This is a genomic window from Streptomyces macrosporus, assembly GCF_039533145.1.
In the GTDB taxonomy this organism is placed as follows: Bacteria; Actinomycetota; Actinomycetes; order Streptomycetales; family Streptomycetaceae; genus Streptomyces; species Streptomyces macrosporus.
Genome location: NZ_BAAASZ010000008.1, coordinates 161,111 through 243,592, shown reverse-complemented (window position 1 = coordinate 243,592; position 82,482 = coordinate 161,111). Strand labels below are relative to the sequence as shown.

At 73.8% G+C, this 82,482-nt stretch carries 79 protein-coding genes (1 of these 79 running past the window's edge); 23 read left to right on the top strand and 56 right to left on the bottom strand.

Going from position 1 to position 82,482, the window contains the following annotated elements:
- Nucleotides 1-150: 150 nt before the first annotated feature.
- The 9 genes from proC to ABD335_RS06220 all read right to left on the bottom strand — a co-directional run bounded on the left by proC (nucleotide 151) and on the right by ABD335_RS06220 (nucleotide 8,544).
- Complete coding sequence (proC, locus tag ABD335_RS06260) at nucleotides 151-963, bottom strand: pyrroline-5-carboxylate reductase (protein WP_344321077.1); 813 nt, start codon at nucleotides 961-963, stop codon at nucleotides 151-153.
- 257 nt (nucleotides 964-1,220) lie between these two features.
- Nucleotides 1,221-1,958, bottom strand: a complete 738-nt coding sequence (locus ABD335_RS06255) for an ABC transporter permease (RefSeq protein ID WP_344321076.1) — start codon at nucleotides 1,956-1,958, stop codon at nucleotides 1,221-1,223.
- Nucleotides 1,955-2,713: an ABC transporter ATP-binding protein gene (locus ABD335_RS06250; protein WP_344321075.1), complete on the bottom strand. Its 759-nt coding sequence runs from the start codon at nucleotides 2,711-2,713 to the stop codon at nucleotides 1,955-1,957. Before ABD335_RS06250 ends, ABD335_RS06255 begins: the two co-directional genes overlap by 4 nt.
- 111 nt (nucleotides 2,714-2,824) lie before the next feature.
- Nucleotides 2,825-3,388 (bottom strand): GNAT family N-acetyltransferase, encoded by a 564-nt coding sequence (locus ABD335_RS06245; RefSeq protein ID WP_344321074.1) that lies wholly within the window; start codon nucleotides 3,386-3,388, stop codon nucleotides 2,825-2,827.
- 43 nt (nucleotides 3,389-3,431) lie between these two features.
- Entirely contained in the window at nucleotides 3,432-3,944 is a 513-nt protein-coding gene (locus tag ABD335_RS06240) for a hypothetical protein (RefSeq protein WP_344321073.1), read from the bottom strand.
- Nucleotides 3,945-3,996: 52 nt separating this feature from the next.
- The gene (gene ilvD, locus ABD335_RS06235; RefSeq protein WP_344321072.1) at nucleotides 3,997-5,835 is read right to left on the bottom strand and encodes a dihydroxy-acid dehydratase; all 1,839 of its coding nucleotides are present in this window, start codon (nucleotides 5,833-5,835) and stop codon (nucleotides 3,997-3,999) included.
- A gap of 142 nt (nucleotides 5,836-5,977) precedes the next feature.
- The gene (locus ABD335_RS06230; protein WP_344321071.1) at nucleotides 5,978-6,685 is read right to left on the bottom strand and encodes a TetR/AcrR family transcriptional regulator; all 708 of its coding nucleotides are present in this window, start codon (nucleotides 6,683-6,685) and stop codon (nucleotides 5,978-5,980) included.
- Nucleotides 6,682-7,518, bottom strand: a complete 837-nt coding sequence (locus ABD335_RS06225) for a sugar phosphate isomerase/epimerase family protein (protein WP_344321070.1) — start codon at nucleotides 7,516-7,518, stop codon at nucleotides 6,682-6,684. The genes ABD335_RS06230 and ABD335_RS06225 overlap by 4 nt, the downstream gene beginning before the upstream one ends.
- Before the next feature lie 84 nt (nucleotides 7,519-7,602).
- A complete protein-coding gene (locus tag ABD335_RS06220; protein WP_344321069.1) occupies nucleotides 7,603-8,544 on the bottom strand; it encodes a Ppx/GppA family phosphatase in 942 nt (313 codons plus the stop codon).
- A 164-nt stretch (nucleotides 8,545-8,708) separates the two neighbouring features.
- Between ABD335_RS06220 and ABD335_RS06215 the strand changes: the two genes are divergently transcribed.
- Entirely contained in the window at nucleotides 8,709-9,455 is a 747-nt protein-coding gene (locus tag ABD335_RS06215; RefSeq protein WP_344321090.1) for a DUF3109 family protein, read from the top strand.
- A 192-nt stretch (nucleotides 9,456-9,647) separates the two neighbouring features.
- On the opposite strand, the gene ABD335_RS06210 is transcribed toward ABD335_RS06215, so the two are convergent.
- Nucleotides 9,648-11,273, bottom strand: a complete 1,626-nt coding sequence (locus tag ABD335_RS06210) for a BACON domain-containing protein (protein WP_344321068.1) — start codon at nucleotides 11,271-11,273, stop codon at nucleotides 9,648-9,650.
- Between the two features lie 223 nt (nucleotides 11,274-11,496).
- Between ABD335_RS06210 and radA the strand changes: the two genes are divergently transcribed.
- Complete coding sequence (gene radA / locus ABD335_RS06205) at nucleotides 11,497-12,909, top strand: DNA repair protein RadA (protein WP_344321067.1); 1,413 nt, start codon at nucleotides 11,497-11,499, stop codon at nucleotides 12,907-12,909.
- Nucleotides 12,910-12,999: 90 nt separating this feature from the next.
- Nucleotides 13,000-14,058 (top strand): DNA integrity scanning diadenylate cyclase DisA, encoded by a 1,059-nt coding sequence (gene disA / locus ABD335_RS06200; protein ID WP_344321089.1) that lies wholly within the window; start codon nucleotides 13,000-13,002, stop codon nucleotides 14,056-14,058.
- A 121-nt stretch (nucleotides 14,059-14,179) separates the two neighbouring features.
- Here disA and ABD335_RS06195 read toward each other — a convergent pair whose 3' ends face one another.
- Complete coding sequence (locus ABD335_RS06195; RefSeq protein ID WP_344321066.1) at nucleotides 14,180-14,968, bottom strand: hypothetical protein; 789 nt, start codon at nucleotides 14,966-14,968, stop codon at nucleotides 14,180-14,182.
- A gap of 226 nt (nucleotides 14,969-15,194) precedes the next feature.
- Here ABD335_RS06195 and ABD335_RS06190 point away from each other — a divergent pair, with 226 nt between their 5' ends.
- Complete coding sequence (locus ABD335_RS06190) at nucleotides 15,195-15,800, top strand: phosphatase PAP2 family protein (RefSeq protein ID WP_344321065.1); 606 nt, start codon at nucleotides 15,195-15,197, stop codon at nucleotides 15,798-15,800.
- On the opposite strand, the gene ABD335_RS06185 is transcribed toward ABD335_RS06190, so the two are convergent.
- Nucleotides 15,779-16,438, bottom strand: coding sequence for a response regulator transcription factor (locus ABD335_RS06185; protein ID WP_344321064.1), 660 nt, complete (start codon nucleotides 16,436-16,438; stop codon nucleotides 15,779-15,781). The two genes, ABD335_RS06190 and ABD335_RS06185, sit on opposite strands and share 22 nt — an antisense overlap.
- 49 nt (nucleotides 16,439-16,487) lie before the next feature.
- Entirely contained in the window at nucleotides 16,488-18,290 is a 1,803-nt protein-coding gene (locus ABD335_RS06180) for a sensor histidine kinase (protein WP_344321063.1), read from the bottom strand.
- A gap of 182 nt (nucleotides 18,291-18,472) precedes the next feature.
- On the opposite strand from ABD335_RS06180, the gene ABD335_RS06175 reads away from it, so the two are divergent.
- The 5 genes from ABD335_RS06175 to ABD335_RS06155 all read left to right on the top strand — a co-directional run bounded on the left by ABD335_RS06175 (nucleotide 18,473) and on the right by ABD335_RS06155 (nucleotide 23,062).
- A complete protein-coding gene (locus ABD335_RS06175; protein WP_344321062.1) occupies nucleotides 18,473-19,435 on the top strand; it encodes an HhH-GPD family protein in 963 nt (320 codons plus the stop codon).
- A gap of 209 nt (nucleotides 19,436-19,644) precedes the next feature.
- Nucleotides 19,645-20,217 (top strand): SigE family RNA polymerase sigma factor, encoded by a 573-nt coding sequence (locus ABD335_RS06170; RefSeq protein ID WP_344321061.1) that lies wholly within the window; start codon nucleotides 19,645-19,647, stop codon nucleotides 20,215-20,217.
- Between the two features lie 20 nt (nucleotides 20,218-20,237).
- The gene (locus ABD335_RS06165; RefSeq protein ID WP_344321060.1) at nucleotides 20,238-20,963 is read left to right on the top strand and encodes an LppP/LprE family lipoprotein; all 726 of its coding nucleotides are present in this window, start codon (nucleotides 20,238-20,240) and stop codon (nucleotides 20,961-20,963) included.
- A gap of 7 nt (nucleotides 20,964-20,970) precedes the next feature.
- Nucleotides 20,971-21,663 carry a two-component system response regulator CseB gene (cseB, locus tag ABD335_RS06160; RefSeq protein WP_344321059.1) on the top strand — a complete coding sequence of 231 codons (693 nt, stop codon included), beginning with the start codon at nucleotides 20,971-20,973 and terminating at the stop codon, nucleotides 21,661-21,663.
- Between the two features lie 136 nt (nucleotides 21,664-21,799).
- Nucleotides 21,800-23,062: a sensor histidine kinase gene (locus ABD335_RS06155; RefSeq protein ID WP_425583556.1), complete on the top strand. Its 1,263-nt coding sequence runs from the start codon at nucleotides 21,800-21,802 to the stop codon at nucleotides 23,060-23,062.
- 94 nt (nucleotides 23,063-23,156) lie between these two features.
- Here ABD335_RS06155 and ABD335_RS06150 read toward each other — a convergent pair whose 3' ends face one another.
- Nucleotides 23,157-23,603, bottom strand: a complete 447-nt coding sequence (locus ABD335_RS06150; RefSeq protein WP_344321057.1) for a VOC family protein — start codon at nucleotides 23,601-23,603, stop codon at nucleotides 23,157-23,159.
- 52 nt (nucleotides 23,604-23,655) lie between these two features.
- Entirely contained in the window at nucleotides 23,656-24,081 is a 426-nt protein-coding gene (locus ABD335_RS06145) for a helix-turn-helix domain-containing protein (RefSeq protein WP_344321056.1), read from the bottom strand.
- Between the two features lie 204 nt (nucleotides 24,082-24,285).
- Between ABD335_RS06145 and ABD335_RS06140 the strand changes: the two genes are divergently transcribed.
- Nucleotides 24,286-26,853 (top strand): NACHT domain-containing protein, encoded by a 2,568-nt coding sequence (locus tag ABD335_RS06140; RefSeq protein WP_344321055.1) that lies wholly within the window; start codon nucleotides 24,286-24,288, stop codon nucleotides 26,851-26,853.
- Between the two features lie 110 nt (nucleotides 26,854-26,963).
- Here the strand turns inward: ABD335_RS06140 and ABD335_RS06135 are convergent, their stop codons facing one another.
- Complete coding sequence (locus ABD335_RS06135) at nucleotides 26,964-29,489, bottom strand: ATP-dependent Clp protease ATP-binding subunit (protein WP_344321054.1); 2,526 nt, start codon at nucleotides 29,487-29,489, stop codon at nucleotides 26,964-26,966.
- A gap of 505 nt (nucleotides 29,490-29,994) precedes the next feature.
- Between ABD335_RS06135 and ABD335_RS06130 the strand changes: the two genes are divergently transcribed.
- The gene (locus ABD335_RS06130; RefSeq protein WP_425583553.1) at nucleotides 29,995-30,477 is read left to right on the top strand and encodes an SCO3374 family protein; all 483 of its coding nucleotides are present in this window, start codon (nucleotides 29,995-29,997) and stop codon (nucleotides 30,475-30,477) included.
- Here the strand turns inward: ABD335_RS06130 and ABD335_RS06125 are convergent.
- From ABD335_RS06125 to ABD335_RS06075, 11 genes are all read right to left on the bottom strand, one after another.
- Nucleotides 30,456-30,794, bottom strand: a complete 339-nt coding sequence (locus tag ABD335_RS06125) for a histone-like nucleoid-structuring protein Lsr2 (protein ID WP_344321053.1) — start codon at nucleotides 30,792-30,794, stop codon at nucleotides 30,456-30,458. The two genes, ABD335_RS06130 and ABD335_RS06125, sit on opposite strands and share 22 nt — an antisense overlap.
- A gap of 170 nt (nucleotides 30,795-30,964) precedes the next feature.
- Complete coding sequence (locus tag ABD335_RS06120; RefSeq protein WP_344321052.1) at nucleotides 30,965-31,492, bottom strand: amino-acid N-acetyltransferase; 528 nt, start codon at nucleotides 31,490-31,492, stop codon at nucleotides 30,965-30,967.
- 9 nt (nucleotides 31,493-31,501) lie between these two features.
- Nucleotides 31,502-31,912, bottom strand: coding sequence for a BlaI/MecI/CopY family transcriptional regulator (locus ABD335_RS06115; protein WP_344321051.1), 411 nt, complete (start codon nucleotides 31,910-31,912; stop codon nucleotides 31,502-31,504).
- Nucleotides 31,913-32,081: 169 nt separating this feature from the next.
- Nucleotides 32,082-32,270: a hypothetical protein gene (locus tag ABD335_RS06110; protein WP_344321050.1), complete on the bottom strand. Its 189-nt coding sequence runs from the start codon at nucleotides 32,268-32,270 to the stop codon at nucleotides 32,082-32,084.
- Between the two features lie 118 nt (nucleotides 32,271-32,388).
- Nucleotides 32,389-32,898, bottom strand: a complete 510-nt coding sequence (locus tag ABD335_RS06105; RefSeq protein WP_344321049.1) for a hypothetical protein — start codon at nucleotides 32,896-32,898, stop codon at nucleotides 32,389-32,391.
- A gap of 169 nt (nucleotides 32,899-33,067) precedes the next feature.
- Entirely contained in the window at nucleotides 33,068-34,708 is a 1,641-nt protein-coding gene (locus ABD335_RS06100; RefSeq protein WP_344321048.1) for a COG1361 family protein, read from the bottom strand.
- A gap of 161 nt (nucleotides 34,709-34,869) precedes the next feature.
- Nucleotides 34,870-35,667, bottom strand: coding sequence for a type III pantothenate kinase (locus tag ABD335_RS06095; RefSeq protein ID WP_344321047.1), 798 nt, complete (start codon nucleotides 35,665-35,667; stop codon nucleotides 34,870-34,872).
- Entirely contained in the window at nucleotides 35,667-36,731 is a 1,065-nt protein-coding gene (gene nadC / locus ABD335_RS06090) for a carboxylating nicotinate-nucleotide diphosphorylase (protein ID WP_344321046.1), read from the bottom strand. Before nadC ends, ABD335_RS06095 begins: the two co-directional genes overlap by 1 nt.
- Nucleotides 36,728-38,461: an L-aspartate oxidase gene (locus ABD335_RS06085; protein ID WP_344321045.1), complete on the bottom strand. Its 1,734-nt coding sequence runs from the start codon at nucleotides 38,459-38,461 to the stop codon at nucleotides 36,728-36,730. Before ABD335_RS06085 ends, nadC begins: the two co-directional genes overlap by 4 nt.
- Nucleotides 38,458-39,357 (bottom strand): pantoate--beta-alanine ligase, encoded by a 900-nt coding sequence (gene panC, locus ABD335_RS06080; protein WP_344321044.1) that lies wholly within the window; start codon nucleotides 39,355-39,357, stop codon nucleotides 38,458-38,460. Before panC ends, ABD335_RS06085 begins: the two co-directional genes overlap by 4 nt.
- A gap of 65 nt (nucleotides 39,358-39,422) precedes the next feature.
- Complete coding sequence (locus ABD335_RS06075) at nucleotides 39,423-40,334, bottom strand: Rossmann-like and DUF2520 domain-containing protein (RefSeq protein WP_344321043.1); 912 nt, start codon at nucleotides 40,332-40,334, stop codon at nucleotides 39,423-39,425.
- Nucleotides 40,335-40,906: 572 nt separating this feature from the next.
- Here ABD335_RS06075 and ABD335_RS06070 point away from each other — a divergent pair.
- Both ABD335_RS06070 and ABD335_RS06065 read left to right on the top strand, forming a co-directional pair.
- A complete protein-coding gene (locus ABD335_RS06070; RefSeq protein WP_344321042.1) occupies nucleotides 40,907-42,016 on the top strand; it encodes a DUF5937 family protein in 1,110 nt (369 codons plus the stop codon).
- 71 nt (nucleotides 42,017-42,087) lie between these two features.
- Nucleotides 42,088-43,269, top strand: a complete 1,182-nt coding sequence (locus ABD335_RS06065) for a threonine aldolase family protein (RefSeq protein ID WP_344321041.1) — start codon at nucleotides 42,088-42,090, stop codon at nucleotides 43,267-43,269.
- Between the two features lie 64 nt (nucleotides 43,270-43,333).
- Here the strand turns inward: ABD335_RS06065 and ABD335_RS06060 are convergent, their stop codons facing one another.
- From ABD335_RS06060 to ABD335_RS06045, 4 genes are all read right to left on the bottom strand, one after another.
- Entirely contained in the window at nucleotides 43,334-44,011 is a 678-nt protein-coding gene (locus tag ABD335_RS06060; protein WP_344321040.1) for a response regulator, read from the bottom strand.
- A 110-nt stretch (nucleotides 44,012-44,121) separates the two neighbouring features.
- Nucleotides 44,122-45,348: a sensor histidine kinase gene (locus tag ABD335_RS06055; protein WP_344321039.1), complete on the bottom strand. Its 1,227-nt coding sequence runs from the start codon at nucleotides 45,346-45,348 to the stop codon at nucleotides 44,122-44,124.
- Between the two features lie 36 nt (nucleotides 45,349-45,384).
- A complete protein-coding gene (locus ABD335_RS06050) occupies nucleotides 45,385-46,440 on the bottom strand; it encodes an SAM-dependent methyltransferase (protein ID WP_344321038.1) in 1,056 nt (351 codons plus the stop codon).
- An 18-nt stretch (nucleotides 46,441-46,458) separates the two neighbouring features.
- Nucleotides 46,459-47,637 (bottom strand): NADH-quinone oxidoreductase subunit D, encoded by a 1,179-nt coding sequence (locus tag ABD335_RS06045; RefSeq protein ID WP_344321037.1) that lies wholly within the window; start codon nucleotides 47,635-47,637, stop codon nucleotides 46,459-46,461.
- Nucleotides 47,638-47,769: 132 nt separating this feature from the next.
- On the opposite strand from ABD335_RS06045, the gene ABD335_RS06040 reads away from it, so the two are divergent.
- Both ABD335_RS06040 and ABD335_RS06035 read left to right on the top strand, forming a co-directional pair.
- Nucleotides 47,770-48,330, top strand: coding sequence for a PH domain-containing protein (locus ABD335_RS06040; RefSeq protein WP_344321036.1), 561 nt, complete (start codon nucleotides 47,770-47,772; stop codon nucleotides 48,328-48,330).
- The gene (locus ABD335_RS06035; protein ID WP_344321035.1) at nucleotides 48,330-49,646 is read left to right on the top strand and encodes a PH domain-containing protein; all 1,317 of its coding nucleotides are present in this window, start codon (nucleotides 48,330-48,332) and stop codon (nucleotides 49,644-49,646) included. Before ABD335_RS06040 ends, ABD335_RS06035 begins: the two co-directional genes overlap by 1 nt.
- Before the next feature lie 32 nt (nucleotides 49,647-49,678).
- Here ABD335_RS06035 and ABD335_RS06030 read toward each other — a convergent pair whose 3' ends face one another.
- The 14 genes from ABD335_RS06030 to dacB form a co-directional block, all read right to left on the bottom strand.
- Complete coding sequence (locus ABD335_RS06030) at nucleotides 49,679-50,794, bottom strand: hypothetical protein (RefSeq protein WP_344321034.1); 1,116 nt, start codon at nucleotides 50,792-50,794, stop codon at nucleotides 49,679-49,681.
- Nucleotides 50,795-50,913: 119 nt separating this feature from the next.
- Nucleotides 50,914-52,056, bottom strand: coding sequence for a hypothetical protein (locus ABD335_RS06025; protein ID WP_344321033.1), 1,143 nt, complete (start codon nucleotides 52,054-52,056; stop codon nucleotides 50,914-50,916).
- Nucleotides 52,057-52,100: 44 nt separating this feature from the next.
- Complete coding sequence (locus ABD335_RS06020) at nucleotides 52,101-52,727, bottom strand: class I SAM-dependent methyltransferase (protein WP_344321032.1); 627 nt, start codon at nucleotides 52,725-52,727, stop codon at nucleotides 52,101-52,103.
- Nucleotides 52,728-52,776: 49 nt separating this feature from the next.
- Nucleotides 52,777-53,262, bottom strand: a complete 486-nt coding sequence (locus ABD335_RS06015) for a DUF3180 domain-containing protein (protein ID WP_344321031.1) — start codon at nucleotides 53,260-53,262, stop codon at nucleotides 52,777-52,779.
- Between the two features lie 193 nt (nucleotides 53,263-53,455).
- Nucleotides 53,456-54,052 carry a 2-amino-4-hydroxy-6-hydroxymethyldihydropteridine diphosphokinase gene (gene folK / locus ABD335_RS06010; protein ID WP_344321030.1) on the bottom strand — a complete coding sequence of 199 codons (597 nt, stop codon included), beginning with the start codon at nucleotides 54,050-54,052 and terminating at the stop codon, nucleotides 53,456-53,458.
- Nucleotides 54,049-54,408 (bottom strand): dihydroneopterin aldolase, encoded by a 360-nt coding sequence (folB, locus tag ABD335_RS06005; protein ID WP_344321029.1) that lies wholly within the window; start codon nucleotides 54,406-54,408, stop codon nucleotides 54,049-54,051. The genes folK and folB overlap by 4 nt, the downstream gene beginning before the upstream one ends.
- 208 nt (nucleotides 54,409-54,616) lie before the next feature.
- Nucleotides 54,617-55,132, bottom strand: coding sequence for a nuclear transport factor 2 family protein (locus ABD335_RS06000; protein WP_344321028.1), 516 nt, complete (start codon nucleotides 55,130-55,132; stop codon nucleotides 54,617-54,619).
- A complete protein-coding gene (gene folP, locus ABD335_RS05995; protein ID WP_344321027.1) occupies nucleotides 55,129-56,019 on the bottom strand; it encodes a dihydropteroate synthase in 891 nt (296 codons plus the stop codon). Before folP ends, ABD335_RS06000 begins: the two co-directional genes overlap by 4 nt.
- An 84-nt stretch (nucleotides 56,020-56,103) precedes the next feature.
- Complete coding sequence (folE, locus tag ABD335_RS05990) at nucleotides 56,104-56,709, bottom strand: GTP cyclohydrolase I FolE (RefSeq protein WP_344321026.1); 606 nt, start codon at nucleotides 56,707-56,709, stop codon at nucleotides 56,104-56,106.
- 122 nt (nucleotides 56,710-56,831) lie between these two features.
- Nucleotides 56,832-58,871, bottom strand: coding sequence for an ATP-dependent zinc metalloprotease FtsH (gene ftsH, locus ABD335_RS05985; protein WP_344321025.1), 2,040 nt, complete (start codon nucleotides 58,869-58,871; stop codon nucleotides 56,832-56,834).
- A 268-nt stretch (nucleotides 58,872-59,139) separates the two neighbouring features.
- The gene (gene hpt, locus ABD335_RS05980; protein ID WP_344321088.1) at nucleotides 59,140-59,679 is read right to left on the bottom strand and encodes a hypoxanthine phosphoribosyltransferase; all 540 of its coding nucleotides are present in this window, start codon (nucleotides 59,677-59,679) and stop codon (nucleotides 59,140-59,142) included.
- Between the two features lie 36 nt (nucleotides 59,680-59,715).
- On the bottom strand, nucleotides 59,716-60,792 hold the full coding sequence (gene tilS, locus ABD335_RS05975) for a tRNA lysidine(34) synthetase TilS (RefSeq protein ID WP_344321024.1): 1,077 nt from the start codon (nucleotides 60,790-60,792) through the stop codon (nucleotides 59,716-59,718).
- 143 nt (nucleotides 60,793-60,935) lie between these two features.
- Nucleotides 60,936-62,066 carry a zinc-dependent metalloprotease gene (locus ABD335_RS05970; protein ID WP_344321023.1) on the bottom strand — a complete coding sequence of 377 codons (1,131 nt, stop codon included), beginning with the start codon at nucleotides 62,064-62,066 and terminating at the stop codon, nucleotides 60,936-60,938.
- Nucleotides 62,067-62,206: 140 nt separating this feature from the next.
- A complete protein-coding gene (gene dacB / locus ABD335_RS05965) occupies nucleotides 62,207-63,664 on the bottom strand; it encodes a D-alanyl-D-alanine carboxypeptidase/D-alanyl-D-alanine endopeptidase (protein ID WP_344321022.1) in 1,458 nt (485 codons plus the stop codon).
- A 140-nt stretch (nucleotides 63,665-63,804) separates the two neighbouring features.
- On the opposite strand from dacB, the gene ABD335_RS05960 reads away from it, so the two are divergent.
- Nucleotides 63,805-64,299 carry an inorganic diphosphatase gene (locus ABD335_RS05960; protein ID WP_344321021.1) on the top strand — a complete coding sequence of 165 codons (495 nt, stop codon included), beginning with the start codon at nucleotides 63,805-63,807 and terminating at the stop codon, nucleotides 64,297-64,299.
- A gap of 181 nt (nucleotides 64,300-64,480) precedes the next feature.
- Here the strand turns inward: ABD335_RS05960 and ABD335_RS05955 are convergent, their stop codons facing one another.
- The 5 genes from ABD335_RS05955 to ABD335_RS05935 all read right to left on the bottom strand — a co-directional run bounded on the left by ABD335_RS05955 (nucleotide 64,481) and on the right by ABD335_RS05935 (nucleotide 70,207).
- Nucleotides 64,481-66,232 (bottom strand): threonine/serine exporter family protein, encoded by a 1,752-nt coding sequence (locus tag ABD335_RS05955; protein WP_344321020.1) that lies wholly within the window; start codon nucleotides 66,230-66,232, stop codon nucleotides 64,481-64,483.
- 150 nt (nucleotides 66,233-66,382) lie between these two features.
- Nucleotides 66,383-67,012 carry a PadR family transcriptional regulator gene (locus tag ABD335_RS05950; protein WP_344321019.1) on the bottom strand — a complete coding sequence of 210 codons (630 nt, stop codon included), beginning with the start codon at nucleotides 67,010-67,012 and terminating at the stop codon, nucleotides 66,383-66,385.
- A gap of 115 nt (nucleotides 67,013-67,127) precedes the next feature.
- Nucleotides 67,128-67,691 (bottom strand): DinB family protein, encoded by a 564-nt coding sequence (locus ABD335_RS05945; RefSeq protein WP_344321018.1) that lies wholly within the window; start codon nucleotides 67,689-67,691, stop codon nucleotides 67,128-67,130.
- A 164-nt stretch (nucleotides 67,692-67,855) separates the two neighbouring features.
- The gene (locus ABD335_RS05940) at nucleotides 67,856-69,313 is read right to left on the bottom strand and encodes an aldehyde dehydrogenase family protein (RefSeq protein ID WP_344321017.1); all 1,458 of its coding nucleotides are present in this window, start codon (nucleotides 69,311-69,313) and stop codon (nucleotides 67,856-67,858) included.
- A gap of 54 nt (nucleotides 69,314-69,367) precedes the next feature.
- Nucleotides 69,368-70,207: a helix-turn-helix domain-containing protein gene (locus ABD335_RS05935; protein ID WP_344321016.1), complete on the bottom strand. Its 840-nt coding sequence runs from the start codon at nucleotides 70,205-70,207 to the stop codon at nucleotides 69,368-69,370.
- A 344-nt stretch (nucleotides 70,208-70,551) separates the two neighbouring features.
- On the opposite strand from ABD335_RS05935, the gene ABD335_RS05930 reads away from it, so the two are divergent.
- Nucleotides 70,552-71,133, top strand: coding sequence for an ATP-binding protein (locus ABD335_RS05930; protein WP_344321015.1), 582 nt, complete (start codon nucleotides 70,552-70,554; stop codon nucleotides 71,131-71,133).
- Here ABD335_RS05930 and ABD335_RS05925 read toward each other — a convergent pair.
- Complete coding sequence (locus ABD335_RS05925; protein ID WP_344321014.1) at nucleotides 71,120-71,359, bottom strand: DUF397 domain-containing protein; 240 nt, start codon at nucleotides 71,357-71,359, stop codon at nucleotides 71,120-71,122. The two genes, ABD335_RS05930 and ABD335_RS05925, sit on opposite strands and share 14 nt — an antisense overlap.
- Before the next feature lie 323 nt (nucleotides 71,360-71,682).
- The gene (locus ABD335_RS05920; RefSeq protein WP_344321013.1) at nucleotides 71,683-72,042 is read right to left on the bottom strand and encodes an ArsR/SmtB family transcription factor; all 360 of its coding nucleotides are present in this window, start codon (nucleotides 72,040-72,042) and stop codon (nucleotides 71,683-71,685) included.
- A gap of 283 nt (nucleotides 72,043-72,325) precedes the next feature.
- Here ABD335_RS05920 and ABD335_RS05915 point away from each other — a divergent pair, with 283 nt between their 5' ends.
- The gene (locus ABD335_RS05915; protein ID WP_344321012.1) at nucleotides 72,326-74,251 is read left to right on the top strand and encodes an ABC transporter ATP-binding protein; all 1,926 of its coding nucleotides are present in this window, start codon (nucleotides 72,326-72,328) and stop codon (nucleotides 74,249-74,251) included.
- A gap of 170 nt (nucleotides 74,252-74,421) precedes the next feature.
- Nucleotides 74,422-75,450: a rod shape-determining protein gene (mreB, locus tag ABD335_RS05910; RefSeq protein ID WP_344321011.1), complete on the top strand. Its 1,029-nt coding sequence runs from the start codon at nucleotides 74,422-74,424 to the stop codon at nucleotides 75,448-75,450.
- Here mreB and ABD335_RS05905 read toward each other — a convergent pair.
- Both ABD335_RS05905 and ABD335_RS05900 read right to left on the bottom strand, forming a co-directional pair.
- The gene (locus ABD335_RS05905) at nucleotides 75,440-76,282 is read right to left on the bottom strand and encodes a DUF4184 family protein (protein ID WP_344321010.1); all 843 of its coding nucleotides are present in this window, start codon (nucleotides 76,280-76,282) and stop codon (nucleotides 75,440-75,442) included. The two genes, mreB and ABD335_RS05905, sit on opposite strands and share 11 nt — an antisense overlap.
- Before the next feature lie 118 nt (nucleotides 76,283-76,400).
- Nucleotides 76,401-77,546 carry an ROK family transcriptional regulator gene (locus ABD335_RS05900; protein WP_344321009.1) on the bottom strand — a complete coding sequence of 382 codons (1,146 nt, stop codon included), beginning with the start codon at nucleotides 77,544-77,546 and terminating at the stop codon, nucleotides 76,401-76,403.
- Nucleotides 77,547-77,649: 103 nt separating this feature from the next.
- On the opposite strand from ABD335_RS05900, the gene ABD335_RS05895 reads away from it, so the two are divergent.
- The gene (locus ABD335_RS05895; RefSeq protein WP_344321008.1) at nucleotides 77,650-78,942 is read left to right on the top strand and encodes a DUF1479 domain-containing protein; all 1,293 of its coding nucleotides are present in this window, start codon (nucleotides 77,650-77,652) and stop codon (nucleotides 78,940-78,942) included.
- 57 nt (nucleotides 78,943-78,999) lie between these two features.
- Here the strand turns inward: ABD335_RS05895 and ABD335_RS05890 are convergent, their stop codons facing one another.
- Together ABD335_RS05890 and ABD335_RS05885 are read right to left on the bottom strand one after the other, a co-directional pair.
- Nucleotides 79,000-79,683, bottom strand: coding sequence for an SRPBCC family protein (locus ABD335_RS05890; RefSeq protein WP_344321007.1), 684 nt, complete (start codon nucleotides 79,681-79,683; stop codon nucleotides 79,000-79,002).
- A 268-nt stretch (nucleotides 79,684-79,951) separates the two neighbouring features.
- Nucleotides 79,952-80,512, bottom strand: a complete 561-nt coding sequence (locus ABD335_RS05885) for an SRPBCC family protein (RefSeq protein WP_344321006.1) — start codon at nucleotides 80,510-80,512, stop codon at nucleotides 79,952-79,954.
- 650 nt (nucleotides 80,513-81,162) lie between these two features.
- Here ABD335_RS05885 and ABD335_RS05880 point away from each other — a divergent pair.
- From ABD335_RS05880 to ABD335_RS05870, 3 genes are all read left to right on the top strand, one after another.
- Nucleotides 81,163-81,348: a hypothetical protein gene (locus tag ABD335_RS05880; RefSeq protein WP_344321005.1), complete on the top strand. Its 186-nt coding sequence runs from the start codon at nucleotides 81,163-81,165 to the stop codon at nucleotides 81,346-81,348.
- Nucleotides 81,349-81,443: 95 nt separating this feature from the next.
- A complete protein-coding gene (locus ABD335_RS05875; protein ID WP_344321004.1) occupies nucleotides 81,444-82,247 on the top strand; it encodes a hypothetical protein in 804 nt (267 codons plus the stop codon).
- A protein-coding gene (locus ABD335_RS05870) for a DUF6895 family protein (RefSeq protein ID WP_344321003.1) crosses the window boundary here: on the top strand, nucleotides 82,244-82,482 show its beginning. The gene runs 694 nt beyond the window's last position; the window shows 239 of its 933 coding nt (coding positions 1-239); it begins with the start codon at nucleotides 82,244-82,246; its stop codon lies off the right edge, out of view. The genes ABD335_RS05875 and ABD335_RS05870 overlap by 4 nt, the downstream gene beginning before the upstream one ends.

The following is an 82,482-nucleotide window of genomic DNA, read 5'->3' as shown; positions in this document are numbered from 1 at the left end:
AAGGAATGACGGCACGCCGCACTCCACCCCGGAAGGGTAGTCACACCAAGTGAGTGATCGCCGCAGGAAGCGGCAGAAGGTCTGTCCGAAGCCGGCGGCTCCGTGGCAGCTCGGAGCACGTTACACGAAGGGTCGCCCTTCGCCAAATCGCTAGCTCTTGTCGCCCGAGGCCAGCTCGCGGCTGCGGTCGCGGGCCGCCTCCAGGGCCGCGATGAGGGCGGCGCGGACACCGTGCTTCTCCAGCTCGCGGATGGCGCTGATCGTGGTGCCCGCGGGGGAGGTGACCGCCTCGCGGAGCTTGACCGGGTGCTCACCGCTGTCGCGGAGCATCACCGACGCGCCGATGGCGGCCTGGACGATCAGGTCGTGCGCCTTGTCCCGAGGAAGACCGAGGAGGATGCCCGCGTCGGTCATGGCCTCCACCAGGAAGTAGAAGTACGCCGGACCCGAGCCGGACAGGGCCGTGGCGGCGTCCTGCTGGGACTCCGGGACGCGCAGCGTCTTGCCGACCGGCTTGAAGATCTCCTCGGTGCGGACGAGATGGGCCTCGCCGGCGTGCGTGCCGGCGGAGATCACCGACATGCCCTCGTCCACCAGGACCGGGGTGTTCGGCATGACGCGGACGACCGGGGTGCCCTCGGGGAGGCGTTCCTCCAGGAAGGTCGTCGGGATGCCGGCCGCGGCGCTGATGACCAGACGATCGGCGGGGACGTGGGGGGCCAGCTCTTCGAGGAGGGCCGCCATGTCCTGCGGCTTCACCGTCAGGATCAGGGTGTCGGCGGTCTTGGCGGCCTCGGCGTTCGTGACCGCGGTGACGCCGTGGCGCGCGTGCAGCTCCTCGGCGCGTTCCGGACGGCGGGCGGTGATCAGGAGGTTGGACGGCGACCAGCCGGCGCGGATCATGCCCGACAGCAGGGCCTCGCCGATCTTGCCCGCCCCGAGGACGGCGATCTTCTGGGTCATGGGACGACTCACCTTGTCCGGATTCGGTGCGTGCGGTGCTGCACCGCCATCCTCGCACCCCTGGCGCCGCTGTCGCCGGACCGTCCATTTGGCGGGCACGGCCACACGTCGAACGGATCTCGGGGATTTGGTTCCTCGGGATGAGCGGGCCCCTGAGGTCCCTCTCGTTTCCGGGATTCCGCGGGAAGAGAAAGGCGGCGATCCGATTCCGTCGGCCCACCGCCGTGCCCTCCCCCGTTCCCCCCTGCCCGTATCCGTCAGGGCGTGCGGCGGCGGAGGGTGACCGCGCCCACGGCGAGGACGAGGGCGGCGCTGCCGGCGACGACCACGATGTCGCGGACGAAGTCGCCGGTGACGTCGGTGTTGCGCAGGACCTCGTTCATGCCGTCCACCGCGTAGGACATGGGCAGGACGTTGGAGACGGCCTCCAGGACGGGCTGCATGCTGTCGCGCGGGGCGAACAGCCCGCAGAGCAGGAGCTGCGGGAAGATGATCGCGGGCATGAACTGGACGACCTGGAACTCGGTGGCGGCGAAGGCCGAGACGAACAGGCCCAGCGCCGTGCCGAGGACGGCGTCGAGCAGGGCGACGAGCAGCAGCAGCCAGGGGGAGCCCGCGAAGTCCAGGTCCAGGAACCAGACCGCCACGCCGGTGGCCAGCGCCGCCTGGGCGATGGCCAGCACCCCGAAGGCCAGGGCGTAGCCGAGGATCAGGTCGGCCTTGCCCAGCGGCATGGAGAGCAGGCGCTCCAGCGTCCCCGAGGTGCGTTCGCGCAGGGTGGCGATGGAGGTGACCAGGAACATCGTGATCAGCGGGAAGATGCCGAGCAGCGATGCGCCGATGCCGTCGAAGGCGCGGCGGTCGGCGTCGAAGACGTAGTAGAGCAGGGTCAGCAGGAGCACCGGGACGAGCAGCAGGAGCGCGATCGTGCGGTGGTCGTGACCGAGCTGGCGCAGGACGCGGCGGGCGGTGGCCAGGGTGCGGTGGACGTTCACCGGAGTGCCTCCTTGCGGCGGGCGGTGTCGACCAGGTGGAGGAAGGCGTCCTCGATGGTCTCGGTGCCGGTGCGGGAGCGCAGGGCGTCGGGGGTGTCGTCGGCGAGGACGCGGCCGGCGCGCATCAGCAGCAGGCGCTCGCAGCGGTCGGCCTCGTCCATGACGTGGGACGAGATGAGCAGGGTGGTGCCGCGCTCGGCGGCCAGGCGGTGGAAGAGGTTCCACAGGTCGCGGCGGAGGACGGGGTCCAGGCCGACGGTGGGCTCGTCGAGGACCAGCAGCTCGGGGGTGCCCAGCAGGGCCACGGCCAGGGAGACCCGGGAGAGCTGGCCGCCGGAGAGGTTTCCGGCGAGGACGTCGGCGTGGGAGGCGAGGTCGACGTCGGCGAGGGCGTGTTCGACCTGTTCGCGGCGGGCGGCGCCGGTCAGCCCGAGGACGGACGCGAAGTAGTCCAGGTTCTGGCGGGCGGTGAGGTCGGCGTAGACGGAGGGCGACTGGGTGACGTAGCCGACGCGGGAGCGCAGCGGAGCGGCTCCGGCCGGTCGGCCGAGGACGTCGAGGGTGCCGGTGACCTTGGCCTGGGTACCCACGATGGCGCGCATCAGCGTGGACTTGCCGCAGCCGCTGGGGCCCAGGAGGCCGGTGACGGTGGAGCGCGGCACCTCGAAGGCGAGGTCGTCGAGAACGGTGCGACCGCCGCGTACGACGGTGAGGCCGTCGGCGCGGATCGCCGGACCGGCATCAGAATTCATCATGTGTTGAATAATGCTCCCGTGCCGCCGGGGCGTCAAGCGGGAGCGGGGACGGGCACGCGTACGCCCCGCCCGGAGGGTTCCGGGCGGGGGTCGGGGTTCTCTCCTGCGCGCCTACGCGCTTCGGGGCACCGCCCCGGTGGGGGCGTGCCGCAGGACGAAACGGTGCATCCCGTCGTGGGTGCCGGCGTCCCGGAAACCGGACTTGAGCAGGACCCGCTGCGAGGGCAGGTGGCCCGGGTCCGTCTCCGCGCGCACCTCGGTGACGTCCGGCCGGTCCAGGGCCCAGGCGGTCAGGGCGCGCGTCGCCTCGGTGGCGATGCCCCTGCCCCGGTACGCCTCCACCAGGCCGTAGCCGATCTCGACCGAGCCGTTCTCGTCCGGCGCCGAGTGGAAGCAGATGTCGCCGACGGTCTCCCCGCCGTCGCGCACCACGATCTGGTAGAGGCCGAACCCGGGCCGGTAGGCGTCGACGAGGAGCATCCGACTCACGAGCACGAGGCCGCCGAGCGTCCCCTCGGACGGATAGCCCTCGGCCCAGCGGGCGTCCGCCGTCGGACGTCCCCGGAGGAGGGGCCCGATCTCGTCCGGCCGCACCTCGCGCAGCGTCAGCCGCGGGGTGGTCAGGACGTTGCCGCCGTCGGCGGGTCGGGTGCCGGGTGCGTCCGGGGACGTCATCGGTGCGGTCCTCCCTTCCGGAACCCCTCGGCCGGGTCCGCGGTCAGCGCCTCCGGCCGGACCGGGGCTTCGCGCCGCGGCGGGCGGCCGGGTTGCCGCGCCGGGAGGCACGGCCGGCGGCACGGCGCTCGTACCGCTCGACGGCGCGGTCGTACTCCGCGCGCAGCCGCTTCTCGCCCGGCGCCTCGACCAGACTGCGCAGGGCGTAGGCGAGCAGGACGCCGATGAAGCCGATCGCCTTGACGGTGCGCATCGACGGATCGGGGGCGCGGACGTCGTCGGGGTCGCGGGTGTAGTCGCCCAGGGTGCGGGCGAAGGCCATGGAGCTGCACACCGCGAAGGCGACCACCAGCAGCGTGCTCACCAGATCGCCGGTCCGGGCGATCGCCGTCCCCTCGTACGCCAGCCGCAGCGCGTACGCCCCGGCCGCCGCCAGCAGCAGCGCCCCGAACGCGAGCGCGATCCGGCGCAACGGGTAGCCACCGGAGTGGTCCACCCAGGTGGTGCCGTAGAACCGGATCGGCTCGGGCTCGGGGCGCTCCCGCTGTTCGCTCATGGTGTCGATTATGCGGGCTGTGCGGGCGGGGCCGGGGCGGGTTCCGCGGGCGTCAGCCGAGCTTGGTGACGTCCCGCACCGCGCCCTTGTCGGCGCTGGTGGCCATGGCCGCGTAGGCGCGCAGGGCGTTGGACACCTTGCGGTCGCGGTTCTTCGGCGCGTACGCGCCGCCCAGGACCTCGCGGCGGGCGGCGAGGGTGGCCTCGTCCACCTTCAGCTCGATGGTGCGGTTCGGGATGTCGATGGCGATCAGGTCGCCGTCCTGGACCAGGGCGATGGTGCCGCCCGCCGCCGCCTCCGGGGAGACGTGGCCGATGGACAGGCCCGAGGTGCCGCCGGAGAAGCGGCCGTCGGTGATCAGCGCGCACTTGGCGCCCAGGCCGCGGCCCTTGAGGAACGAGGTCGGGTAGAGCATCTCCTGCATGCCCGGACCGCCCTTGGGGCCCTCGTAGCGGATGACGACGACGTCGCCCTCCTTCACCTGCTTGCCGAGGATCTTCTCGACGGCCTCCTCCTGCGACTCGCAGACCACGGCCGGGCCGGTGAAGGTCAGGATCGACTCGTCGACGCCGGCCGTCTTCACCACGCAGCCGTCCTGGGCCAGGTTGCCGTGGAGGACGGCCAGGCCGCCGTCCTTGGAGTAGGCGTGCTCCACGTCGCGGATGCAGCCGTTCGCCGCGTCGGTGTCCAGGGACTCCCAGCGCTCGGACTGGGAGAAGGCGCTGGCGGAGCGGACGCAGCCGGGGGCGGCGTGGAACAGTTCGACGGCCTCGGGGGACGGGGAGCCGCCGCGGATGTCCCAGGTCTTGAGCCACTCGGCCAGGGAGTCGCTGTGGACGGTGCGCACGTCCTCGTTGAGCAGGCCCGCGCGGTACAGCTCGCCCAGGATGGCGGGGATGCCGCCCGCCCGGTGGACGTCCTCCATGTAGTACGAGCCGTTGGGCGCGACCTTGGACAGGCACGGCACCCGGCGCGAGACCGCGTCGATGTCGGACATCGTGAAGTCCAGCTCGGCCTCCTGCGCGGCGGCCAGCAGGTGCAGGATCGTGTTGGTGGAGCCGCCCATGGCGATGTCCAGGGCCATGGCGTTCTCGAAGGCGGCGCGGGAGGCGACGGCGCGCGGCAGGACGGTGGCGTCGTCCTGCTCGTAGTAGCGCCGGGCGAGCTCCACGACGGTGCGGCCGGCGTCCTCGTAGAGCGCCCTGCGGGCGGTGTGGGTGGCCAGGACCGAGCCGTTGCCGGGCAGCGCCAGGCCGATGGCCTCGGTGAGGCAGTTCATCGAGTTGGCGGTGAACATGCCCGAACAGGAGCCGCAGGTCGGGCAGGCGTTCTCCTCGATGAGGGCCATGTCCTCGTCGGAGACCGCGTCGTTGGCCGACTCGGCGATGGCGCTGATCAGGTCGAGCTTGCGGACCGTGCCGTCGACGAGGGTGGCGCGGCCGGACTCCATCGGGCCGCCGGAGACGAAGACGGTGGGGATGTTCAGCCGCAGGGCGGCCATGAGCATGCCCGGGGTGATCTTGTCGCAGTTGGAGATGCAGATCAGGGCGTCGGCGCAGTGGGCCTCGGTCATGTACTCCACGGAGTCCGCGATCAGGTCGCGGGACGGCAGGGAGTAGAGCATGCCGCCGTGGCCCATGGCGATGCCGTCGTCCACGGCGATGGTGTTGAACTCGCGGGGGACGCCCCCCGCCGCCTTGACCGCCTCGCTGACGATCCGGCCGACCGGCTGAAGGTGGGTGTGCCCGGGGACGAACTCGGTGAAGCTGTTGGCCACCGCGATGATCGGCTTGCCGAAGTCCTCGCGCGCTACGCCCGCGGCCCGCAGGAGGGCACGGGCCCCCGCCATGTTGCGGCCGTGGGTGACGGTGCGGGACCTCAGCTCGGGCATGGCTGCTCCACTCCTTCGTGAGCCGGTGGACGCGTCGGTTCGCGGACGGTCCGTAGGATGTGCCGGCCTGGGGGCCGTAGCCTTCGAGCGTACGCTCCCCGCCCATGATCCGGACCGAAAGTCCGGATCGTAAGACGTCGGTTCACCCTCCGCCCGGGTGTTCCCCGGACGGACGCGCGGTGTGCCCCCCGGCCGGGGCGCTCCCGGTCAGGTGGTGCTGGACGACCGGCGCGAGCCGTGCGACCAGGTCGTCCGCCCTCTCGGAGGCCAGCGGCTCGATGCCGAGCACGTAGCGCATGATGACCGTGCCCACCAGTTGGGCCGCGGCCAGCTCCACGCGCAGCTCCCGGTCCGGGGCGTCCAGCGTCCGCGCCACCCGGGTCATCAGCTCCCGCGTCACCATGCCCCGGAAGATCCGGGCCGCGGTCTCGTTGTTGACCGCCGAGCGGACGATGGCCAGCAGGGGCGCGCGGGTGGCCGGGTCCTCCCACAGTCCGAGGAAGAAGCCGACGAGCCGGTGGCCCAGGACGTCGGGGGCCTCCGGCGGAAGCCGTTCCAGGACCTCCCGGACGGGCGCCAGGGAGACCTCGACGGCCGCCTCGAAGACCTGCTCCTTGGTGCCGAAGTAGTGGTGGACCAGGGCCGGGTCGACCTCCGCCCCGCGGGCGATGGCCCGGATGGACGCCTTGTCGTAGCCGCGCTCGGCGAACTCGGCGCGGGCCGAGGCGAGGATGCGGTCGCGCGCGGCCTCCCCCGCCGCCGCGCGGGCGGCCGACGTCGGACGGCCGCGACGGCGCGCGGGCCGCGCGGCGTTCCCCGCGTTCCCGGCGTCCGCTTCGGGGCCGTTCACTGTCCGGCCGCCGGGGCGGCGGAGCCGAGGTGGAGACGGGTGAAGGCCAGCGCCTCGGCGAGGTCGGCCTCGCGTTCGGCCGAGGACATCGCGCGTCGGGTGTTGACCTCCACCACGACGTTCCCGTCGAAGCCGGACGCGGCCAGGCGTCCCAGCACCTCGGCGCACGGCTGGTTCCCGCGCCCGGGGACGAGGTGCTCGTCCTTGGCGGAGCCCCGGCCGTCGGCGATGTGCACGTGCGCCAGGCGGTCGCCCATGCGGTCCACCATGCCGAGGGTGTCGTTGCGGGCCGTGGCCGTGTGGGACAGGTCGAGGGTGAAGTGGCGGTAGTCGTCCTCGGTGGGGTCCCAGGCAGGGGCGTACGCGAGCATCTCGCGGTCGCGGTAGCGCCAGGGATACATGTTCTCGACGGCGAAGCGCACGTCGGTCTCGTTCGCCATCCGCCACACGCCCCGGACGAACTCCCGGGCGTAGGCGCGCTGCCAGCGGAACGGCGGGTGGACCACGACCGTGCCCGCGCCCAGCTTCTCGGCGGCCTCGCGGGAGCGCTGGAGCTTGGTCCAGGGGTCCTTGGACCAGACCCGCTGGGTGATCAGCAGGCAGGGGGCGTGCACGGCCAGCACCGGGACGCCGTGGAAGTCGGAGAGTCTGCGCAGGGCCTCGATGTCCTGGCTGACCGGATCGGTCCACACCATGACCTCGACACCGTCGTAGCCGAGGCGCGCGGCGATCTCGAAGGCCGTCGCCGTGGTCTCCGGATAGACGGAGGCCGTGGAGAGGGCGACCTTCGGTTCCGGCTTCGGTTCCGGGGAGTGCACCGCTGGATGAACCACGGGGAACAGCCTACGGCGCGGCGCGGAAAGGCCCCGCGGTACGGCGGCCTTTCCGGGGCGGACGGGGCGGAAGTGTGGGAAAGCTCACGACGCCGACGCGGTGGCCAGGGTGTCCAGGCGGCGCAGGATGACGCCCTCGCGCAGGGCCCAGGGGCAGACCTCCAGCCTCTCCACGCCGAAGAGGTCCATGACGCCCTCCGCCACCAGCGCCCCGGCCAGCAGCTGCCGGGCGCGGCCCTCGGAGACGCCGGGGAGGTTCGCGCGCTCGGCGGTGGACATGCCGGCCAGCTTGGGCACCCACTCCTCCAGCGCGGCGCGATGCAGCTCGCGCTGCACGTACGGACCCTCGGCGGAGCGGGGGGCGCCCGCCAGTCGGGCGAGCTGTTTGAAGGTCTTGGAGGTCGCGACCACGTGGTCGGGCGCGCTCAGCCTGCTGAAGTCGCCGACGACCTTGGCGATCTCGTGCCGCACGTGGCGGCGCAGCGCGCGGACGTCGGCCGGGTCGGGCGGGTCGCCGGGCAGCCAGGCCGAGGTGAGACGGCCCGCGCCCAGGGGAAGGGAGACGGCGGCGTCGGGCTCCTCGTCGATGCCGTACGCGATCTCCAGCGAGCCGCCGCCGATGTCGATGACCAGCAGCCGTCCGGACGACCAGCCGAACCAGCGGCGGGCGGCGAGGAACGTCAGCCGCGCCTCGTCCTCGCCGGACAGCACCCGCAGTTCCACGCCCGTCTCGGCGGCCACGTGCGCCAGCACCCGGTCGGCGTTGGCGGCGTCCCGCACGGCGGAGGTGGCGAACGGCAGCAGGTCCTCCACGCCCTTGTCCTCGGCGACGTCCAGGGCCTCCTGGACGGTGGCGGCGAGCCTCTCCACCCCGTCGGGGCTTATCGCGCCGTCCTCGTCGAGGAGCTCGGCCAGGCGCAGCTCCGCCTTGTGGGAGTAGGCGGGCAGCGGGCGGGCGCCCGGGTGCGCGTCCACCACCAGGAGGTGCACCGTGTTCGAACCCACGTCAAGGACACCGAGTCTCATAAGGAGCCACGCTACTGCGGCCGGGTGAGACCCAGGGACACGGCGGAGGTGCATACCCTTGGGGCGTGACGAAGACGAAAACGGCGAACCAGGGCAAAGGCCGAAACGTGGGTGGTGGGCCGCGGCGCGCCAGGGACGAGGAGGTCGGGCTGGACCACGCCCGGATGTGGGTGGAGTTCCCGGACCCGGCGGACGACGAGCAGGTGTTCCGCTGCGACCTGACGTGGCTGACCTCACGCTGGAACTGCGTCTTCGGCCGGGGGTGCCAGGGCATCCACGCGGGGCGCGCGAGCGACGGCTGCTGCACGCTGGGGGCGCACTTCTCCGACGAGGAGGACGAGAAGCGCGTGGCGGCGCACGCGGCACGTCTCACGCCCGAGCTCTGGCAGTTCCACGCGGAAGGGACCTCCGAGCGCGGCTGGGTCGAGGTGACCGAGGACGGCGAGCGGCAGACGCGGCGGCACCAGGGCGCGTGCATCTTCCTCAACCGTCCCGGCTTCCCGGCCGGCGCGGGCTGCGCGCTGCACACGATGGCGCTGCGGGAGGGCCGCGAGCCGCTGGAGACCAAACCGGACGTGTGCTGGCAGCTCCCGATCCGGCGGACGTTCGAGTGGGTGGATCTGCCGGACGGCGAGCAGAAGCTGTACGTCTCGATCGGCGAGTACGACCGCCGCGGCTGGGGCCCGGGCGGGCACGACCTGCACTGGTGGTGCACCGGCGCGCCGTCCGCCCACCAGGCCGGCGAGCCGGTGTACGTCTCGTACCGGCCGGAGCTGACGGAGCTGATGGGCCCGGCGGCGTACGAGCGGTTGGCGCGGCTGTGCGAGGAGCGGCTGGCGGCCGGGTCGGTACCGGCCCCGCACCCGGCGGACGGACCCGCCGCACCGGCCGACGAACCGGAGGCCGGATGACGCGGTGAGGGGCCGCCCGGTGGCGGTCGGCGGCGATCGCGCGGGTGGCGATCGCGCGGGTGGCGATCGTCCGCGCGCGGGCCCGCGGGCTGTGCCGGAGCCTGCTTCCGGATCGCCGTGCCGGCCGGGGGCCGACCGGGGGGAGGCCCCGGCGGCACCCCGGCCCGCGTGGCGCGGCAGCGGCTCGGAGCCCTAGCCGGACTGCGCCGGCGGGGACGGAGCGGGCTGCGACGGCGGCGGGGCGGACGGCTCGTTCGGGCCGCCGGCGGGAGGCGGCTCGGACGGTTCCCGGGGCGGTGGGGCGGACGGCGGCGGGTCGGCGGGGGCGGGCGCGGCGCCGCGCCCCTGGAGGGTGATCACCGCCTTGGCGGGGTGGATCGAGATGCGTGCCGTCCACATGCCGGCGGGCTCCCGCGCCCGGTCCACGGTGACCGTGATCGTGATCGACTCCCCGGGGCGCAGCGTCCCGTGCGCACGGCTCAGCCTCAGCCAGGGGGCGTCCGTGGCGGCCGACCACTGGACCGGCCGGCCCCCGGAGGCGACGAGCGTGACGAGCGTGGCGTCCCCGGCGGGCTGTGCCTCGACCGTCAGCCGTCCCGGGCCCGTACGGCCGTCCTTCCCCGGTGCGCCGTCCTCGCCCGCCCGTCCCTTCCGGTCCGGACCGGAGGGGGAGGACTTCTCCCCGTCGGCGCCGTCCACGTCGACGCGGATGCCGGGCCCGTCGCGGGAGGTGTCGGTGCTCCCGGCGCGGCTCCGGTCCCCGTAGGGCACTCCGTACGGGTTGTCGGAGTCCTTCCGCTCGGCCGCCGAGACCGGGGCGCTGCCCGGGCCGGCGTCCGCCAGCGGCGCCCCCCGGTACGCCGCCCACAGCGCCAGCACCGGCGCGGCGACGACGGTCGCCACGACCGTGGTGGTCACCGCACGGCTGCGCAGCCGGTCGAAGCGTTCGGCCCGGTCCCTGGCCCCGACGGGGAAGCCGCGCCGGTCGAAGCGCGGGGTGTGCTGGGCCCGCGCGTGCAGCGCGGCGAGCATGGCGGCGTGCACCTCGTGGCGCGGCGCCTTCAGCACGGTGAGCGCCCCGGTGTCCGCGGGCGCGGTGCCCGGCCACGGGCCGCCCGCCAGCACCCGCTCGGCGGTGCGGCGGCACTCGGGGCACTCGTCCACGTGTCGCACCAGCTCCCGGCGCAGCGCGCTGCCCAGCAGCACCTCGCGGTCCCCGGCGAGCCGGGCCACGGCGGCGCAGCCGCCCCGGTCGAGGACGGCGAGGGCGGTACGGGTGCGCTCCACCTCGCAGGCGCCGCTGGAGAGCAGCAGTTCGGTGCCGTCGTGGTCCATGCCGAGCACGGCGGCGACCTCGTGGACGGGCAGGTGGTGGCGCACGGCCAGTTCCAGGGCCTCGCGCTGCTCGGGGCTCGTGCCGGCCGCCTCGGGCCAGGCGAGCGCGGCCAGCTCGCGGCGGCGCACGGTGGCGACGGGCCCGGGAAGCTCGGGAGGCACGGTGCGGCTCTGCCGCTCGGCGAGGCGCCGCAGGCAGGACCAGCGGACCAGCGCGTACAGCCAGGCCCGGTGCAGTGCCGTGTCGCCGGGGGTGCGGCCGCGGCGGCGCTGCCGGTCGGCGATGGCCAGCGCCTCGCCGAGGACGGTGATGGCCGCCTCGTGCTCGCACATGACGGACAGGCAGTACGTGAACAGCCCGTCCAGGTGGTCCAGGTACGGGTCGAAGCACACCGGCGGCTGCGCCGCAGCGCGGTGCGTGCCACGGTGCGCCCGGTGTGCGCCGGTGGGATGCGTGGGGTGCTCGCGCCGAGTGCTCGTCACCCAGCCGACCGTAGGCGGAAGGCCGGGCATCCCTGGCCATGCTTGCGCGGGTTTAACCCTTACGGGTGACAACTTGCGGGAAACCGCACAAACGCACAGTGAAGGCCGGGGGAGAGTCGGGGGAGGGCGCGCCGGGGCCCGGCGAGCCGTCCGACGGCGCCGGCTCGGGGCGTCGCCGCGGTGCGGGTCCGCGCTGTCGGAGCCTCCGGCTACCGTGAGGCGCATGGCTGCCCGCAAGTCGTCCGCCAAGGACCGTCCCGCCTACCGCTGCACCGAGTGCGGCTACACCACCGCCAAGTGGCTCGGCCGCTGCCCGGAGTGCCACGCCTGGGGCACCGTCGAGGAGACCGGCGGCACCCCGGCCGTCCGCACCACCGCGCCCGGCCGGGTCTCGTCCCCCGCACTCCCCATCGGCCAGGTGGACGGGCAGGTGGCCACCGCGCGCTCCACCGGCGTGCCCGAGCTGGACCGGGTGCTCGGCGGCGGGCTGGTGCCCGGCGCGGTGGTGCTGCTGGCCGGCGAGCCGGGGGTGGGCAAGTCGACGCTGCTGCTGGACGTGGCCGCCAAGGCGGCCGGCCCCGACCACCGCACCCTCTACGTCACCGGCGAGGAGTCCGCCGGGCAGGTCCGGCTGCGGGCCGACCGGATCGGGGCGATAGACGACCACCTGTACCTGGCCGCCGAGACGGATCTCTCCGCCGTGCTGGGCCACCTGGACGAGGTGAAGCCCTCGCTGCTGATCCTGGACTCGGTGCAGACGGTGGCCTCTCCGGAGGTCGACGGCGCGCCGGGCGGCATGGCCCAGGTGCGCGAGGTGGCCGGGGCGCTGATCCGCGCCTCCAAGGAGCGCGGGATGTCCACGCTGCTGGTGGGCCACGTCACCAAGGACGGCGCCATCGCCGGTCCCCGCCTCCTCGAACACCTGGTGGACGTGGTGCTGCACTTCGAGGGCGACCGGCACGCCCGGCTGCGGTTGGTGCGCGGGGTGAAGAACCGCTACGGGGCGACCGACGAGGTCGGCTGCTTCGAGCTGCACGACGAGGGCATCACGGGTCTGGCCGATCCGTCGGGGCTGTTCCTGACCCGGCGCGACGAGCCCGTGCCCGGCACCTGTCTGACCGTCACCCTGGAGGGCCGCCGGCCCCTCGTCGCCGAGGTGCAGGCCCTGACGGTGGACTCCCAGATCCCCTCCCCGCGCCGCACGACGTCCGGCCTGGAGACCTCGCGGGTGTCGATGATGCTGGCCGTCCTCGAACAGCGGGGGAAGATCGCCCAGCTCGGCAAGCGCGACATCTACAGCGCCACCGTCGGCGGGGTCAGGCTCTCCGAGCCGGCCGCCGACCTCGCCATGGCGCTCGCGCTCGCCAGCGCCGCCAGTGACACCCCGCTGCCGAAGAACCTGGTGGCGATCGGCGAGGTGGGCCTGGCGGGCGAGGTGCGCCGGGTCACCGGGGTGCAGCGGCGACTGGCCGAGGCCGCGCGGTTGGGCTTCACCCACGCCCTGGTTCCGGTCGATCCGGGGAAGGTTCCCCAGGGGATGCGGGTGACGGAGGTCACGGACATAGGAGAGGCGCTGCGGGTGTTGCCCGCCCGCCCCCGTCGGAGCGCGCCACACGACGCCGACGGCCGCCGGTAGACTTTGCCCAGGTCTCGCCCGTACGTACGCATGACCCGAAGGAGTGCCGTGGCAGCCAATGACCGGGCAGCAGCCGGCTCCGACGGCCTGATGCGCGCCTCGCTGAGCGCCGTCGCGCCGGGTACCGCCCTGCGCGACGGCCTGGAACGCGTCCTGCGGGGGAACACCGGCGGACTCATCGTCCTGGGCATGGACAAGACCGTCGAGTCGCTGTGCACCGGTGGTTTCGTGCTGGACGTGGAGTTCAGCGCGACGCGGCTGCGCGAACTGTGCAAGCTGGACGGCGCGCTGATCCTCGACAAGGACATCACCAAGATCGTGCGGGCGGGTGTGCAGCTCGTCCCCGACGCCTCGATCCCCACGGAGGAGACGGGCACCCGGCACCGCACCGCGCAACGGGTGTCGATCCAGACCGGTTTCCCCGTGGTGTCGGTGAGCCAGTCGATGCGGCTGATCGCCCTGTACGTCGGCGGGCAGCGGCGGGTGCTGGAGGACTCGGCGGCGATCCTGTCCCGGGCCAACCAGGCGCTGGCGACGCTGGAGCGGTACAAGCTGCGTCTGGACGAGGTGGCGGGCACGCTCTCCGCGCTGGAGATCGAGGACCTGGTGACCGTCCGCGACGTCTCCGCGGTCTCGCAGCGGCTGGAGATGGTCCGCCGGATCGCCACGGAGATCGCCGAGTACGTGGTGGAACTGGGCACGGACGGGCGGCTGCTCTCCCTCCAACTCGACGAGTTGATCGCGGGCGTGGAGCCGGAGCGCGAGTTGGTCGCCCGCGACTACGTGCCCGAGCCGACCGCCAAGCGGTCCCGCACGGTCGACGAGGCGTTGACCGAGCTGGACCGGCTCTCCCAGACCGAACTGCTCGACCTGCCCACGGTGGCCCGGGCGTTGGGCTACAGCGGCTCTCCCGAGTCGCTGGACTCGGCGGTCTCGCCGCGGGGTTACCGCCTGCTGGCGAAGGTGCCGCGGCTGCCGAACGCCGTGATCGAGCGGTTGGTCGAGCACTTCGGCGGGTTGCAGAAGCTGCTGGCCGCGAGCGTGGACGACCTGCAGACCGTCGACGGCGTGGGCGAGGCGCGGGCCAGGTCGGTCCGCGAGGGGCTGTCGCGGCTGGCGGAGTCCTCGATCCTGGAGCGGTACGTCTAGCGGTACCACGGTGCCGTGGACGGTGCCCGGTCGCCGTGCGACCGGGCTTTTCCGTCTCCGCTCCGTCTTCCGCGCTCCGCGTCCGTACCCCGTCGTCCGCCGTCGCTCAGTCCTTGGTGAGTCAGTCCTTGGTGAGGACGAACGAGGTGCGCACCTTCTCCGCCAGTCCCTCGACCTTGGCCTCGACCAGGTAGGTGCCCGCCTTGGCGGTGTCGCCCGGAGTGCCGCACTCGGGGGTGCTGTGACGGCGGTCCCACTCCAGGGTGTGCACGGCCGTACCGCCCGCCGGCACCCGGTAGAAGGCCGAACGGTCGCCCTTCGGGCAGTGCTCGGACTTCCAGACCTTCTCGTCGCCGTCCCCGGCCTCGATGATGGTGAAGACGGTGGCCTCGCTGCCGAAGTCGACCTTGCAGGCGCCGTCGCCGCCGTTCCGCACCGTCAGCCGGAAGACGGGCTTCTCCCCGGGCGCGTACCGGTTCTCGACGCTGCGCAGCGTCACCTCGACCGAGCCGGGGCGGCAATTCGGGAGGTCGGAGCCGGCCGGCAGGGCCTCGGCACCGCCCGAAACGCCGGTGTCCGCACCGCCGTTCGCGCCACCGTCCGCGCCGTTCGCGCCGCCAACGCCGCCCACGCCTCCGTCTTCCCCGCCGTCGGCGCCACCGGTACCGCCGGAGCCGCCGGAGCCGCCCGTGTCTCCGTCCGCGCCGCCGGAGCCGCCGCTCACCTCGTCGCGCCCGCCGGGGTGTTCGCTGATGAGGGACTCGGAGGAGGACGGTCCGGGCGTGATGGTGCTGGGGGCGTGGCCGCCGTCCCGCCCTCTGCCCTGGTCGTTTCCGCCGTCGCCGTCGGGACTCCTGAACCAGACCGCCCAGACGACGAGCAGTACCAGGGCCGACAGGAGCACAAGCACAACCGCCCTTCGCCGCCAGTAGATGGAGGAAGGGAGGGGTCCAACCGGATGGCGCAGAGATCCCACGCGCAAACCTTACGAGACATCAAGTGCCCCACATGGCCTTACTCGCCGCACAAGCGGTCAACTTTTATGATGAACGGCCCTGTGGACCTGACGATCGTCAGGAACGACACCTGACGATCGCAGGGTGTGACGGAGCCGGTGCTTTCCGTACCGTTCACGCATGAACAGCGATCTTCCCAGCGATCTCCACGGCGACCTCTACCGCGATGTCACCGACTTCGCTCACGACACTCCCGGTTGGGTGCACACCCTCGCCGAGTACGGCACCGAGGGCGGGCTGCTCATCCTCCTCGCGCTGCTCGCGGCGGCGTGCTGGCGGGTGCGGCACGCCGAGCCGCGGGTGCTCGCGCGGGCCTTGCTCGGTCCGGTGGGGGTGGCGGTGGCGTACGGCATCAGCGAGGCCGTCAAGGTGGTCGTGCGGGAGGAACGGCCGTGTCGGGCCGTGGTGGGCGCGGCGGTTCCCATCGCCCCCTGCCCCGAGCCGGGCGACTGGTCCTTCCCCAGCAACCACGCCACCATCGCCGTCGCGTCGGCGGTGGCCGTCGTGGTCGTCTGGCGGGCGGCTGCCTGGTTGGCGCTGCCACTGGCGCTGTCGACGGCGTTCTCGCGGGTGTTCGTCGGTGTGCACTACCCACACGACGTGGCGGCCGGGGCGGTGTTGGGCACGGTGGTGGTGCTGTTGGTGACGTGGGCGGCGGTGGGGCCCGCCGCCGTGCTGGCGGACCGGGTACGCGCGCGGCTGGGCTACACCAGTCCGGCCTCGTAGGCGACGATCGCCGCCTGAACGCGGTTGCCGACCTCCAACCGGTCCAGGACGGCGCTCACATAGCCCTTCACGGTGCCCTCGGTCAGGTGCAGGCGCCGGGCGATCTCCGCGTTGGAGTGTCCCTCACCGATCAGGGCGAGGACCTCGCGTTCGCGGGTGGTGAGCGCTTCGGTGCGCGTCCGAGCCGCGGCACCACGCGCCAGACGGCGGGCGCCCAACTCGCTGATGACGTGCCGGGCGACCTTCGGGGAGAGGAAGGCGCCGCCGTCGGCCGCGGCCCGTACGCCGGAGAGCAACTCGTGCGGATCGCCGGACTTCAACAGGAAACCGCTGGCGCCGCCGCCGAGCGCGCGGGTGATGTAGGTGTCTTCGGAGAAGGTGGTCAGCATGACGACGGCGGTGTCCGGAACGGTCCGTACGATCTGCTCGCCCGCGGCCAGTCCGTCCAGACGGGGCATGCGGATGTCGAGCAGGGCGACGTCCGGCCGGTGGGCGCGGGCCAGTTCCACGGCCTCGCGGCCGTCCCCGGCCTCCGCGACCACCTCGATCCCGGGATCGGCGGAGAGGATGGCCCGCACTCCGGCGCGGATCATCGCCTCGTCATCGGCCAGCAGCACGCGGATGACTCCGGCTCCCACCGCCTCGGCCCCTGCTGCCCCGAACCCTGTCGCCTCGGGTCCGGTCTCCTCAGGTCCCGTCACGTCGTCCCCCGTCGTCTCGTTCCGTGTCGCTTCGGCTTCCGTCATGTCGGTTCCACTCCTCCCGGCCTCCGTCGCCCCGGCCTTCCTCGCCCCGACCTTCGTCGCCCCGGTCCCCGTCGCCTCGGCCTCCCGCCATGGGGACGACGGTCTTCTCGACCAGACGGCCTTCGGCGAAGCACAGCCGGTAGGTCGCCACGCTGGTGAACAGCTCGCCATTGGTCCGGTAGTACTCGCAGCGGGCCCCGACCGGAGGGGCGGGCGCGCGGTCGACCGGCGGGTCGGAGACCGCCCGGTCGGGCAGTCCGCGCCGGACGTCGGCCTCCGCGTCGCCGACGCGCAGTCGCTCGTAGGTCTCGGGCGGCAGGACGGAGTGGGTGGTGGTGTAGGCGTACCAGCCCAGGACGGCCGCCACCACGGCGACCGCGGCACCACCGGCGACAGCGGACGCCCTCAGCATCCAGCGCCGCCCCACCCGCTGCTGCTGGGCGAGCCTGATGGCCGCGATGTCGAGTTCCCCCTCCGGGTCTCCTGCCCGTACGCCTCCCCACACGTCCGGCCGGAGCCGGTGCCCGGCGACGTACGGCAGTCGGGCCCGGACCGAGAACCCGCCGTCGGGCCGCGCGCCCGCGGTGAACTCCCCGCCGACCAGCCGCACCCGCTCCCGCAGCGCGGCCAGCCCGCTGCCGCAGCCCGGGGCCGGCCCGTGTCCGCGGGTGCCCGGAACGCCCTGGGCGCCGTCCGAACGGCTCGGCGGCGGTTCGTTGACGACCTCCACGGTGACCGCGTCCGCACCGCGCTCCACGGTCACGGTGACGGCGGCGCCGAGGGCGTGCTTGGCCGCGTTGGTCAGCGCCTCCTGCGCCACCCGGTGGGCGGCCCGCTCCACCGGCTCCGGCAGCCCCGCGGTGTCCCCGCCGACCAGCCGCACCCGCAGCCCGGAGTCGGCGGCCCGCTCCACCAGGGCGGCGATCGACTCCCCGACCGGGGCCAGCGGAGCCGAGGCCGGCGCGACCGGGACGCCCCGGCCGAGCCCGCCGGGAGCGCCGAGCCCGCCGGGAGCGCCGGCATCGCGCAGGACGCCGATGATCTCGCGCAGCCGGTCGGTCGCGTCGGCCGCTGCCGCGCGCACCTCCCCCGCCGCCACGCGGTGTTCCTCCGCCAGCCCCGGAGCCACCTGCAGCGCCCCGGCGCGCAGTGCGATCAGGCCGAGTTCGTGGCCGAGTGCGTCGTGCATGTCCTCGGCGATCCGGGCGCGCTCGCGCAGCCGAGCCCGCTCCGCCACCATCGTCCGCTCGCGCTCCAGCCGCGCGGCACGGTCCAGCAGGGCGAGCACCAGAGCCCGGTCCTGGCGGCGGTAGCGGCCCGCGAGCCAGGGGAAGACGGCGCCGAAGAGCAGGGTTCCCACCAGCACGAGCCAGACCATGACCGGATCGGGTGCCCTCAGCGGCACCAGGACCGTCCCGGCCGCGGCGACCGCGGCGAAGGCCCGCAGCGCGCTCCGCGTCCGCTCCGCCCTCAGGCCCAGCACCCCGGCGAAGCCCGCCAGCGCCGGTCCGTAGGAGAGGGTGAACAGTCCGGGCGAGGCGGTCAGCGAGAGCCCCGCCGCCAGCAGCCAGCTCACCACCGGCCGGGTACGGGCCAGGCCCACCGCCGCGGCCAGCACCGCCAGCCCGCCCGCGGTCCACCACCACTCCACCGGATCGGCGTGGCCGTACCGGTCCTCCAGCACCACGGGCACGCCGACCGCCGCCCAGGCCAGGATGCCGCGTACGGCGGTACGTACTCTCACCCGCGCGACGCTACCGGCCATCCGCGTCACGCGCTCCTGACGAAAGTCAGGTGTGCGCAGGTGAGGCGGGTGGAAGCGCGAGCACGGCGGGGCGCGGCATGGGGTACGACGGGTGGTCCCGAGGGTCCGACCGGCGCGGACCGCTGCGCTGCCGCACTCCACCGTGTCAGGATCGGAAGGCCATGACTGCGACCACATCCGAGCACAGCGCCACCGGTCTCCACGCGACCGACCTCCGTCCCCCCGAGTCCCCCGCCCCCGCCGACCTCCACGCTCCCGTCATCAAGTGGTTCGACGAGAACGCCCGCGACCTGCCCTGGCGCCGCCCCGAGGCGGGCGCCTGGGGGGTCATGGTCAGTGAGTTCATGCTCCAGCAGACGCCCGTCAGCCGCGTGCTGCCCGTCTACGAGCAGTGGCTCGCCCGCTGGCCCCGTCCCGCCGACCTGGCCGCCGAGCCGCCCGGCGAGGCGGTGCGCGCCTGGGGTCGGCTGGGCTACCCGCGCCGCGCCCTGCGCCTCCACGGCGCCGCCGCCGCCATAACGGAACGGCACGGCGGCGATGTGCCCAAGGAGCACGCCCAGCTCCTCGCGCTGCCGGGCGTGGGCGAGTACACGGCGGCAGCCGTGGCCTCCTTCGCCTACGGGCAGCGGCACGCGGTGCTGGACACCAACGTCCGGCGCGTCTTCGCCCGTGCCTTCGGCGGGCGGGAGTTCCCCCCGACCGCCACCACCGCCGCCGAGCGCAGGCTCGCCCGCGCCGTCCTGCCCGAGGACGACGCGACGGCCGCCCGCTGGGCCGCGGCGACGATGGAGCTGGGCGCCCTGGTGTGCACGGCCCGGCGGCCGGACTGCGCGCGCTGCCCGATCGCGGACCTGTGCGCCTGGCGTCGGGCGGGTTCACCCGCGCACGACGGTCCGCCGCGCCGCGGCCAGAGCTACGCGGGCACCGACCGCCAGGTGCGCGGCAGGCTGCTGGCCGTCCTGCGCGAGGCGGTGGAGCCGGTGCCCCAGGCCGTCCTGGACCAGGTGTGGGACGAGCCGGTGCAGCGGGCCCGCGCGCTGGACGGGCTGGTCGCGGACGGGCTGGTCGAGCCGCTGGAAGGCGGTGTCTACCGGCTGCCCCAGGGCCGGCCCCAGGGCATGTGACGGTGGGGTGCGGCGTCCGGCGCCGCACCCCGCCCGCTCCCCGTGCCCGTCCCGCCCCCGGTCGTTACACAATCGCCGGACAGCCGTGCGCCGCCCGTGCCCTCCCCGTGCGGTGAGCCGCAACACCGTCTCCGTAGCGTCCCTGCCCTGACCGGCCACGACGGGGGCTTACGGGTCGCGGGAATCCGCGCGGACGCATGGGAGGCGGCATGGCCACGGCGACGGCACCACAGGCACTGGACTTCGAGGAGTACGTCCGCACCCGGCAGGACGCCCTGCTGCGCAGCGCCCGCCGCCTCGTCGCCGACCCGGTGGACGCCCAGGACCTGTTGCAGACCGCGTTGGCCCGCACCTACGGCCACTGGGACGGCATCGCGGACAAGTCCCTGGCGGACGCCTATCTGCGTCGCGTGATGCTCAACACCCGCACCCAGTGGTGGCGCTCCCGACGGCTGACCGAGGTGCCCACCGAGATGCCGCCGGACGTGGTGAGCGTGGACGACGTCACCGAGCAGCACGCCGACCGGTCCCTGCTCCTCGACATACTGGGCGTGCTGGCCCCCAAGCAGCGCAGTGTGGTCGTCCTGCGCCACTGGGAGCAGCTGAGCACGGAGGAGACGGCGTCGGCGCTGGGCATGTCACCGGGTACGGTCAAGAGCACTCTGCACCGTGCGCTGGCACGGCTGCGCGAGGAGTTGGACAGCCGCGCCCGCCAGGAGCGCGGCGACGGCAACGACAACGGTGACGGTGGCGCGGGGGAGGGGAACAGGCGGTGTCGGTGACGCCCGGTGCGAGGCCGGCGGTGGCGACGGCCACCGCCGTCGTGCTGGTGGCGTCCGCGCTGGCCGGTTGCGACAGCGGCGGCGTGCGGATCGAGGCGTCCGGCGCGCCCGCCACCGACGTCCCGGCCCCCGGGGCGTCCCCGCTGCCCGCGTCCCCGCCGTCGGCCTCCCCTCCGGACGGCTCGGAGACGGGGCCCGCGCCCCGCGTCCCACCGCCCTCGTCGCTGCCCAGCCGGGCCGGTCCCGTCTACCCGCCGGGCACCGAGGGCGAGTTGGACGTCCTGGCGCTGCTGCGAGAGGACCCCAAGATCGGGGAGAACGTCAAGAAGGTCCTGCGGCCGTGCACGACCGAGGTGTGGCCGGTCGACGTGTCGTACGGGCGGTTGACCGGCGGCCACGCGCCGGACGTCCTGGTCAACGTCTCGGACTGCAACGACGGCATGGGCGTCGGCAGCTACGTCTACCGGCAGAGCACCAACGGACAGTACGTCGGGGTGTTCGCCTCGGAGGAGCCGCCCGTCCACGCCGAGGCGGTCGACGACCGGCTGCGGGTGGTCCAGCAGGTCTACCTGGACGGCGATCCCGTGTGCTGCCCGTCCGGCCGGGACGTGGTCACCTACGCGTGGCGGGACGACCGGTTCACCGCGGTGGAGCGCGAACTCCAGGAGCCGGACGCTCCCGAGGCGTCGAAGGCGCCGGGGACGTCGGACGGGGGCGACGGGGCCGGAGCGGACGAGGGAGGCTGATGGGCCGATGGCCGACACACATGTGCTCTTCGTGGAGGACGACGACGTCATCAGGGAGGCCACCCAGCTCACCCTGGAGCGCGACGGCTTCACGGTGACCGCCGCCGCGAACGGGTTGGAGGGGCTGGAGGCGTTCCACGCGCGGCGGCCGGCCATCGCGCTGCTGGACGTGATGGTGCCGGGCCTGGACGGGGTGAGCCTGTGCCGCCGCATCCGCGACGAGTCGCTGGTGCCGGTGATCATGCTGTCGGCGCGGGCGGACCCCATCGACGTGGTGCTCGGCCTGGAGGCCGGGGCCGACGACTACGTGACCAAGCCCTTCGACAGCGCGGTGCTGGTCGCCCGCATCCGCGCGGTGCTCCGCCGCTTCGTACGGGCCCGGGGCGCCCAGGACGCGGGCGACGATCCGGACGCCGGGACGCTGCGGTTCGGCGACCTGGAGATCGACACCGAGGGGATGGAGGTGCGGCGCGCCGGTGAGCCGGTGCCGCTCACGCCGACGGAGATGCGGCTGCTGCTGGAGTTCTCCACCGCCCCGGGCACGGTGCTCAGCCGCGACCGGCTGCTGGAGAGGGTGTGGGACTACGGCTGGGGCGGCGACACCCGGGTCGTGGACGTCCACGTGCAGCGGTTGCGCGGCAAGATCGGGCAGCAGCGGATCGAGACGGTCCGCGGCTTCGGCTACAAGCTGAGGGGCTGATCGCCCGGTGGCCTCGCGTCCGGATCCGCGCGCGTACCGGCGGCCGAGTCGACGAGTGGGCCGACGAATGGGCCGACGGACGGGCCGGCAGGTGGGCCGACGGGGGCGGCGGCTGTGCCGGCGGCTGGGTCCGCACCTGCGGCGGTGGGCTCCGCGCGCCGATCTGCGCTGGAAGTTCAGTGCCGCCATCGCCGCCGTCGGCGCGCTGGTGGCGCTGGCACTCAGTCTGGTGGTCCACAACGCCACCCGCGCCTCGATGCTCGACAGCAGCCGCGACGTGCAGGACGAGCGGGTGGTGGCCGCCCTGCGGGTCTACGAGTCGCTCGGCCGCCTCCCCTTCGGCGCCGAGATCGACGACCCCGCGCTGCCGGCCCCGCTGCGGGACGCCGTCGCCGGGGGCGAGCGCGCCACGTACGTGATGGAGGAGCCCGGTCAGGCCCTGGACGTCTGGGCCGCCGCGCCGCTGCCCGACGGACGGGTGCTCTCCCTGCGCACCCGCTTCACCGACCGCTACGCCGTCCTCGCCGACCTGGACCGGGCGCTGGTGCTCGGCTCGGTGGCGGTGGTGCTGGGCGGCACGGCGCTGGGCGTGCTGATCGGCGGACGGCTCTCCCACCGGCTGCGTCGGGCCGCCGCCGCGGCGGGCCGGGTCGCGGAGGGCGACACGCGGGTGCGCGTGCGGGACGCGATCGACGGCCGATTGCGGGACGAGACCGACGAGCTGGCGCGTGCCGTCGACCGGATGGCCGACGCCCTCCAGCGACGGCTGGAGGCGGAGCGCCGGGTCACCGCGGACATCGCGCACGAGTTGCGCACCCCGGTGACCGGGCTGCTCACGGCGGCCGAGCTGTTGCCGCCCGGCCGCCCCACCGAACTGGTCCGCGACCGGGCCCAGGCGCTGCGCACCCTGGTGGAGGACGTGCTGGAGGTCGCCCGGCTGGACGGTGCCGCCGAGCGCGCCGAACTCCAGGAGGTGGCGCTGGGCGAGTTCGTCGCGCGCCGGGTGCGCGCGCTGGCGCCCGAGGCCCGGCTGAGCGTGGAGCAGGACGCCGTGGTGGCCACCGATCCGCGCCGTCTGGAGCGCATACTCGGCAACCTCCTGGCCAACGCCATGCGCCACGGCCGGGCCCCCGTGGAGGTGGTGGTCGACGGCCGCAGGCTGCGGGTGCGCGACCACGGCCCCGGTTTCCCCGCGGAGCTGCTGGCCGAGGGGCCGAGCCGCTTCCGCACGGGCAGCACGGACCGGTCGGGCGGCGGGCACGGGCTGGGGCTGACGATCGCGGCGGGCCAGGCCCGGGTGCTCGGTGCCCGCCTCTCCCTGCGCAACGCCGAGCCGACCGGCGCGGTGGCCGTCCTGTGGCTTCCCCCGAAGCCCCCGGACACCGCCGCGCGCGTGTGAGGACGCGCGCAGGGCGCGCGGGGACACACGGGGCGTCCGGCCGGCGAGCGGTACCGGTGCCGGCGTCGATGCCGGTGAACGGTGCCGGCATCGGTCAGTCGCAGACCTCCGACCACTCCTTGCTCAGGTCCAGGCTCTCGCGGCGCTCGGTCAGCGAGTACCAGTTGCCGGACTCGTCCCGGAAGATCGCCTCGGTCCCGTACGGGCGCTCCTGGGGCTCCTGAAGGAACTCCACGCCCCGCGCCCTCAGCTCCTCGTAGGTGGCGCGGCAGTCGTCCGTCCGCATCACGCCCGCACCCAGGACCCCCTTGTCGACCAGCTTGGTCAGCGCCTCGGCCGACTCGGGGTCGAGCCCGGAGCCGTCCGTCCGCATCAGCGTCAGCTCGACGTCCGGCTGGTCCTTGGCGCCGACGGTGATCCAGCGCATGTCGCCCATGGAGACGTCGCTGCGCACCTCGAAACCGAGCTTCTCGGTGAAGAACCTCAGGTCCCGCTCCTGGTCGGTGGACCAGACGGTGGCTATGGCCAGGCCCTTGATCATGGTGTCCTCCCACGGTCGTGAACGTGTGGCTTCACCGTAGGCAGCGCCCCTCTCACCCCGCTTCTCCGGAATTGCGCTCCTTGAACCCGCCCGTCCACAGCATCGCGTAGCACCCGGGGATCAGCGCCGCCCCGCGCCGCACGTGACGGGCGCGGTAGGCGCTGGGACTCGTCCCCGTCAGCTCCTTGAAACGAGCGGAGAAGGTGCCCAGGCTGCTGAATCCGACGCGGACGCATATCTCGGTGACGGAGAGGTCGGCGCACCGCAACAGCTCCTCGGCCCGCTCCACGCGGCGCCGGGTGAGGTACCGGCCGGGCGTCTCCCCGTAGGCGGCCTTGAAGGCGCGGACGAAGTGGTAGCGCGAGTACCCGGCGTGCGCGGCCACCGCGTCCACGTCGAGCGGCTCGGCCCAGTCGCGGTCCATCAGGTCCTTGGCGCGCCGCAACTGCCGCAGCCTCGCCGTCCCGGGAGTGGTCATGTCCCGATGGTCACACGGGGGTGTGACACCGACGCCTTCCCCGCCACCCGCCCCCGGAGGGCCGCCCGGCCCTACGATCTCCCCAGCGACGGACCGAGAAGGACGGCCGGCAGAACAGGTCCGAAAACAGGTCCGGGACAGGCCCGGAGAACAGGCCCGGGGAACAGGCCCGGGGAACACCGCCGGGAGGAGCAAGGGGGGCTCATGGACGCCGCGACCATCGGTGCGCGGCTGGCGGCGAGTGCCATCGCGCCGCTGGTCGGGAGGCTGTTCGTACGGGAGGGACCGGGAGCCGGGCTGGTCGACCGGCCCGTGCGGCTGAGCGGCCGACTCTCCTTCCGGGGCGAGAAGCGCACCCTGGGCGAGAAGGACCTGCGCCGACTCGCGGCCGAGCTGCTGGAGCGGGCCGTCGAGCCGCTGCCCGCCGCCGAGCGCCTGCCCGAGCACGAGGAGCGGGCCGTCGCCCACGCCCTGGCCCGCACCCTGTACGCCCTCGGCGACCTCGACATGAGCGACGTCCAGGCGGTCGCGCTGGGCGGGCGCGCGCTGGCCCGGCGACTGCGCGAGGCGGCCGGCGATCCGACCCGGGACCTGGCCGAGGGCGCGGCCGTGCTCCACGACGCGCTGCTGGAGGCCGCCTGCGACCAGATCCTGCACTTCTTCACCCAGCGCTCCACGTTCGTCGCCCGTGCCCTGGTCGAGCAGACCCGGCGGCAGGCCGCGCTGGAGGCGCGGCTGACGGTCGGTGCCGAGCGGGCGCGCGCCCTGGCCGCCCGGTCCGCCGAGGACGCGGAGTTCGAGCGCCGGTACGCCGACTACATCGTCCGCCGGCACAGCCGTCTGACCATCTACGGCCTCGATCTGGCCGAATCCCGCGAGTGGCGGCTCGACACGGCGTTCCTGTCGCTGGAGGCGAGCCACGACGAGGGCTCCCTCCCCGTCCGCACCGACCGGATCTTCGCCGAGCGCACCCGCGTGCTGCTGCGCGGTGTCGCCGGATCGGGCAAGACGACGCTGGTGCAGTGGCTGGCGGTGACGGCGGCCCGGCCGCCGGGCGAGGAGGGCGCACCGCCCCCGGAGCTCGCCGGCCGCGTCCCGTTCGTCCTGCCCCTGCGGACGTTCGCGTCCGCCGGGCTGCCCACCCCCGACCGCTTCCTGGAGGCGGTGCGCTGCCCGGTCGCCGGGGCGCAGCCGCCCGGCTGGGCCGACCGGGTGCTCTCCGACGGCCGCGGACTGCTGCTGGTCGACGGCGTGGACGAGATCCCCGAGCGGGAGCGCGAGGAGACCCGCCGCCGGCTGTACGACCTGATCGGCGCCTATCCGGACAACCTGTGGCTGGTCACCTCCCGCCCCTCGGCGGTGCGCGACGAGTGGCTGGTCTCGGAGGGCTTCGGCGAGCTGAGCCTGACGCCGATGGACCGCGACGACATCGCCGCGTTCGTCGAGCGCTGGCACGCCGCCGTCGGGGCGGAGCCGGAGACGGCCCGCTCCCTGCTGGCCGCCCTGCGCACCACGTCCGACCTCGGCCGTCTGGCCACCAACCCGCTGATGTGCGGCCTGCTGTGCGCCCTGCACCGCGAGCGCCGCGGCTTCCTGCCGCAGAGCCGCAGGGACCTGTACGAGGCGGCGCTGTCGATGCTGCTGGAGCGCCGCGACACCGAGCGCGGCATGCACCACGAGGGCGACCTGCGGATCTCCAAGGAGCCGCAGATCGCCCTGTTGCAGAAGCTGGCGTACTGGATGGTGCGCAACGACCGCGCCCAGATGGACCGCGCCGACGCGCTGGCCGTTCTGGAAGGCGCGCTGCCGATGATGGCGTACCTCGAGGCCGCTCCGGAGGAGGTGCTGCGCCACCTGCTGGAGCGCAGCGGCCTGCTGCGCGAGCCCGTCGTCGGGCAGATCGACTTCGTCCACCGCACCTTCCAGGACTACCTGGCCGCCAAGGCGCTGGTGGAGGCCCGCGACTTCCCCTGGCTGGTGAACAACGCCGACGAGCCCCAGATGGAGGACGTGGTGCGGATGGCGGTCGCCCACGCCCGCCCGGACGAGCGCGCCCGCATCCTCGACGGCCTGGTCGCCGCCGGGGACGCCGGACGCACCGCGACCGCCGCGCGGCTTCGCGGCAGGCTGTTGGCCCTGGCCTGTCTGGAGCACGCCACCGAGCTGGACCCGGCCGTGCGGGAGCGGGTGCGCTCCGCCGTCGCCCCGCTGCTGCCGCCGCGGAACCGCCCGGACGCCCGCGCTCTGGCGGACTTGGGCGGACCGCTCGTCCTCGGCCTGCTGCCCGGTCCCGAGGGGCTGAGGGACGAGGTGGCCGAGGCGGTCGTCGTCACCGCCACCCGGGTGGGCACCGACGCGGCGATCCCGCTGCTGGCCCGGTACCGGGACCACCCCTCGCTCGACGTGCGCCGCCAGCTCGCCTGGTCCTGGCACCGCTTCGACCGCGAGACGTACGCCGAGGAGATCATCGCCCACCTCGACGAGGAGGGTCTGTACTTCTCCGCCCGCAGCACCGCCGACCTCCGTGTCCTGGCCGCCCTGGGGGGTCGTTCCCGGATCCACTACCGGAGCGGACACCTCGAACCCGACGAACTGATCGAGCACGTCGAAGCCGACCGGCTGACCCATCTGTGGCTGGAGCCGAAGGGGTTCCGGTGGGACTTCTCCTGGCTGGCGGCCTTCCCCCGCCTGCGGGTCCTGGTGATCGGGGAGGGGTTCCACCCGCACCTCCACGGGCTCCCTCCCGGCGTCGAACTCCGCGCCGAGCCCTGACGGAACTGACGGAAACCCGACGGAAAAGGGCGCGGCCCGGGACCGTCGTACGGTCCCGGGCCGCGTCACGTGGCTCGGCTCTCGCCCACCGGCGAGCGCGGATCAGCGGATCACACGTCCTTGGAGAGGTTGGGGCCGCCGCCCGCCGCCGACTCCACCGGAGGGGCGTCCGGCAGGGCCGACTTCTCCTCGCCGCGGAAGGTGAACTTCTTCTCCTCGCCCTCGCCCTCGGTGTCGACGACCACGATGTGACCGGGGCGCAGCTCGCCGAAGAGGATCTTCTCCGAGAGCACGTCCTCGATCTCCCGCTGGATCGTCCGGCGCAGCGGCCGGGCGCCCAGAACCGGGTCGTAGCCCTTCTTCGCGAGCAGCTTCTTGGCCTCCGTGCTGAGCTCGATGCCCATGTCACGGTCCTTCAGCCGCTCGTCCACCTTGCCGATCATGAGGTCGACGATCTGGATGATGTCTTCCTCGGAGAGCTGGTGGAAGACCACGGTGTCGTCCACACGGTTGAGGAACTCGGGCCGGAAGTGCTGCTTGAGCTCTTCGTTGACCTTCGCCTTCATCCGCTCGTAGCCGGTCTTGACGTCGCCCTGGGCGGCGAAGCCCAGGTTGAAGCCCTTGGAGATGTCCCGGGTGCCGAGGTTGGTCGTCATGATGATGACGGTGTTCTTGAAGTCCACGACCCGGCCCTGGGAGTCGGTCAGGCGACCGTCCTCCAGGATCTGCAGCAGCGAGTTGAAGATGTCCGGGTGGGCCTTCTCGACCTCGTCGAACAGGACGACCGAGAACGGCTTGCGGCGCACCTTCTCCGTGAGCTGACCGCCCTCCTCGTACCCGACGTAGCCGGGGGGCGAGCCGAACAGCCGCGAGACGGTGTGCTTCTCGCTGAACTCCGACATGTCGAGGGAGATCAGCGCGTCCTCGTCACCGAAGAGGAACTCCGCCAGCGTCTTGGACAGCTCGGTCTTGCCGACGCCCGACGGGCCGGCGAAGATGAACGAGCCACCGGGACGCTTGGGGTCCTTCAGACCGGCCCGCGTACGGCGGATGGCCTGGGACAGCGCCTTGATGGCGTCCTCCTGCCCGATGACGCGCTTGTGCAGCTCGTCCTCCATGCGGAGCAGGCGCGAGGACTCCTCCTCGGTGAGCTTGAACACCGGGATGCCCGTGGCCGTGGCCAGGACCTCGGCGATCAGCTCCTCGTCCACCTCGGCGACGACGTCCATGTCGCCGGCCTTCCACTCCTTCTCCCGCTTGGCCTTGGCAGCCAGGAGCTGCTTCTCGGTGTCGCGGAGGGAGGCCGCCTTCTCGAAGTCCTGCGCGTCGATCGCGGACTCCTTGTCCCGGCGGACGGCGGCGATCTTCTCGTCGAACTCGCGCAGGTCCGGCGGGGCGGTCATCCGGCGGATGCGCATCCTGGAGCCGGCCTCGTCGATCAGGTCGATCGCCTTGTCCGGCAGGAAGCGGTCCGAGATGTAGCGGTCGGCCAGGGTCGCGGCGGCCACCAGGGCGGCGTCCGTGATGGACACGCGGTGGTGCGCCTCGTAGCGGTCCCGCAGACCCTTGAGGATCTCGATGGTGTGCGGCAGCGACGGCTCGGCGACCTGGATGGGCTGGAAGCGGCGCTCCAGGGCCGCGTCCTTCTCCAGGTGCTTGCGGTACTCGTCGAGCGTCGTCGCGCCGATGGTCTGCAGCTCGCCGCGGGCCAGCATCGGCTTGAGGATGCTGGCGGCGTCGATCGCGCCCTCGGCGGCGCCCGCACCCACCAGGGTGTGGAGCTCGTCGATGAACAGGATGATGTCGCCGCGGGTGCGGATCTCCTTGAGCACCTTCTTCAGGCGCTCCTCGAAGTCACCGCGGTAGCGGGAGCCGGCGACCAGGGCGCCGAGGTCCAGGGTGTAGAGGTGCTTGTCCTTGAGGGTCTCGGGCACCTCGCCCTTGACGATGGCCTGGGCCAGACCCTCGACGACGGCGGTCTTGCCGACGCCGGGCTCGCCGATGAGCACCGGGTTGTTCTTGGTACGGCGGGACAGCACCTGCATGACCCGCTCGATCTCCTTCTCGCGCCCGATGACCGGGTCGAGCTTGGATTCGCGAGCGGCCTGGGTCAGGTTGCGGCCGAACTGGTCCAGCACCAGGGAGGTCGAGGGCGTGCCCTCGGCCGGACCGCCGGCGGTGGCGGCCTCCTTGCCCCCGGAGTAGCCGGACAGCAGCTGGATGACCTGCTGCCGCACCCGGTTCAGGTCGGCGCCCAGCTTCACGAGGACCTGGGCGGCGACGCCCTCGCCCTCGCGGATCAGGCCGAGCAGGATGTGCTCCGTACCGATGTAGTTGTGGCCGAGCTGAAGGGCTTCGCGGAGCGACAGCTCCAGCACCTTCTTGGCACGGGGGGTGAAGGGGATGTGGCCGGACGGGGCCTGCTGGCCCTGGCCGATGATCTCCTCCACCTGCTGGCGGACCGCCTCGAGCGAAATCCCGAGGCTCTCCAGGGCCTTAGCGGCGACACCCTCACCCTCGTGGATCAGGCCCAGGAGGATGTGCTCGGTGCCGATGTAGTTGTGGTTGAGCATCCGGGCTTCTTCCTGAGCCAGGACGACAACCCGCCGCGCGCGGTCGGTGAACCTCTCGAACATCGTTAATCGCTCCTCAGAGCGGTCAGGCAGTAAGGGGGCGTTCCCCTCCCTGTCCTTCCGCAGCTTAGTCCCGCAAGCGGGGACCGCTCATTCCAACTGCCGACACCCGTCCGGATCGCCCCCGCGTCGACGGGAAGGAGTGCCGTTGACTCCCGCCTTCGTCCCGAACAGCCGACAACAGTTCCAACCCGATGGTGCGAGACGATGTTCCCGCAGGCCAGACATATCCGCCTGCATCCACTACGCCGACGGCGAACGCCTATCAGGCCCACACGTCCGTCCACCGCTCCATCGCCGGTGCCGCACCCCCGTTCCACGTGGGATTTCTCCACGAACTTCTTACCCCGGGAGACTGACAGTCCATGCGGGGCAGGGCGGGTGCATCCGCTAAGGGCGAACACTCTTGCGTGATGCGCCACACCCACTCCACACCGCTTCCGCGGCACTCGGAGTAGTGGGGGACGACGGGACGTAACCGGCACGGGGCTCGGCAGTTGCTCCCTACATGGCGTACTCAACAGGCGCGGCGCCCGGTTTGTTCCGGATCCGGCCGCGCGATGTCGACTTCCGGCGCCCCCGGAACCCCACCTCCCCCTGGAGCCTCGGCGGCCTCCCGGGTCCTGCCGCGGAGCCCGTGGACGCCCCGGACGCGCTGGAGGTGCCGGAGGCCGTCGGACGGGCGCTGCTGCGGCGGCGCGGGCTCCGCACGGGCGCGGTCGCCCGGATGCCCGCCGCGGGGCGGACGCGGTTCCTCCTCCCGCCGGGGAGCGCGGAGGAGGTGCCGGGGCTGCTGGAGTGGCTGGAGTGGGGCGGGATCGCTCTGGATCTGACCGTCCTGGCCGCCTGCGACCCTTGGGAGGCCGCCGTGTGGTTGCGGCCTCCCGGGCAGGGCTGCGAAGCGGATCTCGTCGGTCTGGTGAGCGCGGCGGCGACGGAGTGCCACCGCGCGCGGCTCGTCCGCGCGACTCAGCCGTTCGCCTTCTCGTAGGCCTCGCGGATGTTCGCGGGAACACGACCCCGGTCGTTGACCTCGTAGCCGTTCTCCTTCGCCCAGGCGCGGATCTTCGCGGTGTCCTGGCTGCCACCGCCGCCGGAGGACGGGCGGGCCGCCTTGCCGCGAGCCGAACGGCCACCGGTGCGACGGCCGTTCTTGACGTACGGCTCGAGCAGGCTGCGGAGCTTGTCCGCGTTGGCGGTGGTGAGGTCGATCTCGTAGGTCTTGCCGTCGAGAGCGAACGTCACGGTCTCGTCCGCCTCGCCGCCGTCGATGTCATCGACAAGAAGGACCTGAACCTTCTGCGCCACCGGTTACTCCCATTCGTCGTGTGCGGTCAGTCCTCGAAAACCGATTACTGATACTGACGACGAAAGCAAACCGCTTTTCCCGGGAAAACACAAACCCTCCGCGAACTTCCCCGGGGAGAGCGGCTGGATTGGAGGGATCTTTCGGACATAGGGTTCACGGCCGCCGGGGCTCATAGGTGCAGGAGCATCCGTGTGTTGCCCAAGGTGTTGGGTTTCACTCGTTCGAGACCCAGGAACTCGGCCACGCCCTCGTCATAGGAACGCAGCAGCTCGCTGTAGACATCCCCGTCGACCGGGGTCTCACCGATCTCGGTGAAGCCGTGGCGGGCGAAGAAGTCCACTTCGAAGGTGAGGCAGAAAATGCGCCTCACACCGAGCCGGCGCGCGGTCTCCAGCAGCTTCTCCAGTACCAGGTGCCCCACGCCGGCGCCCTTGATCGCGGGATCCACCGCGAGCGTGCGGACCTCCGCCAGGTCCTCCCACATCACGTGGAGCGCGCCGCAGGCGACCACCTCGCCGTCGCGGTCGCGTTCCGCCACCCAGAACTCCTGGATGTCCTCGTAAAGGGTCACCGTCGCTTTGTCGAGCAGGATGCGGTCGCGCGCGTAGGTGTCGATGAGACGGCGGATGGCGCGCACATCACCGGTTCTCGCCCGACGGACGGTGACCTCGCTTACAGGGCTTAGAGCTTCTGGCATGTTCGGACGCTATCGCTCCGAAGCCCCGTCGTTCTCCTCGGGGGCGTCGAGATGGACGCCTTCGGGTTGCACGACGCGCAAGGCGTCCCGCAAGGCTTCCTCCTGTTCCGGCGACATCATGCCGAAGAAGGCCACAAGCGCCGCGGCCGGGTTGTCGCTCGCGGCCCATGCCTCGTTCATCAGGGCGGCGGAGTAGGCGGCCCGTGTGGAGACCGCTTCATATCGATAGGCCCGGCCTTCTCGCTCGCGCCGTACCCAGCCCTTCTCCCTCAGGTTGTCCATTACCGTCATGACGGTGGTGTATGCGATCGGCCGTTCCCGGCGAAGGTCGTCGAGGACTTCCCGCACGGTGACCGGGCGGTTCCACCGCCATACCCGCGTCATCACCGCGTCTTCCAACTCTCCCAGTGGCCGAGGCACACCAAGAACAATAGCCGCATATGCACCGCATTGACTGTTTTGTTTTGATCATCCGGGCATGACGAAGGGCGTGGGGCGCGGGAGACGAACCTCCCGCACCCCACGCCCTTCGGCGTTCCTGGCGTGCTCGGCGTGCTCTCGGCGCCCTCGCCGCCGCGTCGGGCCGCCGTTACGCGCGCTCCCCGCCGTCCGAGTCCGACGGGCGCCGAGCGGCCTCGGTCCGGGCCGCGAGCGCGTCCACCGCGGCGTCCTCCTTGGCCTTGTTGGCGCCGCCCTGGTTCTTGACGATCGTCACGATGACCGCGGTGAAGGCCACGGCCATCACCACGGACGGGGTGAGTGCGGCGATGTACTCCATGCCGGTCAGCCTCCTCCTTGCCGGTCCCTGCCGGGACTCCCAGCGTAACCGGCGGCCTCCGCCGGCCCCGCGCGGCCCGCCCCCCGACACCGGGGCCCGCGCCCGGCCCGGACCGGGGTCAGGCCGGCAGGGCCTGCCGGGGTGGCGGCGCGGGGCTGCGGGGCGGGAAGACGTCCGCCGGGGTGGGGACCGCGTCGCGGGCGGCGCGCTCCTCCGGCGCTCCGACCGACCGCTCGCAGCACCGCAGCAGCCCGGCGCGGCGCCGCGCCTCCGCCTCGTGGACCGGCCGGGCGCACAGCCCCCGCAGGGCCGCCACGTCCTCCCCGCACGGCCGGCAGCCCGCCGCGAGGGCCTCCTCCAGCAGCGCGAGGTAGCGGGACTCGGCGCCCGGCAGCGCGGCGCGGTGGCGGGCGAGGTCGGCCGTCAGGAAGGCCCGCAGCCGCTCGGCCTCGTGGCGGGCCTCGTCCACGGCCTCGGCCAGCCACCGGTACTCCCCCGCCTCCCGCGCCCGGTGCCTCCTGGCGGGCGGCGGCGTGGGCAGGGACGGCGGGGACGGAGCGAGGGCCGACCGGAGGGCGACGGCGAGAGCGCGTCGGAGCACGCGCAGCTCGTCGGCGCTGAAGGCCATGCCTCCTCGGGAACCGTAGGGAGTGGGCATATGCGGACACTAAGGCACATACCGGTGTGATCGTTCCATCGTCCGGCCGTGTCCCCGCCCCGGTCCCCCGTACCGGGGCGGGGACGTCCCTCGTGGTCGTCCCTCGCGAACGTCCTCGTGGGCGTCCTCGTGGGCGTCCTCAGGAGCGGCGTCGGCGCACCGCGAGGAGGACCGCCGCGCCTCCCGCCGCCAGTGCGGCGGCCACGGCGGCGATCAGGCCCGTGCCGGGCGCGCCCGTGGAGGCCAGGGAGCCGTCGGGGGTGCCGGTGCCGCCGGTGTCGCCGGCGCCCTTGTCCCCACCGCTGCCGCCGTCACCGCCGCCGTCGCTCCCGCCGTCCGTGCCGCCGGCGGGCTTCGACGGGGAGGGCGAGGCGGAGGGGCCGCCGCCCGGGGCGTCCGCGAACGTGATCCTCGCGGTGTCGTTCTCCGGGTCCGGGTCGTTGACGGAGAACTCCCCCGGCCCCGGCACGATCCGTACCGTGCCCTCGTTGCCGGCCCGCTCGGCCCCCTCGGCGATCTTCACGCCCAGCCGGTACGTCTGGCCGCCGCCCGGACTCTCGGTCGGCGCCTCGGGGCACAGGTAGCGCCGGTGGCCCGGCTCGAACCGCCGGGTCCGGTTCTCGTCCACGTACACCAGGCACTCGCCGGAGGCGTCGTCGTCCGGCTCCTCGTCGATCACGTTGCTCACGGCGGTGACGCCCTCGGGCAGCGTGACGTCGACGTACAACAGCGGCTCGCGGTCCTTGCGCCAGGCCGCGGCGGGGCCGTCGTTGACCAGGCCGAAGGAGAGCGATCCCCGGCCGGCGTCGCCCTTGGCACGGACGATCTCGCCGCCGCGCACGGCGAAGTCCGCGTGGTTGTCGACGAGGATGTCGACGCTGCCCGAGTCGCCCTCCTCGAAGTCGCCGCCCGTGGCGGGCTTCAGGCCCAGGGGCGCGTCGGTGCCCGGGGTGCCGTTCGGGTCCTTCTCGCCGTCGGCGGGGACGGCCGAGACCGAGTAGTCGATCCAGGTGGCCATCGCCTCCTCGGTCGTCTCCACCGTCAGCGGCCTGTCCAGCGTCGCCGCCTCGCCGGGCGCCAGCGCGTGCTCGACGGCGCAGTGGACCCCCGGGCCGTCGTAGGCGTCCTCGGGGGTGAAGCGGCAGTTCTCCGGCCGGGAGGCGAACCGCAGACCGGGCACGCCCCGCAGCCGCAGGTCGATCCGCTCGGTGGGCAGCGTGCCGGTGTTCCGCACGGTCAGGGGCAGTTCGACCGTGTCGCCGGGCTCGAGCCCCGCGTGGTCGGGAAGGGCGCCGACGACGAGTTTCGGCGCGCCGACGACGACCTCGGAGGCGGCGGTGTCGCCGGTCGCGTCGTCGGCCGTCACCTCGTAGCGGAGGGTGCCCCGCGCGCCGGGCTCGGCGTCGGGCGCGGCGGTGAGCGTGAACGGCTCCCAGGGGGCGTGGAGGTTGCCGTCGTCCACGCAGGTGACGACCGCGCCCTCGGCCGTGCAGTCCTCGTGGTTGGCCTTGATCGTCGCCACGCCCGCCAGGCCGCCGGCGTCGATGACGAACCTCACGTTCTTCGGCCACGGGAAGGTGTGGCCGCCGTCGTGGAAGCCGTAGCCGGCGTACGGGGCGACCGGGCCGCCGCCCTCGGAGGGGGTGGGGAGTTCGATCCGGCTCGGGGCGTCGATCACCGCCCACGACCGCGTCGGCTCGTCCTGCGCCGACGCCGCCGGCGCCGGCCCCACGGCCGCCGCGACCATCCCGATCGCCGCGGCCGTCGCCAGTCCCGTCACCGCTGTGGCACGTGCTCCGGTACGTCCGTCTCGTCCGTGCTCCGGCACTCTTCGCACGCCGACCGCTCCCTGTGTGTCATCGCGCGTTCCGCGCGTCCTGACGTCCGTCGTTCACAGGACTGCCGAGTCGGCCGAAAGGTTGCGGCGAGTGAAACCCCGCCCTAATTCCGCGACATGTTCCGTTCATAGACCAGCCGCAGACCGATCAGGGTCAGCCACGGCTCGTGTTCGTCGATGGCGGACGCCTCGCCCAGCACCATGGGGGCCAGGCCGCCGGTCGCGATGACGGTCACGTCGTTCGGGTCGTCGGCCAGTTCGCGGGCCATCCGCTCCACCACGCCGTCCACCTGTCCGGCGAAGCCGTAGAGGATGCCGGCCTGCATCGCCTCGACGGTGTTCTTCCCGATGACGCTGCGCGGACGGGCCAGTTCGATCTTGCGGAGCTGCGCCCCGCGCACGCCGAGCGCCTCCACGGAGATCTCGATGCCCGGGGCGATGACGCCGCCGGTGTACTCGCCGCGGGCGGAGACGGCGTCGAAGGTGGTGGCCGTGCCGAAGTCCACGACGATGCTCGGGCCGCCGTACAGCTCGACCGCCGCCACCGCGTTGATGATCCGGTCCGCGCCGACCTCCTTGGGGTTGTCCATCAGGATGGGCACCCCGGTCTTGACGCCCGGCTCGACGAGGACGGACGGGATGTCGCCGTAGTGCCGGCGCGTCACCTCGCGCAGCTCGTGGAGGACGGAGGGGACGGTGGAGCAGATGGCGATGCCGTCGATGCCGTCGCCCAGTTCCTCGCCGAGCAGCGGGTGCATCCCCATCAGGCCCTGGAGCAGGACGGCCCACTCGTCGGCGGTGCGGCGGGCGTCGGTGGAGATCCGCCAGTGCTCGACGATCTCCTCGTCGTCGAACAGGCCGAGCACGGTGTGCGTGTTGCCGACGTCGATCGTGAGCAGCATCAGGCGCCCTCCTCCCGCGTCCCGTCCCGGGACTCGTCGCGCAGGTCCAGGCCGATGTCGAGGATCGGGGAGGAGTGGGTGAGGGAGCCCACCGCCAGGTAGTCCACGCCGGTGGCCGCGTAGGCGCGGGCGTTCGCGAGGGTGAGGCGGCCGGAGGACTCCAGCCGGGCCCGGCCCGCCACCAGCCGCACCGCCTCGGCGGTCTCCTCGGGGGTGAAGTTGTCCAGCAGGATCAGGTCGGCGCCCTCGGCGAGGACGGGCTCGATCTGGTCCAGCCGGTCCACCTCCACCTCGATCGGCACGCCGGGGAACTCCTCGCGGACCCGTCGGAACGCCTCGGCCACGCCGCCCGCCGCGATCACGTGGTTGTCCTTGATCAGCGCGGCGTCCGACAGCGACATCCGGTGGTTGACGCCGCCGCCGCAGCGCACCGCGTACTTCTCCAGGGCGCGCAGGCCCGGGGTCGTCTTGCGGGTGTCGCGGACCTTCGCGCCCGTGCCCTCCAAGGCGTCGGCCCAGGTCCGGGTGGCGGTGGCGATGCCGGACAGCCGGCACAGCAGGTTGAGGGCGCTGCGCTCGGCGGTGAGCAGGTCGCGGGTGCGGGTGCGCACCGACAGCAGCTTCTGGCCCGGGCTCACGCGGTCGCCGTCCTCGACGTGCCGCTCGACCTCGAACTCCTCGGTGCACACCACCGACAGGACCGCCTCGGCGATCCGCAGCCCGGCGACGGTGCCGGCCTCGCGGGCGGTGAAGTCGCCGGTGGCGACGGCGTCCTCGGGGATGGTCGCGACGGTGGTGACGTCCACGCCGTGGTCGAGGTCCTCCTCGATCGCCATGTGGGCGATGTCCTCGACCTGTACCGGGTCCAGGCCCGCGTCCGCCAGCAGTTCGGCCAGGTCCGGGTCCAACCCGCACTCCAGCGGGTCCAGTTCGAACTCGTCCTCCGCGCCTCCCCCGCAGCCGCAGGCGTCCCCGCAGCCTCCCGCGGTGCCGCTCACCGCCTCGCCTGGGCGGCCGAAACCGATCTGGAGCAGCGGCAGTTCGTTGGGCGTGGGGCTGGTCACGGTGTCTCCTCGGGGGCGACCGGCGGGAAGGCGGTCGAGTCGGTCGTACGGACGACGAGGGTAGAGCCCTCGGCGGTGGGGCGCAGGGCGACGACCAGATGTCGACGCCAGGACGCGTCGTCGCGGTCGGGGTGGTCCTCGCGCCAGTGGCAGCCGCGGGTCTCCGTGCGGCGCCGGGCGGCGGCGACCAGGACGCGGGCGACGAGGTGGAGGTTGGCCGTCTCCCAGCTCTCGACGCCGGGTTCGGCCGGCTTGCCGGGGGCGCCGGACGCGTCGGAGGGGCCGGCGGCCAGCGCCTCCAGCTCGCTCGCGGCCCGGGCCAGGCTCTCGGCGGAGCGCAGCACCCCGGCGCCCGCGGTCATGGTCCGCTGGATCGCGTACCGCGCCTCGGGCGGCAGCGGCGGGACGGTCCGCTCCTCGTCGGGGACGACGGGGACGGGGGTGCGCACGGGGGCGCGGACGATGTCGTCGGCGATCCGCTCGGCGAAGACCAGGCCCTCCAGCAGGGAGTTGGAGGCCAGCCGGTTGGCGCCGTGCACGCCGGTGCAGGCGACCTCGCCGCACGCGTACAGGCCCGGCACGGTGGTGCGGCCCGCCAGGTCGGTGCGGACGCCGCCGGACGCGTAGTGCGCGGCGGGCGCGACCGGTATCGGCTCGGTGACCGGGTCGATGCCGTGGGCGCGGCAGGCGGCGAGGATGGTGGGAAAACGCTCCTTCCACATCCGCGCCCCGAAGTGCCGCGCGTCCAGGTACATGTGGTCCGTGCCCTGCTCCCGCATCCGCCGCGTGATGGCCTTGGCGACGATGTCGCGCGGTGCCAGCTCGGCCAGTTCGTGGTGCCCCACCATGAAGCGCACGCCGTCGGCGTCGACCAGGTGCGCGCCCTCGCCGCGCACGGCCTCCGACACCAGCGGCTGCTGGCCCTCGCTGCCGGCGCCCAGGTAGAGCACGGTCGGGTGGAACTGGACGAACTCCAGGTCGGAGACCTCCGCGCCGGCCCGCAGCGCCAGCGCGACGCCGTCGCCGGTGGAGACGGCCGGGTTGGTGGTCGCGGAGAACACCTGCCCCATGCCGCCGGTGGCCAGCACCACCGCCGGGGCGTGGACCGCGCCCACGCCGTCGTGCCGCCCCTCCCCCATGACGTGGAGGGAGACGCCCGCGGCGCGCCCGTCGGCGTCCTTGAGCAGGTCCAGGACGAGCGCGTTCTCCACGGTCTCCAGACCGGCGTCCCGCACGGCCGTCACCAGCGCCCGGCTGATCTCCGCACCGGTCGCGTCGCCGCCCGCGTGGGCGATGCGCCGGCGGTGGTGGCCGCCCTCGCGGGTCAGCTCGATCTCGCCCGTCTCGGGGGAGGTGTCGAACCGCGCGCCGGCCTCGATCAGCCGCCGCACCGCGCCGGGGCCCTCGGTGACCAGCGTCCGCACCGCGGTCTCGTCGCACAGGTCGGCGCCCGCGACGAGGGTGTCGACCAGGTGCTGCTCGGGGGTGTCGCCCCGGCCCAGCGCGGCGGCTATCCCGCCCTGCGCCCAGCGCGTGGAGCCGGCGTCCAGCCGGGCCTTGGTGACGATCACCGTCCTCCGTCCGGCGGCGGCGCAGCGCAGGGCGGCCGTCAGCCCGGCCACGCCGGAGCCGACCACCACCACGTCCGCCTCGATCACCCAGCCGGGGCGCGGCCCCGCCAGGCGCAGGCCCGTCGCACCGCCGGCCGTGCCGGTCGCGTCCGCGCTCACCGGGCCTCCTCCGTCCCGCCCAGGCGCAGGCGCACGTTGTCGATCAGCCGTGTGGTGCCCACCCGGGCCGCCACCGCGAGGACGGCCTCGCCCGTGTGGGCGCCGGGCTCCGCGGGGACCTCGGTGAAGTCGGACGGGTCCACCAGGGCCAGGTAGTCGACGGTCAGCGGCGGGTCCGCCTTCTCGGCCTCCGCCAGGACGGCGCGGGCCGCGGCGCGGATCTCCTCCGGGTCGGCCGGTCCGTCCCCGCGCGCGGCGGCGTCGCGCCCGGCGAACAGGGCGCGGGAGAGGGCCAGGGCCGTGGTGCGCTCCTCCGGCGACAGGTAGCGGTTGCGGCTGGAGAGGGCCAGCCCGTCGGTCTCGCGCACGGTGGGCACGCCGACGATCTCCACGGGGAAGTTCAGGTCGCGGACCATGCGCGTGATCACGGCGAGCTGCTGTGCGTCCTTCTCGCCGAAGAGCGCCACGTCGGGGGCGGTGAGGTGGAGGAACTTGGCGACGACGGTGAGCACGCCGTCGAAGTGGCCGGGCCGCGAGGCGCCCTCCAGCCGCTCGCCCATCGGGCCCGCGGTCACCCGCACCTCGGGCTCGCCGCCGGGGTAGACCTCCGCCACCGGCGGCGCGAAGACGGCGTCGGCGCCCGCCTCGGCGGCCACCACCAGGTCGGCGTCCAGGGTGCGCGGGTAGCGGTCCAGGTCCTCGCCCGCGCCGAACTGCAGCGGGTTGACGAAGACGGTGACCACCACCTGACCCTCGGGCCCGACCCGCTCGCGGGCGGCCCGGACCAGGCCGGCGTGGCCCTCGTGCAGGGCGCCCATGGTCATCACCACCGCCCGCCGGCCGCGGCGCGGCAGGGCGCGCAGCTCGGCGGCGGTGCGCAGCACGGGCACGGACACGGTTCGGCTCCTTCGTTCGGCGGTCGGACCGCTCTCGGTCCCGGTGGTCGGAGCGCCCGGAACGGTCACGGGGCGCCCCCGTCCGAGAGGACCTCCAGCAGGTCCTCGGCCAGCTCCGGCTTGAGCAGGCCGTTCGCCAGGGCGCGGTCCGCGGTCGTGCGGGCCATGGCCAGGTAGCCCGCCACCGCCTGCGGCGCGTGGCGGCGCAGCTCGGCGACGTGGGCGGCGACCGTGCCGGCGTCGCCCCGGGCGACCGGGCCGGTCAGCGCGGCGTCGCCGGAGCGCAGGGCGTTGTCCAGGGCCGCGCCGAGCAGCGGCCCGAGCATCCGGTCCGGCGCGGCGACCCCGGCCGCGCGCAGCAGCTCCATGGCCTGCGCGACCAGGGTGACCAGGTGGTTGGCGCCGATGGCCAGGGCCGCGTGGTAGAGCGGGCGGGCCTCCTCGGCGATCCACTCCGGCTCCCCGCCCATCTCGATGACCAGCGCCTCGGCGGCCAGTCGCAGCTCCTCGGGCGCGGTGACCCCGAACGAGCAGCCCGCCAGCCGCTCCACGTCCACAGGGGTGCCGGTGAACGTCATCACCGGGTGGAGCGCCAGCGGCAGGGCGCCGGCCCGCGTCGCCGGGGCCAGGACGGCGGTCCCGTAGCGTCCGGAGGCGTGCGCCATGAGCTGACCGGGGCGTACGGAGCCGGTCGCGGCCAGTCCGGCGACCAGGCCGGGCAGGACGTCGTCGGGGACGGTGAGCAGCACGAGGTCGGCGCGGGCCAGCACCTCGGCGGGCTCCATCAGCGGCACCCCCGGCAGCAGGGCCTCGGCCCGGCGGCGGGAGGCGTCGGAGACGCCGGAGGCGGCCACCGGGCGGTGCCCGGCGAGCTTCAGCGCGGCGGCCAGGGCGGGGCCGACGCGCCCCGCGCCGACGACGCCGACGGACAGGCGCGCGGGACGGTCCACGGCGGCGCCGGAGGGGTGTTCGTTCACGTGAGCTGGGCCTTCCGTTCCAGTCCGTGGGGTTCCCCGGGCGGGTGGTCGGGGCATCGGTACCGGACGATTGTTGCCATGCTACGCGGACGCCGCGGACCGCCGGTCCGCACGGTGGGACGGCGGCCGGGCGGGAGGCGGGCCGGGAGACGGACGGAAGGCGGCTCGGGCGGCGGGCGGCACCGGTCCTCCGGGCGGCCGCCGGCGGACCTCTCGGAGGTCCGCCGTCAGGACTCGCGGTGCCGGACCGGCACCGGGGCGCGGCGGTCCGCGCGCGGGCCCGCCGCCCGCGCGGGCGGGCGAGCAGGCGGGCGAGGCGCGAGCCGAGGCGGGTGCGGGCCCCCGCGTCGAGGAGGGCGTCCCGGAACTCGCGGCGGACGCGCCGGTCCGCCACCCCCGGCAGGGGCAGCGGCTCCCGGCCGTGTCGGGCGGCCCGGTACTGGGCGAGCGCGTACTCGGTGTGGAAGCTCATGCCCCTCACGCTGCTCCCGGCCCCGGCGGCCGGGCACGTCGATTGACGCCGGCCGTCAATCGACGCCGGAGCCGCGTCGGGCGGCGGGCAGGATGGGCGCATGAGCGTGGTCATCGACATCACGGGCCTGCCCGACGAGCGCGTCGTCTTCGCCCCCTCCCCGCTGGCCGAGCTGGGCGCGGCCCTCCACGTCCTCTCCGAGCCCGCGCACCACCCGTGGCTGCACGGCTGGTCGACCACGACGCTCGCCGGGCTCAAGCCCGACCTCGCCGGCCGGCTCGCCGAGGCCGACGTCCTGTGGCGTTCCACCCGCTCCGACATCCTGTCGCCGACCGGGCCCCGCCCCGGTGACACGCTCGCCGAGGAGCTGGACGCCGTCGACCTGCTGGACGACGAGCGGTACGTCCAGGCCGCGCTGGAGATCAACTGCTCCAGCGACTACTGCGGCGAGGGGCCGTCCCCGCTGGTGGACCCCGACGCCCGTCGGCGGGCCCTGGACCGGGCCGCCGCCCGGGGGCCGCGCCAACTGGAGTTCGCCCGGCGCCTGCTGGCCGACCCGCCCGCCGTACGGGCCTGGGTGCGGCGGCTGTTGGAGGACTGCGAGCAGGCGTTCTTCGCGGACGTCTGGCAACGGACGCGCGGTGCGCTCGCCGCCGACGCCCGACACAAGACGGAGCTGCTGCGGCACCGGGGGCCGGCCGAGGCGCTGACCGCCGCGTCCCCCGCGATCACCCTGGAGGAGGACGCCCGCGGGCGGCGCGTGGTCGTCGACAAGCTCGCGGACGGACGGACGACGGCGACGGACCCGGCGGTCGGGCCGGGCCTGCTCCTGGTGCCCACCGCCTTCGGCCGGCCGCACCTGCTGGTCCTCCACGCCCCGGGGTGGCGGCCCGTGATCGAGTACCCGGTCGTCTCGCCCGAACTGCGCGCCGGGCCGGACTCGGTGGCCCTGATGCAGCGCCGTCTGGAGGCGCTGGCCCACCCGGTCCGCGTCCGACTGTGCCGCAACCTGGCCCGCGCCCCGTACACCACCGGCGAGTTGGCGGACGGGCTGGGCATCACCGCCCCGGAGGTCTCCCGGCACCTGAAGACGCTGCGGCAGGCGGGCCTGCTGACCGCGCGGCGGCACGGGCGGTACGTGCAGTACCGGCTCGACGTCACCGTCGTGGCGCGGCTGGGGAGCGACTTCCTGGAGGCGGTCCTGCGCTGACGGCGCCGTCGGCGCTGCGCCGACGGCGTGACGCCCGGAAGAACCGGAGGCGGTCGGGAATGATCGGACACATGACCGCGGACGAGGAAACAGAGGGCACGGACGAGGCCCGCGAGGAGAGCGCCGGCGAGCGGCGGGAGCGGTGGTTCGCGGCGTGGAGCGCCGCCCGGCTCCGGTTGGCCGACGCCCCGGCCTCGGGGACGCTGGCCGGACGGCTGGCCCGGCTGCTGGAGGAGGGCGCCGAGGTCCACGACCTGGACGTCCGCCCCGACCTGTACGGGGACGGGATCGTCGCCGAGCTGGAGGAGCGCACCGCCGACCTGCTGGGCACCGAGGCCGCGGCGTTCTTCCCCACGGGCACCATGGCCCAGCAGGTGGCCCTGCGCTGCTGGGCGGACCGCACGGGCAGCACCACCGTCGCCCTCCACCCGCTGTCCCACCCCGAGCGCCACGAGCGCCACGCGCTGACGCAGCTGACCGGCCTGCGCCCCGTCCACCCCACCACCGAGCCGCGGATGCCCTCCGCGGAGGAGGTGTGGACGCTGCCCGAGCCCTTCGGGGCCCTGCTGCTCGAACTCCCCCTGCGCGACGCGGGGTTCGTGCTGCCCACCTGGGACGAGCTGGTGGAGACCGTGGGGGCGGCGCGGGAGCGGGAGGCGGTGGTCCACCTCGACGGGGCCCGGCTGTGGGAGTGCACGCCGCACTTCGGGCGCACCCTCCCGGAGATCGTCGGCCTGGCCGACAGCGTGTACGTCTCCTACTACAAGTCGCTCGGCGGCCTCTCGGGCGCGGCCCTGGCCGGGTCTTCCTCGCTGATGGAGGAGGCCCGGGCCTGGCGGCACCGGTACGGCGGGCAGGTCTTCCAGCAGTGGCCCGCCGCGCTCTCCGCCCTGGTGGGGCTGGAGCGGGAGCTGCCGCGGCTGCCGGAGTACGTGGCCCACGCGAAGGTGGTGGCCGCCGCCCTGCGCCGGGGCCTGGCGGACGCCGGGGTGCCGTGGTTCCGGATCCACCCGGAGGAGCCGCACACCCACCAGTTCCAGGTGTGGCTGCCGTACGACCCCGAGGAGCTGACGGAGGCGGCCGTGCGGCAGGCGGAGGAGGACGGGACGGTGCTCTTCCGCGTCTGGGAGGCCCAGGGTCCGCCCGGGCTGGCCGTGACCGAGGTGACGGTCGCCGCCCCGGGCCTGCTGTGGAGCCCCGAGGACGTCCACGAGGCGCTGTCGGCGTTCCTCGCCCGCCTCCCGCGGGGCTGAGAACGGCGCCGGCGCGGGACCGGCCGGCGCGGACCGGGCCGGCCGGTCCGGGGCGCGCGGTCCGTCACAGGCCCCCGGCGCGCACCAGCCCGGTCTCGTACGCCAGCACCACCGCCTGGACGCGGTCGCGCAGCTCCAGCTTGGTGAGGATGCGGCCCACGTGCGTCTTGACGGTGGCCTCCGAGAGCACCAGCCGCTGGGCGATCTCGCCGTTGGAGAGGCCCTGGGCGACCAGCAGCAGCACCTCGCGCTCGCGGTCCGTCAACCGCTCCAGCCCCCTGGCCCGCGGCTGCTCGGTGGCGGGCAGCAGGGAGACGAAGCGGTCCAGCAGGCGGCGGGTGGTGGAGGGGGCCACCACCGCGTCCCCGCTGTGGACGGCGCGGATCGCGGTCAGCAGTTCGTCGGGCGGCACGTCCTTGAGCATGAAGCCGCCGGCCCCGGCCCGCAGCGCGGAGAAGGCGTACTCGTCGAGGTCGAAGGTGGTCAGGATCAGCACCTTGGGGTCGCCGGGGCCGCCCTCGCCCCGCTCGCAGATGCGGCGGGTGGCCTCGACGCCGTCGAGGCGGGGCATCCGCACGTCCATCAGGACCACGTCCACCGCCGTGACGCGCAGCTTCTCCAGGGCCTCGGCGCCGTCCCCGGCCTCGGCGACGACCTCCATGTCGGGCTGTGCGTCCAGCACCATGCGGAAACCGGTGCGCAGCAGCGCCTGGTCGTCGACGAGCATCACGCGGATGGTCATGGGGTCCCCTCGTACTGGTGCGGTGGTGCCGGTTCGGTGGTGGTCGCGCGGTTCGCCCGGTGCCCCGGGCGGTGCCTCACCCGATGTCCCACGGGTGTCTCACGGGTGCCTCACGTGGTGTTCTTCAGCGGCAGCACCGCGCTGATCCGGAAGCCGCCGCCCGGCCGGGGCCCCGCGTCCAGGCTGCCGCCGACCATGCCGACGCGCTCGCGCATCCCGATCAGCCCCTGGCCGAGCCCGTCCAGGCCGCCGACCTCGTACAGCTCGCGCTGGGCGCCGCGGCCGTCGTCCTCGGCGAGCAGGGTCAGGTCGTCGGTGCCGTAGGTCAGCCGCACGGTCGCGCCGACGTCGGGGCCGCCGTGTTTGCGGGTGTTGGTCAGCGCCTCCTGCACGATGCGGTACGCGGTCAGCTCGACGCTGCTGGGCAGCGGGCGCGGGGTGCCCTCGATGCGGAAGTCCACCGGCAGTCCCGTGCCGCGCACCTGCTCGACGAGGTCGGCGAGCTGCTCGACACCGGGCTGCGGCACGTACTCGCCGCCCTCGCCCTGGTCGCCGGTGCGGAGCACGCCCAGCAGCCGCCGCATCTCCGACAGCGCCTGGCGGCCGGTGTCGGAGATGGTCTCCAGCGCCTGCCGGGCCTGCTCGGGGGCGGTGTCGAGGACGTAGGCGGCGCCGTCGGCCTGGACGACCATCACCGAGACGTTGTGCGCGACGACGTCGTGCAGCTCGCGCGCGATCCGGGCGCGCTCGGCGGCCACGGCGACCTTGGCCTGCGCCTCGCGCTCCTTCTCCAGACGGGCGGCGCGCTCCTCCAACTGCGCGTAGTACGCGCGCCGGGTGCGCAGCGAGTCGCCCATCACCCAGGCGAGGACGAAGGTGACGGTCATGAAGACCGTGCCCAGCACCGCCGCGGCGAGGGCCTGGCCCTCGTTGGGCCAGCGCAGCGTGTGGACGGTGGGCGCGATCAGGGCACCGGCCAGGGCGAAGCGGGAGGCCCAGCGGACGGTGCGGGAGGCGTTGGTGAAGACGATCACCAGCAGGGCGAAGTTGGCCGGCACCGGGAACGCGCCCGTCACCACCTCGGCCACCCCCGCCCCGGTGGCCAGGAGCAGCATCTTCTCCGGCGCCCGACGGCGCAGGGCCACCACGGTGCACAGGGCCAGGATGATCGGCACGGAGGCCGCCTGCTGCACTCCGCCCTGGTCCAGGCTCTGGGCGGACGGCGGGTGCGACACGAGCGCGACGAGCCACATGGTGGACATCACCAACAGGACGAGGGCCCACAGCCCGTCGACCAGGGTGGGATGTCTGCGTATGAACTCGTACAGCCGATGCACGCTACCCAGCGTAGGCAGGACGGGTACGTGTGGGAGTCAACCAGAGGGCCGATCCGCCGCCGCCGCGCCTACTCCCCAGGGTGGAGGCAGGGGCGCCCCGCGGGGCTGGAGCAGCCAGGTGAAGGCGCCCAGGCCCGTCGGGTCGGTCAGCTCGGCGGCCTCGCCCGCGCCGCTCAGCCACCGCAGGTAGGCGACCGGGTCCCGGGAGGCCAGGACGAGCGGCGGACGGGCGCCGCTGACGCCCAGGGCGTGGAGCGCCTCCCGCTGGGTCACCAACAGGCCGGGACCGGCCCCGGCCGCGTGGGCGGCCGCCGCGCACGCGTCGAGGGCGACGTGGGCGGTCAGGTCGCATCCGCCGTCGGGGACGGGGTGGACCTCGCGGCCGTCGCGGTACCCGGTGAGGGTGCCGAAGGGCGGCCGGGCCTCGCGGGTGTGGGCGTAGTCGGCGGCGACGGCCAGGCCGCGGTCCAGGCAGGCCACGGCGTCCGCCCAGGCGGCGTCGCGGGGGAGGCCGATCTCGGCGCGCAGGCCGGGTTCGGGCGGCAGCGGCCACCAGCGGGCCAGCCAGTCGGCGTCCGCGCCGGTCACCGGCTCGCCCGGGTGCTCGGTGCCGTCGTCGTCCACCAGGACGTGGCACGGGACGCCGTCGCCGTCGGTCTCGACGACGTCCACGGGGACGTTGTCCAGCCACTCGTTGGCGAACAGCAGTCCGACCGCGCCGCGCGGCGGGGCGTCGGACCAGCCGATCGCCGGGTCGAGGCCGTCCGGGCGCGGGGCGCGCTCCACGGCGTGGGGACGGACCCGGGCCGCGACCTCCCCCGGCAGCGCGGTCAGGACGCCGGTCAGCAGCTCGCCGCGGCCGGCGCCGTAGTCGATCAGCGCCAGGTCGTCGGGGTGCCCGAGCACCGCGTCCACGCGCAGCAGCAGTTCGGCCACCGCCTCCGCGAACAGCGGGGAGACGTGCACGGAGGTGCGGAAGTGCGCGGCGGGCGCCTGCCGCACGAAGAACCCCTCGGGCCCGTAGAGCGCCTCCTCCGCGGCCCGGCGCCAGGGCCGCGGCCCCCGCTTCCCCGCCCCGCGCCCGTCCCTCACCTGTCGCTCACTCGCCGCTCACTTGTCGATGTCGCCGACGACGAAGAACATCGAGCCCAGGATCGCCACCATGTCGGCGACCAGCGTGCCGGGCAGCAGTTCGGTCAGCACCTGGATGTTGTTGTACGAGGCCGAGCGGAGCTTGAGCCGGTAGGGCGTCTTCTCCCCCTTGGAGACGAGGTAGTAGCCGTTGAGCCCGAGCGGGTTCTCGGTCCAGGCGTAGGTGGCGCCCTCGGGGGCCTTGAGCACCTTCGGCAGCCGCTGGTTGACCGGTCCGGGCGGCAGTTCGGCGAGGCGGTCCAGGCAGGCGTCGGCGAGGTCGAGGGAGTTGTGGGTCTGCTCCAGCAGCACCTCGAAGCGGGCCAGGCAGTCGCCCTCGGGGCGCGTGACGACCTTCAGGACGTCCGCCAGCTCCCCGTACGCCAGGTACGGCTCGTCGCGGCGCAGGTCGAAGTCGACGCCGGAGGCGCGGGCGATCGGTCCGCTGACGCCGTAGGCGTGGACGGCGGCCGGGGCGAGGACGCCGACGCCGCGGGTGCGTCCGCGGAAGATCTCGTTGCCCAGGACGAGCCGGTCGTAGGTGTCCATCCTGGCGCGGACCGCGGCGACGGCGTGGCGGGCCCGCCCGAGCCAGCCGGCCGGGAAGTCCTCCTTGAGGCCGCCGACCCGGTTGAACATGTAGTGGATGCGCCCGCCGGAGACCTCCTCCATCACCCGCTGGAGCTCCTCGCGCTCGGTGAAGGCGTGGAACATGGGCGTGATCGCGCCCAGCTCCAGCGGGTAGGAGCCGAGGAACATCAGGTGGTTGAGGACCCGGTTCAGCTCCGCCAGCAGCGTGCGTCCCCACACGGCCCGCTCGGGGACCTCCATGCCCAGCATCCGCTCGACGGCCAGGACGACGCCGAGTTCGTTGGAGAAGGCCGACAGCCAGTCGTGGCGGTTGGCGAGGACGATGATCTGCCGGTAGTCGCGGGCCTCGAACAGCTTCTCCGCGCCGCGGTGCATGTAGCCGATCACCGGCTCGGCGACGGTGATCCGCTCGCCGTCCAGCACGAGCCGCAGCCGTAGCACGCCGTGGGTGGACGGGTGCTGGGGGCCGATGTTGAGCACCATGTCGGTGCTCTCGGCCGCGCCGCCGACGCCGACGACGGTCTCGGTGGGCCCGGTGGTCTCGGTGGTCGTGCCGGGATCGGTCATGGTTCCCAGTCTGACAGCAGTTCCGGCGGCGGTACGGCGGCCTCCCGCCTCCCCGGGGCTCCTCCGGGGCTCCCTCAGGGCTCCTCCCCCGGGCGGATACGCACCGTCACCGGCTGCGCATACGCTTGCCGTATGAGTCGGTCGGCAGGGCGGCAGGCAGAGGACCGGGCAGCGGACCGGGCACCCGGCGGAGGGGCCCGGAAGGAGGGCCCCGCGGGGGCCACCGCGGACGGCGAGCGGTGGCGCGGCGTGGAGCGGGGGCTGCTGCGGATGCGCAGGACGTTGCTGGTCGCCGTGTCCGTCCCGCTCGCCGTGGCGTCGGCCCTGGTCCTGGGCCTGACGGCCGGGCCCGGGTGGGCGGCGCTCGCCGCGGCGCCGACGGCGGTGGCGCTCTGGGGGTGGCGGGCGGTCGCCCTCAACTGGGCCTCCTGGCGGTACGCCGAGCGCGCCGACGACCTGCTGATCGGCCGCGGGGTGGTCTGGCGCCGGCTGACCGTCGTGCCCTACGGCCGGATGCAGTTGGTCGAGGTGACCTCCGGGCCGCTGGAACGGCGGTTCGGCCTGGCGCGCGTGCAGTTGCACACCGCCGCGGCCACGACGGACGCGCACATCCCCGGCCTCGCCCCCGAGGAGGCCGAGCGGCTGCGGGACCGGCTCACCGAGCTGGGCGAGGCCCGGTCGGCGGGGCTGTGATGGCGCTGCCGAAACGTCCGGAGGGCAGGCGGCTCCACCCGGTCACCCCGTGGCGGCGGGCGTGGGCGCCGGTCGCCGCGCTGCTGGCCTTCGCCGTGCAGGACCCGGAGCGGACCCGGCAGGGGGTGGAGAACCTGTCGACCGGCTGGCTGCTGGCGGGCCTGGCGGTGCTGCTGCCGGTGGCGGCCGCGTACGGCTTCCTGTCGTGGTGGACGACGAGCTACCTGGTGACCGACACCGAGCTGCGCATCCGCACCGGTCTGCTCTTCCGGCGCGTGGCGCACATCCGGCTGGACCGTCTCCAGGCGATCGACGTCGGCCGCCCCCTGTTGGCCCGGATCGTGGGGGTCGCCAAGCTCAAGCTGGACGTGGTCGGCACCGACAAGAAGGACGAACTGGCGTTCCTCGCCGAGCGCGAGGCCGTGGCGCTCCGCGCCGAGCTGCTGGCGCGGGCGGCCGGGATGGCGCCCGAGGCCGCCCCGGATGCGGGCGAGGCGCCCGCCCGGGAGCTGGTCCGGGTCGACACGCGGATGCTGGTCGTCTCGCTGCTGCTGCTCGGCACCACCTGGGGCGTGCTGGTGCCGGCGGTCGTCGTCCCCGTGCTGGTCTGGTGGGCCAGCGGCGCCCTCTGGCCGGCCCTGGCGGTCGCGGTGCCGCTGTTCGGCGGTGTCTGGCAGAGCAGCCTGGGCCGTTTCCTGACCGAGTTCGACTGGGTGGTGGCCGAGTCGCCGGACGGGGTGCGGCTCGACCACGGCCTGCTGGACCGCGCGCACGCCACGGTCCCCCCGGGCCGCGTCCAGGCCGTGCGGATCGTCGAGCCGTGGCTGTGGCGGCGGCGCGGCTGGGTGCGGGTGGAGTTGGACGTCGCGGCCGGGGGCAACGAGGGCGGCGTGCTGCTGCCGGTCGCCACCCGGGAGGTCGCCCACGGCGTGCTGGGCCGGATTCTCCCCGGCGTCGATCCGGCGGAGGCGACGGCGTCCCTGGTGCCGGTGCCGCGCCGGGCGCGGTGGGTGGTCCCGCTGTGGTGGCGGGGGTACGGGCACGGGGTGACGGAGTCGGTGTTCGCGAGCCGCCGCGGGCTGCTGTGCCGCAGGCTGTCGCTGGTGCCGCACGCGAAGGTGCAGAGCGTCCGCCTCTCCCAGGGGCCGTGGGAGAGGGTCCACGGCCTGGCGAACGTCCACGTCGACCACGGCGCGAACGGCACGGTGGCGGCCCGGCTGCGCGACGCGGAGGAGGCCCGTGCCGTGGTCGCGGCCCAGGCGGAGCGCTCCCGCACCGGCCGGCGCGAGGCGCGCCCGGAGCGCTGGCTGACGTAGGGCCCGGCCGGCCGCTCCGGGCGGGCCGGGGCTCAGGCGCGGGCCCGGCGCGACTTCCCGCCGGTGGGGGCGCCGGAGTCCTCGGCGTCCGCCGGGGCGTCCGGTTCCGCGGCGTCGGGGACGCCCAGGTCGATGACCTTGCCCACGGCAGCGCGCGGGGCGCGGGGCACGGGCGCGGGCTCGGGCCGTTGTTCGGGAGCGGGCTCGGGGGCGGGGGCGGGACGCTCGGCGGCGCGGTGGCCGTCCTCGTCCTGGTCGGACGGGGACTCGGCCGGGGTGCGCGGCCCGCCGGACGCCCGGCGGCGCCGCCGGTTGCCCTGGGTGCCGAAGAAGTCGAAGCCGCCGCGCTTGGGGGCCGTGCCCCCGGACCCCTGCCCGTACGGCTCTCCGGCTCCCTCCCTCGGCAGCCCCTGCGACGGGGACGGTGGCAGGGACGGTGACGGTGACGGGGACGGAGACGGCGACGAGGGCCGGGGCGCCGCCGGGTGCCACGCGGCGCGCTCGGCCTCCCGCCTCTCCCGCTCCCGACGCTCCAGCTCCTCCCGCGCGCGCTGGCGCGCGGCGTTCGTCCGCAGCCGTCTGAGGGCCTCGTCCGCCTGGAGGTAGGTGAGCGGTGTGGGCGCGCCCGAGGCCTGCCGGTGGTCGGCCGCCCCGGTGGTGAGTTCCCTGGCCGGACCGGCCGCCTCCAGGGCCAGCAGCCGCCGCCCCTCCAGGGCGCTGGCCCGCTCGGTCTCGGCGGTGGCGTACCGGCGCAGCAGCGCGGCGTGCTCGGTGCGCAGCCTCTCCAGCTCGTCGCGCTTCTTCCGGAGTTCGGTCTCCACGTTCCTGCGGAGCTCGACCGACTCCTCCAGCTCGACCTCCAGCTCCGCCTGGCGCTCCTCGGCCCGCCACTCGGCCGTGGCCTTGGCCGCCTTCACCTCGCCGACCCGCCGCCCCGCCTCCCGGTCCCACTGGCGCAGCAGCACGGCCGCGTAGACGGCGGACAGCGCGGCCACGGCGGTCAGGACGCGCAGCAGCAGCACCTCCGGGACGTCGATCTCGCCGACCAGCCAGGCCCCGCCCGCGCAGACGAGCGCCACGACCGCCACGGCGGACGGCGCGAGCAGCCGGTGCAGGGGCGGTGCTTGGCGGTGGCGTCCTCGGGGCATGGCCTGGAATTTACCGTGGCTCCCGCCTTCCGAGGCACTGTCCGTCCTCATTCGTTATCAGGGGGCCACAAACCGTCATGAGGGCGTGGGCGGAACGGCGCGCGCTGCTGGGCCGCGATTCACTCCCGGCGCCGGGCCGCCAGGGACGACACCACGACGATCACGGTGAGCGTGGCGATGACGCTGACCACGGCCAGCCGCAGCGCCGGCCCGAGGGTGTTGTTCGCCTCGTGGGCGAAGTCGTACCAGACCAGGACGGACTGGAAGAGCGCGATGGCCGTGAAGACGAAGAGCAGCCGGTTGCGGCGCTCGTCGCGCCGGTACTGGGTCATCGTGCGGTGGAAGTCCAGGATGTCGCGGAGCGACTGGAGCTGGACCTCCAGCACCCCGCGCTCGCGCTCCATCGCCCAGCGCTCCATCGCCGCGTCCATCACCACCGCGCCGGCGTTGACGGTGTAGCGGCTCTCCTCCAGCCGCACCATGTCGCGCAGGGCCAGGTCCTTGCTGAGCTTGAGCGAGGCGGCGAACTGCCGGTCCACGTCCGCCACCCGGTCCCAGCGGGTGTCGTTGAGCCGGAGCATCCGGGCCGACACCAGGCGGTTGGCCTCGTCCACCGCGATCCACTCGCCGGTGGCCGCCATCACGCCCTCCAGCACCTCGCCGATCCGGTGCGGCGGCAGCCGGACGAGGGTGGTGAACCCGTCCCCGAAGCGCAGCCAGGCGTCGTCGTGGATCTTGCGCTCCACGCCGTAGACCCGGGTCGCGCCGGGCTCCTGGCCCTCCGGCGGGTCCATCAGCACCCGGTGCCACCACAGCAGCCGCCCGGGGTCCATCGCCGCCTCGTCGGCCGGGTCGACCAGTCCGGTGGCGAGCATCCGCTCCGAGATGGAGTCCGTCCACCGCGCGATGTGCGGGTTGATCCGCTCCACCAGCTCGCGCTCGCGGCGGTGCACGGAGTCCCTGTCGGGCACCTCCACGGTCTGCATGACGTAGCAGTGGCCGCTGGGCTCGAAGCGGCACCACAGCAGTCCGGCGTCCGCCACGTCGACCGTGCCGACGGTCCTCTTGCCGCTGAGCCGGGAGCCGCCGGTGGACATGTGGTGGTCGAACAGGAGCGGGGAGTCCGGCCCCTCCGCCTGGGGCGAGAACCCCGGCACGGCGGCGGTGACGGCCTCCCTCAGCGCCCTGCCGACCTCGCCCCCGAAGGTGTTGGCGCACAGCCGGAACCGCATGAGGAACGGTGCGATGAGTACGACCTGCACGAAGCCCAGCCCCCCCTGTGAACCCCGGCCTGCGGCCGGCCCCCTCACGCCTCGGGCGCGGCGTACGGCGCGGTGAACAGCGTCCACTCGCCGTGTCCGGCGTGTCCTCCCTCGGCCGTCCACCCCTCGCCCAGCAGCCGGTGCATCCGCTCCGGCGGGACGTACAGCGGCGTCCCCGCGCGGAACGAGGTGCACCACAGGAGCTGCCCGCCGGGCCTGATCACCCGGACGATCTCGGTGGGGTGGAACACCCCGTTGAGCGACACTACCAAGGGAACCCGGGCCGTACCCAGGGGAAGCGACCGTACGTCGGCGACCGCCCAGCCCGCCCCCGGCACGTCCACGCGGCGCCGCAGCATCGGCAGGCTCAGGTCGCAGGCGACCACCCTCGGCACGACCTCCGCGATCGCGGCCGTCGCCTCGCCGGTGCCGCAGCAGATCTCCACGGCCCACTCGGCGGGACGGGCACGGCGCAGTCCCTCGCGCACGGGGAGTTCGTAGCCGCGCTGGTCGTCGGTCCACTCCCGCCAGCCCTCGGCCATCTCGTCGTACGACCTGCGCAGGCCCTGCCACGCCTCGCGGTCCTCGGGGTTCCGGAGCAGGCGCTCTTGGAAGCGGCGGCTGGGGTGGGCTTCGGCCTTCAGGTCCGGCGGGTCCAGGGTGTCCTCCATGCGGCGACGATAGCGAGGGGGGCGTGCCGATCGACAGGTGGCATCCGGGTCAGGCCGCCGCCGCGGTCGGCGGGGTGTCGTCGTCCTCGGGGAGCCGGCACACCTTCTGCAGGTAGATGGCCGCCGCGACCACCGCGGCGCCCGCCAGCACCGACAGACCGGCGTAGACGGCCTGGTCGCGGCGGGCCGCCACGTCCATGGCGTTGAAGAGCAGGTAGAGGCCGGCGCCGCCGTACGCGCCCGCCACCAGGGCGGCCACCAGCGCGCTGGACTGGCCGAAGACGACGGCGCGGGCCGCCATGATCGGCTCCACGCCCTTGGCTCCGGGCCGCCGCTCGCGCTGGGCGCGCAGCCGGGCGCGGATCGACAGGGCGGTGGCGGCCAGGACGGCGGCGATCAGCGCGAGCACGATCGGGGCCGCGACGGGGACGGCGGGCAGCGTGCCCAGCGCGTCCCACATCCGCGCCCCCGCCCAGGACAGCACCACCGCGAGAGCGAAGAGACCGGCCAGCGTCCTGATGCGTAGTTCCCTCACGGGGCTCCCCACGTCACTCGGGCACCGCCCTGCGGACGGCCGTCGTGACGGACGGTGTCGTTCGGACGGCGATGTTCGGGCTGTGTCGGCTGTGTCGTTCCGGGTTGATCGAGGCTGGTCCGGGCCGGCCGAGGCCGACCGGGCAGGGCCGCCCGGACGGCCCGCCCGGGTGGCGACGGCGGTCGCCCCGCGATCACTCGGGCAGGCGCAGTTCCAGGTCCTCCCGGAGCACCACGCCCTCCCGGTCGACGGTGTCGAGCAGGTCCGCCACCGGACCATGGCCCGGAATCTCGGCGTCCGGGTCCACATCGTGCCACGGCACCAGGACGAAGGCGCGCTCGTGGGCGCGCGGATGGGGCAGCGTCAGCACGGGGTCGTCGGAGACGACGCCCTGGTACGCCACGATGTCCACGTCGATCGTCCGCGGTCCCCAGCGCTCGTCGCGCGTCCGCGCGAAGGCCTCCTCGACGGCGTGGGCGCGCTCCAGCAGCGAGCCGGGCGGCAGTGTCGTCTTCACCAGCACGACGGCGTTGAGGTACGAGGGCTGGCTGCCCGGCTCCACTCCCCACGGCTCGGTCTCGTACACCGGCGAGACCGCCTTGACGCGCACCCCGGGGGTCTCCTCCAGCGCGTCGATCGCTCCCTGGAGGGTCTCCCGGCGGTTGCCCAGGTTGCCTCCGATGGAGAGAACGGCACGCTTGGGGTTGTGCAGGGTCACGTCGGCGGCGTCGACCTGGTGCACCACGGAGGCGGGTACCGGCTGGACGGTCGGGTCGCTGTTCGGCGTCATACGCGGCTCCGCTTGATGGTGATGGTCACATCGTCGAACGGGACGGTGATCGGGGCTTCCGGCTTGTGGACCACGACCTCCACCTCCCGCACCACCTCGTGGGTCAGGCACTGGTCGGCGATCCGCTGGGCGAGGGTCTCGATCAGGTCGACCGGTTCGCCGGCGACGATCGCCGCGACCTCCTCCGCCACGATGCCGTAGTGGACGGTCCTGGTGAGATCGTCGTCGGCCGCGGCGGGTCGGGTGTCCAGGCCCAGCACCACGTCCACGACAAAGGTCTGTCCCTGCTCGCGTTCCCTGGCGAACACTCCGTGATGCCCGCGGACCCTGAGTCCGCGCAGTGCGACACGGTCCACGCGCATTCACTCCCGTCGTTCGGCCGGCGGTCGACAGCGGTCACAGGGACGCACGACATGCCGGTTCGGCACCCGGCGTGCCGCACCTACCCGACAGCGCGCGCGGCCACGCGTCCATTCCCGGCCCCTCGTCCGCCGTGCCGTCCGGCAGGCGGCTCGGTGGTCCCCGGCGGCGGGCGCCGCCGGTGCCACTCTCTCAGACCGGCTCTCAGAGGATCGTGCCGCCCTCTCCGTCGATGCCGTCGGAGCCGTCGGGACCGTCCATGTCGAAGTTGTCCACGCCCTCGTCCTCGTCGTCCTCCTCGACGAGGACCGGGGAGCCGTGGTGGGCCCAGATCCTCCACTGCCCGTCCTCCGTCCTGCGGAAGACGTTCGTGGCGACCACCAGCCCGCCGATCAGCGGCCCGGCCGAGCCGTCCTCCTCGGCGGGTCCGCCGCTGAGGATGTTCTCGGTGCAGGTCACCACGGCGGTGTCGCCCAGCACGGAGACCTCCACGTCGGTGAGGAAGAACTGGACGTACTCGGTGTTCGCCATGATCAGCGCGTAGGAACGCAGCACCTCGTCGCGCCCGGTGAGCACCGGCCAGCCGGGGTGGACGACGCTGACGTCCTCGTGCAGCCACTGCTCGGCCAAGGCGTCGAGATCGCCGCGCTCCACCGCCTCGTACAGTGCGGTGTTCGCCGCCTCGACGGCCTGGACGTCCGTGCGGGCCTCTCCGGTCACCGGCTTCCTTCCGCGGGGTTCGTGTCCTCCCCTTCCAGTGCCCGCGCCACCCGGACCGCATCCGCGCTCGCGCGCACCGCGTGCACCCGTACCGCCCAGGCGCCCTCGCGCGCCGCGATCGCCGAGACCGCCGCCGTGGCCGCGTCCCGCTCCCGAGCGGGCGGCACGGTGCCGCTCTCGTCGGCCAGCACACGGCCCAGGAAGCGCTTCCGGGAGGCCGCCACCAGCACCGGCCGCCCCAGTTCCCGGGCCAGCCGGGTCGTGGCGTCCACCAGGGCCAGGTCGTGCGGGGCCTGCTTGGCGAAGCCCAGTCCGGGGTCGACGACGATCCGCTCCGGCGCGATGCCGCCCGCCACCGCCCGGTCCAGGGTGGCGCGCAGTTCGTCGATCACCTCGGTGACGGTGTCGGTGTAGACGGCGCGGTCGTTCATGTCGATGCTCTGGCCACGCCAGTGCATCACCACGAAGGGCGCCCCGATCTCGGCCACCACCGGGATCATCCGCGCGTCCGCGCGTCCGCCGCTGACGTCGTTGACCAGGCGGGCGCCGGCCGCCACCGACCGTTCGGCGACGGAGGCCCGCATGGTGTCCACGCTGACCACGACGCCCTCCCGGGCCAGGCCCTGGACGACCGGGATCACCCGGCGCAGTTCCTCGGCCTCGTCCACGCGGGTCGCGCCGGGCCGGGTGGACTCGCCGCCCACGTCGATCAGGTCGGCGCCCTCGGCGACCAGATCCAGACCGTGCTTGATCGCGGCCTCGGTGTCGAACCAGCGGCCGCCGTCGGAGAAGGAGTCCGGGGTGACGTTCACCACGCCCATGACGGCACACCGGTCCCAGGAGGGCAATCCGGCAACTTCTCCACGGAGGGCGCGCAAGCTGTTCATGTGGTCCAGCGTAGGCGCTCCCCGCGCGCCCCTCGGACTCGCCCGCCGTCGGGCCGCTGTGGGCCGTCACGGCGGTCGCGGCCGTCAGTGGGCCATGATCAGGCTCATCGCCTCGGCGCGGGTGGTGGCGTCGCGGAGCTGGCCGCGGACGGCGGAGGTGATGGTCTTGGCGCCGGGCTTGCGGACGCCGCGGACCGTCATGCACATGTGCTCGCACTCGATCACGACGATCACGCCGCGCGGTTCGAGGATTCTCATCAGCGAGTCGGCGATCTGGGTCGTCAGCCGCTCCTGGACCTGGGGGCGGCGTGCGAAGACCTCCACCAGCCGGGCGAGCTTCGACAGCCCGGTGATCTTCCCCGTCTCGGACGGGATGTAGCCGACGTGCGCCACGCCGTGGAAGGGCAGCAGGTGGTGCTCGCAGGAGGAGAGCACCTCGATGTCCTTCACCAGCACCATCTCGTCGTGGCCGAGGTCGAAGGTGGTGGTCAGGACGTCCTCCGGCCGCTGCCGCAGCCCGGCGAAGATCTCCTTGTACGCCCGTGCCACCCGTGCCGGGGTGTCGCGCAGCCCCTCGCGGTCGGGGTCCTCGCCCACCGCCAGGAGCAGTTCGCGTATGGCGTTCTCGGCACGCTTCTCGTCGAACTCGCCAACGGGGCTCTCGCCGTCCAGCGTCACCGGGTCGATCATGTATCCCTCGTTTCTCTCGCGTGTGCAGCAAAGAGCCGCGCCCCTCCGGTAGTAAACCGGAGGGGCGCGGCGGGCATTCCGATGGGCCGGTGTGGTCCGTGCTACCCGGCGGTCCCGGGCGGTCAGCCGTCCAGGCGGGGCTCGTCCGACAGACCGCTCTCCTTGGAGATCACCGTGTCCCTCGGACCGATCTCCTTGCCCTTCTCCTGACCGGGCTGCGAGCCGTTGGTCAGGGCCAGCTCCTTGGGCGTGGACACCGGCGGGCGGGTGGAGGGCATCCGGCGCGAGGAGCCCGTCCAGGCCGGACGCGGAGGACGCTTGACGACCGGGCGGAAGATCTCGGCGATCTCCTCCTTGCCGAGGGTCTCCTTCTCCAGGAGGGCCAGCACCAGGTTGTCCAGCACGTCCCGGTTCTCGACGAGGATCTCCCACGCCTCGTTGTGCGCGGCCTCGATCAGCTTCTTGACCTCCTCGTCCACCAGCCCGGCGACCTCCTCGGAGTAGTCGCGCTGGTGGCCCATCTCCTTACCCAGGAAGGGCTCGGAGTGGTCGGAGCCGAACTTGATCGCGCCCAGCCGCTCGGTCATGCCGTACTGCGTGACCATGGCGCGGGCCGTGGCGGTCGCCTTCTCGATGTCGTTGGCGGCACCCGTCGTCGGGTCGTGGAAGACCAGCTCCTCGGCCGCGCGCCCGCCCAGCATGTACGCGAGCTGGTCGAGCATCTCGTTGCGCGTCGTGGAGTACTTGTCCTCGTCCGGCAGCACCATCGTGTAGCCGAGCGCCCGGCCGCGCGACAGGATCGTGATCTTGTGGACGGGGTCGGAGTTGGGCAGAGCCGCCGCGACCAGGGCGTGACCGCCCTCGTGGTACGCGGTGATCTTCTTCTCCTTGTCGCTCATGATCCGGGTCCGCTTCTGCGGTCCGGCCACGACGCGGTCGATCGCCTCGTCCAGGAACTTGTTGTCGATCAGCTTCTTGTCGCTGCGCGCGGTGAGCAGCGCGGCCTCGTTGAGCACGTTGGAGAGGTCGGCGCCCGTGAAGCCGGGGGTGCGGCGGGCCACCGCGGACAGGTCCACGTCGGGCTCCATCGGCTTGCCCTTGGCATGGACCTTGAGGATCTCCAGACGACCCTGCATGTCGGGGCGGTCCACCGCGATCTGCCGGTCGAAGCGGCCCGGACGCAGCAGCGCCGGGTCCAGGATGTCCGGCCGGTTGGTGGCGGCGATCAGGATGACCCCGCCCTTGACGTCGAAGCCGTCCATCTCGACCAGGAGCTGGTTCAGCGTCTGCTCGCGCTCGTCGTGGCCGCCGCCCATGCCGGCGCCGCGGTGGCGTCCGACGGCGTCGATCTCGTCGACGAAGACGATCGCCGGGGCGTTCGCCTTGGCCTGCTCGAACAGGTCGCGGACGCGGGAGGCGCCGACACCGACGAACATCTCCACGAAGTCGGAGCCGGAGATCGAGTAGAACGGCACCCCGGCCTCGCCCGCGACGGCGCGCGCCAGCAGCGTCTTGCCGGTGCCGGGCGGGCCGTACAGCAGCACGCCCTTGGGGATCTTCGCCCCGACGGCCTGGAACTTGGCGGGCTCCTGGAGGAACTCCTTGATCTCCTGGAGCTCCTCGACCGCCTCGTCGGCACCCGCCACGTCGGCGAAGGTCGTCTTCGGGGTGTCCTTGGTGATCAGCTTCGCCTTCGACTTCCCGAAGTTCATCACCCGGGAGCCGCCGCCCTGCATCTGGTTCATCAGGAACAGGAAGACGATCACGATCAGCACGAACGGCAGCAGGGAGAGCAGCATCCCGACGAACGGGTTCTGCTTCTGCGGGGAGACGGTGTACCCGTCCTTGACCTGCCCGTCCTGGTACTTGGACTGCAGCAGCTTGGCCAGGTCGACGCCCTGTTCGTCGATGTAGCTGGCCTTGACCTTGTCACTGCCCTCGATCTTGGCGCCGTCCTTGAGCTCGACCTTGACGGTCTGCTCGTCGCCGGTCGTCAGCTCGGCGGACTGGACCTTGTTCTGGTTGATCGCCTGTACGACCTGGCCGGTGTCCACCGTCTTGTAGCCGCCGGACGAGCCGACGACGTTCATCAACACGACCACGGCGAGGGCAGCCAGCACGATCCACATGACGGGACCACGGAAGTAGCGCTTCACGTCCATCCATACGGGGCGCGCGCGCCCCGTCCCTCCTGCCACAGTGAGGCACCGCGACCCGGAGGGGCCGCCGTGCGTACGGTGTATTACTCGGCTTGCTCGGCCTACGAACAGACTGCCTCAACAGACCGACCTTCGGACGGTACCCCAGCATTGTCGTCCGAAGCACGGTCGTACGACGACGCCGGGACGGTAAACATTCCCGCCCCGTCCCTTTCAACGCCGGGTTCTCCCCCAGCGTTCCCGGGTGGCCGTCCGAGTCCGCCGAGCCCGTTCAGCCGCCGTAGACGTGCGGCGCGAGTGTTCCCACGAACGGCAGGTTGCGGTACTTCTCCGCGTAGTCCAGGCCGTAGCCGACCACGAACTCGTTGGGGATGTCGAAGCCGACCCACTTGACGTCGATGGCCACCTTCGCCGCCTCCGGCTTCCGCAGCAGGGTGCAGACGTTCAGGGAGGCCGGTCCGCGGGAGCCGAGGTTCGACAGCAGCCAGGACAGCGTCAGGCCGGAGTCGATGATGTCCTCGACGATCAGGACGTGCTTCCCCTGGATGTCGGTGTCCAGGTCCTTGAGGATGCGGACCACCCCGGAGGACTGGGTGCCCGCGCCGTACGAGGACACCGCCATCCAGTCCATGGTGACCGGCGAGGACAGGGCCCTGGCGAGGTCGGCCATGACCATCACCGCGCCCTTGAGGACCCCGACCAGGAGCAGTTCCCTGCCGGCGTACTCCTCGTCGATCTTCGCCGCCAGTTCGGCCAGCTTCGCGTCGATCTCTTCCTTGGTGATGAGCACCGACTTGAGGTCGGCGCCCATGTCCTTTTCGTCCACCCTGCTGCTCTCGGTCGTGGTTCACACTTGCCGGATGACCAGTGTGCCACCCTGCCTCCGGGCGGCCACTCGGCCGGGCAGGTTGATGGCACGCTGACCGTGCCAGTCGGTGATCAGCCGGTCGATCTCCTCGATGTGGCGGGCGAACAGGGAGCCCGCCGGGGAGCCCGCCGCGACCGTCACCCGACGCAGCACCCGGCGGCGGACGGCGGACGGCAGGGCGTGGAGCCGGGCGACGTCGAGCGCGACACCGGTTCCGGTTGTGACGTTCGCGACATCGGAGGCGTCCGCGCGGACCGCGCGCTCCGCGTCGCGCGCCCAGGCGTCGAGCGCGTCGGCGTCGTCGCGCGAGAGCTGGGCGGTACGGGCCAGAGCTTCGACCACGCCCTTGCCGAGGGCCTTCTCCAGGGCGGGCAGGGCGTCGTGGCGGACGCGGGAGCGGGTGAAGCTCGGGTCGGCGTTGTGCGGGTCGTCCCAGACGGGCAGCGACTGGACCATGCACGCCTTGCGGGTGGTCTGTCGGTCCACGGCGAGGAACGGCCGCCGGTAGCGGTGCCCGGCCCCGGTGCGGCCGGTCGGCGAGCCGGAGACGGCGGCCATCCCGGACAGCGAGCGGGTGCCGGAGCCGCGGGCGAGCCCGAGCAGCACCGTCTCGGCCTGGTCGTCCCGGGTGTGGCCGAGGAGGACCGCGGCGGCGCCGTGGCGCTCGGCGACCTCGTCCAGGGCGGCGTAGCGGGCGGTGCGGGCGGCGGCCTCGGGGCCGCCGGCGCGGCCGACGGTCACGGTGACGGCCTCGGCCGGCGCGAGGGAGAGGGCTTCGAGACGGGAGACGACCTCACGGGCCCGGTCGTCGGAGCCGGGCTGCAGGCCGTGGTCGACGGTGACGCCACCGGCCCGCAGACCGAGGCGGGGGGCTTCGAAGGCGAGAGCGGAGGCGAGCGCCATCGAGTCGGCGCCGCCGGAGCAGGCGACGAGCACGAGCGGGGGCCGGTCGTTGCCGGAGGGGCCGCGCCCGAGGGCGTCGGCGTCGCGGAGGACGTCCTGGAGCGTGCGGCGGACCGCCAGGCGTATCGCTGCTACCGCGGGGTGGGGACCCATGTCCGTTCACTTCCTTGAGAGAGGACGGTGACTACGCTGAGTGCGCCAATGGTGACAGAGAAGAGTTGCATCCCTGAGCATCGCACGCGCGACCGTCGCTCACGGTCCCTCGGAAGAGTGATTGTGCGGGCATTCGGTGCTCATCAGTCCGCTTTCCGGTGCACCCTCGCGATCCAGTCCGCCGGTTTGGCGATCTCCGCCTTGGTGGGCAGTGTGTTGGGAGAGGTCCACACCTTGTTGAAGCCCTCCATCCCCACCTCGTCCACGACCGCGCGGACGAACCGCTCGCCGTCGCGGTACTGGCGGAGCTTGGCGTCGAGCCCCAGCAGCTTGCGCAGCGCCTGGTCGAGGCGGCCGGCCCCGGCGGCGCGGCGCTTCTGGAACTTCTCCCGGATCTCGGCGACGGTGGGCACCACATCGGGGCCGACGCCGTCCATCACGTAGTCCGCGTGCCCCTCCAGCAGCGACATCACGGCGGTGAGGCGGCCGAGGATCTCGCGCTGGGCGGGGGTCTGCACCAACTCCACGAAGCTGCGCCCCTCCCCGCCCTCGTCCGTCCAGGGCCTGCCGCCCCCGGCCAGCGACTGGACGGCCTCGCGCAGCCGCTCCAGCAGCGTGGAGGGATCGATGTCGGTCTCCCCGAGGAAGGAGTGGATCTCCCCCTCGATGTGGTCGCGCAGCCACGGCACGGCGGAGAACTGGGTGCGGTGCGTCTCCTCGTGGAGGCACACCCAGAGCCGGAAGTCGTGCGGGTCGACGTCCAGCTCGCGCTCCACGTGCACGATGTTCGGCGCGACCAGCAGCAGCCGTCCGCCGCCCTCGCCCGGGGTGCCGGGCAGGTCGGGCGAGGGCGGGGCGAAGGTCTCGTACTGGCCCAGGACGCGCGAGGCCATGAACGACAGCAGCATCCCGACCTCGACGCCGGTCACCTTGCCACCGACCACGCCCAGCACCGCGCCGCCCGGGCCGCCGCCGCGCCGCGCCTGCATCTTGTCCAGCAGGGGCGCCAGCAGCTCGCGGAAGCCGGCCACGTTGGCCCGGATCCAGCCGGGCCGGTCCACGACGAGCACGGGGGTGTCCCCGGAGCCGCCGGCCGGCTCCATCCGGGTGAAGGAGCGCACGTGCGCCTCGGACGCCACCGCGTGCCGGCGCAGTTCCGCGACGGCCTCGCGCGCCTCGTCCCGACTCACTTCGGGCCCCGGCTTCACGAGCCGGGTCGCGGTCGCCACCGCGAGATTCCAGTCGACCATCTCCACACCACCGAGGCTCGTCATGACTTCACCGTACGTGCCGATGCCGCCGAACGGGAGGAGACCGCCGGACGCACCGGGCGTCCGTGTTCGGGTGCCCGTCGGCGCCGGTCCGTAAAGCCCCGCGGCTCGGGAAGCCCCGCGGGGCGGGGCGTGCGGGACGGTCAGCGGCAGCCGCAGTTGGCGACGGCCGAGGCGAGGCGGTCCAGGACCGCGTGGGCCCCGTGGCGGTCCGTGGTGCCGGACGCCGTGAAGGCGAAGGCCAGCAGCCTGCCGTCGGCGTCCACGACCGTGCCCGCCAGGGTGTTGATCCCGGTCAGCGTGCCGGTCTTGGCGCGGACCAGGCCCGCGCCGGCGCGGGTGGCGGTGTCGTCGTAGCGGCCGCCGAGCGTGCCGTTGAAGCGGGCCACGGGCAGACCGGTCAGGACGGGCCGCAGGTCGGGCCGGTCGGGGTCGGCGGAGAGCACCAGCAGTCGGGTCAGCAGGTCGGCGGAGAGCCTGTCGTCCCGGTCGAGCCCGCTGCCGTCCGCGAAGCGCGCCCCCTTCAGGGGCAGCCCGTCGTACTCCGCGAGCTGGTCCCGCACGGCGCGGGCGGCGCCGGCGAAGCTCGCGGGCTCGCCGCGCGCCACGGCGGTCTGCCGGGCGAGCGCCTCGGCGATGTCGTTGTCGCTGTGCGTCAGCGTCCGCTCGACCAGCTCCGACAGCGGCGCCGAGCGGTGGACGGCCAGTTCCTCGGCCCCCTTCGGCGCCTTGCGGGCGTCCGGGGAGCCGGAGACGTCCACGCCGCGGTCGCGCAGGCGGTCGGCGAACGCCTCGGCGGCGTCGCGGGCCGGGTCCGCCGAGCGCGGGGCGGGGCCGCGGGTGCTCTCGTCCAGGCGTCCCTCGTTCACCATCAGCGCGGTGACCGGGGCGATGTTGTCGTTCACACCGATCGGGTGGCGGACGGGGCCGCTGTAGAGCGAGGTGTCGTAGGCCAGGGTGATCCGCTCCGCGCCGCGCTCCGCCAGCTTCCGGGCGGTGGCGTCGGCCAGCCGCTCCAGCCCCGCGCGGGTCAGCGTCGGGTCGCCGCCGCCGACCAGGACGGCGCGGCGGTCGTCCGCGTCCCACACCACGCGGGTGGGGATCCGGTGGTCGTCCCCGAGGGCCGACAGCGCGGCGACCGACGTGGCGATCTTGATGGTGGAGGCCGGCACGACGGCCTTGTCGGCCCCGGAGGCGTAGAGCCGCCGCCCGGTCGCCACGTCCGTCACCGAGGCGGTGGCGAGCGTGCCCAGCGCGTCCTCCTCCAGCAGCGGTTCCAGGGCGTCGGCGAGCGCGGCGCGGGTGGGCAGGGGGGCCCTGCCGGAGCCCGGCGCGGCGCCGTCCTGTCCGGGGTCGCCCGTCGTGGAGCCGTCACCCTCGGTGTCGTCCCGTGCCGCGCCGAGCGCGGTCAGCACCTCGCGGGCGCTGGGCGCGGGGGCCGGTTCCCCGGCGAGGCCGCCCCCGCGTCCCGTGGAGCCGTGGTGGTCCCCGGAGGCGGCGCGGATCCGCTCCGCCGTACGCTGGCCGGAGTCCCAGGGTCCCGCGACGGCCACCGCCGCCACGGCGATCGCGAGTCCGACGGCGGCGGAGCCGACTGCCACCTGCCATGTGTCCCGCACCTAGGACCAGCCCCTTTCGCACCCACACGCCTGCGTGAGGGAAACTTAACCACCACACCGCCGATCTCCGGGGGAGGACCCCCGGACCCCGGCGAAGACCGGAACCTACGGAGGAGTCTCCCTTGGAGTTCGACGTCGTCATCGAGATCCCGAAGGGGTCGCGGAACAAGTACGAGGTGGACCACAAGACCGGTCGCATCCGGCTCGACCGTCACCTGTTCACCTCGACCGTGTACCCGGCCGACTACGGCTTCGTCGACAACACCCTGGGTGAGGACGGAGACCCTCTGGACGCACTGGTGCTGCTGGAGGAGCCGACCTTCCCGGGCTGCATCATCAAGTGCCGCGCCATCGGCATGTTCCGCATGACGGACGAGGCCGGCGGCGACGACAAGCTGCTGTGCGTGCCCGCGTCCGACCCGCGGGTGGAGCACCTGCGCGACATCCACCACGTGAGCGAGTTCGACCGGCTGGAGATCCAGCACTTCTTCGAGGTCTACAAGGACCTGGAGCCCGGCAAGTCGGTCGAGGGCGCCGACTGGGTCGGCCGCGCCGAGGCCGAGGCCGAGGTCGAGGCCTCGATCAAGCGCCTGCAGGAGGCGGGCGGCCGGCACTGAGCCGCCGTCGGCGGGTCCGCGCCCCGCGGGCGTGCGGTCCGCCGCGCCGAGCGTGCGGCGCGGCGCCGGGTCCCGCCCGGCCCGCTCCCGGTGCCCCGGACCCCACGGTCCGGGGCACACCCGTCTCCGGCGCCCTCGGGTCGGCCGCGGAGGACGCCGGCGGCGCGTGCGGCGGAACGCGTCAGAAGCCGCGGGTGCGCTTCGCCGCGCGGCGGCCCGGCAGCGGGGTCGGGGTCTCCCGGGCCGGGGACTTGATGAACAGCCGGGCCAGCTCGTTCCCCAGGTTGACCCCGATGGCGATCGCCAGCGCCAGGGCGACGGCCCGCGACAGGTTGCCCATGCCCTGGTCCAGGTGGCCCTGGGCGATGCCGATCAGCCCGAAGTAGATGGCGCTACCGGGCAGCAGCGGGCCGATCGCCGCCGTGACGTACGGCAGCGCCGACACGAACCGGTAGCGCGACATCAGCTGCCCGAACAGACCCACCAGACCGGCCGCCGCCGCGGTCGCCGCGACCGGCTCGATGCCCCCGACGTCGGCCATGGCGCCGTACACCAGCCAGGCGACGCCGCCGTTGAGCGTGGCGAGCAGCACGGTGGAGCGCTCCTGCTGGAGCAGGACGCAGAAGGTCAGCGCCAGCAGCATCGCCGCCACGAGCTGGAGGAGCGGCCGGGTGCGCAGGTCCAGGCCCTCCGGGCTGATGTAGCCCGCGCCCATCTCGGAGCCGATGTAGAGCACGAGCAGCACACCGCAGACGATGCCGACGACGAGGTAGATCACCTCCAGCAGACGGGCGGCCGCGGTGATGTAGAAGCCGGTCAGCCCGTCGTGGACGGCCGCCACCAGGGCTCTCCCGGGGATCAGCGGGAACAGGCCGCCGGTGACGACCGCGGACGCCTTGATGTACATGCCGAAGTCCGCGGCGAACAGCTCGACCGCCACCCCGATCGCCGCGGGAGGCATCGCCGCCGCCACGAACTGGTAGAACTCCGGCAGTCCGCGCTTGGAGAAGAACCAGGCGAGCCGGTCGCCGAGCATCGCGCCCACCGCCGCGAGGAGGAACACCAGCCAGCCGCCGCCGACCAGGGTGGACGCCGCGCCGGCCAGCAGACCGCTGGCGACGGTGAGCGTGCCCTTGGAGTACGGGTGGCGGTTACGGCGGATCTCGGCGAGCCGGCCGTACGCCTCCTCCAGCGTGACGTCGCCGTCGGTGATGTCGTCCACCAGGCGGAAGACCGCCGCCAGCCGGGTGTAGTCGGTGCCGCGGCGGCGCACGGTCCGGCTCAGCGTGATGGGGTCGTCCACCAGCGACGGCTGGTAGGTCATCGACAGCAGGGTGAAGGTGACCGTCGGCTCGCAGCGGTCCAGTCCGTAGGCGTGCGCCACGCCGAACATCGCCGCCTCGACGTCCTCGGCCCCCTCGCCGCCCGCGAGCAGCAGCTCGCCGATGCGGAGCGTCAGGTCGAGCACGCGCGGCGCGGACGGTCCGGTGTCGGTGTCCTCCTCGTCCACGCGCCGGGGGCGTTCGGGCACGGGCCGCTCGCCCATCGGCATCCGGACCATGGTGCGCATCCGGTCCTGCCAGGGCGCCCCCGGCCGCACCAGGGCGTTGACCACCGGGATGCCCTCGGGCGGGGTGAAGGCGGAGCCGGGCTCGGGCTGCGGGGCCGTCCGCACGCCCTCGGGGACGGCGAACTCCGACGTGGGGTGCTCGTCCTCGGGGGGCGCCGGGACCTTCCTCAGGCCCTCGGGCACGGCGAACTCGGAGGTGGGGTGCTCGTCCTCGGCCTGCGGAGACGGCAGCGGCACGCCGGGGGGCGGGGTGAAGGCGCTGTGGGCCTGGGGGTGGTTCCGGGTCTCGTCCGAGGGGTGCCCGCGGTCCTCGGGGCGACCGCTCTCGGTCACCGTGCTGTTCGTGGTGGTCTCCGGGGCCAAACTCGTCCGCTCCTCACGCCTCCAGCCGTTCTCGTCCGGACAGGACGTTCCCCTTCCCGGGGAGGGAAATGTCCGTTCCCGTCAGCGAGGATAGGGGCCGCCCCGCCCGGACGGAGGAGGTGGCGGGGCGCGTTCCGTGTGAGATGCGTTTCAGCGTCCGGGCGTCCGGTCGGCGAACGGGTTCTCCACGCCCTCCGGCAGCACCTCGACCGACCGCTCGCCCTCGCCCGCCATCACGTACGCGCCGTTCTCCAGGCGTTCGATCAGGCCGCGGGTCCACTCCGCCCCGCTCCGGGCGGTGTGCACCCACAGCCGCATGACCTCGCCGATGTGGCCCCACTCCTCGGGCGCGCCCTGCGGGGTCCACTCCCGGGTCACCTCCTCGCTCCACTCCTCCAGCGCCCGCACGCGCCGCCTGAGCAGCGCGATCGCCTCCTCGCGCGGCAGGTCCACGATGAAGCCGACCCCGGCCGTGAGCACGTCCGGCCTCTCGTCGTGGGCGGTGAGCGCCCAGCGCAGCAGGCGGAGGTACTCCTCCTCGCCCGCCTCCGTCAGCTCGTACTCGGTGCGCGGCGGGCCGCCGGCCGTGCTCGGCGCGGTGTCGTGCGCGATCAGCAGTCCCTGCTTCGCCATCTGCTTGAGCGCGTGGTAGATCGAGCCCGGCTTGGCGTTGGACCACTCGTGCGCTCCCCAGAACTCCAGGTCGTTGCGGACCTGGTAGCCGTGCGCGCGTCCGTGCTGGCGGACCGCTCCCAGCACCAGCAACCGGATCGCCGACATCTCTTCCCCTCCGGCCTCCTCCGGGCCTTCCCGCACCCGTCGTCGCCCAGCGTAGACGGACGGCGACGGGCGCGGGATCGAGCCTCGGGCCGGGAGGGTCGGGAGGACCGGGAGATCACTCCAGCACGGACCAGTCCGGCTCCGGCAGCGCGCCCGTCTCGAAGACCAGGTCGAAGGCGCCCTTGCCGTCGATCGACTCGCGGACGACGTCCGCGTGGCCCGCGTGCCGGGCGGTCTCCTCGATCAGGTGGAGCAGGGCCCACCGCCAGGAGCGTTCGCCGCCCTCGTCCCAGGGGACCCTGGGGGTGGTGAAGGTGACGTCGAGCGAGGGCAGCGCCCGTACCGCCTCCTCCGTCTCGCGAGCCACCCGCTCGTAGAGGGCCAGCAGGTACGCGACCGTCTCGCCCTCCCCGGGGACGAAGCTGTCCTCCCACACCTTCGTTTGTCCCCGGAGGTCGAAGGGCTCGCCGCGCATCGTCCGCAGCCAGTCGCGCTCCCCCACCGCGACGTGCTTGAGCACGCCGGCCAACGAGAGCCCGCTCGCGCTCGGCCTGCTCCGCGCCTGCTCCTCGGTGAGGCCGTGGAGGGCTCGTCGGATGCCGCCGCGCTGGGCCTCCAGGTAGGCCAGCAGGGCTCCGCGCTCGTCGCCGGGGGCCTCGGGGGCAACGGGAACGGGCATGTCGTCTCCTCGGGCGTCGGTGACGGGGCCGCTGTTCGGTCCCGTCGACGAGAACGACGCTACGGAGGCTTCAGGACAGGTTCCGTCCTCGAGGAGAGGCGCGGCGGAACGACTCCGCGCGGAGGGCGGGGGACGTCCGGAAGGAGCGCTCCGCGCCGGCTCCGTCAGAGCGGGAACGGCTCGTGCCCGTCCCGGACGGTGACCCAGGTGAGCGTGGTGAAGGCGTCCAGCAGCGCCTGCGTGTCCGGCCGGCCCGGCCCCGGCCGCCGTCCGCCGCCGAGGGCGCCCGCCGACGGCCCCTCCACCGTCGCCCCGTTGACGTGGACGGCTCCGGCGTCGATCCGCCGCGCCAGCCGGACGCCGCGCTCCACGTCGGCCGTGTGCACCGCCCCGCTGAGCGCCCGCGGCACGCCGTTGGCGAGCCGTACCGCCTCCTCCTCGCCGTCGAACGGCAGCAGCAGGGCGACCGGGCCGGGCACCTCGCGAGTGAGGATCTCGGCGCCTTCGGGGATGTCGGTGAGGACGGCCGGCGGGACGAGGGTGCCCCTGGTCTCCCCGCGCAGCAGCGCGGTGGCCCCCTCCCGCACGGCCCGGTCGACGGACTCGGTGACGGACTCGGCGAGGCCGGGGGTGATCATCGGTCCGATCCGGGTGGCGGGGTCGGTGGGGTCGCCGACCCTCAGCTCCGCCGCGCGGGCGGTGAACTTCCCGGTGAACTCCTCCAGCACGGCGCGGTCCACCAGGACGCGGCTCGCCGCCAGGCACATCTGGCCCTGGTCGATGAAGCGGCTGAACACCGCGGCGTCCACGGCGCGGTCCACGTCGGCGTCGTCCAGGACGACCAGCGCGCCGCCGCGGCCCGTCTCCAGCACGGTCCGCTTGAGCCGGGCGGCGGCGACGGCGGCGACGTGGCCGCCGGTCCGGGGCGATCCGGTGAAGAAGACCACCCGGGGGACCGGGTGCTCGATCAGGGCGTTCCCCACCTCGGCGATGTCGGTGACCACGACGTTGAGCAGCCCGGGCGGCAGTCCCGCCTCCTCCAGCAGCGCGGCCGGCAGCGTGCCGCCGCAGACGGGGGCCGCGTGGTGGGGCTTGAGCACGACGGCGTTGCCGAGCGCGAGCGCGGCCGCGACCGCCCGGAGGGAGAGCAGCAGGGGGCAGGTGAGGGAGGAGATCACACAGACGGTGCCGGCGGGCTCCCGGTGGACGCGGGTCTCCCCGTCGCCCGCCGCCGAGGAGGCGGTCCGCCCCCCGGCGCGCGGCGCCAGCCGCGCGGCCTCGCGCAGGCACTCGACGGCCAGCCGGAGTTCGAGGGCGGCCCTGGCGCGGGTGCCGCCCAGTTCCGCGACGAGCACGCCGACGAGTTCCTCCCCGCGCTCCGCCAGCAGGTCCGCGGCCCGGTCGAGGACGGACGCCCGGGCGGCCGGGTCCGTGGCCGCCCAGGACGGCTGGGCGCGCTCGGCGGCACGGTAGGCCAGGTCGATCTCCTCGCCCGTGGCCACGGTGATGGACGCCAGCCTCTCTCCGTCGTAGGGATTGACGTCGATGACCTCCCAGGAGCCGCCGCCAGGGCGCCATCGGCCGGCTATGTACTGGAACGCCAGGTCCGTGAAGTGCCTCATGCCATTCCTGTCGGTGGGGGGTAATGGCCGATGGCACGTCATATTACGGGCGGGCTAGTCTGATTGGCGGATCTCATGGAGGAGTTCCCTGGTCTCCTCCGGGGAGAGGCTGTTCTCCAACAGGCGGTCGAGCACGCTCTCGTACTGGGCGACCTCGTCCGGCTTGTCCACGTAGAGGGCACCGGTGAGGTGCTCCAGGTACACGATGTCCGAGATCTCGGACTCCGGGAAGCGCAGCAGGGTGAACGCCCCGCTCTCGGCCGGGTGTCCGCCGGTGTCGAACGGCATCACCTGGAGTCTGACGTGGGGGAGTTCGGAGAGTTCCACGAGGTGCCGGAGCTGCGCGTCCATCACCTCGCGGCCACCGTACGGGCGGCGCAGCGCCGCCTCGTCCAGCACGCAGCGGAACTGCGGCGCCTGCTCGGAGAGCAGCAGCTTCTGCCGCTCCAGACGCAGGGCGACGCGGCGGTCGACCTCCTCCCGGGACAGCCCCGTCTGGTGGCCGCTGGTGACGACCGCCCGGGCGTAGTCCTCGGTCTGCAGCAGTCCCGAGACGAACTGGACCTCGTAGACGCCGATGTGGGAGGCGGCGCCCTCCAGGCCGACGTACGTCTGGAACCAGTTCGGCAGCACGTCGCTGTAGCTGTGCCACCAGCCGGCGACGCTGGACTCCTTGGCGAGGTTCAACAGCGGCTCGCGCTCGGCCTCGCTGGTGACGCCGTACAGCGTGAGCAGGTCCTCGACGTCCCGCGCCTTGAAGCTCACACGCCCCAACTCCATACGGCTGATCTTCGATTCGGAGGCCCGAATGGAATATCCGGCTTCCTCGCGGGTGACCCCGCGGGCCTCCCGGAGCCGCCGCAGCTGGGAGCCGAGCAGGATTCGGCGCACCATCGACCCACTCGAACCGTTGGCCCCGTTCACTCCGTTTTTCACCGGAAATGCTCCTGTTGTGATCAGCTCTCCACCCCTGGCACAAGGGGCAGTCTGCCACTAATGCGCTCCGTTGCGTGCCCATGCGATTACACACAATCGAAAGTCGCGCGTGCACGTGCATCTGCCCTTGCATCTGCTGTGGGCATTGGGAACCATGGGGAACGCACAAGTGCACGCAGCGTCAGGGCACTTGGGCATGTACACGATCCATCGAAGCAGCGCAACGAGCGGAACGAGAAACGGAAGACCGCTGACGGGGTCCGCCAGGGCCAAGACCGCCGCAACGCCAGGAGCGCCTCGCCATGGGGACCGAAGGACCTACCGTGCTCGACCGTTTATGGCACGCCTTCCCGCCGTTCGACCCCGACGCGCTCTCCGGCTCCGCGTCCTGCGCCCTGCCGCCCCGTCACGAGGCGGTCAGGACCGCCCGCGAGTTCACCCGGAACGTCCTGACGCGCTGGGGACTGACCGGCCATTTCGACACCGTGGCCCTCGTGGTCTCGGAACTGGTGACCAACGCCCTGCGCCACGGCCTCTCCGGCGCGGTGCCCGGTGAACTGGAGCCGCCGGTACGGCTGCACCTGATGCACTGGTCCGGTCGGCTGGTGTGCGCCGTGCGCGACCCCGGCAAGAACGCCCCCGTCGCCAAGCTGCCCGACTTCACCGCCCTGGCGGTCGGCGACGGGCCGGCCGAGGGGGCGGACGTCGAGGCGGTGGAGGAACTGCTCGACCGCGCGGCCGAGTCCGGGCGCGGACTCTTCCTCGTCGAGTCCTTCAGCGACGGTTGGGGCTGGCAGCCGATGGGCGATCCCCTGCCGGGGAAAATCGTCTGGGCGCTGTTCCGACTGAACCCCGACCGCGGTACGGGCGTCAGTCCTGTATGAGGTGGTCGAACTCGCCGTCCTTGACGCCGAGCAACATCGCCTTGACCTCGGCGGGGGTGTAGACCAGCGCGGGGCCGTCCGGATAGCGCGAATTCCGCACGGCCACGTCGCCGCCCGGGAGTTTGGCGAACTCCACGCAGGCTCCCTGGGAGTTGCTGTGCCTGCTCTTCTGCCAGACGACCCCGTGGAGGTCCCTGGCTGCCATGCCGTTGTACACGTGGGGCATCGGACTCTCCCGGGCGGTGCGGTCAGGGTGCTGGAACGGTCAACTGACCGGGATCATAACGCCGTTCACGTGCCGATGCACGTGAAGATGCACGTGCACGACAGCCTGTCACGGCGCCATGACAACGGGTCCGGAAGCGCTCCCGATCGGAAAAGCGCCGGTACCGGACGGATCGGACAGCGGGTCGGGCGGCCGGTCGGGCAGGGGACCGGATGGGACGGGACGGGAACGCGCGGAGCGGGCGGCGGGCCGGGCACGGCGCGCGGGAGCGCGGACCGTGCCCGTGGTCGTGCTCCGGTGTACGTCCACGCCGCCCGCGCCGCTCACGCCCGGGTGTCGTCGGCCTCCCGGTCGAGGAGGTCGCGCAGGTCGTCCAGCGTCTCCCGCCAGAACCGCTCGTACGGGGTCAACCAGTCCTGCACCTCGCTGAGCGGGCCGGCCTCCAGCCGGTAGTGCCGCTCCCGCCCCATGCGGCGTTCGCTGACCAATCCCGCCTCCCGGAGCACCTTCAGGTGCTCCGACAGGCTCGGTCGCCGCATGTCGAAGTGGTCGGCCAGCCGCTGCACGGGCTGTGGCCCCTCCACACGGAGCAGCCGCAGCACCTCGCGTCGGGTGGCGTTGGCGAGAGCGGCGAAGAGGCGGTCCTCGCGGAGCCGGTCCTCGGATACGCCGATGGCAGTCATCGTTCCCCCTGGAAAGCCCTCGGGTGGGCGCGGAGTGGAGGAAGCCGGTGCCGTCGGTCAGGCGGCTCCGGGCCGCTCGCAGTCCGCGTCGATATCGGTGGTCACCCGAATGATCCCCGACAGGCCCCCGGAGCGGAACCCTCCCCCGCGCCGGACCGGCACCCGGTGCCGGCGGCCGGAGCCGTCGGGTGCCGCCCGGACCGCCCGCGAGCCACCCTTGACCTCAAGTCGACTTGAACCCATACCGTCCGGAGCACCGAGACGGAAACCGGAGGTGCTCGTCGTGAGCATGGAGACCACCGCGTGGATGGCGCTCAGCCAGGCACGCCACGCCCCGCAGGAGCAGCCGCCCCTCTCCCGGGCCACCCTGCGCCGCATCGCGGAGTTCGCCCGTCCCCACCGCCGGCGTCTGGCGCTCTTCCTGCTGTTCAGCACGGTCTCGGCGCTGCTGGCCGTGGCCACTCCGGTGCTCGCGGGCCGGGTGGTCGACGTGATCACCGAGGGTCCGGCGACCGGCGCGGCCGACGGCACCGTCGTCCGGCTGGCCGTGCTGATCGCGGTCATCGCGGTGGCCGAGGCCGTCGTCGGGCTGCTGACCCGGTGGCTGTCCGCGCGGATCGGCGAGGGAGTGATCCTCGACCTGCGGACGGCCGTCTTCGACCACGTCCAGCGGATGCCGGTGGCCTTCTTCACCCGCACCCGCACCGGAGCGCTGGTCAGCCGGCTCAACAACGACGTCATCGGCGCGCAGCGGGCCTTCAGCAGCACCCTGTCCAACGTGGTCGCCAACACCGTCACCCTGCTGCTGACGCTGGTGGTCATGGTGCGGCTGTCCTGGGAGATCACCCTGCTCGCCCTGGTGCTGCTGCCGCTCTTCCTGCTGCCCGCGCGGCGCATGGGCACCCGGCTGGCCCGGCTCTCGCGGGAGGCCGCGGCCCACAACGCCGCGATGGGCAACCAGATGACCGAGCGGTTCTCGGCGCCCGGCGCCACCCTGGTCAAGCTGTTCGGACGGCCGGAGGAGGAGTCGGAGGAGTTCGCCGTGCGGGCCCGGCGCGTCCGCGACATCGGGGTGCGCACCGCCATGGTCCAGCACGTCTTCTTCACCGCGCTCACCCTGGTCTCCGCGCTGGCGCTGGCCCTGGTCTACGGGCTGGGCGGCTGGTTCGCGCTGCGCGGGAGCCTGGACGCCGGCTCGGTCGTGGCCCTGGCCCTGCTGCTCACCCGGCTCTACGCGCCGCTGACCGCCCTGGCCGGGGCGCGGGTGGAGGTGATGAGCGCGCTGGTCAGCTTCCAGCGCGTCTTCGAGGTGCTGGACCTCAGGCCCCTGATCGAGGAGCGCGAGGACGCCCGCGAGGTCCCCGACGGCCCGGTCTCGGTGGAGTTCGACCACGTGGACTTCGCCTACCCGTCCGCCGAGAAGGTCTCCCTGGCCTCCCTGGAGGAGGTCGCCGTCCTCGACACCCGCGGCGGCGAGCAGGTGCTGCACGAGGTGTCCTTCCGCGCCGAGCCGGGGCGGATGGTGGCCCTGGTGGGCTCCTCCGGCGCGGGCAAGTCCACCATCGCCCAGCTCGTGCCGCGGCTGTACGACGCCGACGGCGGCGCGGTGCGGATCGGCGGCGTCGACGTGCGGGAGCTGTCCTTCTCCTCCCTCCGCGCCACGCTGGGCATGGTCACCCAGGACGGCCACCTCTTCCACGACTCCATCCGCGCCAACCTGCTGTTCGCCCGCCCGGAGGCGAGCGAGGACGAGCTGTGGGACGTGCTGCGCCGCGCCCGCCTGGACGGGCTGGTCGCCTCCCTCCCCGACGGGCTGGACACGGTCGTCGGCGAGCGCGGCTACCGCCTCTCCGGCGGCGAGCGCCAGCGGCTGACCATCGCCCGGCTGCTGCTCGCCCGGCCGCGGGTGGTGATCCTCGACGAGGCCACCGCCCACCTGGACTCCACCTCCGAGGCCGCCGTCCAGGAGGCGCTGGCCGAGGCGTTGCAGGGCCGCACCTCCGTGGTGATCGCCCACCGGCTCTCCACGGTCCGGGCCGCCGACCTGATCCTGGTGGTGGAGGACGGCCGGATCGTCGAGCGCGGCACCCACGAGGAACTCCTGGCGGCGGGCGGGCGGTACAGGGAGCTGTACCGCACCCAGTTCGAGCAGGGCGCCGGCGGGGCCGAGGCGACCGCCGGGGCGACCGCCGTCCGTCCCGCCGGCTGACCGGGCGTCACCTCCCCGGCGGTACGCGGCACTCGGCGCGGGGCGTCCCTCCCGGCGGCCCTCGCCCGTCCGGATCAGTTCAACGCGCGGGATCGCCGCACACCCCCCAGCATGAGGACGGGACCGCCGGGTGGGCGGTCCGTATCGAGCCACCACGGGGAGATGCCGCTGTGACCGTCAGTCTTGAGCAACTGCGCCGCTGTTCCGTAGCCGTCGACCTCGGCGCGGCCAGGACCCGGGTCTACCTCAAACGGTTCGGCGTCATCGTGGACGCCCCGTCGGCCGTCGCCGTCAACACCCGCTCCGGCGCCCTGATCGCGGTCGGCGCCCCGGCCGAGCGGATGGTCGGCCGCACCCCCGAGCACATCCGGGTCGTCCGGCCGGTGTCCAACGGCACCGTGGTGGACATCGACATGGCCCGGCGGATGCTGCGCGCCCTGGTCGGCGACAGGATCCGCCGGGCCTGGCGGCGCAAGCCGATGCTGCGCGCCGCCGTGTGCATCCCGCACGACGCCGAGCCGCTGGTCCGCCGGGCCGCCGTCGAGACGCTCGCCGGGATGGGCGCGCGGCGGGTGGAGCTGGTGGACAGCCTGATCGCCGCGGCCGTCGGCTCCGGGCTTCCCGTGGAGGAGCCCGAGGCCACCATGATCGTGATGTGCGGCGCGGCCACCTCCCACGTCGCGGTGCTCTCCCTGGGCTCGATCGTCGCCGCCGAGACGGTCCCGGTGGGCGGCGAGATCATCGACCGGGCCGTGATCCAGCACCTGCGCAACCAGCACGAGCTGCTCCTCCCCCACCAGGCCGTCCACCCCCTGCACCTGGCGATGTCCGTCGCCCCGCCCGACCAGGCCGAGGCCGAGGTGTACGGCCGGGACGTGTCCACCGGGCTGTTCCGCACGGTGAGCGTGGACACCGAGAGCGTGCGCGCCGCCATCCAGCCCCCGCTGACGGCGATGGTGGACGCCATCCGCAGCGTGCTGCGCCAGTGCCAGCCCGATCTGGTCGCCGACCTCGCGGACCGCGGGATCATGCTGGTGGGTGGCAGCGCGCTGCTGCCCGGACTGGACTCGATGCTGCGCCAGGCGACCGGGATGCCGGTGCACGTCGCCGAGCAGCCGGCCGTCTGCGCGGTGGAGGGCCTGGGCGCGATGCTGGAAGGACGGGTCCGGCCGCTCCAGCGCGACCCGCTCACCCGCTGACGGGCTCCCGCACGCGCCGGCGCGCCCGCGCCGCGACCGCGTGGGCCACCACCGCGTACACCGCCAGTGCCAGGGCGAGGCCCGCGCCCGCCCCGAACATCGCGGTGGGGACGTAGCCGTCCCACGGGATCGCCTCCGGCGTCGCCGCGGCCCGGCGCGCGCAGCGGTGCGCGGCGCCCACGACGGCCGTGCCGACCAGCAGCGCCACCGCCCCGCGCCGCCCGCGCCGGGACAGCGGGGGCAGTCCGGGCACCCCCTCGGGCACCGGGGCGTCGGGCAGCCCGCGCCACGCCCTGGCCAGGAAGACGGCGATCACCACCAGGGCGAGGACGGAACCGCCGTACTGGAGCTGGTGGTACAGCGGGACGCCGAGCACCCGCTCGTCCAGCGCCGTGATCCACCGCACGCCCCAGCGGTCCATGTGCGTGAAGGAGTCCCAGAACACGTGGGTGGCCGCGCCCAGCGCCGCCGACGCGCAGCCCCACGCCACCAGGCCGGCGAGCGGACGGCCGCGCCAGGGCCGTCCCCGGGTGAGCGCGTACGCCCTGCCCCGCCGGCTCGCGGGCACCAGCGCCACCAACGGCTCCCGGAGCAGCAGCCACGCCCCGACCAGCGCCGCGGCGATCACGACGTCCACGGTGACCACGCCGACCGGCGCGTGGGTGAGGTCGCCCAGCCGCATGGCGGCGGGGACCGCGCTGGCGGCGTAGTACGTCATGTCCGGGGCGAGCGTGCCGGCGACCAGCGCGGACGCCACCAGTGGCCCCCGGCCGGTCCCGTCCGCACGGATTCCCGGCAGCGCCGCGGCGGCGTGGCTGAGTGTGAACGGCATGCGCCCCCCGCTCTCTCGATCCCCCTGCCCTCACCCTAGGCGCCCTCGCCCCCCGGGCGCCCGGCCGGCCTCCCGCACACGGCCGCGGGACCGCGCACGGCCGTGGACCGGCACGGGGTCAGGGTGTCGGTGGAGTCGGACGCAGCGCGGCGACGATCAGTTCCCTCAGGCCCTCCACCGCCCGGCCGCGGGCGCCGACCAGCTCGGGCGTCTCGACCCGCGCGGCGACGACCGGCACACCGCGCGGGGCCTTCGCGCACTCCTCGCCGATCGCCTCGGTCATCTCCGGCGCGGCGCCCCACGCGCCGCCGACCACCACCAGCCGCGGGTCGGCCAGGGCGACGGCGGCGGCGACGACCCCGCACACGGCGCGGGCCAGCACGGCGCGCACCCGGCCCGCCTCCTCGCCGGCGCCGAAGGCCGCGGCGCGCAGCGCCTCGACGTCGATGGCGGTCGAGCCCGCCCGGCGGAGGCCGAGTTCGGCGAAGACCCGGGTGAACGGCATCGCCGTGCCGTCCGGGCCCGGGGTGTACAGGTGGGCGATCTCGCCGGCCAGGCCGTGGTGTCCCCGTCTGACCTCGGCGTCGTTGACCACCGCGCAGCCCAGGCCCTCGCCGAGGTGGAGGTAGACGAAGTCGTCGACGCCCCGGGCGCGGCCCTCGCCGCGTTCGGCGCGCGCCGCCCAGTTGACGTCGTTGTCGACGAGCACCGGCCCGTCGACCAGGGGCGACAGGATCTCGACCGGGTCCAGGTCGCCGACCAGGAAGGGCGCGTCCGGCAGGTGGACGAGCCGTCCGGTCGCGCGGTCGACCGGGTCGGCGGCGCTGACCACCGCGGTGCGCAGCCCGCCCCGGATCCGCGCCCGCAGCTCCCCGGCGGCCCGGGCGAGCGCCGCGGCGGCCCGGTCCCGGCCGGCGTTCCTGTCCAGTTCGGCGGCGGTCCGCGCGACGACGTCGCCGAAGGCGTCCACCGCCTCGGCCGTCACCCCGGACGGGGTGATGCTCGCCACCAGGGCGGCTCCGCCGTTCCCGGCGAGGGAGTAGTAGGAGCCCGCGCGCCCCCGGCCGGTGGTGCGCTCTCCGGTGTCCTCCAGCAGGCCGGCCCGGCTCAGCCGGCGCACGCTGTCGGAGATCGTCGGCTTGGAGATCCCCGTCACCGCCGCGATCTCCGCGCGGGTCAGCCGCCGCCGCTCCATGAGCGCGCGCAGCACGTTCTCGTCGGTGAGGGAACGCAGCAGTTCCAGCGACGGCTTGGCGGAGGACATGGGCGAAGTTTAGTGAGGAGCCTTTGGTAAGGAGTCTTGCCCAAAGAAGGGGCGGGCACTACGGTGAGCCCATTGTAAGGAGTCCTAACCAAAGGAGCTCGGCGTGACCACCGCACTCGACCCACAGCGGCTCCCCGCCCTCCCCCACTGGGAGACCACCCCCGAGGACCTCGCCGAGGCGATCCGGGAGATCAAGTCCGCCCTGCGCGCCCGCATCGAGGCCGCCGGCCGCACCGTCGAGGAGGTCTTCGCGGTGGTCGAGGAGCGCGTCGAGGCCCGGATCGCCGAGATCGAGGCCGACCGGGAGCGCGGCGAGAGCGTCTGGCCGGTCCTCGACTACGCCGACATCGCGAACGGCACCGTGACCGCCGAGCGGCTCGACAGGCTCCGCCGGCGCGGCTGCCTGGTGGTGCGCGGCCACTTCGACCGCGACCAGGCCCTGGCCTGGGACGCCGACATCGTGGACTACGTCGAGCGGAACGGGTTCTTCGAGAGCTACTCCGGTCCGGGCGACGACTTCTTCGGCAGCGTCGGCTCCAAGCCCGAGATCTACCCGATCTACTGGTCCGCCGCCCAGATGGAGGCCCGCCAGAGCGACCGGATGGCCCGCGTCCAGACCTTCCTCAACTCCCTGTGGACGAGCGAGTCCGAGGGCGTGCGGTGGTTCGAGCCGGAGCGCAACGCGCTCTACCCCGACCGCATCCGCCGCCGCCCGCCGGGCACCGACTCCCGCGGCCTGGGCACCCACTGCGACCCCGGCACCCTCGACCTGTGGATGACCCGGGAGTACCAGCGGGCCTTCCGGCACCTGTTCGACGGCACCGTCGAGCAGTACGACCCCTGGGACGCCTCCCACCGCACCGCCGGGCCGCAGTATCCCGGCACCACCATGTGCTCGGCGTTCCGCACCTTCCAGGGCTGGACCGCCCTGTCGGACATGGACCACGACCAGGGCGTCCTCCACACCGTGCCGATCCCCGAGGCGATGGCCTACCTGATGCTGCGTCCGCTGCTGCCGGACGTGCCCGAGGACGACATGTGCGGCGTCACCGTCGACCGGGTCTTCCCGGTGAGCGAGAAGTGGCACGCCCCGCTGCTGCGGGCCCTCACCGGGCTGCCCGACATCAAGGCCGGCGACTCGGTCTGGTGGCACTGCGACATGATCCACAGCGTCGCGCCGGTGACGGACCAGAAGGGCTGGGGCAACGTCGTGTACATCCCCGCCGCGCCCTGGTGCCCGCGCAACGAGCGGTACGCGGAGAGCGTCCGGGACGCCTTCCTCACCGGCCGCAGCCCGAGCGACTTCCCCGAGGAGCACTACGAGAGCGCCTGGGCCGACCGCTTCGGCCCCGACCGGCTGAACGAGACCGGCCGCCGCGGCCTGGGCATGGCCTGACCCGCACGCGCGGCGCCCCGCCCCGGAGGAGCCGGGGCGGGGCGCCGGACGTCTCGGTCAACCGCGCGGGACGGGGAGCCGGAAGCGGCGTGCCGGCCACGGCGCCCGCGGACGGGCGGGCGCCCTCCGGTACGGCTCGACGGACCCGAAGCCCGGTTCGGTGCTGATGTCGGGGCCGAGGACGCCGACCTCCGCGGCCGTCCTCGGCGCGGGGGCGCCCACGGCGGCGTCCGGGGCGGTGCTGTCGGTCGGGCCGCCGCCCGCCGCCTCCCGCACCGCGACCATCTCCTCCATCTCCCCCTCCGGCCGCTCGGTGGCGCCGGTCAGCACCTCGTACAGCGCCTGCGCGTCGACGGGCAGATCGCGCCGCCAGCCGCAGGCCACCACCGGCCACAGCAGCAGCATCGCCCCCGACAGGCACGAGGTCACCCCCACCTCCACCCGGGAACCCCCCTCCCACGACCACAGCCGGAAGTCGAACCGCGGCACCTGCGTGCCCAGCGGCGTCCACATCCGCTGCCCGACGAACCCCACCCGCACCGGGGGCTCGTACACCGTCCGGGTCAGCCGGCACTCCCGCCGGCGCCCGGGAAACCTGTAGCGGTACTCCTCGTCCGTCCCGTCCGGACGAATCGCCATCACCCCCGAGTGCCAGGCGGCCAGATTGCACCCGTCGGCGAGGAAGGCGAACACCTCCTCGACCGGCATGGGTATGGACACGTACACCCGCACCTGCGGCATCCGGCACCTCCTGCGAGCGCAGCACCGGCCGCTCGATCGACCGGGTGCCGACGTCCCGTCCGGTCCTTCCTCCTACACAGCCAGGCTCGGTCCGCGCGGTGCGGGTGTCCTGCGCTCGTGAGCCGTTCGGGTTACCGCCCCCCGCGCGGCGCCGCGGCCCCCGCCGGCCCCGGGGAGCGGGAGAGGACCGAAACGGCCGGACGACGGCGCGCCCGGTGCCCCGCCTCCGGAGGGAGACGGGGCACCGGGCGGTCGGCCGTGCGGGTGGTCAGCCGTGCAGGGCGGGGAGCCGGAGGCGGTGGACACGCCGCGGTCCGGGCGGGTCGGCGGACGCGGGGGCCTCCGCGGACTGCCGGGCCGGGAGCGCGGCGATCCCCTCGCCCTCCGGCCGCTCGGTGCCGGTCAGCACCTCGTACAGCGCCTGCGCGTCGACGGGCAGATCGCGCCGCCAGCCGCAGGCCACCACCGGCCACAGCAGCAGCATCGCCCCCGACAGGCACGAGGTCACCCCCACCTCGACCCGGCAGGTGTCGCCCCGGGGCCACAGCCGGAAGTCGAACCGCGGCACCTGCGTGCCCAGCGGCGTCCACATCCGCTGCCCGGCGAACCCCACCCGCATCGGGGGCCGGTACACGTCCCGGACGAGCCGGTGCTCGCGCCGGCGCCCGGGGAAGCGGTACCGGTACACGTGCCCGGAGGCGTCGTCGCCGTCCGGACGGATCGCCATCACCCCCGAGTGCCAGGCGGCCAGGTTGCGTCCGTCGGCGAGGAAGGCGAACACCTCCTCGACCGGCAGCGGTATGGACACATGCACCTGCACCTGCGGCATCCGGCACCTCCTGCGAGCGCGAGCACAGCACCGGCCGCACGGCCGGCCAGGCGTCCGCGTCCCGTCCGGGCGTACCTCCTGATGTCAGCCTGGTACCGCCGGCTCCCGCTGTCCTGTCGTCATGAGCCGTCCGGGTAACCGGGGTTCGGCCGTACCGGTCGGCGTCGCGAGGCGCCGGCGGGAGCGGGGCGCCCCGGCGGGCCACGAGCGGCCCGGCAGCCGGGCCGGCCGGGGAATCCGCCGACCGGCCCCGATGCGGGGAAGGCCCTCGCCCGTCCCCTCCCGCGTGCGGACGCCCCGTGACGCGACGGACGGCGGGACGCACGGGGCGGAAACGGGAGGACGTCCCGGGGTTCCGCGTCCCGCTCGGCACGGCCGCCGAAAGAGCACGGCAGAAGGGTTGCTCTATTGGTACATACGGGTGAATTCGGGCATGATTTTTCCGGGTTCCGGCACGGACGCGGAGAGCCGCCCCGGCCGCCTTTCTCCGGCTTCACCACACCCCCGGCCGCCGGTGCACAGGACTCCGGAATGTGCAACCGCGACCAAATGACCACGTGCGTGCACCGACGCGCTTTCGTAGCGTCGATCACGAAGCCGCTCGTACGGGCGGTGCCAACGTACCGAGCAGCCATTCCAGGAGGATTCTGATGCTCGCTTACGCAACGACCGGAACCACCGTCGCTCCCGCCGACACGGCCGAGCGGCACACGGTCGCCGACCTGATGGCCGTCCGCGAGGCCCCGATCAGCGACGCGCCGGTGTGGGCCCCCGAGGCGGTCGGTCTTCTGCTGCTCGCCCTTCTCCTCTCCCCCAAGGAGCCCAAGGAGAAGTAACAACCCCACCGCTTCACAGCGGGATGCGACGGGATGCAACAAACGACAACAGAACGGCACGACATGACAGACCGATCCAGAGAGGTGGGTCGCTGATGCCGAATCCGGACGTCTCGCCGCGTGCGGCGTACGCCGCGGCGGTGGAGAGTCTGGCCGACCGTGTCCTCGGTGCCCTGCGGGGTACCGGGGACGCGGTGGTGGTGGCGGCCCACGTGGACGGCGCCCCCGACCCCAAGGCGGCGCTGGCCGCCGTCCGGGTGCTGGGACCCGACGTCTTCGCCCCCGTCCTGTTCGGCGCGGGCTCCTTCGGGCCCGCCGACGCCCAGGCGGTGACCGAGTCCTTCCGGATCTTCCCTCCCGCCCCGGACGCCACCCCCGAGGCGGTGTGGCGCGACTGGACCACCTCGCGCCTCCTGGCCCGGTACGGCGGCGACGACCTCCCGGGGGTGCCCGAGCCGGGCGGTCCGGACGACGGCGACGGAAACGACGGCGCGCCCGGCGCCTCCCACGAACACTCCGACGCATACGGGGACGCCTCCTGGCGGACGTGGTCCCTGCGGATGGCGCAGCTCGCCCCGCTCGCCCTGCCGGACGTCGACGGTCCCGTCCACGAGGCGGCGGTCCGGCGGCCCCGCGCCCTGGCACGGGGCACGGCCCGCGCGATGCTGCGCCGCGACTATCCGATCGCGGCCTGCCTGGCGCGCTGGCTGGCCTGCGCGCGACACCGCGGAGCGCGGCCGGACCTCGACGTGGCGGCCGTGGTGCGGCACATCGAACTGCACGGCGTGGGCGGGGCGCGCACCGCCCTGGACACCGCGATCGCCCGCCGCATGCTGGAACGGACGGACCGGACGGGGCAGCCGGGCCGGCCGGAGAGGCCGGGAGGGCCGACACCATGAGCACATCCCCCACGAGCGCCCCGGCACCGGCCCCGACGCGGGAGTCGGCGCACCGGGTCGCCGTCCGCGCCCTCGGCTGGCTGCGCCGCCACTGCGAGCTGGGCACCCTGCCCCCCGGCACCACGGCGGAGCTCGCCCATCCCGACAGCATCTACAAGCCCCTGGGCGAGACGGCCCTCGCCGCCTCGCTGGTCCTGCGCGAGGGCACGCCCTCCGGGGAGGCCGGGACCGCCCG

Coding starts and splice junctions, on each gene's coding strand:
- proC (WP_344321077.1), bottom strand. CDS start 963: ATGACCCAGAAGATCGCCGTCCTCGGGGCGGGCAAGATCGGCGAGGCC.
- ABD335_RS06250 (WP_344321075.1), bottom strand. CDS start 2,713: ATGATGAATTCTGATGCCGGTCCGGCGATCCGCGCCGACGGCCTCACC.
- ABD335_RS06245 (WP_344321074.1), bottom strand. CDS start 3,388: ATGACGTCCCCGGACGCACCCGGCACCCGACCCGCCGACGGCGGCAAC.
- ABD335_RS06240 (WP_344321073.1), bottom strand. CDS start 3,944: ATGAGCGAACAGCGGGAGCGCCCCGAGCCCGAGCCGATCCGGTTCTAC.
- ilvD (WP_344321072.1), bottom strand. CDS start 5,835: ATGCCCGAGCTGAGGTCCCGCACCGTCACCCACGGCCGCAACATGGCG.
- ABD335_RS06220 (WP_344321069.1), bottom strand. CDS start 8,544: ATGAGACTCGGTGTCCTTGACGTGGGTTCGAACACGGTGCACCTCCTG.
- ABD335_RS06215 (WP_344321090.1), top strand. CDS start 8,709: ATGTGGGTGGAGTTCCCGGACCCGGCGGACGACGAGCAGGTGTTCCGC.
- radA (WP_344321067.1), top strand. CDS start 11,497: ATGGCTGCCCGCAAGTCGTCCGCCAAGGACCGTCCCGCCTACCGCTGC.
- disA (WP_344321089.1), top strand. CDS start 13,000: ATGCGCGCCTCGCTGAGCGCCGTCGCGCCGGGTACCGCCCTGCGCGAC.
- ABD335_RS06190 (WP_344321065.1), top strand. CDS start 15,195: ATGAACAGCGATCTTCCCAGCGATCTCCACGGCGACCTCTACCGCGAT.
- ABD335_RS06175 (WP_344321062.1), top strand. CDS start 18,473: ATGACTGCGACCACATCCGAGCACAGCGCCACCGGTCTCCACGCGACC.
- ABD335_RS06170 (WP_344321061.1), top strand. CDS start 19,645: ATGGCCACGGCGACGGCACCACAGGCACTGGACTTCGAGGAGTACGTC.
- cseB (WP_344321059.1), top strand. CDS start 20,971: ATGGCCGACACACATGTGCTCTTCGTGGAGGACGACGACGTCATCAGG.
- ABD335_RS06150 (WP_344321057.1), bottom strand. CDS start 23,603: ATGATCAAGGGCCTGGCCATAGCCACCGTCTGGTCCACCGACCAGGAG.
- ABD335_RS06145 (WP_344321056.1), bottom strand. CDS start 24,081: ATGACCACTCCCGGGACGGCGAGGCTGCGGCAGTTGCGGCGCGCCAAG.
- ABD335_RS06140 (WP_344321055.1), top strand. CDS start 24,286: ATGGACGCCGCGACCATCGGTGCGCGGCTGGCGGCGAGTGCCATCGCG.
- ABD335_RS06135 (WP_344321054.1), bottom strand. CDS start 29,489: ATGTTCGAGAGGTTCACCGACCGCGCGCGGCGGGTTGTCGTCCTGGCT.
- ABD335_RS06130 (WP_425583553.1), top strand. CDS start 29,995: ATGGCGTACTCAACAGGCGCGGCGCCCGGTTTGTTCCGGATCCGGCCG.
- ABD335_RS06120 (WP_344321052.1), bottom strand. CDS start 31,492: ATGCCAGAAGCTCTAAGCCCTGTAAGCGAGGTCACCGTCCGTCGGGCG.
- ABD335_RS06110 (WP_344321050.1), bottom strand. CDS start 32,270: ATGGAGTACATCGCCGCACTCACCCCGTCCGTGGTGATGGCCGTGGCC.
- ABD335_RS06105 (WP_344321049.1), bottom strand. CDS start 32,898: ATGGCCTTCAGCGCCGACGAGCTGCGCGTGCTCCGACGCGCTCTCGCC.
- ABD335_RS06095 (WP_344321047.1), bottom strand. CDS start 35,667: ATGCTGCTCACGATCGACGTCGGCAACACGCACACCGTGCTCGGCCTG.
- ABD335_RS06070 (WP_344321042.1), top strand. CDS start 40,907: ATGAGCGTGGTCATCGACATCACGGGCCTGCCCGACGAGCGCGTCGTC.
- ABD335_RS06065 (WP_344321041.1), top strand. CDS start 42,088: ATGACCGCGGACGAGGAAACAGAGGGCACGGACGAGGCCCGCGAGGAG.
- ABD335_RS06060 (WP_344321040.1), bottom strand. CDS start 44,011: ATGACCATCCGCGTGATGCTCGTCGACGACCAGGCGCTGCTGCGCACC.
- ABD335_RS06045 (WP_344321037.1), bottom strand. CDS start 47,637: ATGACCGATCCCGGCACGACCACCGAGACCACCGGGCCCACCGAGACC.
- ABD335_RS06040 (WP_344321036.1), top strand. CDS start 47,770: ATGAGTCGGTCGGCAGGGCGGCAGGCAGAGGACCGGGCAGCGGACCGG.
- ABD335_RS06035 (WP_344321035.1), top strand. CDS start 48,330: ATGGCGCTGCCGAAACGTCCGGAGGGCAGGCGGCTCCACCCGGTCACC.
- ABD335_RS06030 (WP_344321034.1), bottom strand. CDS start 50,794: ATGCCCCGAGGACGCCACCGCCAAGCACCGCCCCTGCACCGGCTGCTC.
- ABD335_RS06020 (WP_344321032.1), bottom strand. CDS start 52,727: ATGGAGGACACCCTGGACCCGCCGGACCTGAAGGCCGAAGCCCACCCC.
- folK (WP_344321030.1), bottom strand. CDS start 54,052: ATGACGCCGAACAGCGACCCGACCGTCCAGCCGGTACCCGCCTCCGTG.
- folP (WP_344321027.1), bottom strand. CDS start 56,019: ATGAACAGCTTGCGCGCCCTCCGTGGAGAAGTTGCCGGATTGCCCTCC.
- folE (WP_344321026.1), bottom strand. CDS start 56,709: ATGATCGACCCGGTGACGCTGGACGGCGAGAGCCCCGTTGGCGAGTTC.
- ftsH (WP_344321025.1), bottom strand. CDS start 58,871: ATGGACGTGAAGCGCTACTTCCGTGGTCCCGTCATGTGGATCGTGCTG.
- hpt (WP_344321088.1), bottom strand. CDS start 59,679: ATGGGCGCCGACCTCAAGTCGGTGCTCATCACCAAGGAAGAGATCGAC.
- tilS (WP_344321024.1), bottom strand. CDS start 60,792: ATGGGTCCCCACCCCGCGGTAGCAGCGATACGCCTGGCGGTCCGCCGC.
- ABD335_RS05970 (WP_344321023.1), bottom strand. CDS start 62,066: ATGACGAGCCTCGGTGGTGTGGAGATGGTCGACTGGAATCTCGCGGTG.
- ABD335_RS05950 (WP_344321019.1), bottom strand. CDS start 67,012: ATGTCGGCGATCCGGTTGCTGGTGCTGGGAGCGGTCCGCCAGCACGGA.
- ABD335_RS05945 (WP_344321018.1), bottom strand. CDS start 67,691: ATGCCCGTTCCCGTTGCCCCCGAGGCCCCCGGCGACGAGCGCGGAGCC.
- ABD335_RS05940 (WP_344321017.1), bottom strand. CDS start 69,313: ATGAGGCACTTCACGGACCTGGCGTTCCAGTACATAGCCGGCCGATGG.
- ABD335_RS05935 (WP_344321016.1), bottom strand. CDS start 70,207: ATGGTGCGCCGAATCCTGCTCGGCTCCCAGCTGCGGCGGCTCCGGGAG.
- ABD335_RS05930 (WP_344321015.1), top strand. CDS start 70,552: ATGGGGACCGAAGGACCTACCGTGCTCGACCGTTTATGGCACGCCTTC.
- ABD335_RS05925 (WP_344321014.1), bottom strand. CDS start 71,359: ATGCCCCACGTGTACAACGGCATGGCAGCCAGGGACCTCCACGGGGTC.
- ABD335_RS05920 (WP_344321013.1), bottom strand. CDS start 72,042: ATGACTGCCATCGGCGTATCCGAGGACCGGCTCCGCGAGGACCGCCTC.
- ABD335_RS05905 (WP_344321010.1), bottom strand. CDS start 76,282: ATGCCGTTCACACTCAGCCACGCCGCCGCGGCGCTGCCGGGAATCCGT.
- ABD335_RS05900 (WP_344321009.1), bottom strand. CDS start 77,546: ATGTCCTCCGCCAAGCCGTCGCTGGAACTGCTGCGTTCCCTCACCGAC.
- ABD335_RS05890 (WP_344321007.1), bottom strand. CDS start 79,683: ATGCCGCAGGTGCGGGTGTACGTGTCCATACCCATGCCGGTCGAGGAG.
- ABD335_RS05885 (WP_344321006.1), bottom strand. CDS start 80,512: ATGCCGCAGGTGCAGGTGCATGTGTCCATACCGCTGCCGGTCGAGGAG.
- ABD335_RS05880 (WP_344321005.1), top strand. CDS start 81,163: ATGCTCGCTTACGCAACGACCGGAACCACCGTCGCTCCCGCCGACACG.
- ABD335_RS05875 (WP_344321004.1), top strand. CDS start 81,444: ATGCCGAATCCGGACGTCTCGCCGCGTGCGGCGTACGCCGCGGCGGTG.